General features: G+C 30.3%; 88 protein-coding genes (2 of these 88 cut by a window edge). 33 read left to right on the top strand and 55 right to left on the bottom strand.

Going from position 1 to position 115,343, the window contains the following annotated elements; genetic code table 11:
- The 3 genes from ABNT65_RS01825 to ABNT65_RS01815 all read right to left on the bottom strand — a co-directional run.
- A protein-coding gene (locus ABNT65_RS01825; RefSeq protein WP_348746991.1) for a gliding motility-associated C-terminal domain-containing protein crosses the window boundary here: on the bottom strand, nt 1–7,268 show its beginning. Its footprint begins 24,514 nt before the window's first position; only the first 7,268 of its 31,782 coding nucleotides appear in the window; it begins with the start codon at nt 7,266–7,268; its stop codon lies off the left edge, out of view.
- A 372-nt stretch (nt 7,269–7,640) separates the two neighbouring features.
- The gene (locus tag ABNT65_RS01820; RefSeq protein WP_348746990.1) at nt 7,641–8,789 is read right to left on the bottom strand and encodes a cysteine desulfurase family protein; all 1,149 of its coding nucleotides are present in this window, start codon (nt 8,787–8,789) and stop codon (nt 7,641–7,643) included.
- A gap of 15 nt (nt 8,790–8,804) precedes the next feature.
- Nucleotides 8,805–9,347 carry a DNA mismatch repair protein MutS gene (locus ABNT65_RS01815; protein ID WP_348706032.1) on the bottom strand — a complete coding sequence of 181 codons (543 nt, stop codon included), beginning with the start codon at nt 9,345–9,347 and terminating at the stop codon, nt 8,805–8,807.
- 80 nt (nt 9,348–9,427) lie between these two features.
- Here ABNT65_RS01815 and ABNT65_RS01810 point away from each other — a divergent pair, with 80 nt between their 5' ends.
- Nucleotides 9,428–10,066, top strand: a complete 639-nt coding sequence (locus ABNT65_RS01810) for a hypothetical protein (RefSeq protein WP_348706031.1) — start codon at nt 9,428–9,430, stop codon at nt 10,064–10,066.
- Here ABNT65_RS01810 and ppk2 (ABNT65_RS01805) read toward each other — a convergent pair.
- Nucleotides 10,063–10,848 (bottom strand): polyphosphate kinase 2, encoded by a 786-nt coding sequence (gene ppk2, locus ABNT65_RS01805; protein ID WP_348706029.1) that lies wholly within the window; start codon nt 10,846–10,848, stop codon nt 10,063–10,065. The genes ABNT65_RS01810 and ppk2 (ABNT65_RS01805) overlap by 4 nt on opposite strands.
- A 4-nt stretch (nt 10,849–10,852) precedes the next feature.
- A complete protein-coding gene (gene ppk2 / locus ABNT65_RS01800; protein ID WP_348706027.1) occupies nt 10,853–11,737 on the bottom strand; it encodes a polyphosphate kinase 2 in 885 nt (294 codons plus the stop codon).
- Nucleotides 11,738–11,767: 30 nt separating this feature from the next.
- On the opposite strand from ppk2 (ABNT65_RS01800), the gene ABNT65_RS01795 reads away from it, so the two are divergent.
- The 10 genes from ABNT65_RS01795 to ABNT65_RS01750 all read left to right on the top strand — a co-directional run bounded on the left by ABNT65_RS01795 (nt 11,768) and on the right by ABNT65_RS01750 (nt 20,943).
- Nucleotides 11,768–12,718 (top strand): lipid A deacylase LpxR family protein, encoded by a 951-nt coding sequence (locus tag ABNT65_RS01795; protein WP_348746989.1) that lies wholly within the window; start codon nt 11,768–11,770, stop codon nt 12,716–12,718.
- A 176-nt stretch (nt 12,719–12,894) separates the two neighbouring features.
- Nucleotides 12,895–14,013 carry a DNA polymerase III subunit beta gene (gene dnaN / locus ABNT65_RS01790; RefSeq protein ID WP_348706023.1) on the top strand — a complete coding sequence of 373 codons (1,119 nt, stop codon included), beginning with the start codon at nt 12,895–12,897 and terminating at the stop codon, nt 14,011–14,013.
- A gap of 298 nt (nt 14,014–14,311) precedes the next feature.
- Complete coding sequence (locus tag ABNT65_RS01785; protein ID WP_348706021.1) at nt 14,312–15,076, top strand: AAA family ATPase; 765 nt, start codon at nt 14,312–14,314, stop codon at nt 15,074–15,076.
- Nucleotides 15,077–15,083: 7 nt separating this feature from the next.
- Nucleotides 15,084–15,971 carry a ParB/RepB/Spo0J family partition protein gene (locus ABNT65_RS01780; protein WP_348706020.1) on the top strand — a complete coding sequence of 296 codons (888 nt, stop codon included), beginning with the start codon at nt 15,084–15,086 and terminating at the stop codon, nt 15,969–15,971.
- On the top strand, nt 15,972–16,550 hold the full coding sequence (locus ABNT65_RS01775; RefSeq protein ID WP_348736912.1) for a DUF5683 domain-containing protein: 579 nt from the start codon (nt 15,972–15,974) through the stop codon (nt 16,548–16,550). It begins immediately after the preceding gene.
- Between the two features lie 2 nt (nt 16,551–16,552).
- Nucleotides 16,553–17,254 (top strand): 4-hydroxy-tetrahydrodipicolinate reductase, encoded by a 702-nt coding sequence (gene dapB / locus ABNT65_RS01770; RefSeq protein WP_348706016.1) that lies wholly within the window; start codon nt 16,553–16,555, stop codon nt 17,252–17,254.
- A gap of 74 nt (nt 17,255–17,328) precedes the next feature.
- Nucleotides 17,329–18,915, top strand: coding sequence for a signal peptidase I (lepB, locus tag ABNT65_RS01765; protein WP_348706014.1), 1,587 nt, complete (start codon nt 17,329–17,331; stop codon nt 18,913–18,915).
- On the top strand, nt 18,915–19,535 hold the full coding sequence (locus tag ABNT65_RS01760) for a WbqC family protein (protein WP_348706012.1): 621 nt from the start codon (nt 18,915–18,917) through the stop codon (nt 19,533–19,535). The genes lepB and ABNT65_RS01760 overlap by 1 nt, the downstream gene beginning before the upstream one ends.
- A 22-nt stretch (nt 19,536–19,557) precedes the next feature.
- On the top strand, nt 19,558–20,127 hold the full coding sequence (locus ABNT65_RS01755) for a Crp/Fnr family transcriptional regulator (protein ID WP_348706010.1): 570 nt from the start codon (nt 19,558–19,560) through the stop codon (nt 20,125–20,127).
- Between the two features lie 222 nt (nt 20,128–20,349).
- A complete protein-coding gene (locus tag ABNT65_RS01750) occupies nt 20,350–20,943 on the top strand; it encodes a Crp/Fnr family transcriptional regulator (protein WP_348706008.1) in 594 nt (197 codons plus the stop codon).
- Between the two features lie 128 nt (nt 20,944–21,071).
- Here ABNT65_RS01750 and ABNT65_RS01745 read toward each other — a convergent pair whose 3' ends face one another.
- From ABNT65_RS01745 to ABNT65_RS01730, 4 genes are read right to left on the bottom strand one after another with little or no spacing between them, the layout of a single operon-like run.
- Nucleotides 21,072–22,565: a lipopolysaccharide biosynthesis protein gene (locus ABNT65_RS01745; RefSeq protein WP_348706006.1), complete on the bottom strand. Its 1,494-nt coding sequence runs from the start codon at nt 22,563–22,565 to the stop codon at nt 21,072–21,074.
- A 1-nt stretch (nt 22,566) separates the two neighbouring features.
- On the bottom strand, nt 22,567–23,652 hold the full coding sequence (gene wecB / locus ABNT65_RS01740) for a non-hydrolyzing UDP-N-acetylglucosamine 2-epimerase (protein ID WP_348706005.1): 1,086 nt from the start codon (nt 23,650–23,652) through the stop codon (nt 22,567–22,569).
- 3 nt (nt 23,653–23,655) lie between these two features.
- Nucleotides 23,656–24,933: a glycosyltransferase gene (locus tag ABNT65_RS01735; RefSeq protein ID WP_348736904.1), complete on the bottom strand. Its 1,278-nt coding sequence runs from the start codon at nt 24,931–24,933 to the stop codon at nt 23,656–23,658.
- Between the two features lies 1 nt (nt 24,934).
- The gene (locus ABNT65_RS01730) at nt 24,935–26,107 is read right to left on the bottom strand and encodes a glycosyltransferase family 4 protein (protein ID WP_348706003.1); all 1,173 of its coding nucleotides are present in this window, start codon (nt 26,105–26,107) and stop codon (nt 24,935–24,937) included.
- A 307-nt stretch (nt 26,108–26,414) separates the two neighbouring features.
- On the opposite strand from ABNT65_RS01730, the gene ABNT65_RS01725 reads away from it, so the two are divergent.
- Nucleotides 26,415–28,130, top strand: coding sequence for an AraC family transcriptional regulator (locus ABNT65_RS01725; protein ID WP_348706001.1), 1,716 nt, complete (start codon nt 26,415–26,417; stop codon nt 28,128–28,130).
- On the opposite strand, the gene ABNT65_RS01720 is transcribed toward ABNT65_RS01725, so the two are convergent.
- Entirely contained in the window at nt 28,127–30,529 is a 2,403-nt protein-coding gene (locus ABNT65_RS01720) for a YfhO family protein (RefSeq protein WP_348746988.1), read from the bottom strand. The genes ABNT65_RS01725 and ABNT65_RS01720 overlap by 4 nt on opposite strands.
- Nucleotides 30,530–30,531: 2 nt before the next feature.
- The gene (locus ABNT65_RS01715; RefSeq protein ID WP_348705998.1) at nt 30,532–30,807 is read right to left on the bottom strand and encodes a DUF4834 domain-containing protein; all 276 of its coding nucleotides are present in this window, start codon (nt 30,805–30,807) and stop codon (nt 30,532–30,534) included.
- 144 nt (nt 30,808–30,951) lie between these two features.
- On the opposite strand from ABNT65_RS01715, the gene ABNT65_RS01710 reads away from it, so the two are divergent.
- From ABNT65_RS01710 to ABNT65_RS01680, 7 genes are all read left to right on the top strand, one after another.
- The gene (locus tag ABNT65_RS01710; RefSeq protein WP_348705997.1) at nt 30,952–32,307 is read left to right on the top strand and encodes a transporter; all 1,356 of its coding nucleotides are present in this window, start codon (nt 30,952–30,954) and stop codon (nt 32,305–32,307) included.
- A gap of 23 nt (nt 32,308–32,330) precedes the next feature.
- Nucleotides 32,331–33,449, top strand: coding sequence for a GTP cyclohydrolase (locus tag ABNT65_RS01705; RefSeq protein ID WP_348705995.1), 1,119 nt, complete (start codon nt 32,331–32,333; stop codon nt 33,447–33,449).
- Complete coding sequence (locus tag ABNT65_RS01700; protein WP_348746987.1) at nt 33,449–34,159, top strand: 16S rRNA (uracil(1498)-N(3))-methyltransferase; 711 nt, start codon at nt 33,449–33,451, stop codon at nt 34,157–34,159. Before ABNT65_RS01705 ends, ABNT65_RS01700 begins: the two co-directional genes overlap by 1 nt.
- 161 nt (nt 34,160–34,320) lie before the next feature.
- Nucleotides 34,321–35,379, top strand: coding sequence for a helix-turn-helix domain-containing protein (locus ABNT65_RS01695; protein ID WP_348705991.1), 1,059 nt, complete (start codon nt 34,321–34,323; stop codon nt 35,377–35,379).
- Nucleotides 35,380–35,868: 489 nt separating this feature from the next.
- Nucleotides 35,869–36,510, top strand: a complete 642-nt coding sequence (locus tag ABNT65_RS01690) for a DUF4159 domain-containing protein (RefSeq protein ID WP_348705990.1) — start codon at nt 35,869–35,871, stop codon at nt 36,508–36,510.
- Nucleotides 36,494–37,417 (top strand): bile acid:sodium symporter family protein, encoded by a 924-nt coding sequence (locus tag ABNT65_RS01685; RefSeq protein ID WP_348705988.1) that lies wholly within the window; start codon nt 36,494–36,496, stop codon nt 37,415–37,417. The genes ABNT65_RS01690 and ABNT65_RS01685 overlap by 17 nt, the downstream gene beginning before the upstream one ends.
- Complete coding sequence (locus tag ABNT65_RS01680; protein WP_348736895.1) at nt 37,410–38,456, top strand: lysophospholipid acyltransferase family protein; 1,047 nt, start codon at nt 37,410–37,412, stop codon at nt 38,454–38,456. The genes ABNT65_RS01685 and ABNT65_RS01680 overlap by 8 nt, the downstream gene beginning before the upstream one ends.
- Here ABNT65_RS01680 and ABNT65_RS01675 read toward each other — a convergent pair.
- Genes ABNT65_RS01675 through ABNT65_RS01660 form a run of 4 tightly spaced genes read right to left on the bottom strand, consistent with a single transcriptional unit; the run spans nt 38,440 to nt 43,672 of the window.
- Entirely contained in the window at nt 38,440–41,364 is a 2,925-nt protein-coding gene (locus ABNT65_RS01675; protein ID WP_348746986.1) for a glycoside hydrolase family 3 N-terminal domain-containing protein, read from the bottom strand. The two genes, ABNT65_RS01680 and ABNT65_RS01675, sit on opposite strands and share 17 nt — an antisense overlap.
- Nucleotides 41,365–41,403: 39 nt before the next feature.
- On the bottom strand, nt 41,404–41,889 hold the full coding sequence (locus tag ABNT65_RS01670; protein ID WP_348746985.1) for an ABC transporter ATPase: 486 nt from the start codon (nt 41,887–41,889) through the stop codon (nt 41,404–41,406).
- Nucleotides 41,890–41,926: 37 nt separating this feature from the next.
- Nucleotides 41,927–42,757, bottom strand: coding sequence for an exonuclease domain-containing protein (locus ABNT65_RS01665; RefSeq protein WP_348705981.1), 831 nt, complete (start codon nt 42,755–42,757; stop codon nt 41,927–41,929).
- Nucleotides 42,758–42,817: 60 nt separating this feature from the next.
- Nucleotides 42,818–43,672: a PPK2 family polyphosphate kinase gene (locus ABNT65_RS01660; RefSeq protein WP_348705980.1), complete on the bottom strand. Its 855-nt coding sequence runs from the start codon at nt 43,670–43,672 to the stop codon at nt 42,818–42,820.
- Nucleotides 43,673–43,817: 145 nt separating this feature from the next.
- Here ABNT65_RS01660 and ABNT65_RS01655 point away from each other — a divergent pair, with 145 nt between their 5' ends.
- Entirely contained in the window at nt 43,818–44,327 is a 510-nt protein-coding gene (locus ABNT65_RS01655) for a flavodoxin family protein (protein WP_348746984.1), read from the top strand.
- 58 nt (nt 44,328–44,385) lie between these two features.
- The gene (locus tag ABNT65_RS01650; protein WP_348746983.1) at nt 44,386–45,513 is read left to right on the top strand and encodes a hypothetical protein; all 1,128 of its coding nucleotides are present in this window, start codon (nt 44,386–44,388) and stop codon (nt 45,511–45,513) included.
- Nucleotides 45,514–45,785: 272 nt separating this feature from the next.
- Here the strand turns inward: ABNT65_RS01650 and ABNT65_RS01645 are convergent, their stop codons facing one another.
- The 6 genes from ABNT65_RS01645 to ABNT65_RS01620 form a co-directional block, all read right to left on the bottom strand.
- Nucleotides 45,786–47,645, bottom strand: coding sequence for a hypothetical protein (locus tag ABNT65_RS01645; protein WP_348736884.1), 1,860 nt, complete (start codon nt 47,643–47,645; stop codon nt 45,786–45,788).
- 1,172 nt (nt 47,646–48,817) lie between these two features.
- Nucleotides 48,818–50,854, bottom strand: coding sequence for a T9SS type A sorting domain-containing protein (locus ABNT65_RS01640; RefSeq protein ID WP_348746982.1), 2,037 nt, complete (start codon nt 50,852–50,854; stop codon nt 48,818–48,820).
- 128 nt (nt 50,855–50,982) lie between these two features.
- The gene (locus tag ABNT65_RS01635) at nt 50,983–54,231 is read right to left on the bottom strand and encodes a M36 family metallopeptidase (RefSeq protein ID WP_348736880.1); all 3,249 of its coding nucleotides are present in this window, start codon (nt 54,229–54,231) and stop codon (nt 50,983–50,985) included.
- 262 nt (nt 54,232–54,493) lie between these two features.
- Nucleotides 54,494–54,916 (bottom strand): secondary thiamine-phosphate synthase enzyme YjbQ, encoded by a 423-nt coding sequence (locus ABNT65_RS01630; protein WP_348736878.1) that lies wholly within the window; start codon nt 54,914–54,916, stop codon nt 54,494–54,496.
- A 114-nt stretch (nt 54,917–55,030) separates the two neighbouring features.
- Nucleotides 55,031–61,225 carry an InlB B-repeat-containing protein gene (locus ABNT65_RS01625; RefSeq protein WP_348746981.1) on the bottom strand — a complete coding sequence of 2,065 codons (6,195 nt, stop codon included), beginning with the start codon at nt 61,223–61,225 and terminating at the stop codon, nt 55,031–55,033.
- 446 nt (nt 61,226–61,671) lie between these two features.
- A complete protein-coding gene (locus tag ABNT65_RS01620) occupies nt 61,672–65,931 on the bottom strand; it encodes an InlB B-repeat-containing protein (RefSeq protein ID WP_348746980.1) in 4,260 nt (1,419 codons plus the stop codon).
- Between the two features lie 319 nt (nt 65,932–66,250).
- Between ABNT65_RS01620 and ABNT65_RS01615 the strand changes: the two genes are divergently transcribed.
- Both ABNT65_RS01615 and ABNT65_RS01610 read left to right on the top strand, forming a co-directional pair.
- Complete coding sequence (locus ABNT65_RS01615; protein WP_348746979.1) at nt 66,251–67,279, top strand: helix-turn-helix domain-containing protein; 1,029 nt, start codon at nt 66,251–66,253, stop codon at nt 67,277–67,279.
- An 89-nt stretch (nt 67,280–67,368) separates the two neighbouring features.
- Nucleotides 67,369–68,589 carry a hypothetical protein gene (locus tag ABNT65_RS01610; RefSeq protein WP_348705964.1) on the top strand — a complete coding sequence of 407 codons (1,221 nt, stop codon included), beginning with the start codon at nt 67,369–67,371 and terminating at the stop codon, nt 68,587–68,589.
- Between the two features lie 127 nt (nt 68,590–68,716).
- Here the strand turns inward: ABNT65_RS01610 and ABNT65_RS01605 are convergent, their stop codons facing one another.
- The 11 genes from ABNT65_RS01605 to ABNT65_RS01555 form a co-directional block, all read right to left on the bottom strand.
- The gene (locus tag ABNT65_RS01605; protein ID WP_348705962.1) at nt 68,717–69,460 is read right to left on the bottom strand and encodes a LytTR family DNA-binding domain-containing protein; all 744 of its coding nucleotides are present in this window, start codon (nt 69,458–69,460) and stop codon (nt 68,717–68,719) included.
- Complete coding sequence (locus ABNT65_RS01600; RefSeq protein ID WP_348705961.1) at nt 69,453–70,667, bottom strand: sensor histidine kinase; 1,215 nt, start codon at nt 70,665–70,667, stop codon at nt 69,453–69,455. The genes ABNT65_RS01605 and ABNT65_RS01600 overlap by 8 nt, the downstream gene beginning before the upstream one ends.
- A 19-nt stretch (nt 70,668–70,686) precedes the next feature.
- A complete protein-coding gene (locus ABNT65_RS01595) occupies nt 70,687–71,904 on the bottom strand; it encodes a sensor histidine kinase (RefSeq protein WP_348746978.1) in 1,218 nt (405 codons plus the stop codon).
- Nucleotides 71,897–73,120 (bottom strand): sensor histidine kinase, encoded by a 1,224-nt coding sequence (locus tag ABNT65_RS01590; protein WP_348705959.1) that lies wholly within the window; start codon nt 73,118–73,120, stop codon nt 71,897–71,899. The genes ABNT65_RS01595 and ABNT65_RS01590 overlap by 8 nt, the downstream gene beginning before the upstream one ends.
- Nucleotides 73,110–74,342, bottom strand: a complete 1,233-nt coding sequence (locus tag ABNT65_RS01585; protein WP_348705958.1) for a sensor histidine kinase — start codon at nt 74,340–74,342, stop codon at nt 73,110–73,112. The genes ABNT65_RS01590 and ABNT65_RS01585 overlap by 11 nt, the downstream gene beginning before the upstream one ends.
- Nucleotides 74,343–74,346: 4 nt before the next feature.
- Nucleotides 74,347–75,588, bottom strand: coding sequence for a sensor histidine kinase (locus tag ABNT65_RS01580; RefSeq protein WP_348705957.1), 1,242 nt, complete (start codon nt 75,586–75,588; stop codon nt 74,347–74,349).
- A gap of 117 nt (nt 75,589–75,705) precedes the next feature.
- A complete protein-coding gene (locus ABNT65_RS01575; RefSeq protein ID WP_348746977.1) occupies nt 75,706–78,606 on the bottom strand; it encodes a histidine kinase in 2,901 nt (966 codons plus the stop codon).
- A gap of 103 nt (nt 78,607–78,709) precedes the next feature.
- Nucleotides 78,710–79,312: a YceI family protein gene (locus ABNT65_RS01570; RefSeq protein ID WP_348705955.1), complete on the bottom strand. Its 603-nt coding sequence runs from the start codon at nt 79,310–79,312 to the stop codon at nt 78,710–78,712.
- Nucleotides 79,313–79,457: 145 nt separating this feature from the next.
- The gene (locus tag ABNT65_RS01565; RefSeq protein ID WP_348705953.1) at nt 79,458–80,042 is read right to left on the bottom strand and encodes a Crp/Fnr family transcriptional regulator; all 585 of its coding nucleotides are present in this window, start codon (nt 80,040–80,042) and stop codon (nt 79,458–79,460) included.
- 103 nt (nt 80,043–80,145) lie between these two features.
- Nucleotides 80,146–82,059, bottom strand: a complete 1,914-nt coding sequence (dnaK, locus tag ABNT65_RS01560; protein WP_348705951.1) for a molecular chaperone DnaK — start codon at nt 82,057–82,059, stop codon at nt 80,146–80,148.
- A 134-nt stretch (nt 82,060–82,193) separates the two neighbouring features.
- Nucleotides 82,194–82,796, bottom strand: a complete 603-nt coding sequence (locus tag ABNT65_RS01555; protein ID WP_348746976.1) for an NUDIX hydrolase — start codon at nt 82,794–82,796, stop codon at nt 82,194–82,196.
- 7 nt (nt 82,797–82,803) lie between these two features.
- Here ABNT65_RS01555 and pyrE point away from each other — a divergent pair, with 7 nt between their 5' ends.
- Together pyrE and ABNT65_RS01545 are read left to right on the top strand one after the other, a co-directional pair.
- Nucleotides 82,804–83,463, top strand: coding sequence for an orotate phosphoribosyltransferase (gene pyrE / locus ABNT65_RS01550; RefSeq protein ID WP_348705947.1), 660 nt, complete (start codon nt 82,804–82,806; stop codon nt 83,461–83,463).
- 11 nt (nt 83,464–83,474) lie between these two features.
- Entirely contained in the window at nt 83,475–83,864 is a 390-nt protein-coding gene (locus tag ABNT65_RS01545) for an SRPBCC family protein (protein WP_348705945.1), read from the top strand.
- Nucleotides 83,865–83,870: 6 nt separating this feature from the next.
- Here ABNT65_RS01545 and ABNT65_RS01540 read toward each other — a convergent pair whose 3' ends face one another.
- Nucleotides 83,871–84,602: a biotin--[acetyl-CoA-carboxylase] ligase gene (locus ABNT65_RS01540; protein WP_348705944.1), complete on the bottom strand. Its 732-nt coding sequence runs from the start codon at nt 84,600–84,602 to the stop codon at nt 83,871–83,873.
- A gap of 86 nt (nt 84,603–84,688) precedes the next feature.
- Between ABNT65_RS01540 and rsfS the strand changes: the two genes are divergently transcribed.
- From rsfS to ABNT65_RS01510, 6 genes are read left to right on the top strand one after another with little or no spacing between them, the layout of a single operon-like run.
- Entirely contained in the window at nt 84,689–85,057 is a 369-nt protein-coding gene (rsfS, locus tag ABNT65_RS01535; protein WP_348705942.1) for a ribosome silencing factor, read from the top strand.
- A 26-nt stretch (nt 85,058–85,083) separates the two neighbouring features.
- Entirely contained in the window at nt 85,084–87,012 is a 1,929-nt protein-coding gene (ftsH, locus tag ABNT65_RS01530) for an ATP-dependent zinc metalloprotease FtsH (protein ID WP_348736848.1), read from the top strand.
- A 15-nt stretch (nt 87,013–87,027) separates the two neighbouring features.
- On the top strand, nt 87,028–87,618 hold the full coding sequence (locus tag ABNT65_RS01525; RefSeq protein ID WP_348705939.1) for an LUD domain-containing protein: 591 nt from the start codon (nt 87,028–87,030) through the stop codon (nt 87,616–87,618).
- A 2-nt stretch (nt 87,619–87,620) separates the two neighbouring features.
- Nucleotides 87,621–88,415, top strand: coding sequence for a phosphatidate cytidylyltransferase (locus ABNT65_RS01520; RefSeq protein WP_348736846.1), 795 nt, complete (start codon nt 87,621–87,623; stop codon nt 88,413–88,415).
- A 28-nt stretch (nt 88,416–88,443) separates the two neighbouring features.
- Nucleotides 88,444–88,713: an acyl-CoA-binding protein gene (locus ABNT65_RS01515; protein WP_348705935.1), complete on the top strand. Its 270-nt coding sequence runs from the start codon at nt 88,444–88,446 to the stop codon at nt 88,711–88,713.
- Nucleotides 88,710–89,348, top strand: coding sequence for a YceI family protein (locus tag ABNT65_RS01510; protein ID WP_348746975.1), 639 nt, complete (start codon nt 88,710–88,712; stop codon nt 89,346–89,348). Before ABNT65_RS01515 ends, ABNT65_RS01510 begins: the two co-directional genes overlap by 4 nt.
- A gap of 39 nt (nt 89,349–89,387) precedes the next feature.
- On the opposite strand, the gene ABNT65_RS01505 is transcribed toward ABNT65_RS01510, so the two are convergent.
- From ABNT65_RS01505 to kynU, 18 genes are all read right to left on the bottom strand, one after another.
- Complete coding sequence (locus ABNT65_RS01505) at nt 89,388–90,188, bottom strand: class I SAM-dependent methyltransferase (RefSeq protein ID WP_348746974.1); 801 nt, start codon at nt 90,186–90,188, stop codon at nt 89,388–89,390.
- A gap of 130 nt (nt 90,189–90,318) precedes the next feature.
- Entirely contained in the window at nt 90,319–91,212 is an 894-nt protein-coding gene (locus ABNT65_RS01500) for a hypothetical protein (protein ID WP_348705930.1), read from the bottom strand.
- A 105-nt stretch (nt 91,213–91,317) separates the two neighbouring features.
- Nucleotides 91,318–91,935 carry a Crp/Fnr family transcriptional regulator gene (locus tag ABNT65_RS01495; RefSeq protein ID WP_348746973.1) on the bottom strand — a complete coding sequence of 206 codons (618 nt, stop codon included), beginning with the start codon at nt 91,933–91,935 and terminating at the stop codon, nt 91,318–91,320.
- A 118-nt stretch (nt 91,936–92,053) separates the two neighbouring features.
- Nucleotides 92,054–92,950, bottom strand: coding sequence for a hypothetical protein (locus ABNT65_RS01490; protein WP_348746972.1), 897 nt, complete (start codon nt 92,948–92,950; stop codon nt 92,054–92,056).
- 61 nt (nt 92,951–93,011) lie between these two features.
- Nucleotides 93,012–94,559: a peptide MFS transporter gene (locus ABNT65_RS01485; RefSeq protein WP_348746971.1), complete on the bottom strand. Its 1,548-nt coding sequence runs from the start codon at nt 94,557–94,559 to the stop codon at nt 93,012–93,014.
- A 219-nt stretch (nt 94,560–94,778) separates the two neighbouring features.
- Nucleotides 94,779–97,415 carry a zinc-dependent metalloprotease gene (locus ABNT65_RS01480; protein ID WP_348746970.1) on the bottom strand — a complete coding sequence of 879 codons (2,637 nt, stop codon included), beginning with the start codon at nt 97,413–97,415 and terminating at the stop codon, nt 94,779–94,781.
- A gap of 291 nt (nt 97,416–97,706) precedes the next feature.
- Nucleotides 97,707–98,816, bottom strand: coding sequence for a hypothetical protein (locus ABNT65_RS01475; protein ID WP_348746969.1), 1,110 nt, complete (start codon nt 98,814–98,816; stop codon nt 97,707–97,709).
- Nucleotides 98,817–98,916: 100 nt separating this feature from the next.
- The gene (locus ABNT65_RS01470; RefSeq protein ID WP_348705917.1) at nt 98,917–100,002 is read right to left on the bottom strand and encodes an amidohydrolase family protein; all 1,086 of its coding nucleotides are present in this window, start codon (nt 100,000–100,002) and stop codon (nt 98,917–98,919) included.
- A gap of 152 nt (nt 100,003–100,154) precedes the next feature.
- The gene (locus ABNT65_RS01465) at nt 100,155–100,676 is read right to left on the bottom strand and encodes a 3-hydroxyanthranilate 3,4-dioxygenase (protein WP_348705916.1); all 522 of its coding nucleotides are present in this window, start codon (nt 100,674–100,676) and stop codon (nt 100,155–100,157) included.
- Between the two features lie 64 nt (nt 100,677–100,740).
- A complete protein-coding gene (locus ABNT65_RS01460) occupies nt 100,741–101,517 on the bottom strand; it encodes an SDR family oxidoreductase (RefSeq protein WP_348746968.1) in 777 nt (258 codons plus the stop codon).
- Between the two features lie 89 nt (nt 101,518–101,606).
- Nucleotides 101,607–103,049 (bottom strand): aldehyde dehydrogenase, encoded by a 1,443-nt coding sequence (locus ABNT65_RS01455; protein WP_348747814.1) that lies wholly within the window; start codon nt 103,047–103,049, stop codon nt 101,607–101,609.
- A gap of 7 nt (nt 103,050–103,056) precedes the next feature.
- On the bottom strand, nt 103,057–103,725 hold the full coding sequence (locus ABNT65_RS01450) for a hypothetical protein (RefSeq protein WP_348736827.1): 669 nt from the start codon (nt 103,723–103,725) through the stop codon (nt 103,057–103,059).
- A complete protein-coding gene (locus tag ABNT65_RS01445) occupies nt 103,722–104,414 on the bottom strand; it encodes a phytanoyl-CoA dioxygenase family protein (RefSeq protein WP_348736825.1) in 693 nt (230 codons plus the stop codon). The genes ABNT65_RS01450 and ABNT65_RS01445 overlap by 4 nt, the downstream gene beginning before the upstream one ends.
- A gap of 2 nt (nt 104,415–104,416) precedes the next feature.
- Complete coding sequence (locus ABNT65_RS01440) at nt 104,417–104,827, bottom strand: RidA family protein (protein WP_348736823.1); 411 nt, start codon at nt 104,825–104,827, stop codon at nt 104,417–104,419.
- 2 nt (nt 104,828–104,829) lie between these two features.
- Nucleotides 104,830–105,351: a DUF1697 domain-containing protein gene (locus ABNT65_RS01435; RefSeq protein WP_348705908.1), complete on the bottom strand. Its 522-nt coding sequence runs from the start codon at nt 105,349–105,351 to the stop codon at nt 104,830–104,832.
- Entirely contained in the window at nt 105,351–106,763 is a 1,413-nt protein-coding gene (locus ABNT65_RS01430) for an NAD(P)/FAD-dependent oxidoreductase (protein ID WP_348746967.1), read from the bottom strand. Before ABNT65_RS01430 ends, ABNT65_RS01435 begins: the two co-directional genes overlap by 1 nt.
- Before the next feature lie 3 nt (nt 106,764–106,766).
- Nucleotides 106,767–107,069, bottom strand: a complete 303-nt coding sequence (locus ABNT65_RS01425; RefSeq protein ID WP_348746966.1) for a hypothetical protein — start codon at nt 107,067–107,069, stop codon at nt 106,767–106,769.
- A 10-nt stretch (nt 107,070–107,079) separates the two neighbouring features.
- Entirely contained in the window at nt 107,080–108,339 is a 1,260-nt protein-coding gene (gene kynU / locus ABNT65_RS01420) for a kynureninase (RefSeq protein ID WP_348746965.1), read from the bottom strand.
- A gap of 129 nt (nt 108,340–108,468) precedes the next feature.
- Here kynU and ABNT65_RS01415 point away from each other — a divergent pair, with 129 nt between their 5' ends.
- Nucleotides 108,469–109,245: an IclR family transcriptional regulator gene (locus tag ABNT65_RS01415; RefSeq protein ID WP_348705901.1), complete on the top strand. Its 777-nt coding sequence runs from the start codon at nt 108,469–108,471 to the stop codon at nt 109,243–109,245.
- Nucleotides 109,246–109,255: 10 nt separating this feature from the next.
- Here the strand turns inward: ABNT65_RS01415 and ABNT65_RS01410 are convergent, their stop codons facing one another.
- From ABNT65_RS01410 to ABNT65_RS01395, 4 genes are all read right to left on the bottom strand, one after another.
- Nucleotides 109,256–109,897, bottom strand: coding sequence for a sterol desaturase family protein (locus ABNT65_RS01410; RefSeq protein WP_348746964.1), 642 nt, complete (start codon nt 109,895–109,897; stop codon nt 109,256–109,258).
- Nucleotides 109,898–109,903: 6 nt separating this feature from the next.
- Nucleotides 109,904–110,701, bottom strand: coding sequence for a 2-oxo acid dehydrogenase subunit E2 (locus tag ABNT65_RS01405; RefSeq protein WP_348705897.1), 798 nt, complete (start codon nt 110,699–110,701; stop codon nt 109,904–109,906).
- Between the two features lie 131 nt (nt 110,702–110,832).
- Entirely contained in the window at nt 110,833–112,734 is a 1,902-nt protein-coding gene (gene serA, locus ABNT65_RS01400) for a phosphoglycerate dehydrogenase (protein ID WP_348746963.1), read from the bottom strand.
- A 214-nt stretch (nt 112,735–112,948) separates the two neighbouring features.
- Complete coding sequence (locus ABNT65_RS01395; protein ID WP_348746962.1) at nt 112,949–113,767, bottom strand: hypothetical protein; 819 nt, start codon at nt 113,765–113,767, stop codon at nt 112,949–112,951.
- A 128-nt stretch (nt 113,768–113,895) separates the two neighbouring features.
- Here ABNT65_RS01395 and gcvP point away from each other — a divergent pair, with 128 nt between their 5' ends.
- Nucleotides 113,896–115,343: the 5' portion of an aminomethyl-transferring glycine dehydrogenase gene (gcvP, locus tag ABNT65_RS01390; RefSeq protein WP_348746961.1), read on the top strand. Its footprint extends 1,408 nt past the window's final position; only the first 1,448 of its 2,856 coding nucleotides appear in the window; the start codon lies at nt 113,896–113,898; the stop codon falls past the right edge of the window.

Below are 115,343 nucleotides of genomic sequence, written 5' to 3'. Positions count from 1 at the left end.
GCTGGTAAAGTATAAGTATCACATGCCTCTACATTTGACGGTGCATCTGCTAATGGTGTAGCATTTATTGTTACTGTAAAACTGTTCTCTACATCTGAACAACTGCCTGTTCCTGCACTATAGACAAATAATGTGGTGGTACTTGTTATTGCTGTTCCTGCTGCTACTGGACCTACTCCGCCTGTGGTAGTAAAGTAAGCTCCGTTTGTAAGCGCTGGTAAAGTATAAGTATCACATGCCTCTACATTTGACGGTGCATCTGCTAATGGTGTATCATTTATTGTTACTGTAAAACTGTTCTCTACATCTGAACAACTGCCGGTTCCTGCACTATAGACAAATAATGTGGTGGTACTTGTTATTGCTGTTCCTGCTGCTACTGGACCTACTCCGCCTGTGGTAGTAAAGTAAGCTCCGTTAGTAAGCGCTGGTAAAGTATAAGTATCACACGCCTCTACATTTGACGGTGCATCGGCTAATGGTGTATCATTTATAGTTACTGTAAAACTGTTCTCTACATCTGAACAACTACCGGTTCCTGCACTATAGACAAATAATGTGGTGGTACTTGTTATTGCGGTTCCTGCTGCTACTGGACCTACTCCGCCTGTGGTAGTAAAGTAAGCTCCGTTTGTAAGCGCTGGTAAAGTATAAGTATCACATGCCTCTACATTTGACGGTGCATCTGCTAATGGTGTATTATTTATAGTTACTGTAAAACTGTTCTCTACATCTGAACAACTGCCTGTTCCTGCACTATAGACAAATAATGTGGTGGTACTTGTTATTGCTGTTCCTGCTGCTACTGGACCTACTCCGCCTGTGGTAGTAAAGTAAGCTCCGTTAGTAAGCGCTGGTAAAGTATAAGTATCACATGCCTCTACATTTGACGGTGCATCGGCTAATGGTGTATCATTTATTGTTACTGTAAAACTGTTCTCTACATCTGAACAACTGCCGGTTCCTGCACTATAGACAAATAATGTGGTGGTACTTGTTATTGCTGTTCCTGCTGCTACTGGACCTACTCCGCCTGTGGTAGTAAAGTAAGCTCCGTTAGTAAGCGCTGGTAAAGTATAAGTATCACATGCCTCTACATTTGACGGTGCATCGGCTAATGGTGTATCATTTATTGTTACTGTAAAACTGTTCTCTACATCTGAACAACTACCGGTTCCTGCACTATAGACAAATAATGTGGTGGTACTTGTTATTGCGGTTCCTGCTGCTACTGGACCTACTCCGCCTGTGGTAGTAAAGTAAGCTCCGTTTGTAAGCGCTGGTAAAGTATAAGTATCACATGCCTCTACATTTGACGGTGCATCTGCTAATGGTGTAGCATTTATAGTTACTGTAAAACTGTTCTCTACATCTGAACAACTGCCGGTTCCTGCACTATAGACAAATAATGTGGTGGTACTTGTTATTGCGGTTCCTGCTGCTACTGGACCTACTCCGCCTGTTGTAGTAAAGTAAGCTCCGTTAGTAAGCGCTGGTAAAGTATAAGTATCACATGCCTCTACATTTGACGGTGCATCGGCTAATGGTGTATCATTTATAGTTACTGTAAAACTGTTCTCTACATCTGAACAACTACCGGTTCCTGCACTATAGACAAATAAGGTGGTGGTACTTGTTATTGCTGTTCCTGCTGCTACTGGACCTACTCCGCCTGTGGTAGTAAAGTAAGCTCCGTTTGTAAGCGCTGGTAAAGTATAAGTATCACATGCCTCTACATTTGACGGTGCATCGGCTAATGGTGTAGCATTTATTGTTACTGTAAAACTGTTCTCTACATCTGAACAACTGCCGGTTCCTGCACTATAGACAAATAATGTGGTGGTACTTGTTATTGCTGTTCCTGCTGCTACTGGACCTACTCCGCCTGTGGTAGTAAAGTAAGCTCCGTTAGTAAGCGCTGGTAAAGTATAAGTATCACATGCCTCTACATTTGACGGTGCATCGGCTAATGGTGTATCATTTATAGTTACTGTAAAACTGTTCTCTACATCTGAACAACTGCCGGTTCCTGCACTATAGACAAATAATGTGGTGGTACTTGTTATTGCTGTTCCTGCTGCTACTGGACCTACTCCACCTGTGGTAGTAAAGTAAGCTCCGTTAGTAAGCGCTGGTAAAGTATAAGTATCACATGCCTCTACATTTGACGGTGCATCTGCTAATGGTGTATTATTTATTGTTACTGTAAAACTGTTCTCTACATCTGAACAACTGCCTGTTCCTGCACTATAGACAAATAATGTGGTGGTACTTGTTATTGCTGTTCCTGCTGCTACTGGACCTACTCCGCCTGTGGTAGTAAAGTAAGCTCCGTTAGTAAGCGCTGGTAAAGTATAAGTATCACATGCCTCTACATTTGACGGTGCATCTGCTAATGGTGTATCATTTATTGTTACTGTAAAACTGTTCTCTACATCTGAACAACTGCCTGTTCCTGCACTATAGACAAATAATGTGGTGGTACTTGTTATTGCTGTTCCTGCTGCTACTGGACCTACTCCGCCTGTGGTAGTAAAGTAAGCTCCGTTAGTAAGCGCTGGTAAAGTATAAGTATCACATGCCTCTACATTTGACGGTGCATCGGCTAATGGTGTATCATTTATTGTTACTGTAAAACTGTTCTCTACATCTGGACAACTGCCTGTTCCTGCACTATAGACAAATAATGTGGTGGTACTTGTTATTGCGGTTCCTGCTGCTACTGGACCTACTCCGCCTGTGGTAGTAAAGTAAGCTCCGTTAGTAAGCGCTGGTAAAGTATAAGTATCACATGCCTCTACATTTGATGGTGCATCGGCTAATGGTAATGGGTCTATTCTTAAAACAACAGGAGTTCTTGATGAACTAACACATCCTGCTCCACTTAGACTTTCAGCATAATATGTTACTGTCCCAACACTATTTAACGTTGGTGTAGCTACAACATTTCCACCAGAACTTGCATCATACCAAACAACATTCGATCCAAAAGGAGGTATGGCAACTGCTTCTAAAGTTTGTATTGGTGATTCTGCACATTCAGAAATATCGCCAGTTTTTTTACATGGAAAAATATTTATATCAGGTGTTCCTGCAATAGAGCCAAAAAAACTTGAAATAGGACAATAATCACCTGCAGAATTACATGTTGGTTGAGAACTATTATTTATAGATGTTATATTTTCATTACTAGTTTGTAAAGTACTATATGCATTTATAACTCCTCCACTATTAAAAGAAATACTACCATTAATAGCTATTGATGAGCCATCTGCTAAAATTATTTCTCCGCCATTTAATAATATCGCTCCATTAACATTAAATTGAGCTCCATTCGACACATATATGGTAGCTCCATTAGCAACCGTTATATTTCCTAAATGATTAAAATTAGAGTTTATACATAAAGACTCACCTGAACTAATAGTTAATCCACCTGAAGGAATAGAACTATCATAAGTACATACAGTAGGTATATTTATAGGTGCACATAAATCTGGTCCAACTGTAGGTGCACTTGGATTACTTGAAACAGTTACCACAACAGCTCCTGAACTAATACAACCATTGGCATCAGTTAATCTAATATAATAAGTTCCGTCAGAAACAGCTGTAGGATTAGTCACTGAATTCGTTAATCCTGAATCGGTAAAATAAGCCAATGTCCCTGTATCACTTCCAGCAGTAATTGAAGCTTCTGTTAAATCGACTGTAGAAGGACTACAAACTGCTGCAGGATTTGTAATTACTAAATTTGGTTCTGCATTTACCGCTAAACTTATACTTTCATTTTCAGGACAAGAGTTGTTAGATGTTGTAACTTCAACCCTATAATTATTTCCATTAAATCCTGCTGGAACATTTGAAATTATTAATGCAGCTGTACTAGTACCACTATAAGGAGCAGTATCTGTTAAAGGTGTGGTACTTGTTCCTAAATACCATCTATATTGATAATCTCCAGAAGGAATAACTATTGTTGTATCATCTGTAGTTGCTCCTGTAGTACCAAAGTCCGTCACTCTTACACCTGTTGGTGTTGCTGTTAATGTAATATTTTGATTTTCACACACCACTGCTGGACTAGGAGTAATATTTATATTTGATATTACATCACTTGTAACTACAGCTATAGTTGTATTCTGAGGACTCCCTGAGTTTGTAGGAACTCCATTTGTATTTACAGCGCCTTCGTCAGCATCAGCCAAATTATTACTTGAAGTTAAGTTTGTTACTGTAAAATTATCAGCCCCTTCAATAGCATCATAACAACCATCATTATCTGAATCAACATCAGCATGGTCATTAATATCATCCATGTCAGTATCTATCCCACAAATTGTAGCTACAGTTGTCTCACTTAATGTTTGAATAGACAAATTAAAACCTCCAGCCGAAAGCCCATTTGACAATCTTATTTCAACTACATCTCCAGCAGAAACAGTTTCAGAAATAATATCGCCAGCTGGTAAATTACTGGTAAAACTATTAATAGAATCTACAAGTACTCCATTAACAAACACTTCTACCCAATCATCAACATAGGAACCAGCAGCTCCTATTGTTATTGTTCCATTATTTTCAATTGTTCTTTTATAAATTATAGACCAATTCCCGCTATTAGACGTAGTAAAAGGAGTTAATGTACTAAGCTCAACTCCTGATGTTTCAATACTTGAGTCAGGATTTTGAGAACCTCCAATACTAGTATCATTAAACGTATAGGAAGTAGCGTTTCCTGTATAGAAACCATGCGCACTCAAAACAGGCACTCCTCCTATAGCTCCATTTGCTCCTCTTGATTCTCTATCAGATGGATTTGCTGCATTAGGCACTTCAAAATGTCCATCAAAAAGAAATACTTCCCATGCACCAACTGGTGGTGTAACCTGAATTTTACCTGGTATTAAACTACTAGAACATCCTTCATTTACATCTAATATTCCATCATTATCATCATCTTGATCACATACATCTATAACACCGTCCAAATCAGCATCCTCAAAACCAGAAACACTAGTTGCACAACAAGCAGAGCTATCAGAAACATCATTAACCGCTGCTGTTGTAGCTTGTCCTGTTCCTCCAACTACAGTAGGTACACCATTGCTGTCAACACCTGTAAATGCTCCATTTGTTAATTGTGTATAGTTAAAACTCCCACTAGCTTCTAATGCATCGAAACAACCATCATTATCTGAATCAGTATCCAATACATTAGGGATACCATCTCCATCTGTATCACAGCTATCTTCTTTTACAACCATCTGAACATTATCAATAAAGTTACCCAAAGAAGCACCCCCTGATGTCGCCACTGATTCAAAAACAATAACTGTTTCCGTTTGACCTACAGGCACTGTATAATCTCCACTATAAGTTACCCAAGCAGAATTCCCCGTACTCATAACACGTTGAGGCGTAGAAGCCATTGCTTCATTATATGTAGCTCCTATTTTCACGTTAGCTACATCTGTACCTGATCTGCCTCTATGATCTACAGACCAAGTTATAATATCTCCTGGTTTAGTACAAAAAGTTTGAAAAACATCAGATGCAGCACTTGCATTTATTTCTATAAAAGAATCTCCTTCCGTAGCTGGAACACTATTAAAACCTGATCCCCAAACTTCTATTTGTGTGCCTGGAGTTATATCCCAACCAGTAACGGAGCTTTCATCAACAAAACCATGCCCTCCTGGAGCTACACCAGGTGTTTCAAACCCTCCGTTTTCAAATAAATTTGTAGTACATAATCCTCCACATTCATTAGTATCAAGAATACCATCATTATCATCGTCTAAATCACAAGTATCAACTATATTATCCCCATCAGAGTCTAACAATCCTGAAACACTAGCATCACAACACGCTGTACTATCAGAATTATCTGTTACTGATGAATTTGTAGCTTGCCCTGAGCCTCCTACTGTAGAAGGAACACCATTACCATCAACTCCAGTAAAAGCACCATTTGTTAATTGCGTGTGATTAAAACTTCCACTTGCTTCCAAAGCATCAAAACACCCGTCATTATCAGAATCTGTATCTTGATAATCAGGCTGTCCATCCCCATCACTATCTTGATGTGAATTACAAAATGTAAAATTACCAAGAGCAAACCAGTGAAATTGAGTAGCAGCTGGTGAAGAAGTTGTATTCCTATAAATCACTTCTATTTTCATTACCCAAGTCTGAATACCATTAACTATGACATCCTGATTATTACTAGCTGTTGTACCTGTAAAAACATTTGATGCAAAACTTTGCCCATTTAGTGTAAACTCACCAGTACTCAGGGAATGCGTAGTCCCATCTACTTTGGTTATTACTAATTCTACTTGATCAATGAAACCAGAACCAAAATTTTCAAACTCATCAACATCATACATTGTAAAACCAAGATTATAAACTGGCTCATTAAATTCAAAAACATGAGAAGATTCACCTCCATTCTCCGCTTTTTGGTATAATGTATAAGAAGAAGCTGTTGTAACAAAATCATTAATTTTATATTCAGCTGCTAAACCTCCTCCATCTCTTGTCATTCTAACTCCTGTACCATTAATTGTTAAATTAGGATTTGTTATAAAAGGATCCTCTCCTAATGTTTGATCACCTGCTCCTCCTTCCACATATTCGTTATCCCAATTTAAAGTAGAATTATTTGTTGTACATACACCTAACTCATTTATATCTAATATCCCATCATTATCATCATCATAATCACAGCCATCTGGTACGGTATCATTATCATCATCGTTATTATCATCAAAACCATTACAAATATCAACTCCATCCTCTACTCCATCTCCATCACTATCTACTACTGGTGATGTTCCTGAATATTGAACTTGTGTTGAATTAGTCGTTGTTGCACAATTAAACTGTGTAACCACAACTCTTACTTGCCCTGTAAATGTTGCTGTAAAATCAACATTTGATCTTAACCCACAACCATCATCATCATAAACAATAAAATTTCCATTACCTTCGTTATAGACAGTAAGTTGAGTATCAAAACTAGCTGTAGCACAAGTATTCACATTATAAGTCCCACCATTAACAACATTCATCAAGAAATACCTTCCTGTATTAATTACACTTGTTGATTGAGCTGTAGGATTAGGAGTGACAACAACACCTGAATTAGTCCAGCCATTAAAACTACATTGTCCATATGACTTAGGCACAAAAGAAAACGCTACCAACAACGCCAACGCCCAAAAAGACTTAATTACATTTTTTGAAAAGTAAAACTTCTCCATATAAATTACATTTAACGTACACACTTACAACACTTAAAAAGTGCCGTATATTTATCTATAAAATTCATATGGGAGACATTAAAAAGCCCCCCTGAAAACACATTTAGTCATTTTACGATGACAAATCTATAGTCCGGGGGGAATTTCTAATAAACGATACAAATATAATTAACTTTTATTTACATCTACTTATTATGACACTTTTTTTATTCAAAAGTCACATCAATACAAAATAATAAAAATTTATATAAAATAAATTTAAAATAAAAAACAACAATAAAAACAACCCTAAATAAGAGCTATTCAAGCCTTTTTCTTTAAAAACCACACAACAACAACACAACACCTCTAAAGAAGCCTTAAACTTAGCTTTTAAAGCTTTTTTTGGTTTTTCAACTTTTTCATCAACCCTAAAACCTCCTTAATATCTTCTATAGTGTTTAATTTGCTAAACGAAAAACGAATTGAAGCTTTTTTTTGCTCTTCCTCATTCAAAAAAGATTGTAAAACATGTGAACCTTTGCTCGAACCACTTTGACAAGCACTCCCTCCAGAAACAGAAAGCCCCATTAAATCGAAATTAAAAAGCAACATTTTATCCTTAAAAGGAAATCTAATGTTTAGAATTGTATACGAACTTTTTTCTAAAACTCCAGAAACTCCATTAAACTGCACTGAAGGGAAAATATTTCCCACTCCTTCAATAAGAGATTTTTTTAAAACTTCAATTTTATTCCTATCCTTTTTCATCTCTTTAATTGAGATCTCTAAAGCTTTTTGCATACCTAAAATACCATATACATTTTCAGTACTTGATCGCATCCCTCTTTCCTGTCCTCCTCCATGAAATAAAGACCTCATAACAATACCTTTTCTAACAAAAACAAAACCTACCCCTTTAGGTCCATGAAATTTATGCGCGCTCGCCACCATAAAATCAACAGGTATTTCTTGTAAGTTTAACTCATAATGACCAACAGCCTGAACTGTATCCGAATGAAACAAAGCTTTATATTTTTTACATATCTCGGCTACTTTTTTTATTGGCAATATATTCCCAATTTCATTATTCACCCACATCAAGCTCACTAATGTTTTACCCTTTAACTCCCCCAACACACCTTCTAAGTCAGAGACATTAACCTGCCCCTGAACATCTACACCCAGAAACACTACATTTATTCCGTATTTCTCTTTTAAAAACTCAACAGTATACAAAACAGCATGATGCTCTATTTTTGTAGTAACAATATTATCTACTCCTAAATTTAAAACAGCGCTTTGAAGTACCATATTATCTGCTTCTGTACCACCTGAAGTAAAAAAAATCTCACCAGCACTTACATTAAAATAACTTGCTATTTTTTTTCGTGCGGTTTCAATTGATGATTTAGCCTTCCTACCTATTTGATGTACGGAAGATGGATTACCGTAATTATCATTCATAGCATTAGTCACCACATTAACTACCTCAGGCAACATAGGAGTTGTTGCTGCATTATCTAAGTAAATATTTTTCATATTACAAAAGTAAGACTAGTTTTGATATATATAAACTTCAGTGGCTCCTAAGCCATATTGATTATATGAAGCCTCATAATACTTAACTGGATAATTATTCAACAAATATCCTAACTCAGTTTTTAACACACCTTCTCCTACACCATGAATAAATACCAACTTAGATATTTTTTTTTGAATACAATATTCCACCTTTTGTTTAGCTACATTTATTTGATACGATAATATATCATAATTATCCATTCCCTTTACCGACTTGAGTAGCTTTTCTATATGTAAATCTACCTCCATCACTATTTCTTTTTTTATTTTAACAAAGCTTTTTTTAGCTTTCTTTTTTTCACCTTTTAACTTATCCTTTAAAATTGTATTATTTATATTAAGATATTTACTCAACTCTCGTTGTTCTACATCAACTTTTACTATCTCATTTTTATAAAAGTTGTACTCCAAACCTTCTTCGTCTTTAACTACAATCATCTCTCCTAAAAAACCTACCACCTTTCCTTTAATTGCATCATCTAAAGCCACTACATTGTTTCCAATTTCAAAACACATAATTAACCATTATTTAATTTATCATTGAGATTTAGCATTTATTTTTGCGCCTACCCAGACTACAAAAGAACATTAAATAAATGATTAACACCAAAAACTTTGATATAAAAACTTTCTTTGAGCACTCAAAAGAAACTTTAGTTTTAAATGAAAACCGCCAAGAACTATTACTTGAAATCGCTGATACTATTGTTGACGAATATCTTGAACGTGAAAAACTAAACTTAAACTTTATTTGCACTCACAATTCAAGAAGAAGTCAGTTTGCTCAAGTTTGGAGTTTTTATGCTGCTAACTACTTTAATTTAGAAAATATTTTTCCTTTTTCTGGAGGAACTGAAACTACTGCATTCCACAGAAACACAGTAAGAGCATTACAAAAATCTGGTTTTGAGTTTAATGTAGATAATTTTTCTCACCAAAACCCTAAGTACCTAATTTCTTTTAAAGGCTGCAAAGCTCCTTTAATAGGTTTCTCAAAAACATTTGACGACCAACACAACAACTATCCATATATAGCAATCACTACATGTGATAGTGCTGATGAAAATTGTCCTTTTATACCTGACGCAATAGAGAGGTTCCATCTTCCTTATGAAGACCCAAAGATTTCTGACAACAGAGAAGACACCAAAGAAACATACCTAGAAACATGCCAACAAATAGCAGGTGAATTATTTTTTATTTTTGAAGAAGTAAAGAAACAAGTAACGGATTAAATCTCCGTTTTCTTGTTATAAGGTATACTTTTTAAAATGTGGTTAATTACATTTATTCTAGCCACTGTTTTCCTATTAGCTCTTATTATCTTCCATGGAGATATTACGGTATTTGTTTTTGAAAACATCGCTCTTTTATACTCTGTATAATCATCCCAAAGCTCTTGCGCCCTTTCATCAACAGGAGTCATTTTCCATTGTTTTAATGGACTCTTTTTTATATCTGAAAACCTTTTAGCTTGCTCTCTCTTAGTAATTGACATGTATATTTTTACCAATCTAATTCCAGACTCTAATATCATTCTTTCAAAATCATTCACTTGATTCATAAAAACCTCATATTCTTCTTTAGTACAAAACCCATTAACAGGCTCTACAACTGCTCTATTATACCAACTCCTATCAAACAACACAATTTCACCAGCCTTTGGAAACTGCTCTACATATCTTTGAAAATACCATTGTGATTTTTCATCTTCATTAGGCTTAGGTAACGCTACTATTCTAGTATGCCTTGGGTTTATCCTCTCAACAATTCTCCTTATAGCACCTCCTTTTCCTGCTGCATCACGCCCTTCAAATAAAATAATAATTCGCTCATTATTTTCTATTCCCCAAGTCTGTAATCTAATTAACTCTACTTGAAGTTTTTTTAGCTTCCTTTCATAATCCACATAACGTATGGCTCTCTCAGGGTTATATGGCTCTTTTGATAAAACAGCACGTAACCCTCTTTTACTATTTAACTTTTTTATATCTGATTCTGAAAATTCTTTCTCCATTAGATTAATCAATTATTTCGTTAATAGATCTAAAATAACGCATTACAACATTAGGATCAGGGCTCAACATAGTTTCTGACTCTGACTTCCCTTCGTAATTGAATTGAGACAAAACATATCTCATAGCCTCTAATCTTGCTACTTTTTTATCATTCGTTTTTATAATTATCCAAGGACAATAATTAGTATGTGTTTTACTAAACATTTCGTCTTTATAAAAGGTATAATCTTTCCACAATTCTTGTCCTTTTTTATCTACAGGGCTAAACTTCCATCTTTTTAGCGGATCATCTTCTCTTGCTTCAAATCTTTTTAATTGCTCTTCCTTAGTAATAGACAACCAAAACTTAATAACCACAACTCCATCTTCATACAACATATGTTCAAACTCTGGAACTTGCACTAAAAACTTTTTATATTGTGCTTGTGAACAAAACCCCATTACTGGCTCTACCACCGCCCTATTATACCAACTTCTATCAAAAAAAACTAACTCACCTAAATTAGGAAGCTCTTTAATATACCTTTGAAAATACCACTGCCCTTTTTCTATTTCTGTTGGTTTATTAAGTGCCACCAATCGTGTTGACCTCGGATTAAGATGCTCCATAAACCTTCTAATATTACCACCCTTTCCTGCTGCATCTCTTCCTTCAAAAATTACAGCAACTCTTTTATTATTTTTAGCAATCCATTGCTGTAATTTTACCAGCTCTATTTGTAAATTCCTAAGCTCCTCTTCATAAGCCAATAATTTTTCAATCTTAGAAAACGAAACTCCTTTTTCCCTAATAAGATTCCTTAACTCCTCATTAGTAGAAACTGTATTAAAATCTTCAGCTGTTAATTTTGGCAAAGTATGCTCTTGATTCTTGTTAAAATTATTCATACATGGCTAAAATAAACGATATTTGCGACTATGAAAAAAAATATCACCTTTTTGCTATGCTTATTTTCTACTTTAACTTTTAGCCAGAGAAAATATGCAAAAGAATTTAGTTTCTCTAATGATAATGATCTATACATCTCTACTTATCAAGATCGTTATTATACTAATGGAATGTTTTTTACCTACAGATACCTTAGTAAAAAAAACAACTTTAAAGCTGAGAAAAAAATATATGAGTTTGCTTTAAACCATAAAATGTATACTCCTTTCAAAGCTACTGTTGAATCACACCTTTTACATGATCGCCCTTTTGCTTCTTATTTATATGGAAGTTTTGGTATTAATAACTTTTACAAAAATAACAGCTTTATTAAATTTTCAGGAGAAATTGGTGTTGTAGGCCCATCAGCTTTAGGTGCAGACCTTCAGCATGTAATACATAGTATTTATGGCTTTAGAGAAGCAACTGGTTGGAACTATCAAATAGCAAATGCCTTAGGCCTTAATTTTAAAGGTAATTACACAAAACTTTTAACCAATGAAAAAAACTCACATTTTGACATAAGCTGGATTAATACAGCTAATGCTGGAACAGTTTTCACTAACGTTTCTACTGGATTGTTTAGTCGCATAGGTTTTAAACCTTTGCAAAAATTAATAAACTCTATTGCTTTTAATAGCAACTTAAATAATAAGTATTCAAATTATAATAACGAAATTGAATCTTTCATCTATTTAAAACCTTCTATTAGATATAACATATACGACGCCACTATACAAGGCAGCTTCTTAAATACTAAAAGCCCAATTACTTTTAAACTAAAACCTATTGTTTTTTCAACTGAATTAGGTTTTCAATTCACAAGCAATCGGTTTAACTTTAGATACGCAATACATTACCATACTAAAAAACTACAAAGTATCCAGGTACCTAGCGGTAATTTTTATGGAAATATTCAAATTAACTACCTTTTTAATTAAAACAATAATAATACAGTAATTTACTGTATATCAAAATTACCCAGTAAATTCATTTTAAAAATATTCTACTGTTTAAATACTGTTTTAATTAGTAGTTAAAATTAGATATAAAAATAAATTTTTAAAATCGTCAAATTAAAATATATTTGTAGTTCTAATCATTAGAAACATAATCAATGAAATTTATCGTATCTAGCTCTCAATTATTGAAACAATTACAAGTTTTAGGAGGAGTTATAAACAGTAATAATACGCTACCTATTTTAGACAACTTTTTATTTGAATTATCAGAGAATCAATTAAAAATATCATCGTCTGATTTAGAAACAACCATGAGTTCTGTAGTGGAAGTTGAAAGTACCGATACTGGAGCGATAGCTATTAATGCGCGTTTATTATTGGATACTTTAAAAACTTTTCCCGACCAGCCTTTAACTTTTAAAACGGAAGGAGAAAGTACTATAGAGATTATTTCAGAACAAGGTAAGTACGACATGGCTTACTTTAACGGAGAAGAATTCCCGAAAGCTGTAGAGCTTCCTTCTCCTAGCAGTACTGAAATTCCTTCTCATATTTTAGCTACAGCAATTACAAAAACTATTTTTGCTACAGGTAATGATGATTTAAGACCTGTTATGAGTGGAGTTTTCTTCCAGTTTAACTCAAAAGAGTTAACTTTTGTTGCTACTGACGCTCATAAATTAGTAAAATATACACGTACTGACGTTACTGCTGATAAATCTTCTGAATTTATTATGCCTAAAAAACCTTTAAACTTATTAAAAGGAATTTTAGGTGGTTCCGAAGAAAACGTTACCATAGAATACAATGACACGAATGCAAAGTTTACTTTTGATAACGTAGTATTAATCTGTCGTTTAATTGATGGTAAATATCCAAATTACGAAGCTGTTATACCTAAGGAAAATCCTAATAAATTAACAGTTGATAGAGCTTCTTTTTTAAACTCTGTACGTCGTGTATCTATATTCTCAAGTAAAACAACTCATCAGATTCGTTTAAAAATGGCAGGAACTGAATTAAACATTTCTGCTGAAGATTTAGATTATTCTAATAAGGCTGACGAACGTTTACTTTGTGATTACCAAGGAGATGATATGCAAATTGGTTTTAACTCTCGTTTTTTAAGTGAAATGCTTAACAACCTAAGTTCAAATGATATTTTAATAGAAATGAGTTTACCAAATAGAGCGGGTATCTTAACTCCTATTGATGGTACAGAAGAAGGAGAACAAGTTACTATGTTAGTTATGCCTGTAATGCTTAATAACTAGTAGTTGTATACATAATTTTTATAAAAAGAAGCTTTTTAAGCTTCTTTTTTTATTCTCTTAAAATACTTATTTATACAAGTAATTTTTAAACTTAATTTACAATATCGTTAAAATATTATCACTATAGTCACAATACTTTTACAAAGTAAATTATTTTTTGTTGTCTAATTAAAGATAGAAGCTTGTTAATAATCATAATCATTCGTTAATATTTATCATTTTTATTTTTGTTAACATCTTTCACTTTAAAAAACCATAAATAATTGTAAATTTACCTCTTTCAAACTTGACAAATTATATGGGTAGAATTATTGCAATCGCAAATCAAAAAGGTGGAGTTGGTAAAACAACTACTACTGTAAATTTAGCAGCGGCTTTAGGCGTTTTAGAAAAAAAAGTTTTACTTATTGATGCTGATCCGCAAGCTAATGCAACCTCTGGTTTAGGTTTAGACGTAGAAAGTGTTGAAACTGGTACGTATCAAGTTTTGGAACATACTGTTGCTCCTAAAGATACTGTTTTAAAGACTGAATCACCGAATGTAGATTTAATTCCTGCTCATATTGATTTAGTGGCTATTGAAATTGAATTGGTTGATAAGCAACAAAGGGAGTACATGCTAAAAAATGCATTAGAAAGCATTAAAGATGATTATGACTTTATATTAATAGACTGTGCGCCTTCATTGGGGTTAATTACGTTAAATTCATTAGTTGCAGCAGATTCCGTTATCATTCCTATTCAATGTGAGTACTTTGCTTTAGAAGGTTTAGGTAAGTTATTAAACACTATAAAAAGCGTACAAAAAATACATAATCAGGATTTAGACATTGAAGGTTTATTATTAACAATGTTTGATTCACGTTTACGTCTTTCAAATCAAGTAGTTGAAGAGGTTCGTAAGCACTTCAGTTCTATGGTATTTGAAACAATAGTACATAGAAATATTCGTTTAAGTGAAGCACCAAGTTATGGTGAAAGTATTATTTCTTATGATGCAACCAGTAAAGGTGCGGTAAATTACTTAAATTTGGCGAACGAAATTTTAAATAAAAACGTATAATACTGTAATGGCAAAAGCAACAAAAAAACAAGCTCTAGGTAGAGGATTATCAGCATTATTAAAAGAAACTGCAGAGGTAAATTCTGCTGAGGATAAAAATGCGGATAAACTAGTGGGTAACATTATTGAAATTAGTATTGATTCAATAGAAGTTAACCCTTACCAGCCTAGAACTTATTTTGATGAAGAAGCTTTGCGTGAATTAGCGAGTTCTATTAGAGAACTTGGTGTAATACAACCTATTACCGTAAGAAAACTTGCTAGTGATAAATTCCAATTAGTCTCAGGAGAACGTCGTTTTAGAGCCTCTAAATTAATAGGAAACAAAACGGTTCCTGCTTATATTCGTTTAGCTAACGATCAAGAAATGCTGGAAATGGCATTGGTTGAAAATATTCAGCGTAAAAACCTTGATCCTATAGAAGTAGCTTTATCTTATCAACGTTTAATTGATGAAATTCAATTAACACAAGAAGAATTAAGTACTAGAGTTGGTAAAAAACGCTCTACAGTAACTAATTATTTACGTCTTTTAAAGCTAGATCCTATTATTCAAACTGGAATGCGTGACGGCTTTATATCAATGGGACATGGTAGAGCTTTAATTAATGTAGATAGTACTACTGACCAATTGAATATTTATGAAAAAATTGTTAGAGACAAACTTTCTGTACGTCAAACAGAAGAACTTGTTAAAAACTTAAAGGCTGGTACTATTGCCAAAGCTGCTAAGAAAAAAACGTTACCTAAATATATTTCTGAAGGTGCTAAAGATATGAGTGAATACTTTGGAAACAAGGTAGATGTATCAGTAAATAATAGAGGAAAGGGAAAAATATCTATTAATTTTAATTCTGAAGAGGATTTTAATCGTATAAAAAATCTATTAAAATAATTGCTTTACAAAAAAATCATACTTGTTATTTTTGGTATCTTTTTGTCTTTTAAAACATTTGCACAAAAAGATACTTTAGCTGTTAAAGCTAAACAAATTCAAATAAACAACAACAAATACAATCCTCTTTCTCCATCAAAAGCAGCTTTTTATTCTGCTATTTTTCCAGGAGGAGGACAAATTTATAATAAAAAGTATTGGAAAGCTCCCATAGTTTGGGGAGCTATTGGTGCTAGTATTTATTACTACAGTACCAATAGCAACCAATATGACCGATATAGAACAGCTTTTAAGCTAAGGAAGCAAGGACTAGCTGATGAATTCAATGGTCAAAACGGGAATCCTTTTATTTCTGATCCAGGTTTAGAAAATGCGCAAAAAGTTTTGCGAAAAAACCGAGATCTTTCACTGCTTACTGGTGTTTTATTATATGTTTTACAAATAGTTGAAGCTAGTGTTAATGCACACTTACTACAATTTGATACTGACGATAACTTATCAATAAAACCTTCTTTTACTAACGACCCTATGCTTATAGAGTCCCCAAAAGTTGGTTTATCATTAAAATATTCTTTTTAAAAATGAAAATAGCCTTATTAGGATACGGTAGAATGGGTAAAGAAATTGAGAAAATTGCTTTACAACGAGGTCATGAAATTGTTATAAAATCAGAAGGTACAGAATCTTACGATATTACTAAAGCTGATGTAGCAATTGATTTTAGTATTCCCAACTCTGCTTTTAATAATATTAGTGATTGTATTAACCATCAAATACCTGTAGTTTCAGGTACTACTGGATGGTTAGAAAAATATGATGACGTAGTTAAGCTTTGTGAAGAAAAAAAAGGTGCTTTTATTTATGCTTCTAACTTTAGTTTAGGTGTTAATATTTTCTTTGAACTAAATAAGCAATTAGCTAAAATGATGAGTGCTTTAGAGCAATATAACATTGGTATAGAAGAAATTCATCATACTAAAAAATTAGATGCTCCAAGCGGTACTGCTATCACATTAGCTGAAGGCATTATAGAAAACTCAAGTAAAACATCTTGGGATTTAGATAAACAATCCTCTGAAACTAGCATTCCAATAAAAGCTGTAAGAACTCCAGATGTACCTGGCACACATACTATTACTTACGAATCTGATATTGACACTATTGACATTAAACATACAGCACATAACAGACAAGGGTTTGCTTTTGGCGCAGTTGTAGCTGCAGAATGGTTATTTGGCAAAACGGGTGTTTTCAGTATGAAGGACGTGTTAAACTTAGGTTAAAAACGTAACTAATAAAAAAACTAGAAACTAATTAGATAAACTTTCCCTAACAATAGGTAAAAAACAATAATATTATGACTTTTAACGAGTGGTTTATTTTCTTTTTAATAATTCAAGTTGTTCACTTTTTAGGTACTTGGAAACTTTATGTAAAAGCTGGAAGAAAAGCTTGGGAAGCTGCCGTACCTGTATATAACGCTATTGTTTTAATGCAAATTATTAATAGACCTAAATGGTGGGTTATATTACTGTTTGTTCCCATTGTTAACTTATTAATGTTTCCTATTGTTTGGGTGGAAACTTGTAGAAGTTTTGGCTTTAATAAAGGTAAAGACACGGTTTTAGCTATTTTTACATTAGGTTTATATATATATTATATAAATTATGCTACTGATGCACAACACGTAAAAGAACGTAGCTTAAAACCTCCTACTACATTAGATGAGTGGTTGAGTTCTATTTCTTTTGCCGTTATTGCTGCAACCTTAGTGCATACTTATTTTATGCAACCTTATACCATTCCTACTTCATCTTTAGAAAAGACTCTTTTAATAGGTGACTATCTTTTTGTTAGTAAGTTTCACTATGGTGCAAGAGTTCCAATGACTACCGTTGCTGCTCCAATGGCTCACGATACTATTCCTGGTTTGGGTGTAAAGTCATTCTTGTCTGATGACAATCCAGAACATAAAAATAATTGGAAAAATAAGCTTTCATTACCGTATATGCGTCTTCCAGGCATACAAAAAATAAAACGTAATGAGATTGTTGTTTTTAGCTGGCCAGCAGACACTTTAAAAACAATGTGGGGAGATAACTCTGGGAAACCTACTTATAAACCTATTGATAAAAGAACCAATTATGTTAAACGTTGTGTAGGTATACCTGGTGATAGTTTAGAAGTACGAGATGGATATGTTTATATTAACGGAAAACAAACTGTATTACCAGATAGAGCAAAACCTCAATGGTATTTTACGGTTGATACTGGTGGCAAAAGACTTAGTCAATCCGATTTCAACCGATATAACATAAACATTAGGGAAGCTAGAATGTATAATGATGGCACCGGTAGGTTTTTGTTTAATTTTACGGATGAAGAGGCTGCTTATATGGCGAAACACCCTATGGTTAAAAGTGTTGAAAAAGCACTAAAACCTAAAGGTTTTTATGATAAAGGTGTTTTTCCTCATAACCCCAAATATGCTTGGTCTTCAGATAATTTTGGACCAATTTATATTCCTAAAAAAGGCGTTACTGTTAAATTAGATGAAAATAGTATTCCTTTTTACGAGCAAATCATAAGAAGGTACGAACATAATGATCTTACTGTTTTTGGAAATGAGATTTATATTAACGGAAAAAAAGCAACTACCTATACTTTTAAGCAAGATTATTACTGGATGATGGGTGACAACCGTCAAAACTCTTTAGATGCCAGAAATTGGGGATATGTTCCTTTTGACCATGTAGTTGGTAAACCTGTAATGATTTGGTTTAGTATTGATAAAGAAACTAATAAAATTAGGTGGGATAGAATGTTTACTACTGTTGGTGGTAGTGGTAAACCTGTTTCTTATTTATGGTTAGTATTACTTTTAATAGCTGCATACATATTTTATAATTATAAAAATAGAAAAGGAAAAAAGAAAAAAGCTTAATGAGTTTATTTATACCAACCTATTTTAGTCCAATAGCTCAATACGCTGCTATTTATCAATCTGACTCTGTTGTTTTTGAAATAGAGGATAATTATCAAAAACAAACCTATAGAAACAGGTGCTATATTTATGGAGCTAATGGTAAACTTTCATTAAATATTCCTGTGAAGCATAAAACAGCTGAAGGAAGAAAGAAAACCAAAGATACTTTGGTTGAAAATGATTTCCCATGGCAACAACAGCATTATAAATCACTACAAATAGCCTATCGATCTTCACCTTTTTTTGAGTTTTTTGAAGATGATCTACTTAAAATATTCCAGAAAAAGTATAAATACCTTCAAGATGTTAATATAGATACTCACTTATTTATTACTGATGCTTTACAAATTAGCAATAACTATTTAAAAACTGAGAGTTATACTATAGAGAGCTCTCTAAAAGACTATAGGAATTTAGCTATTGCAAAAAAAGGAGTTAATATAGAAATGGAAACCTATGTACAAATGTTTGATGACAAGCATGGTTTTATCCCTAATTTATCTATGTTAGATTTGCTATTTATGGAAGGCTCCAACTCTATTAGTTTTTTAGAAAAAATTAATGTAAATTTGAAGTAGTTGTAAATAAACTTCTTAACTCATGGAAATATTCAGAAATGTTGTTAATTCTATTCACCCTCTTTCTGATGAAGTATTTAATGAGTATGTGTCTTTATCCACTTTTAAAAAATTACCTAAAAACTATAAAATAGCAGAGGTAAACAAAATAAGTACTTCTTATTGTATTCTAATTTCTGGCGCAGTTAGTGCTTTTTTAACTGATGAAAACGGAAAAGAGCATATAAGAACTTTATATACACCTATAACAACTGCTGGTAACTTGAGTTCATTAATTCAAAAAACTCCTTCAAAACTCACCTATGAATGCTTAACAGATTGCGATGTTTTAGAATTTAAATACGATGATGTTTATCAACTTTCACTAAAACGTCATGAATTTGCTATTTTTCATTACAAAACACTTGAAATGATTTATGCTAGAGAAGCATATAAAATAATTGAATTATCAAGTTTAGATGCTACACAACGTTATCAAAAATTATTACAACAGTCACCCAACATTAATCAACTAGTTAATCAATATCATATTGCTTCCTATTTAAACATTACTTCGGTTCAATTAAGCAGAATCAAAAAGAACTTATTATAAAATCACATCTATTAACATATGTTAATGGATATTTGAATCATTCAATTTAATTTTACAGCGTATAATATAAGGTTACCTTTTTGACCTTATCCCCTAAAAATAAGTTTTCTATTATAAGCAGACATGTTTCCCCAATTACTTGTCTGCTTGTATTGTTTGTTTTTATTCTTTTTATTTACTAACTTAGGAAACGGGAAAACTTATTTATTATACACACACTTCATGAAAAATGATATAGAGACCTTTGTTAGTCAATATATTACTGATACCGAAGAAGTAGTTTCTATTTTTTTAGATTTAGTTGAATATGTTGAATATACACCTCAGGAATATTTAGTAAAAATTAATGAATATACTTCTGACTTTTATATTATAAAAGAAGGAATTGTCAGGTCTTTTTTATTAACCGACAAAGGAAAAGACACAACTACTTCATTATTTTTACCAGGAGAAATTTCAGGCGCAATACTATCAATGGTTAGAAATGCTCCTTCAGATATTAACTATCAAGCTTTGACAAATGTCAAGGTTTACAAAGCAAATTTTCATGAGCTAAAAAAACGTACTTTATCTTCACATAAATTAGCTACATTTTATGTGAAATTGTTAGAAAAAGTATATATAATGCTTGAAAAAATTATTTTTGATATTTCTACTTTAGATGCTACGGAAAGATACCTAGAATTACGTGAAGCTATTCCTAATATTGACAATATTATAGCACAAAAGTACATAGCTTCCTATTTAAATATTACGCCAGTTCAGTTAAGTAGAATACGAAAATCTTTATACTCATCAACAAACTCTGTAATATAAACATATGTTAATCAACACAATGTAAAAACCTATATATATTTGCAGTGTAAAAATATTGTCCTCCGAATATTTAGTTTCCCTTTAAATATTTAGCAAAAATTAAAAGGTTTATTAAAAAATAAACCTTTTTATCTTTTTATAAGCTTATTAATTATACCATTAAATTGTTTAGAAATTTTTAGTTGATAAACTATAGTTACATAAATAGGTATAATTAAAATACTCTTTAAAATTATATTTATAATTGGGCTAATTGAAAAATTAAATAATTTAACTTCTCCACTATTAAAATTCCAAAACTGAAAACTCAAATAAGCTATAGAAATAGTTCCTATTATTATAATGGTTTGCTTCGTAAATGGATGCATTTTTAGCCTATAATTTACATACCATAATTTAAAAAAACCAAAAAACATTACAGAAAGCATAGTTGATAATGCTAAACCTTCTGTGCCATAATTTAAATCATAATAAAAATATGTATTTAACAACCATACTAATAGCGCCATTCCAAAACCTGTAAACAAAGTTATCTTGTATAAATTTGAATTACTTATTATAGCTCCGTTATTCCCTAAAAGCATATTAAATAATTTAGCAGATGAAATCATTAATACAACCCATTGTCCTCCTGCATAACCTTTATTAGGCATTAACCTAAATAACTCAGTAACATTTGTATTTACAAGAATAAAAAAGAGCCCTCCTACTATTAATAAGTTTATTGAACTTTTCTTATAAAGACTTAAAACTTCTAATTTATTATTATCATTTAAAGATTTTGATGTTATGGGCTGTAATATTTGTGTCATAGCCCTACTAGGAGCTTCTATAAATGAGCCTATAAATACCGCTACAGTGTAATATGCAGCAGCATGAAAGGTATCTTTACCGCCTATCATAAATTTATCTATATCCAAAACTACAGCACTTGCACTTCCAGCTAAAATGATATAAGAAGTATACTTTAGTACTTCTTTATAATTATTAGGCAGCGATAACGAAAACTTTGGTAAGTATAATTTAAAAGCGTAGAACATCATTATAAAAACTCTTAAAATATACGCATAAGATAAATATTGAATAAATTCTTGTTTTGTAATAAAATTAAAATACAAAACACATAGTAACACCATTACAGACAAGCGATTGTATAACTCTTTAAGTATATTCCCAAATACAGATTGCATTTGTACTTTAGCCCAAGAATAAAACACTTCAAAATAGGCACAACAAACAGCTATTATATATATATAGATCGTGTAGCTCTCTACAATTTTATTTTTTTCAGATACAGATTCCATGAGCCAATCATGAAAAAAACTCCAAAAATAACCTATAGGTAAAGCTATAAGCAACGGTAAAAAAACAATAGAACTTAAAAACTTATCTTTTTGCTCTTTTGTCTTATAACTTGAAAAAAACTTCACTATAGTATAATGAACTCCAAAAGCCGTTAAAGGCATTATTAAGTTTGAAGAAGATAAAACATATGTTGTCAAGCCATAATACTCGTCTTTTAAAATTCTAGTATATAAAAAAAGTGTATTAATACCACCAATTAAAAAACCTAAGTAAATAATTAATGTATTTTTAAAAGACTGCTTAAATATTATTCCCAATTTATACTTGAATTAATTTTTTAATTGATTTGTATATTTTTTCTCCTACATTATTCCCATATAAATTATCTTCAAAAGAAGAGCTTTTACTTAAAAACTCTGTAAAACAATTTACAATTTTTTCTTTGTTACTACCTACAATGCTAGCGTAATCATTATTTACCAACTCCACCCATTCGGTTTCCTCTCTAACAATAACAACATGTTTCTTGTTGAAATAAGCTTCTTTTTGAAGTCCTCCGCTATCAGTAATTACAATTTTACAATTTTTTAGTAACATTAACATATCAAAATATCCTACAGGATCTATTAAAGTAATGTTTGTTTTAATATTAAACTCTTTAAGTTTATTAGCTGTTCTTGGATGCAATGGTAAAATTACATTACTAGACTTATTTATTTCATCTAAAGCTTCAAAAATACTTCTCAAATTACTTTTACTGTCAGTATTTTCTTGTCTATGGATAGTTGCTAATACAAATTGTTTATTATTTACCTCTAATTTTTCTATAATTTTTGACTTTCCTTCAGCCAGATTAGTATAATACTCCACTGCATCCTTCATTATATCTCCATGATTCACAATCATTGCTTCAGATTTATCAAGGCCTTCTTTTCTCAAATTACAAACTGCATTATCAGTTGGACAACTTAACAAATCTGCAATTCTATCTGTAAGAATTCTATTAACTTCTTCTGGCATTTTCATATTAAATGATCGAAGACCAGCTTCAATATGTATAAGTTTAATATGTAGTTTTTTTGCTGCTAACGCTCCTGCTAATGTTGAATTTGTATCTCCAAAAACAACTACTCCTGCTGGTTTTTCTTTTAACAAAACCTCTTCTATTTTTTCCAGCATCTGACCAGTCATTGCTCCATGACTCAAGCCATTTATATTAAGATTGTATTTTGGTTTTGGTATTTGCATTTCATCAAAAAACACATCACTCATGTTAACGTCATAATGCTGCCCTGTATGTATTATAACCTCCTCTATTTCATTCTTTTCGAGTATTATTCTACTTAACACTGCTCCTTTAACAAACTGAGGTCTTGCTCCTAATATGGTTACTATTTTTTTCAAGAATTATAAACTATGTATTTCTTTTAATATTTGTGATAATTGTTCTGTTAAGTTTTTCCTATGATATTTCGCAATATTCCTAGAATCTACTTCTAAACTTTTATTTAGATAATTATTATACAAATTAACCACTATTTCTTTTAATTGAGATTTATTATTAAATCCAACAATAAAACCTGCATTAGTCTCTTTTAGTATTTCAGCTAAATCTCCATCTTCAGGACCAATTGCTAAAATCGGTCTTCTTGCTTGTAAATATTCAAATATTTTTCCCGTTATAATGCCTTTTGCACTTGGTACCTTATTTACTGCCAACAATAAAACTTGTGAAGATTTTTGATACTTTAAAACCTCGTCATGAGGTACATAATTAATTCTATTTATGTTTTCAAATTTAAACTTTTCTAAATCAACTATAACCTCTTCTGCTACTTTGCCTATTAATTTAATTTCTAAATCATTTGCAAAACTCTTATTCTCTGAAGCTATTTCTGCTAAAACCTCCCATAATATTATAGGGTTCCTATCTGCATTCATTAAACCTATATGAGTAATTGAAAATTTAGAGTCTAATGAAAAGCTTTTATTTTCAGATTCCTTATCATAACCATTTGTTAGTACCTCTACTCTTTTAGCATTATTTTTATAACTCTCTTTCATTGTTTTTCCAACTACAATTGTACAATCAGCGCTTTTCAAAACTTCCTTTTCTAATTTATAGTGCTTTTTTAATGAGCTTTTTGTTAATGGTAATTGATGAAAGTAATCAATCTCTGTCCAAGGATCACGAAAATCTGCAATCCACTTTAAACCTAACTTTTTTTTCAACTGTAAACCTATTAAATGCGTTGTATGTGGTGGCCCAGTTGTAATAATAAGATCTACATGATTATTAACTATGTATTTTTCTAAAGTTTTCACAGCTGGTCTTATCCAAAACTTACGAGCATCTGGAATGAAATAATTAGCTCTTATATATTGTAATACCTTCCCTATTAAACTAGGATTAGCATCTAAAAAACCAGCACTTGTACTCGGTTTTTCTTTTTTAATTTTTGAAAGGATAGAATTAGGATCCCATATTTTAGATTTAATGACTTTTAAATTTTCTGGAATATCTTTTATTAAAGATGTATCTATAATTGGGTAACTTGGATTTTCAACCGTAAAAATAATTGGCTCTATACCAAAATCTCTTAAATACTTTACAAATTTTAACCATCGTTGTACACCAGAACCACCAGAAGGCACCCAATAATATGTAATAATTAATACCTTCAACTTATAAGTTATTATATAATTTTATTAAATTTTCAGAAGTTTTATCCCATGTAAAATGATTTCTTACAAATTGCTTTCCTTCTTCTCCAAATGCTTTCCTCATATCTTCTTTTTGATACATTTCTATAATTTTATCTGCAAAATCACCTGCATCTTTTTCTTTATGGACAACTCCTGCATTAATTTTTTGAATTAAGTTTTTCTGCGCTGTAGCGTTACTTACCAATAAAGGCTTTCCTAAACTCATATATTGAAACAATTTATTTGCATAAGCAACATCATGTTGAATACTTCTATATAAAGGTGAAATACAAATTGAACTGACTTCTATATAAGTTGGAAACAATGCTACATCTTGCCAACCTTCAAAATCTACAAATTTGTCAAGTTTTAATTCTTCTACTTTCTTTTTTAAAATAGGGTCAGTAGTATTTTTTCCTACAATTACTAATTTAACATTAAGTATACTCTTTTTTATTTTTGTCATTGCTTCAATTGCAGTTAACAAACCTCTTCGTATATGTGTGTCTCCTAAATATAAAATAACAAATGAATCTTTATACTTATTTAGGATTTCTTGATCAATGGTATAATCTTTATAAAATGACTTTCTTATTGTATTAGGAACTAAAACTACTTTTTCTTTTTTTACTTCTACTCTATTTAATAGTTCATCAACAAACTCTTGCGATACTGTGATTACCTTAGTTGCTTTTTTTATAAATTCTTCTTCTTTTAACTTCCATTTTTTAGGTGATATGATATATTTACCAGGAAACTTTTGTAAATGTGGATAAAATTTCATGTTTTCAGGTAAATTATCATGTAAATCTAAAACGGTAGGTAATTTAAAATGCTTATTTGCATTAAAAACAGCTTCAGCTATTGTAATGTCATGAATATGTAAAGCTTCTATTTTATATTTTTTGATGAATTTATATATCTTTCTTTTCATCAACAAACTATAAAAAGGAACTGTATAGGCTAATGCTGATAACTTATACTCTAATTTATTAGATCTATATCTAATGACATTAATTCCATTTATATTGCAATTATCATTTTTTTCAGAATAGTGTAAACTAAATAAATAAACCTTGTGACCTGCCTTTATTAACTCAACCGCTTCATTTTCCACTCTTGGATCAGGCGGAAAGGTTTTGTCAAGAATCATTCCTATTATCATAGCTCAAAAATAAACAAAGTTAAGAATATGATATCTTAAAATTAAGCATAAAAAAAGAGAGCTAACTTTACCATCAAATTAACTCCCATTTAACTTTTTCTCATAATAGGACTAATGCCCTTTTTTCACTTCTAACTTTCCCTCCTGTTTTCTTTAGTTCAGCAAACATATGACCCTATTGCTAAATAAAAAAACATAGTATTCCTGTTTTTATAAAAAGCATATTATTTTTTGAATTATATTTGTAAAAGTTTGTGCTTTTTATAAAAAACACAGTATACATCCCCTTGTTTATATGGCTTTAAAAAATATTCCCTGTCTTTTTCTTTTTCTCTTTTTAATTTGCCCTAAATTATTTTCTCAAAATGAAAAAGAACTAAACATCCTAAAAAAAACCCTCAAATACAAAAACAATAACCCAGATAGTTTAATAATTCTATCTAGAGAACTTCAAAAATCTAATGATCAATGTATGGTTATTGACGGGCTTTCTAATGAAGCTTATGGCTTTTATAGGAAAAAGGACTATGAAAAATCAAGAGAAGCATCTCTAAGGCTTATAGACTATGCTAATAAATTATTAGAAGGAAACATAATTGAAGATTGTTACATCAATTCTAAGGTTTCAGGATACAATAGGTTGTTCTGGATTGAAAAAAACAAAGAAAATTACAAAAAGGCTTACGAGTATATTGTTCAAATGACTAATACAAATGAAAAATATAAAGCTACCAACCCAAACTATCCTAGACATAAAATAACCATCGCTTTATCTAAAGCACTAGTAAAAAGAAAACTTCAATTTTTAGAAGAATCAAAAAGCATCTTACTCAAAGCTTATAAGGAATGTACTAGTCCATTATTTGAAAAATTAGAGAAAGACTATTTTTTTAAACAACAAAAAGCACATATTCTAAACTCTTTAGGTAACTCTTATTTTTCATTATATAAAAAAAACAATCTTTCTTCTGATTTAGATTCTGCTTCTTATTATTATGATAAAGCCTATTTAGTTACTAAAACATTTACACCTAAACATAAAGATTCAAAAATTCTTTATCATATAAAAAAAACTGAGGTAGCTATAGCTGGAAAGAACTATAATGAAGCTTTAAATTTAATTAATAACTACAAAAATATATGTAATGATTTTAACTACTATCATTACGAATTTTTTCAGAAAGCTATTTGTTTTTATAACCTAAAACAACAGGATTCAACAATACATTACGCCAATAAACTATTAAGAGGACATAAAAGAAAAAATTGTAAACGAAGTAACCTCATAACAATTTATGATATCTTATCTAACCAATATAATACTATGAATAAGTTAGATAGTGCTTTTAAATACTCTAAACTTACCATGAAACAATATGGGTTAGCAGAAAAAAATAAAGAAAAAACTTATCAGCTACTATATGAAAATGATTACAAAAAAGCACAAAAGCTAAATCATGAAATAATTACTCAAGAATCTAAAAAGCAGAATAGTATTATTGCCTTTTTTATTGGTGTAATTAGTATTTTATCTCTTTTCATGTATTATAAGATAAAAAAAGAGAAGAGCAAGAAAATCTCTTTAATAAAAGAATTTAATGCTAAAGAAAGTAAAACTCAACAAGTTTCAACTCCTACAAAAAAAGAGTACAACATTGGTATTGAATTAGAAAACCAAATAATAAATGAAATAGAAAGAATAAATAATACTTTAGCGTTTTTAGATGCTAACTTTTCTATTAATACTATAAGCGATAATATTAATACTAACTCTACTTATGTTTCTTTTGTTTTTAACAAAAAATATAATGAACCTTTTAAACAATACTACACTAAACTAAGGATTAATTACATAATAGAAAAGCTTAAATCTGATACTACCTATAGAAAATATGCCATACAAGCGCTTGCAGAAGAAGTAGGTTACACTAATGCCTCCGCTTTTACTAGAGCTTTTAAAAAACAGGTAGGATTAACTCCTTCTGCCTTTTTAAAATCTTTAGATTCTTAACTTTTTTTCTTTTCTCGGAAAAAGTATCCTATTGGTAAAAGAAATAATAAAGCATACGAAATTAAAGCAATGGTATTTCCTTTTTTAATTACTTCTGGTTCAAATTTAAACTCTATTTGGTGTTCTCCACTTGGAATCATCATACCTCTTAATACGTAATTTACCCTATTATGTGGTACTAGCTTACCATCAACATAAGCTTTCCAACCATCTTTGTAATAAACTTCAGAAAAAACAATAAACCCTTCCTCTTTAGAACTTGTTTTATAAACTAAATTGGTTATGTTATTTTTCACTAAATCTATAGTAGCCAATGAATCTATTAAAAAATTATTTTTCAATAATTTTTTTCCTTTAAACTGATTCTTATTAACAACTGCTTCTTTTTTTGTCTTTAAACTATCCAATGCTTTTATTTCTTCATCTCCAGAACTTACAAAATTTAACTTATTAACAAACCATGCATTTCCGTTTGCTTCAGGGTTTTCTTGAAATTTATCTTCTCCTAAAATAAAATACTTAGTGTTTAACATGTTTAACACTTCCATATTATTTTTAGCTATTTGGTAATCAAACAACTCTTGATATCGCTTCATTTTGGCTGCATGATATCCGCCTATAGAATTATGAAAATAAGATGTTCTACCGTCTTGCATTGGATTTGTGGCAAAATTTGCAACTCTATAATAGCCTTTATCTTTTTTTATTTCTAGATCCGCTTTTGAAGCTTTGAATGGCTTTAAAACTTTTCTTTTAAACGTAAAATCTTCTTTATTAACATAATTAATATCTATTGATACCAAATCAAAAACAATTAAACCACTTAATGCAATTACAACGGCATATGAAGGAATCTTTTTTCTCAATAAAAACCATAATAAACCACCAGCCAAGGTTATTAAAATCAAAGACCTTATACTATCACCAAACAACATTGATTTCCTATCTGCTATTAAAGCGTCAATTAATTCTGGTAACTGTTGGTAATTTCCATCTCTAATTCCTTCAAAAGCAAACAAACTTCCTCCTATAAGTACAAATAATAAAGAAATTCCTCCCATAACATAAAACGCTTTTTTTAACGAATCTTCTTTTTCTTTCATTTCTATATCTTTGGAGAAAAAGTCTCTTAAAGCCAATACTCCTAAAAGTGGCACACATAACTCAGCTATTACTTGAATTGAAGAAACTGCTCTAAATTTATTATATAGAGGAATGTAGTCAATGAAAAAATTAGTTAGAATAGAAAAGTTCTTTCCCCAACTTAACAGTATTGAAAATATTGTAGCAGAAACTAACCAATATTTCAAACGGCCTTTCACTAAAAATACTCCTAAAAAAAACAGAAAAAACACAACGACTCCTATATAAGCCGGTGCCTCAACAATAGGCTGTTTCCCCCAATAAGTTAATGCTTGGCTCGAATACTCTTTAGCCACTTGCTTCCCTGCATTTTGCTCTAAAACTTCATAAAAATTTGAATCTTCACCTAATTGCTCCATAGTTCCACCACCCATAAATCGTGGAATAATTAAATTAAAAGTCTCTGCAATACCATAACTATATTCAGTTATATACGCTTTATCCAACCCCGTGGTCTTTTCTTTTTTAGTCCCATCCGGATTAATAGTTAATTGAGATTTACCTCTTGTACTATAAGCTCCATACTCTTTCATAGATAACAAACGAGGTGCATTTACACTTAAACCAATAATCATTGCAATAAGCATAAATGAAAGTTGCTTAAAAAATGTTTTTAGTGTCTTATTTTTAAATGATTCAACACCAACAGTTATTAGAAAAAATAAAATACAAAAACCTAAATAATAAGTCATTTGAGGATGGTTCGCATAAATTTCTAATGCCATAGCAATAGAAGTTAATACAAAACCTAATAAATATCTATTTTTAAATAACAGTACAATACCAGCTAAGACTAATGGCATATATCCAATAGCATGCGCTTTTGCATTATGACCTGCACCAAAAATTATGATTAAATACGTTGAAAAACCAAAGGACAAACTCCCCAAAACAGCCAGCTTCCAATTAACTTTAAGCACCGTTAGGAGTATAAAAAAACTTAAAAAGTATAGAAACAAGTAATCTGCTGGCCTGGGTAAGAAACGGATTAATTTGTCTAAATACCTAACAAAATCATTAGGATAATATGCACTAACCTGAAAGGCAGGCATACCACTAAATGCATTTCCTAACCAATAAGGCTCTTCATTGTGTGTTGCTCTATAATCAGATACTTGTTTTGACATCCCAATAAACTGTGTAATGTCACTTTGTTTTATTTGTTTACCACTTAAAACTGGGTTAAAGTACAACAAAGAAGCTATAGCAAAAATTAGTATTGCTACAGCATGAGGCAAATATTTTTTAAAATTCATGGTTAGTCTATTTCTTCAAAGTCAACGTACTCTCCTACCGAATCATTGCTCTGCTTACTATTACTTGGTTTTTTATCTATTACCGTTTTTCCTTCTTCAACAGTGTTTTCTTTTTGGCTATATTGCTGTTCTTTAGCTTTTTTGTGCACTTTTTGAACCGCTTTGTTTATCAGGTAAGGACCAAAAAATCGCACACAAAACTTCACTGCATAATAAACTAATACTATTATTAATATTGTACGTAATAACCCCATGGGACCTGCTTGATATATATTCATTAAGTTAAATTCTTCAAAAAATTAATCAAAAATAACAATTTGATACAAAACCTAACGTTAAGACTTTACAAAACTTATATAAGTAAGGGTATTTCATATTTTTAATGTATGTTTGTAATACTCCTTTAAATTCTATTTTGTAACATGATTAAGAGGCTTTTTGTTTTTTTATTTTTTTGTATTCCCCTATTTCTACAAGCACAATACACTACTGTTATTAATTCAAACAGACCTGGTTTATCTGAAAGCCCATATAGTGTAGGCTCAGGAGTTTATCAATTTGAGTCAAGCCTTTTTTACAGAAAAGTTCCCATTACAGAAACTTTTAGTAATCCACAGTCTATTGGTTTAAACCTCTTATTTAGAACAAGCTTTTTAAGTGAAAAATTAGAAGTTAACTTAAATACCTCTTTAAGTAAAGATAAAATAGCTTTTAAAAATATTTTCACCTCTTCATATGACAAAACAGGGTTAAGCCAATTCACGTTGGCTGCTAAATATTTAGTTTATGCTCCTAAATACGACGACAAATCAAAAGAAATTAGAAGTTGGAAAGCTAGACATTCTTTTGATTGGAAACGTTGGATTCCGCATGTTGGTGTTTATGCTGGTTTAAACTTTGGTAGTTTTTTAACAGATTTCCATAATAGAGGTGATATATCTCCTAAGGTTGGAATTTTACTGCAAAATGAATTTTCTGACAAATTAAATGTTATTACAAATTTATACTATAACAATATTGGCAGTGATTTTTCTGAATATTCATACATAGTCACAGGAACATATAACTTTGATGACTATTGGTCTGGATTTGCAGAGCTACAAGGTATATTTGAAAAATATGAAACAAAAAGTAGTATTGGAGCTGGTGCCGCCTATCTTTTTAGTGAAAACTTACAATTTAATGCTTCAATTAGAGCTAACCTTGAAAGAAAAGAAATGGGGTTAACTTCTACAATTGGTGTGTCATATAGGCTAAATAGACATGAAGACGATTTTGCTGAAATTGATGAATTTGGGAATAAAATAGAAGAAGACAAACCTATTAAATATGACGAAAACCGAAGCTTCTTTGGGCGTTTGTTTAGTAAAATTGGACGTTTATTCAAAAAGAATAAAGATAAAGACAAAAAAGTTGATTTAGATATCTCTCCTGATAAAAAAGATACTGAAGTAAGAGAAAAGCCAAGAAGAAAAAGAGAAGAATCTTTAATCGATTTACTTTCAAAAGAAGATGCTAAATTGAAGAAAAAAACATCTAAAGAAGAGAAAAAAGCTGCTAAAAAAGCGCAAAAGCAAGCAGAAAAAGAAAAAAGACGACAAGAAAAAGAAAAAGAAAAAGCTTTAAAACAACAGGAAAAAGAGCGCTTAAAACTAGCTAAGGAGAAGGAAAAGGAAGAAGAAAGAAAAGAAAAAGAACGCTTAAAACTTGAAAAAGAGATAAAAAAATTAGAAGAAGAAATTAAAGAAGAGGAAGATGAAGAAAAAGATGATCAGTAAATACAGAAATCATATATTTGTGTATGATTACTATTAAAGAAATAACTTCAAAAAAGGAAATGAGACAATTTGTCAAATTTCCTTTTTCACTTTATAAAAACAGCCCTTACTGGGTTCCTCCAATTATTAATGACGAAATTGCAAATTTTGACCAAACAAAAAACCCTGTATTTGAACATGCTAATGCTCAATTCTTTCTAGCCTATAAAAACAACACTATTGTAGGAAGAATAGTTGCTATTATTAACACCTATGAGGTAGAACAACAAGGAATAAAAAAAATGCGTTTTGGGTGGTTTGATGTTATTGACGACATTAACGTAAGTAAAATGCTTATTAATAAAGTCAAAGAAATTGGCTTAGCTAATAATTTAGAATATATTGAAGGTCCCGTTGGTTTCAATAATTTAGATAAAACTGGTGTACTTATAGATGGGTTTGACCATATTGGTACAATGATTACATGGTATAATCATCCATATTATAAAGATCATTTAGAGAAATTAGGGTTAATAAAGGAAAAAGAATACATAGAGAATAAGTTTCCTTTTAAAAATGTGAGTCTTGAAAAATACTCTAGAGCAGGAAACTTAATTGAAAAAAGATATGATTTATCTTCTTTAAATTTTACTTCAACAAAAGATATTATGCCTTATGTTGATGAAATGTTTGAACTTTTTAGCAAAACATACTCTAAGTTATCTACTTATGTTCCAATTTCTGATGCACAAATTGCACATTTTAAAAAGAAATATATCAGTTTTATAAATCCTGAATACATAAAATTTGTTACTGACAGTAATAAAAAACTTATTGCTTTTGCTATAGTTATGCCTTCTTTTTCTAAAGCTTTGCAAAAAATAAAAGGTAAGCTGTTACCTTTCGGCTTATTTAGGTTATTAAATGCTAGAAAAAACTCTAAAGATGTAATTTTTTACTTAATTGGTGTACATCCTGACTATCAAAATAAAGGAGTTACTGCTATTATTTTCAGAGAATATGCAAAAACATTTTCAGAAAAAGGTATAGAAAACTGTATTAGAACCCCAGAGTTGGAAGATAATAAAGCTATTCATCAAATATGGAAAGGATTTAATCCAGTAACTCATAAAAGAAGAAGAACGTATAGAATTGATTTATAATGCAATTATTTTACAACAGTCAAATATCTGAAAACACCAAACATTTTACTTTTGACAAAGAAGAAAGTAGACATATTGTTCGTGTTTTACGAAAAAAAGAAGGGGATACTTTATTTATTACTAATGGGAATAATTTATTATTCAAAGTAGCTATTACTATTGCAAATGATAAAAAATGCATGGTAAATGTAGTTTCTATCGAAAAAAAAGACAATAATAGACCTTACTACTTACATATAGCTATAGCGCCTACTAAAAATAACGATAGACTTGAATGGTTTTTAGAAAAAGCTACAGAAATTGGTATTGATGAAATTACTCCGATCATCTGTAAAAACTCTGAAAGAAAAGTTGTAAAAACTGAAAGGTTATCAAAGATTATCCAATCTGCAATGAAACAATCCTTACAGTTTAAACTTCCAAAACTTAATGAACCTATAAAGTTTTCTGATTTTTTAAAAAAAGAAGATACAAATCAGTTGTTTATTGCCCATTGTGAGGAAACTTCTCCTAAAAAGTTTTTAAAAGATTTAATTGAAGTAAATAGTCATTATACAATTTTAATAGGCCCAGAAGGAGATTTTAGTACTGATGAGATTGAGCTTTCTTTAAAAGAAAACTATCTTCCTATAACATTAGGAAAAAATAGATTAAGAACAGAAACTGCTGGATTAAATGCCGTTCAAAACATAAGTTTTTTACATCAATAATTCTTTTTCGTATATTTAACTCAATAAAAATCAACATTTAATTGAGTACCGCAGACTTTTTTAACCTTTTCCTCCTTATAAGTGCCCTTCACGGATTTGCTTTTTGTTTTATATTGTTTTTCTCAAAAAACAGTAAAGATAGAAGCATGTTTTATTTAAACATGTTAATTTTATCTATCTCTTTAAATAATTTTCAATCTTGGATTTTAGAAAACAAGTTGTTCCAGCATAAATTTGCTTTAGACTATATCCAGATACCTTGGCACTTTATGGCTATGCCATTTTTATATATGTTTTTAATTAACTACTTAAATATTACTTCAAAAACATATAATATTTTAAAAATAATTATCCCCATATTTGTATCTGCAATTATTGCTCAAATAAGTTTTGTTCTTTACTACGGAAGCCAAAATAATCCAGAATATCAAGATTTTATTTATGAAAAATATACATCTATAGAAGAAATTGTAAGCCTTACTATTTCAATTAGTCTGTTCATTTATTCTTTCTACATACTTTTTAAAAGAGAGAAATTATTTGCAAAAATTTTATCTTACGATAATTTAAAATGGATTAATACTTTTTTTAAATTATCTGCGGTTGGTTACATATTATGGATTTCAGCATTAGTTATTAAAGTTAGCTTGAACTTTCAAGGGTTTATGTTTTCTTACTATCCTTTACGAATTTACACCACTATTTTAATTTACTGGTTAGGTTATCAAGGTCTAAAACAAGTTCGTATTTTAAAAGAAAGACAACATTTAAGAAAAGTGTTAACTACAACTCCTTCATCTGTTTCAGCAACTACTCAAGTTTTGGATATTAATGAAACAGATTCTTCTCTTTCAAAAGACCAACAAGAAAGGTATCGAGAATCTTTTTCTGAAATCGATTCTTTCATTAGAAAAGAAAAAAAGTTTTTGCTCTCTAAATACACATTACAAAATTTATCGGAAGACTATGATTTAAGTCCTAGCACATTATCTTTAATTATTAACACCATAGCTAATAAAAGTTTTATTGATTATATAAACGAAATGCGTGTTGAACAGGCTAAAAACTTACTTCTTAATCCTGATTATGAAAATTACACCATTGCCTCTATTGGCCTAGAATCTGGTTTTAATTCAAAATCTACTTTTTTTACCGTTTTTAAAAAGCATACAGGTCTTACTCCATTTACTTATAGAAATAATCAAACCTTATTCATTTAACCCTCTTAATTAGTCCGAAAACGTCCAGAATGGATGTTTTAAAACTCAATTTTTAAGTTAAGTCCCTATATTTGAGACATAATACATTTTCAATTTAATAATTAAGAATATGAAGGGGTTTTTAATTATTAAAATATCACAAAGATATTATTGAGAGATTTCTCTCAGTATTGAAGAAGAAAGGGCACAGACCTTTAAGCACCAATATTTTCATTGGTGTTTTTCTTTTTTTGCAAAACCCACTATATACTTCTAAAAATAAACACATTACACATAAAAATTAGTTCGAAAACGTCCAGAATGGATGTTTTCGAACCCAAAAACTAAATAAATAATGTATAATTGTCTTGGAATTAATCATCAAACATCTGTAACAGAGATTTTAACGGTATATTAATTTCTTAAGGGGAAAAAAGGAAACACCAGTTAACTTAGCTGGTGTTTTTTTATTAATTAGGTTTTACTATCTTGTCATCTAAATTAATTTTAGTGAGATACGTATTCATTTTCACTTTTTGGATTTTATCTATTTCAATTAGTGCTCAACAAATAGCTACTTTAAAATATCAAGGCGGAGGTGATTGGTATGCAAATCCTACAGCATTACCTAATCTAATAAAATTCAGCAATCAGTATTGTAAAACATCAATACAAAATGAACCACAAACCGTTGCTGTAAATGATAATGCTATTTTTAACTACCCTATTGTTTTTATGACTGGGCATGGAAATGTTTTTTTTAGTGATGAAGATATAGAAGCTCTTAGAAATTACCTTATTTCTGGTGGTTTTTTACATATATCTGACAATTATGGAATGGATAAGTATGTACGTAAAGAGTTGAAAAAGTTATTTCCATCAAAGGAATTACAGGAAATTCCTATTACGCATCCTATATACAATCAGACTTTTTCTTTCCCTAAAGGATTACCAAAAATTCATGAACACGATAAAAAACCACCTAAAGGACTGGGTATATTCTATAATAATCGTTTAATCATTTTCTACGATCATGAAAGTGATTTGAGTGATGGCTGGGAAGACGCTTCTGTTCATAACAATCCTCAAAAAATAAGGGAAAAAGCCTTAAAAATGGGTGCTAACATTATTGAATATGCTTTTAAACATTAATCAAGCTTCTATTGATTCTATTAGAATTAACTATGATACTGATGCTTTATGGATTTTAAATATTGCTTTAGCAATAATCATGTTTGGGATTTCATTAGACTTAACAATAGGTGATTTTAAACGCATTCTAAAAGCTCCAAAAATTTTAATAGCTGGAATATTATCTCAATTTTTCTTACTCCCTTTCCTTACATTCCTATTAATTCTTATAATCAAACCACACCCTAGTTTTGCTCTTGGAATGATGTTAATTGCTGCTTGTCCTGGTGGTAATGTGTCTAACTTCTTTAGTAAAATGGCTAAAGGTAATGCTGCTTTATCAATAAGTTTAACGGCTTTTGCTACGTTAATATGTATTGTATTAACTCCTTTTAATTTACATTTTTGGGCTAGCTTATATCCTCCTACAGAAAATATTTTAAAATCTGTAGCTTTAAATCCTTATCAATTAACAAAACTTGTTTTATTAATACTGGGCATACCTCTTATTTTGGGCATGTTGGTAAATTATTATCATCCAGAAATGGCTAAAAAAATGAACACGGTATTAAGACCTTTTTCGGTTGTGTTTTTCTTAATTCTTATTGTAGTTGCTTTGTATGATAATGCGTCTATCTTTAAAAATCATATACACCATGTGTTCTTATTAGTAGTTTTTCATAACATATTTGCATATTGCATTGGATATATCACTGGAAAAGCATTTAAGCTAAATATTATTGATATAAAAACTATTACCATTGAAACTGGTATTCAAAACGGAGGCCTTGGGCTATTACTAATTTTCACATTTTTTGAAGGATTAGGAGGCATGGCTTTATTGGCTGCTTTTTGGGGAGTTTGGGATATTTTTTCAGGCATGGCATTGGCTACCTACTGGGGAAGAAAAAAGGTTAAAAATGCGTAGTATAATATATTCTTTATTTAAAGTTTTTATTAGAATAGGATTATTTTTTTATTCAAAAAAAATAATTGTTAAAGGCACTGAAAATATACCTAAAAAAGGAGCTGTACTTTTTATGGCTAATCATCCTAACGGCTTAATTGATCCTATTCTTATTGCTACTCATATTAAGCGTAAAACGCACTTTTTAGTAAGGGCTGCTGTGTTTAAAAATAGAATAGTTGCTTATTTTTTTGATTTATTAGGTATGATGCCTATTTATAGAATAAGAGATGGTGTAAAACAGCTTTCAAAAAATCAAGCTATTTTTGATAAATGTGAATCTATACTAAAAAACAATAAAACACTTTTAATTTTTCCTGAAGGAAGCCACAACAGAAAAAGAACCATCAGACCTTTGAGTAAAGGGTTTACCCGTATTATTTTTCAAACTTTAGAAAACAATCCACAAACTGTTATACATATTGTGCCTATTGGAATAACCTATCAAAACGCTTCTGCTTACCCTGCTAAAATAGCTTTGTCATTTGGTACATCTATTACTACAGATTCATACTTTAAAAACTCTAATAAAACTGAAGTTGTTAATTTTTTAAAAAATGAAGTTACTAAACAATTAGAAAATTTAACCGTACATATTGATGATGATGATAACTATGAAAATACACTATCTCTACTTAACAAACAGAACGTAGATTTTACAGATGTAGTTTATACTAATAAGCTTATAGAACAAAAAAGTATTAAAAGCAGTAATAGCAAAGTTAAGAATGAAAGGTTTAAACCTTTATTGTATTTATTAATTGTAAACAGTTTTATTCCTTATACTATTTGGAAGTTACTTTCAAAAAAAGTAGATGAAGTTGAGTTTATAGATACTTTTAGATTTAGTTTCAATATTATATTATTTCCATTTTTTTATACTGTCCAAAGTTTTTTAATGTACCTAGCTTTTAATTGGGATACAGCTGTTTTATACTTTACTTTTAGTATTTTGTTAGTGTTACTTTATACTAAAGTAAGCGCTACTCCAACAGAATAGCATTTTGAATATCTTCCTGTATTTTAGTACGCATATTGCTTCTTACTAACCCTCTATTACGCATAGTTGGATATACTCTATTAGATAAAAAAACATATAATATTCCACTTTCTGGATCAGCCCAAGTATACGTCCCTGTAAATCCGCTATGTCCAAAACTCTTATCTGACACACATCCACAGGTTGGTTTTTCTTGAGGCCTTATTTGTGGTTTATCAAAACCTAAACCTCTTCTAACTTTTTTATGGGCATAATATCGTTTATTAAACTTATCTACAGTTTCTTCTGAAAAGTATTCTTTTCCTCCATAGTTTCCATATTGTAAATACATTTGCATAATCTTAGCTACATCATTTGCATTAGCAAATAAACCTGCATGACCTCCTACTCCACCTAACATAGCTGCTCCCATATCATGCACATAACCTCTCAGTAATTGATTTCTATAGTAATGATCTTTTTCAGTAGGAACTATCTCAGCTTTTTTAAACCTTTTTAATGGTAAATAACTAGTTCTATTTGCTCCTAATGGCTTATACAAAAACTCATCTACTAACTTATTAAGAGGTTGCTTGTATTTTTCCTCTATAATTTCTTTAAAAATATAATACCCTAAATCACTGTATTTATACCCTACTCTACTTCGTTGTTCAGATTCTACAATATGTTTATATATAGTATCCTTGTAACTCTTATCCATATATAAATTACGAGCTACTTTTATATTGTATTTTTTTGATCTTTTTTTTCTGTAATAAGTAACTAAATTTTTTCCAGTTTTTTCATCCTGCGTATTTTTATAGAAAGGAATCCAAGAACGTAATCTTCCATAATGAGACAATATTTCTTTTAATAGTAAAGTATCTTTATTAGAATCTTCATATCTAGACAATACATCTCCTAAACTAGAAAAAAGACTGATCTTTTTTTCCTCTTCTGCCTTCATTATCATAGGTAAAGATGCTAGGATTTTAGTCAACGATGCTAAATCATAAATATCAGAGTTTTCAACTTTCTTTTCTTTTAAATGTGTATGATATCCAAAACTTTTATGAACAACTACCTTACCATGTCTCGCGATTAGAATTTGACCTCCTGGCGCCATTCTTTTTTTTAAAATAGTATCTATTCTTTTATCTATTATCGCTAGTCTTTCAGAAGACATACCAGCTTCTTCTGGAATTGTATATTGTAAAACTTGTAACTGTTTTAGTAGTATTCCTTCATTTAATTTAAATTCTTCTCCAATACTAACTGGCAATTTACCTTGTATTTCAAAAGCTCCAAATAATGCCTGAGCAGTTAATTCTTGTGATAATTCGCTATTTTGATAAGCCACAACAACAGACTCTATATTAGTGAATGATTTTATTTGCAATAAGCTATAAGGGCTTGCAAATATTGACAGTATTACATTATTATTTCTTGCTATTTCTTGTAGCCAAACTAATTCCTTATTGGTAAATTTATACCCTTTCCAAGGGTGTTTATTTGATTTATGGAAACCTACTATGACTTTAGTATATTTTTTTAGTTTTTTATTTAAAGTTGCTAAATTTTTACTTGATACCTTTTTTACATCTGCATAATTTTTAAGCATCTTATAAAAATCATTTCCTTTGTCATCTCCTAAATGCACATAAGCTATTTTTTGCTTATCTAACTCTTTTACAGGAAGATTTCCCTTATCATTTTTTAAAACAGTAATCGCTTTTTTAATCAACTTTCTATGTAAAACCTCATCTTTAGGTCTATGCAAATCTTTCTGTAAACCTTCCTCTTTTATTGGTTGAAAATTATTTAAACCTACTACAAATTTTGCTTTTAGTATTTTTCTTACAGATATATTTATTCTTTCTTCTGTTAAGTTGCCATTTATTATCTCCTCCTTAAATAACTTAACTGTATTAGGAATATCTTGAGGAATTAACAGTAAATCATTTCCTGCTTGGAAAGCAGCTAAATTTATGGCTGCAGGTGTACTATAATTAGCTGCTCCTTTCATATTTAACCCATCTGTAATTACCAAGCCTTCAAAGCCTAACTTAGTTTTCAGTAAGTCTGTTACTATGGCTTTAGATAATGATGATGGAAGTTCTTTATTTATTTCTAACTGTGGCATGCTCAAATGCGCAACCATAACACTTGCTACTTTTGCATCAAACATTTTTCTATAAGGATATAACTCTATAGAATCAAGTCTCTTTTCTGAAAAATCTACTGTAGGTAAAGTTAAATGTGAATCTGTTGCTGTATCTCCATGTCCGGGGAAATGTTTCGCATTAGCCAAAACTCCTACACTTTGCATTCCCTTGGTAAAAGCGATTGCTTTTTGAGTTACATTTTCTTTACTTTCTCCAAAAGAACGGTTTCCTATTATTGGATTCTTTGGATTGGTATTTATATCTACCACTGGAGCAAAATTCATATGAATTCCTACCCGTTTACAATGTTCTCCTATTCTTTTTCCCGTTTCCTCTATTAATTGATTATCAGTAACTGCTCCTAACGTCATATTCCAAGGAAAACGATACGTGTTTTTTAAACGCATATCTAAGCCCCATTCCCCATCAAAACCTATCAATAAAGGTACTTTGGCTGTTTCTTGGTACTTATTGTTTAATACAACCTGCTTTTCTGGAGTACCTTGCATAAATATGAGGTTTCCTACATGATACTGTCTTATCATTTTTTTTACAAATACTTCATGCTCTTTATCTCTATTGGAATAGGCTTGCATCATAAATAACTGTCCTATTTTTTCATCAATAGTCATGTTTTTTAAAATGCTATCTACCCAAATGGTTTGCGCTTCTGCATTTTTAGCTTCTAAAGGGTCTACTTGTTGCGCATGTATATTCTTTGCAAAAAATAAAACGGTAAGTAATAGTAGTATCTTTTTCCTCATATTATTTGTATTAAAATAATACCTTTTTAAAATCAATAGTTATACCAAAAAACGTTTGTGCCAGCTTTCTTCTGCTTGTACTTCCCATTTTGTTTCAAAGTCTTCTTTGGTATTCACCATGTTATTAAAAACAATTGTTTCTGGTGTTATTTTTTGCTCTTTAGCATACTTTTGAAAGTCAGATAGTTTTACGATATTAATATTTTCTCCATCTTTAAAAGACACATTCATTTTATCCATTAAATCGATATTCAATTCTTTTTCAACTTCCTGCACAAAACGCACAGAAGCATCTATAGAACAACCTGATACATTATTAAAACTTTCATCAACTGCCAATACTAAAAACTGATTGTATTTTATAGTAAATGATCCTTTTAAATCATCACCATGACGTGTCCAGTTATTAATAAACTCAACAGCTTTATTACTTATGTGTGTGTGTTCTTCTTGAGTAAATTCTCTATCAGCTTGGTAAATCCAAACTCTAGCGTTATTAGGTAAATTAGTATATTCTGTAAACATTTTCTAGTAGGTTTACTAGTATCTTAAAAGATACTAATTAATGTTTTGAGTTAAACTTAGCTTGTAAGGCTTTTAACTTTTCATCATCAGACATTGCCTTTCTTGGTTTTGTCATTCGTTCTTTTATCTCTCTTAAAACTTTTTTAGTATATAATGGAAAGTCAGCATTTTGCATCCATGAGTTATAACCTGGATTCTCTTTTAATACATCAACTACTTCGCGTCCTTTATATTTACCAAAAGAGAAAATTTCTTTTTTGTCTTCATTAAATAAAATAAATCCTGCAAAATCTGCTCTTTGTGAATGCGATGAAAATTCACTTAATGCTTCCACAGAGTTTTCTATATCATCATACTTATCTAATTGCGCTTTTAATATCTCATAAGTTGCCAAGGTATCTGCTTCTGCAGAATGCGCATCTTCCAACGTCTTTCCACAATAAAACTCATAACCGGCACTTAACGTTCTTTGTTCTTTTTTATGAAATATTACTTGTACATCTACCGCTTTTTTATTGTTCATATCAAAGTCGATTCCTGCACGTAATAATTCTTCAGCTAACAATGGAATATCAAACCTATTAGAATTAAACCCAGCTAAATCTGCATCGGAAATCATTTCACTCACCTTTGGTGCCAACTCTTTAAACGTTGGTTCTGTAACTACTTTTTCATTCGTTATTCCATGGATGTCTGATGCTTCTTTAGGTATTTCTATTTCAGGATTTACCAACCATGTTTTACTTTCTTTATTTCCATTTGGGTATATTTTTAATATAGAAATTTCTACAATTCTATCTGTTGCAATGCTTATTCCTGTAGTTTCTAAATCAAAAAATACAATAGGTCTTGTTAAGTTTAACTCCATTTATAAAAATTAATAATATAATGCTTAAATGTTATTTTTATTGTTATAACCTTATTCGGTTTATTCGTTATTTAATTCTGCTTTAAATTCATCTAATTTATCCAGTAATTTTTGTGATAAAGTAGGTTCTTTAAAATTGTATTTTTTTAGTTCTTTTAATAAAATCCTTGCTACAATTAATCTAGCCGTTGGCTTATCATCTGCCGGTACAATATACCAAGGTGCATAATCAGTAGATGTTTTATTTAAAAGATCTTCATAACATTCTTGGTATTTATCCCACAGCTTACGTTCTTTTAAATCTCCTTCAGAAAACTTCCAGTTCTTTTCAGGAATATGTAAGCGTCTTAGTAATCTGTTTTTTTGTTCTTCTTTAGAGATATTTAAAAAGAACTTTAATACAATGGTTCCACTATCTTCTAAATGTTTTTCAAACTGATTTATTCTATCCATTCTATGATGGTAAAAAGTAGCATCTAAATCATCTAAGGTTTTTACATTTGGTAAGTTTTCTGAAAAAACATATTCTGGATGCACTCTTGTTACCAATACATTTTCATAGTGTGTTCTATTAAATACGCCTATTTTTCCTTTGGCTGGTAAAGCTATATAATGTCGCCATAAAAAGTCATGTTTTAACTCTAACTCTGTTGGCACTTTAAAACTATGTACTTCTACACCACGTGCATTTACATCTTTAAATACTTCTCGTATCAAACTGTCTTTTCCTGCGGTATCCATACCTTGTAAACATAATAAAATACTATACTTACCTTCTGCATACATGGTATCTTGAAGTTCACTAATATCTTTACGTAACTTTTTCAGTTTCTTTTTAGCGTCTTCAACAACCTCTTTTGTAGCAATGGTACTTAATTGTACGTTTTCTGATACTTTATAGTTGTTTATTTTCATAAAAAAGCGAATTATAGCATAAAAGTACTAAAATTACCACGGTTTCCGATTGTTTTTTCCTTGGTATTTATCAAATTATTCAATTGACTTTTATTGGTTTTAAATGGATGTTTTGAGAATTTTGACTGCAATAAAAACATTTACCATGAAAAAAACTGTGATAATACAAGGAAGCTCAAAAAGTTACGGAAATACTTATAAGGTAGTTAGCTATTTAAACAAGGATAATAATTTTGATATTATTGATTTAAAAACAAAATCTATTAGTGCTTTTGATTACGAATTTAAAAATGCTACTGATGACTTTATTCCTTTAATGGAACATATTATTGCTAATTACGACACTATTATATTTGCTACTCCTGTGTATTGGTATAGCATGAGCGGAACTCTAAAGATATTTTTTGACCGATTGTCTGATTTATTGCATTTTAAAAAAGAATTAGGAAGACAATTACGAGGTAAAAATATGGGAATGATTAGCAACTCTGGTGCTAATGATTTAAAAGATGGTTTTACCATGCCGTTTAAAGAAAGTGCAAATTATTTAGGCATGAATTATTTGGGTGATACGCATGTTTGGTTTACTGAAGATGGAACTGAAATTGATGCTAAAGCAATTCAGCAAATAAATCATTTTAAAACTCTTATTTAATTGGCTTTCTATGAAATAAGCATTAGTTTTGCAGCCTAATTTTTTAAAAATTTATATGATGAAAACAAAAATTGTAGTATTTCTAATGTTTATTTCTGCCTCTTTTTTACAAGCTCAAAATGGAGGTGTAAAAAGCTATATTAAAGACTTAACTCCCAATGTAAATAGTCCTGTTGAATTAACCGACTCCAATAATAACTCACTAAGTGCGAGTAATGTTTATAGGGTACGTTTGGTTACTAGAGGTACAGGAACTAGAAGTGGTGCTGAATTTTTAGTTTGGGCATACAAATTAACATGGCAAACGAGAATGGTTAGTAGTAATGGTACGCATTCAAATCACCCTTCTATTATTGTTGATAATAACATTATAAAAGTAGCTACTGAACATACTCACAACTATCCCATTAGAGTTTTTATTGAAGAGTTATCTACAATAGAAGATGATGCTGTCCCTAGTATTTTTGGTGCTTCTTACCAATGGCAAAGAAAAGTTAACAATCTGTTTTATACAGATGGGCACGTTGGAATTGGAACTGATGATCCAAAGGCTAAATTACATATTGAAGACAACCAAGACTCAAAAATGATTTTAAAATCAAAATCATCTTCTAGTAATGTAGGTATTCTTTTGCAAGGAAAAAGAGCTTCTTCTACTGCTAACTCTAGCCACTATATAGGTACAGATGGAGAAAGTCATTACAACTTAAAAATTAATGCAGACGAAAATATAAAATTACAAACAAACGGAACTGATAAAGTTGTTATACTAAGTAATGGAGATGTTGGAATAGGCACTCCTAACCCAAAAGGTTTTAAATTAGGTGTAGATGGAAGAATTGCAGCAACAGAGGTAAAAATAGCTAAATATGAAAACTGGTCTGATTTTGTTTTTGAAGAAGAGTATCAGCTACCAACCTTGAAAGAAGTAGAGAATCATATTAGTAAAAAAGGGCATTTAAAAGACATTCCTAGTGCTAAAGAAGTAAAAGAAAATGGTTTTTTCTTAGGTGAAATGGATGCTAAATTATTGCAAAAAATAGAAGAGTTAACATTGTATACTATCAATCAAGAAAAACAACTACAATCTCAAAACAATAAAATTAAACAACTAGAAAAAGAAAACACACAATTAAAATCGTTATTAGAAAGAGTTGCTAAACTTGAAAAACAAATAAACAAATAATATGCAAAAAACGGTGTAGCTCTAAACTACACCGTTTTTATTTATAATCCCCTTTATTAAGGTTTCCCCGTATGATTCTCTACATGTTTTTTCATATAATTTTTACTCTCAACTTCGAGTAAAGTTATTTGTAATATAATAGAAACTAATTTTTTATAGAAAAGCTTTCATCTTCGAAATTGTTCTCCACATATTTTTTATTTCGTTATCACTTCATAAAAAACACTCGTAACTGACATTATATACACGAATAACTTAACACTTAAAAAAACTTATACATCATAAAAGAAGTATTGTTCTATTGGCCCTTGTGTTGATATAGGGTTATCTCCATTATGTAACCTACTTCTTGCTTTTAATTTTAAGGTATACGTACATCTTGTCATATCATCTGCTGTGGCGGTTCTATTTAATACCGTTCCAGCACTTACTAATTCATCTGACGCTGGTATATGGTTGGGTCCTGTTGGTAATACACCATCATTATCAAAATCATTAATTAATCTGTTTACTGAATTACTATTGCTTCTTAATCCTAAAGTGGTATAGGTTAAATATGGATGATATACTGTGTACTTAGCATGTACAGTTCCGTTTATTGGTGTACATAAAGTAGTAGCTTCTAATTCTGTTATTGACAACTTCATGTATATGGAATTGTTATTCATTACTACTGAGTTTAACGTTTTTCCACTTCCCGACACTACATTGAATTGATTGGTTGCTTTGTTTACTACTTCTCTAATCTCAAAACGAATGGCAAATTTCTCTACAGGTATTTTGTTTGCTGCTGGTATTGTTTGCCCTGGTGCTACTGTACTAGGTACATTGGGTGCTGTTGTTAATCCGTTAGTGTTTAAGGTTAGTAAGGTATCATCATCAATAATATTGTATAATGATAAATCAGCAGGTGTTAAGCCTTTTTCTATTAATGTTCTGTCTATAGCTTTATTGGCATCAAACCATCCGTTAGCATCAAAATCCGCTTGCTTACTATATACAAAGATTTCATTATTACTTGGTGCAGCTACTTTTCTAGTCAGTTTTAACACTAAGCTCGAGGCAAAAAGTCCTGGTGTTACTCCAATTACCTTGGTGAAATCAGCATCTGCTGGACTTGGACCTCCGTTTGGCGTAGTTACATCACTAATTACAAAACGGTATTCTATAGGGTTTCCACTAGCTGATTTTAACGCTGCTTGTCCTGTTAATCTTACTTTACTATATAATGCGTATTTTCCTGATCCTGCAAAACCATCTACATCAAAATCATACGGGTTAGTACCAAAAGAAGCACTAAACACATCTCCTACTCCTGACCATGCACTTGGAAATGTTGGATCATCTGGGTCTACTACATTGATTTCTGAACATAGGTTTACACATAAACAATAGCCTACATTTTTACGAGCGTTTTTCTTGGTTTCATCCAATAACATTGTTCCTGCCAATTCTGCTTTAAAGTATACATCTGGACCACTTTGAAATCTTATTGGTAAGCCTGGGTCTGTTTCTACATTAATCCAAGGTGACAGGAATGTTTGCTTGAAAGTAGCCGAGGTATAATCTATTCTAAAATGTCCTGTTCCACTAGTTATAGCGGTTCCTAATGTATCATCTGTTAATAAATCGGCATCCATAGCAGTTATCGTTGCTCCAGAAATAGCATTCCCTGTTTGACAATTTAAAAGTCTACCACAAATTACCCAAGCGTCAAATAGCGTTCCTCTAATAAAACACCACCATTTTGCCGTGATTGCAAATGAGAAGGATGCATTGGCATCTTGATTGTCATTATATTCCCAATCTGGTTGAAATTTTGTTGCGTAAAATTGTTTTGTTGGAAATTTGTTTGCAGCGTGTAATGAGTTAGGTACTGTTTCAACTACAAAGTTAAATTCTACTTCTCCGTCCTGATATCTTTCATTTAATTCAATTTCATAATTTCCTAATTCATCCGTTACCCCTTCTCCTATTAAATAGTTTTCTTTTTTTTCTATTTCTGCATCTGTTAATAGTTTAAATACATCTTTACCACTTGGTATGTATAAACGTACTTTAGTGTTGTTTAAGTTTTCTAGGCATTCATCACATAAATAGCCTAATAAATTCCCTTTAATTACGTGTTTCATAATAGTTTGTAGTTTTAGTTGGTTATATATTTTATTTTCACTCCCCTTTTATACATGCACTACAAAACTAAAACACAAAACACTGATATACTGCAACATAAACTCTTTTAATAATAGCGGTTTTTCCCTGTTTATTAGTGCATATTATTCCCTTTTACTATATAGGAAAAAGCTTTTATGTAGTAGTGAGTTTATATATGCTACTGGGAGAAAGGTAGAAGGTTTCTGGTAGAAGAATTTGTTTTTTTTAATACTTAAAACATTACTTTAGATATCTATTCCTTTACTCATTTTACGAATATTCTTTTTATAAATAGATACTCTCTTGTAAGATTTAACAATTACCTCATAACATATTAAAGATTATCATGTAAAATATAAGAATCATAATTCAAAATATAACGTTTGCCATACAACATATAACAATTTCCATATGAAATATAACGTTTGCTACACAACATATAACAATTTCCATGTGAGATATAACGTTTGCCACGCAACATATAACAATCTCCATGCGAGATACAATGCTTGCCACGCAACATATAACAATTTCCATGTGAAATATAATGTTTACCACACAACATATAACAATCTCCATGCGAGATATAACGTTTGCCACGCAATATATAACAATCTCCATGCGAGATATAATGTTTGCCACGTAACATATCGTTATTTGGTAAAAGGGAAAAGATTTGAGGTAAAAGAACTAATAGTTCGTTTTTGTTTTTTTTAGATTTATCAATTTTTAATTCAGCTTATTGATATAGTACGGAAGGTTTGAGATAGAAAAATTTGGCTTTAACTTTTCTACTGAATCTATTGCTATGCATCATACAGGTGTATCACATACAGGAATCATCAATCTATATAGTATCCTACTTAAAATAAAACTATAACACAACATAAAAAAATTGTGTATTTTATTTTAAGAGTTTGTAATTTATAAATTACTATATTTTTTTATACAAAAGGCATTACAGTAAGCATAAAAGCTATAATGTAAAGTATTATCTCAATCATAATAATTTTAGTTATAGTTAGTAGCCATAAAATTATTAATAAATTTACAATAAACAATATTATTTAACTATTAAGAAAAAACCTTGTAGAGCAACTGTACTCCAAAGAGTTAAAACAATTCAAAAGTAATTACTTCTAATGGTTAACTATTCAATTACAAATTGTTTATTTGTTTTAGTAATTTCATTTTCTATATTTAATATATATACTCCTGGATTTAATTTGTCTACATTAATTGTTTTCTTAGTTAATTTTCCTTGCTCCAATACTTGTCCTAACATATTAATAACTTTATATGATGCTCCAGACATGCTATTATTAAGTCCAATAATATTTAGTTTGTAACCTTTCTTCACTGGGTTTGGTGCTAATTGAATTGATGCAAAGATATCTTCATCTTGTGTTCCTAATACATCTACACGAGTATCAAAATCGTTAACAGCAACGACAGATGATCCGCAAACCCCCTCATAAATTTTAACGTTTGAGAAGGTAGAGTTAGCACTGATAGGTTCTAAATGCCTTGAATTAATAAATAATAAACGATCCATTGTCCCTGTATAAAAATTTCCTACAGGAATTTTATACTTCTTAGTTCCTGTTTCGTAATTATCAAAACTATGGTTACCAAAAAAAGTAAAATCATTTGTTCCATAAATTTTAAAGTATTGTTTAGCATACCTTGTTGTATTACCTCTAATAAAACCTATGCCTTGAAAATAACCTTCAGAAGTACTACTAAATTCAAATTCTAATACTGTATTCTGCTTAACCTCATAATTTAAAGGAATATATTTCCAAGTATCATTAACCAGTAATAAAGATGCTCCATCGTTTTTTATAGAATATTCTCCTGATTCGTCAGAATTATAAAATGGGGTTATAATAAAGTTATTAAAATTAATTGCTTTGCAACTTGGTTGGTAATTTCCTTCTTTATTTGCTATTCTAATAGCATCAATTGCTATATCTCCTTTCCAAGAATTTTCTTTGTTTCCTGTAATGACAACAAAACGTAATTGTATATTTACTTCCCCTGCATACTTTTCTAAATCTATATTTTCTGCTACCCATGCATTTCCTAACCAACCTTTTTTAGTATATAAAGAAATCCACTCTTCAGTATTTCCTATTCTTGCTTCAACTGCTAATTCTCCTGCTGCATTACTTCCTCCTGCTTGGCACCTAAAAGTTAACTGAGGCTTTGTTAAAGTACTCAAATTTAAACATGGTGAATTTAAAATAGCTTTTTTATTTGGGTATCCTTTTCCTTTTCCAGAAGCCTCAACATATACATAATAATTTCCATCAGAAGCTTTGCTTGGTCCTGTACCATTTGTAGGAGTTTCGCCTGAGTTTCTCGTAAAGTTTAAATCATCACCAGTAGTCACATCTTTCCATTTACCTAACCCTTCTTCAAAACTTTCTACATAAGGAAAAGAACTTATCTCTTCTGAACAATTGTTAGGATTTGAGTTACCTTCGGCAATGGTTACTTCATCAATAGCTATGTCTCCTTGCCAACTTTTAGCTGTTATTATCTTAAAGCGTAATTGCACACTTTCTTCAGCTGCATAAGCTTTTAGATTTACAATTGCAGTTTGCCAAGCATTTCCGCTTTTTCCCGATTTGGTGTATAAAGGACGCCAGAGTGTTTCGTTACTTTTTTTAATATCAACTATTAATTCCCCTATAGAATCTCCATACATATGATACTGGAAACTTAAATAAGGAGCCATTAATGTACTAAAATTTAAACATGGTGAGTTTAATATGGCTATCTTATTGGGGTATCCTTTTTCTTGACCAGATGCTTCTACATATACGTAATAACTTCCCTTTGATGCTATGTTAGGACCTGTTCCATTTGAAGGGGTTACTCCTGAATTTCGAGTAAAGTTTATATCATCACTAACAGTCGCATTTTTCCATTGACCTAATCCTGTTTCAAAACTTTCTGTATAAGGAAAAGATATTATTTCCTCTAAACAAGTACTTTTATCTTGCTTCTTATTTTTTAACAGTAATATTGAACTTTTTGATTTTTGTTGATTTTTATTCAATGGAGTTGATTCGTTTTTTTTAGAAGGTGTTATAATTATACCATGATTTTTATGGCCTTTGCTTACAGAAAAACCTGCTTGTGATGTAAACAATAACGATAGTAATAAAAAAAATCTCATAAGTTTTGGGGGATTAATATTTAAGTAAATAAGACATATCAATATTTTAAATAAAACTAAAAACCTCTTAGAGTAGTTATACTCCAAGAGGTTAAAACAATTCATAGGTGTTTACTCCTAATAATTACCTATTCAATAATAAATCGTTTATTTGTTTTAGTAAATTCATTTTCAATATTTAATATATATACTCCTGAATTTAACTTGTCTACATTAATTATTTTCTTGGTCAATTTTCCTTGTTCCAATACTTGCCCTAACATATTAATTACTTTATATGATGCTCCAGACATACTATTATTAGGTCCAATAATATTTAGTTGGTAACCTTTCTTCACTGGATTTGGTGCTAATTGAATTGACGTAAAGATATCTTCATCTTGTGTTCCTAATACATCTACACGAGTATCAAAATCGTTAACAGCAACTACAGATGATCCGCAAGATCCCTCATAAATTTTAACGTTTGAGAAGGTAGAATTGTTTCCTGAACCTGCATCATTATCGTTAATAAATACCAATCTGTCCATTGCTCCTGTATAAGAACTTCCAACAGGAATCACATACTTTTTGGTTCCACTTACATAATCATCAAAATTAGTAACTCCATAGTTTTGGGTACCATACACTTTAAAGTATCTACTAGATGTTAATGAGTTATCATTTTCAAATCCTACAGCATGAATTTCTCCTTCAGAAGTACTACTAAATTCGAATTCAATTACTGTATTTGTTGTAACTGTATAATTCATTGCGATATACTTCCATGTATTATTAGTTAATGCTAAAGAAGCTCCTGAGTTTCCAATTGAATAATCACCTGCACTATCTTGATTAGAGAATGATGTGATTGTGAAATCATTAAAATTAATAGCTTCACAAGTTGGATCTGGATCTCCTCCTCCATCTCCTTGTGCAATGGCAACTGCATCAATAGCAATATCACTTTGCCATCCGCTAGTTCCTGATCCAGTAACCACGTTAAAACGTAACTGTACACTAGCTTCTCCTGCATAAGCTGTTAAATCTACATTTGCTGTTTTCCAACTATTTCCTTGATCTCCTGACTGACTAAATACAGATGTCCAAGTTCCTGTATTATCTTTTCTAGCTTCTACGGTTAAGGTAGCAATGGCACTACCATACATATGATACTGGAAGGCTAAGTTAGGCTTAGTTAATGAGCTAAAGTTTAAACATGGTGAGTTTAAAATGGCTCTTTTATTTGGATAACCTGTTCCATTACCAGATGCTTCTACATATAAATAATACGTACCATCTGATGCTGCACTAGGCCCTGTACTATTTGAAGGAGTTCCTCCTGAGTTTCTTGTAAAGTTTATATCATCTCCAGTAGTTGCATCTTTCCATTGTCCTAATCCAGCTTCAAAGCTTTCATTAAATGGAAAAGAAGTTACATCTCCCGAACACGCCCCTGGATCTGGGTTACCTCCGTCACATGGATTGGTAAATGATACCGTTTGATCAGTATTAGAGTTAAAGCCTCCATTTGTATTCTCATTAGCTCCTTCTCCTACACCTCTTTCAGCAAATGCTTTCCAAATTAAGCACTTGTACTTGCCATTGTACAAATCTTGATCTGCTTGTAATATTGCATCACGACCAGAAACAAAACCTGGATTACTAGCTGTATTTTTCAACCCTTCAATTACTAAGGCCATTGCAATATTATTACCACCAGTTCCTGTGTAAAAATTAGGATCAAAACCTTCTTGATCTACCAATAACCAAGTCATATCCCACAAAATAGTAGCAAAACCATACCCTACTCCATGAGGTACTCTTAAGTTATTGATATCTGCATAATCTGTATCGTTTTGTGATCTATCAGTAGAATACACAGTTGGTCTAATCCCTTGTCCATCGTTTCCTTGTCCTAAAACATAAGTTCCTACTCCTCTTCTATCTGTTCCTTTATCTCCTGCCTTCATAGTTAGCATTAGTCCAAACCAGTCAGACCATCCTTCTCCCATTTGCTCTCCACCTCCAAGAACATTTGAGTTTCTACCACCTACTAAACGAATAGAAATTCCATGTCCATATTCATGTGCAATAATTCCATTATCAAAAGAACCATCTCTTCCTGGTGTTGTTCTATTCCATAAAAACATTTGCATTCTTGGATTGCTTCCATCTGGTGGTGTTGCAAAGTTTGCATTGTTAGTTCCACTACCGTCTTGTGCATCTGCATTTACAGAATCACTACCAGAACCTCCTTTTCCATAATTATTTTCTTGGAAATTTCCTGAAGCTTCATCAAATCCGTACTGATACCATACATCATGCATAATATTATTCCAATAGAATAAGTTTGTTGTTACCGCATCTTGATATGTACTTGGTGCTTGATTTAAGTTTACTGGGAAGTTAAAATCTAATCCACTTCCTCCATCTGGCGAAGCTCCTGTACCATTATTCCCATTAGTATCTTCTTGTGCCCATACATTATTCCCTCTAGTATTAGTATGTTCAGCACCAGCACTACCATTGGTATCATGCCATCCATATGGAGAAGCTGTTGCATTAGCTGGATTTGTTATAATACTTCTACCTCCTTCATCTGGACTCATTAATGGCATTGGATATACATTATATGAGTCTGGAGCTAACATACTTTGTTCTTTTAAATAAGGTGTTAAGCTTTTACTTCTAGTTCCAAAGTACGTTTTTACATCATGGGTTGTGTGATTTTTGTGTCCGTGTGCATCAAACTTACACTTAATTACCCAGTTATCTTCCTTAATAATTTTACTAGTAGTAGCATCTACATAGCTATTCCACCAGTTTTCTCCTCCTTTTTCATATAAGTTTACATTCCAACATAATTTTAATTTATTGTCATGTAAAACATACGCTTTTTTAACAACGATAGGTTCATTATCAGCTGTAATTCCTGAATTTCTGAACTCTAATACCTCGTCGCCATTTTTTCTTTTCATTGTTTTTACCAGTCTAGCGGCAGAAGGTAATCTATGCGCTTTAATTACCGAATTAACAGCTTCTACTTCAGAAATAGATGCTGCTTTAGCTCCTACTAATTTAGATTTGATATCTGTTACAAACTGATTATTAGCATAGTTTACCTTACTATTTAATACAGACATATTATAGGTACCATTTACAATAGGTATTCCTTTATAATACTGTGTTAAATAATAATGAACTAATCCTTTTTTCAGCGATGACGCCGAACTTGTTACTTTCCATTCAGTATAGTCCAAAGAGGAAGGTTTTGCTCCTTGTTTTAACTGATTAAAATGTTGTTGGATTGTACTGTGGTCTTTTAGGTTTTTGCTTTGCGCAAAACCTACTTGTGACATTAAGAATAATGCCACTAACAAATAAATTTGTTTCATTAGTTTGGTTTTGAAGGGTTTAATTACAGTAAAGTTAGTAAAAACATTTTTTCATATTCGTCAATTTTTAAAAATGTTAAAAAACAAACTAATTTCTATTTTTAATCACAAAAAAACACCAAAACCACAAAATATTAACACAAAAAATTGTTTTATAAGCAAAAATATTTTCATATATTCTATTTAAGAGCTATAAAAAACACCGAATTCTCTTCTTTTTAAGAAAAAAATAAAAAACGTATTTTTTTACTTTTTAAAAGCTTTATACTCCGATTATAGTAACTATTATTTTTCTTCTTCCTCCATAATTTCTGTGTTCACCTAAATAAATCCCTTGCCAAGTACCTAGATTTAATTTTCCTTTTGTAATAGGTATTTGTACTTGACATCCTAACATTGAAGATTTGATATGTGCTGGCATGTCATCAGCTCCCTCATAATCATGCTTATAATAGGGCATGTTTTCTGGAATCATTTTATTTATATGTGTTTCAAAATCCACCCTCACTGTTGGATCCGCATTTTCATTAATTGTTAAACTAGCCGATGTATGTTTTATAAATGCTTGAAATTGCCCCATATTTATGGTAGTTATTTCTGGTATAGCCTTAACTAACACGTCTGTAATTAAATGATATCCTCTTGTATATTCGGTAAGTATGACCTCTTTTTGATAAACCTTCATATTATAAAGTAAAAAAGTCAAAGCTATAAAATATAGCTTTGACTTAATTGCTTATAAAAATATTTATACTAAAACTCTACGAAATTTTTAACATTTCATAGCGTATAAACAACACTACTGCTTAACAAACTTAGTTAACCCTGTTTTATTGTTTTTAGCATCAATTTTTATTAAATAAATTCCAGAAGGTAGTTCACTAACATTAATAACTCTTTCTTTTGACTGCATTACTTTTTTACCTTGAATGGTATAAATTGTAATATTATTTACAGTTTCTTGTAACTTAACATTTAATACCTCAGCCGTTGGGTTTGGATATACTGAAAAATCTTTTAATAACTTTTCATCATCAATTCCTGCTGTTACTTGGCTAAATGTTCCTGTTACTGTTTGATTTGCACCCATGGTAATTGTAATTGTTGTTGTTGTACCTGTAACATCTCCTGACCATGCATCAAATTGCCATCCACTATCTGGAGTTGCTGTTAAAGTTACTACTGTTCCTTCATCATACATTCCATTAGTTCCGCTTGGCGACGCTACTATACTACCATTTCCTACCTTTACAATAGTCAATTCATATTGAATTTTACTGAACATAGCTGTAATATTTTTATCAGCATCCATGGTTATTGTTAATGGATTCGTATTGCCTGTTGCATCTCCACTCCAGCCATCAAATTGATAACCTGCATCTGGTGTTGCTGTTAATACTACACTTGTTCCATCATCATATGTCCCGTTTGTTGGGTTTGGATTAGTACTTACACTTCCATTAGTTGCGTTTACAGTTAAAGTACGTTGGATTTTACTAAATGTAGCCGTTACTGTTTTGTCTGCATCCATCGTTATTGTTAATGGATTTGTATTACCTGTTGCATCTCCACTCCAGCCATCAAATTGGTAACCTGCATCTGGTGTTGCTGTTAATACTACACTTGTTCCGTCATCATACGTCCCATTTGTTGGGTTAGGATTGGTACTTACACTTCCATTAGTTGCATTTACAGTTAAAGTACGTTGGATTTTACTAAATGTAGCCGTTACTGTTTTGTCTGCATCCATCGTTATTGTTAATGGATTTGTATTACCTGTTGCATCTCCACTCCAGCCATCAAATTGGTAACCTGCATCTGGTGTTGCTGTTAATACTACACTTGTTCCGTCATCATACGTCCCGTTTGTTGGGGTAGGATTGGTACTTACACTTCCATTAGTTGCATTTACAGTTAAAGTACGTTGGATTTTACTAAATGTAGCCGTTACTGTTTTGTCTGCATCCATCGTTATTGTTAATGGATTTGTATTACCTGTTGCATCTCCACTCCAGCCATCAAATTGGTAACCTGCATCTGGTGTTGCTGTTAATACTACACTTGTTCCGTCATCATACGTCCCGTTTGTTGGGTTAGGATTGGTACTTACACTTCCATTAGTTGCATTTACAGTTAAAGTACGTTGGATTTTACTGAACATAGCTGTAATATTTTTATCAGCATCCATGGTTATTGTTAATGGATTCGTATTGCCTGTTGCATCTCCACTCCAGCCATCAAATTGATAACCTGCATCTGGTGTTGCTGTTAATACCACACTTGTTCCATCATCATACGTCCCGTTTGTTGGGTTAGGATTGGTACTTACACTTCCATTAGTTGCATTTACAGTTAAAGTGCGTTGGATTTTACTGAACATAGCTGTAATATTTTTATCAGCATCCATGGTTATTGTTAATGGATTCGTATTACCTGTTGCATCTCCACTCCAGCCATCAAATTGATAACCTGCATCTGGTGTTGCTGTTAATACTACACTTGTTCCATCATCATATGTCCCGTTTGTTGGGTTTGGATTAGTACTTACACTTCCATTAGTTGCGTTTACAGTTAAAGTACGTTGGATTTTACTAAATGTAGCCGTTACTGTTTTGTCTGCATCCATCGTTATTGTTAATGGATTTGTATTACCTGTTGCATCTCCACTCCAGCCATCAAATTGGTAACCTGCATTTGGTATTGCTGTTAATACTACACTTGTTCCATCATCATACGTCCCGTTTGTTGGGTTTGGGTTGGTACTTACACTTCCATTAGTTGCGTTTACAGTTAAAGTACGTTGGATTTTACTAAATGTAGCCGTTACTGTTTTGTCTGCATCCATGGTTATCGTTAATGGATTCGTATTGCCTGTTGCATCTCCGCTCCAGCCATCAAATTGGTAACCCGCATCTGGTGTTGCAGTTAGCACTACACTTGTTCCATCATCATACGTCCCGTTTGTTGGGTTTGGATTGGTACTTACACTTCCATTGGTTGCATTTACAGTTAAAGTGCGTTGGATTTTACTAAATGTAGCCGTTACTGTTTTGTCTGCATCCATGGTTATCGTTAATGGATTTGTGCTTCCTGTTGCATCTCCGCTCCATCCATCAAATTGGTAGCCTGCATCTGGTGTAGCGGTTAACACCACACTTGTGCCTTCAAAATAAGTTCCATTGGTTGGGTTTGGATTGGTACTTATACTTCCATTGGTTGCATTTAGCGTTAAGGTACGTGGAATTACCACTGTTTCATAAGCTCCCATATCTACAGTTGCATCAAGAATACGATTGTTCCCTTGTAAATCTTTAGTTATTCCTGAAGGGATTTTACTATTATCTCCAGCATTTACAGCAGGGGAACTAGGTTGTAATGTAAAATCGTTATTAGCTACATCTTTAAATAATGGATCTGTATTGGATGTATTTGTTAAATTTCCTGATGGAATTAAAGAGAAGTTTAATGCTCCTATTGAGTTATTCACTAAAACTTGGTTAGGCAAACTAACATGAGCTCTATTTACATCATGTGTTGTAGCTCCTCCTGCTCCTGTATTATTGTAAATAATACTGTTACTAATTGTAACATTATGGGTACTGTTACCATCCGTTCTTCTACTTAATGACAAAGCACCTCTTTGAGTACTTGCTTGTGTACCAATATCTACATTTTTAGCAAACGTACAGTTAGTTATAGTAGTTGTTAAGTTAGCTGCTGTTCCATTAGCTCTTGCCCAAACTGCACTTCCAGAAAAACCTAACTCTGTATTTGTAAACTTTTCAGAGCGGTTGTTTGTAAATAAACTATTTGTTATGTTCAAAGTAACTGTTCTGTTATTATTTACTAATAAGTATAAACCACTTCCATATCTTGATCTATTATTATCAAAATGACAGTTTTCTATATTTGCAACTGCATCTGCATTAAAATAAGACATTACTGCCCCACCAGCTCTAGTCATATTTCTAGCTATGGTACAGTTTTTTAAATTAAAGCCATTAATTGTTTCAGATACTAAAACCCCTGCTCCTACATTGGTTTTATTATTAGCTGCATTATTGGCATGCCCATCTCTAATAGTTAACCCATCTAATGTTATGTTATTGGCATTTAATTTTACTACATTATAAGCATTATCATTACGGGTAGGATGTGTCATAGCAATAGCCGTATCATTATTACTTAAATCTCCAGATAAAATAGTAGGATGATTTATAACATCTCTTTGTGATAGCAGTGTTTCTGTACCATCAAAACCTCCATAAACTTCTAAGTTTTCTCTGTTTATACTAAATGTACTAGACCTACCACTTGCTGCTGGTGTATAACGACCTTCTGCAACCCATACCGATGTTATACTAGAATTTGAGTTTGCCACATTTAAAGCAGCTTTTAAATCTGTAAAAGCATTTACCCATGAAGTCCCATCATTATTTCCTGTAGCATCTTTATCTACATAAATAGGGCCATTAGCAAAAGTAACTGTTATTGTTTTATCAGCATCCATAGTTAAAGCTAAAGGATTTGTAGTTCCAGTAGCATCTCCACTCCATCCTTGAAAGCTATACGCCAAATCTGCTGTCGCTTCTAAACTTAACACTTCATTTTGATTAAATACAGATACTGCGCTTATAGAATTACCATTATTGGTTACTGATCCTTCTCCAACTGTATTTATAGTTAAGGTATAACAATTACTAGCACATACTTGTTCAAAGGCTCCCATATCTACTGTTCCATTATAAAGTCTTGGATTTCCAGCGACATCATAACCTACTGAAAAAGGTAAGCTATTGTTATCTCCAGCATCTATTGCAGTAGAAGTTGCTTGTAAAGAAAAGTCATTACTAGCTGCGTTTGTAAATTGTGGATCGGCATTTAAAACATTAGATACACTTCCGCTTGGAATGGTTGAAAAGCTATCTGGTGAAATTGAGTTTTTAACGGTTATATTTTGTCCTAATGTGGTATGGATTCCTGTAATTGCCTTCGCACTTGCTCCTCCAACTGTAGTATTATTCCAAAATATATTGTTTGCTACGTTTGCTGTTATCTGTCCGCTACTTCCGTAACCAATACCTACGGTTGCTCTAGTAAAGTTATTTAAACTACTTGAAGTACCAGTGTCTTCGTTATTAACATAAGTATTATTTACTAATTCTACATTTACTCTTGAACCTGCTGCATTTGCTCTAAACCATCCTCCACTGGCTGCAAACCCTAAAGAACTACCATTGTTTTGTGCTTTATTATTATAAAATAAACAACTTGAAACCTCTGCATTTGCTATATTTGAAGTTTGTGTGATATAATATATAGAAGTTGCATGACGAGCTAAGTTATCATGAAAAATTGAATTATATATTTTAGTATATCCATTATTTCCATTTATTCCAATAACTATTGCTGCTCCTCCTGAAGTTACTACATTATTTTTAAAGGTACAGTTTCTTACTTCTTGATCTCTGGCTGCTCCATAAAAAACACCTCCTCCATGCTGTAATTCAGAAGTATTTCCGTTTGTATGTGCATCAGAGATAGTAAAACCATCCAGTAATGAGTTGTTTGCATTCACATAAACTACATGGTAAGAGTTATCATTTCTTGTTGAGTTAGAGAATGCTAAATTTGCATCATCATTCGCTGATAAGTCACCTGAAAGAATTGTTTCATTAGCTTTAACATCTCTCTGTGAAATATTAGTTTCAGTACCAATAAATCCTCCATATAACTTTATGCCCGCTACTCCAAAAGTAAAAGACTTTGTTCTATCTGAAGCATGAGGAATATAGGTTCCTTGAGCAACCCAAATTTCTTCATTAGCTTGCACATTAGTAAAGGCTTCTGCTAATGAAGTATATGCATTTGCCCATGAAACCCCATTATTACTTCCCGTGGCTGCATGGTTTACATAAATTCGTCCTATGTTTCTATTTGTTGTAAAGCTATCTGGTTGAGACCAGCCTGTTGTTTGTGAAGTACACTGTTCTCTAACGTATACTTGATACTCTGTAAATTCTTCTAGACCTGTTAAAACTGAACTTCCAGAAGTAACTCCTGTAACAATAGTAGCAGACGCAAAAGCCTCACTTGTTTTATGATAAGCAACATCAAAAGTTCCTGTTTCTGATATAGCTACTGTAGCTTCTGTTGTGGTTATATTACTTGTAGAAATGATTGAAGAAGACGGTACAAAACAAAAGTTATTTATAACACCTAATTGCCCTACTTCTGTTGGATTTAGTACTCTACTATAGATAAAAACATCATCTATTTCATCTTGATATTTATTTACAGCTGCTAAATTACCTGAACGATTATTAGCAATAGTTACATTTCCGTTTGTATTTACACTTGCAAATAATGACCTTCCATATTCTGTACTATTATTAGCATCTGGTGTTCCATTATCTACATATATTTTTGTGTTATGACGAAATACAGAAGATGTATTAGAATGTGAAGAAATTGTATGATTTTGATCTAAACTAACTACAATATGGTGCCAATTACCATCAGCTACAAATGTATTAGATAGTTGACCAAATGAAGCGTTAGAAATTTGATTGTTAAATGTATTGGTTCTAGAGTATTTACCTGAAATACCTATTTTACCATTTCTTAAATACACATACAAACCATACTCTAAATGCGCAAAGCTTGCTGAGCTTCTACCACTATCATCTATAATAGTTCTTACATTATTATCATTGGTTGATGTTCTTATCCAAAAACTAAGTGTTAAATCCGTAAAATTAATATTAGTTCTTGTTAAATGGTCTCCATTTAAACTTACAGCATTGTTTGCTGCTGCAAATCTATCATTAACTGTAGTTAATGCAGTTCCTGTTTGTGTTAAATTGTTTCCGTTTGCTGCATCAGTATAACTACCACCTGTAAATTCATACATGGCTTGCAAGCCCGTGGTGGGAATCTGCGCATGTGTTACGCTAGTAACTAATAAACATAAAAAGAATAGTTTTTTAATCATGACATTCCGATTTACTTTTAAGATTTTGTTTTCTTACGACAAAAAAAGCAGAATGCTTCCTGATAGTACTTATTTTACTTCCGAATGCACTTTTTTATTTTCCGAATGCACTTTTATTTTAATAAATCCACTTAATATTCTCTTTTTATTTTAGTTAAATATAGTTAGCAGTGTTAAGTTTTGAGGCTCAGAGAAAGCCTCTTATAAAGTAATAATATTAAAATTTCATTTTATCAAAAAAACACAGATATATTTTACTTGTAAAATATCTGTTATTTCAAAATATAATAATCACTAGTACAATCCGGAATGTAACCTCTTTTTTGGATACATATGCATAACAAAAAAGTCAAAGCTGTAAAATATAACTTTGACTTTTTTGTTTATAAACATATTTATACTAAAACTCTACGAAATTTTTAACATTTCATAGCGTATAAACAACACTACTGCTTAACAAACTTAGTTAACCCTGTTTTATTGTTTTTAGCATCAATTTTTATTAAATAAATTCCAGAAGGTAGTTCACTAACATTAATAACTCTTTCTTTTGACTGCATTACTTTTTTACCTTGAATGGTATAAATTGTAATATTATTTACAGTTTCTTGTAACTTAACATTTAATACCTCAGCCGTTGGGTTTGGATATACTGAAAAATCTTTTAATAACTTTTCATCATCAATTCCTGCTGTTACTTGACTAAATGTTCCTGTTACTGCTTGATTTGCATTCATGGTGATTGTAATTGTTGTTGTTGTTGTTGTTGTACCTGTAACATCTCCTGACCATGCATCAAATTGCCATCCACTATCTGGAGTTGCTGTTAAAGTTACTACTGTTCCTTCATCATACATTCCATTTGTTCCTACTGGTGAAGCTACTATAGTACCATTACCTACCTTAGTTACGGTTAATTCATATTGAATTTTACTAAACATAGCCGTAACGGTTTTATCTGTATCCATGGTTATCGTTAAAGGATTTGTACTTCCTGTTACATCTCCGCTCCATCCATCAAATTGGTAACCTACATCTGGTGTAGCTGTTAGTGTTACGCTTGTTCCATCTGCATACGTTCCTCCTGTTTGACTAGGGTTTGCAGTTACTGAACCGTTAATTGCATTAATAGTAAGGGAATAAGTAACATTACAGTTTGTACTATAACTTGCTGTAGCATCTTTATACCATGTTGAAGTAGGTGTAAATCCAGCATCAATTTGAATACAACTTAAATTAGGATTTGTTCTAACATTCATATAAGTAAACTGAGCATTTGTTCCATTAGCTAGGTTAATACTTGTTAGTTGGCTATTTTGACAATTTAATATTGCTAATTTATTGTTATTAGACACATCTAAACTACTAATAGTATTAGAATTACAAAGAAGTTTCTCTAAAGCTATGTTTGAAGAAAGATTTAAAGCTGTTACTTTGTTATTATTCAAGTCTAATTCTTTTAAACCTATATTTGTAGTTAAATCAAGAGTTGCTATCTGGTTATATGAAGCACCAACTTTAGTTAACTTTGTCAAACCCACTGTATTTAAGGAAGTTATTTTGTTTACCGCACAATTTAGATCTTCTAAATTAAGGTTTCCTGATAAATCTAAAGTGCTTATATCATTATTAAAACAGTTTAACTTTTTTAAAGTTCCTGTTTGAGGTAGTTTTAAAGATGTTAATGAACCTTGCTGTTGTGAACAGTCAATATCTTCTAAAGCAGTATTACTTGATAGATCTATAGAGCTTAAGCTATTCCTTTCACAATTAAACTTTGTAATATTTTTAAAAGCTTCTATCCCTGTTAAATCACTAATATTTTTAACCCGTATATTTAAATCTCCAGTAAAAATATTAGCTTCAACACATTGAATATTCCCATCATTATTTATATCAATTTTTGGTGAATGGTTTAATAATGCATTTTTAAAATTAGCATCAGGTATGTTTACAATACATATTACACTAAATTTAGCGGTTATATTTTTATTTGAATCCATTGTTACATTTATTGGATTAGTAATATCACTTATATCTCCACTCCAACCATCAAATTGATATCCTGTATTTGGTATAGCATTTAAAGTTACTACCTGCCCTTCATTATATTTTCCATTTATAGGCATAGGATTTGTTGTTACTGCACCATTAGGATTCGTTACTGTTAATGTATATTGTATTCTACTAAACTTTGCAGTAATAACTTTATCGGCATTCATTACAACAGTTAAAGGATTTGTTGTTCCGCTTGCATCACTATCCCAACCATCAAATTTATAACCAGAAGCAGGAGTTGCTGTTAATATCACACTTGTTCCCTGTGTATACCCTCCATCAACTGGAATAAGATTTGATACTATACTTCCATTTTCAGCTTTAAGTGTTAATTTTTTTCCTACATAAACAGATGCTCCAAACTCATAGGCTCCCATATCTACTGTACCATTATGAACCCTTATGTTTCCAGCTACATCTGAAGCTCCAATCATTGCTGAATTGTCACCAGTATCTTTTGCTGGAGAATTTGTAGTTAAGGAAATATCCTCATTGGCTATATCAGTAAATAATGGATCTGAATTGGATGTATTAAGCTTTGTACCTGGTAAATTTGAAAAACTGTCATTCCCAATTGAGTTTTTTACTGTTATGCTCTGCCCTAAAGTAGCGTTAATTTGCGCTATTGATTTACCTAATACACCTCCGGCTGTTGTATTTTGCCAGAATATACAATTGGCTACATTTCCATTGAAAACTCCATTGGTACGGCTCATACCTACTACTGATCTATTAAAATTATTCAATCCAGAAACAGTTCCTATGTTTACATTATTCACATATGTGTTGTTTGTTAAATCACAATTCATTGTAGATCCTGTTCCATAAGCCCTAAACCAGCCTGCACTTCCTGCATGACCTTTGGTAGCTCCATTATCTTTAGCTGTATTACTGTTAAATACAGAATTTCTTATTTTTATAGTCGCTACTTTGTTATTTCCGGTATAACTATATATTGCTGTTCCATATCTTGATAAATTATTTTTTATCTCTGTATTTCTAATTGTTAAAGAACCACTTTCTTCAAATCTTGAAAAGATTGCTGCGGCTGCTGATATAGAAACATTCTTTTCTATAATACAATTTGCTACTTCTAAATTAACTTTTGCAAAACTCTTAAAAATAGCACCTCCTGATTGATCATCAGATGTACTTCCATTTGCATGTGCCCCTGATATAGTGAAGCCATCAATAACCACATCATCATTATTTACTTTTATAACATGATAAGAATTATCATTTCTTGTAGTATTAGAAAAAGCTATATTTGCATCATCATTGCCTAATAAATCTCCTGATAAAACACTTATATTTGCACTTATATTTCTTTGCGATACTTCTGTTTCCGTTCCCACAAACCCCCCATATATCTTAATTCCTTTTTTAGAAATTGTAAAAGACTTTGTTCTTCCAGAAGTTCCTGGTAAATATCTTCCTTTAGCTATCCAAATTGAATTATTTTCATATACTTCAGCTAATGCATTGTTTAAATCTGTAAAAGCATCTACCCAACTAGAACCATCATTGTTTCCAATAGCATTTTCATTTACATAAGTAGGAACACCTTGATTTTTAAAAATTTTATATGTTGACCAAGGAGAAAGGTTACCTGTTCCACAATTTCTTCTTACATAAACTTTATATGTTTCTGATGTTCCTCCACTTATTGTTACTTTACCTGTAGCATTTGTTATAATTGTTGCTGCAGAAAATTGCTCAGATATTTTATGATATGCCAAATCTATACTATGCCCTCCAGAAATATTTACATCAATACTTGATTCTGTTACATTAGATGCAGATAATATTCCTATTGAAATAGATTTACAAAAATTATTATATGAGCCTATGTTATTTATCTCAGTTGTATTTAACAATCGTTCATACACCAATACATCGTCAATAATATCTTCATATTTAAAATTAGCAGGAGCTGTTCCGTTATCTAAATTTGCTATTTGGAATTTTCTTGTATTTTGAGAATGTCCACTTGTTACTTTTAACTGTTTATTTAAAAAAGTATTAGGTCTTCTATTTTTTTTATGATTCGTATCTAAATCTCCATCTATATAAATTCTAAGAAAATTATCAACTCCTTTACTTGTTCCAATATTATCTGATCTATTAAATATGGAAATGACAATATGGTGCCACTCTCCATCATTAATTTCTCTACTTGATAATATTGAATGATTATCTATAGCAGTAGCTCCATTATAAAAAGTAAATCGATATCCATTTTGTACTCTTATCTTTCCATTCTCTAATCTTACTGAATATCCTAACATCCCTGATGAATTTGTAGCATTAGATCTTGAACTTTTCTCAAAAATTATTTTTGAATCAGATGAATTAGTGCTTGATTTTACCCAAAAACTGATGCTTGTGTCAACTGTTGAATTAACTGTTGAATATGTTGTATTAAATGAGCTTCCTTTTAAATCTACTGCACTAGTAGGTGGAGTATTAAATCTATCATTAACTTCAATATAAGAAGTTCCTGATACATTGAGCGTACCTCCATTTACACCATCAACAAGTAGGTTACCACTTTCAAAGCCATATTGTTTTATAAGATTATTTGTAGGGAATTGCGCACTAACTGCACTTGCTACAAACAAAAAAATTAAAAGTATTTTTTTTACCATTACTCCTTATTTTTATTAAATTCAAGTTTGAGTTTTCAAAAAAAAAGTAACTTAAAAGAAAAGGGGCTAATTTATTTCCGGACGAATCTTTTTAATTTCCGAATGAAATCCACCTTGCTTTCTACAATAATTTTAATTAAGAATATAGCTTAAAAACTAGCTTTCCAAAAGAGTTACAGGGTTACTGTAATTATAAAACAATTTTAATTATTTTAATATTTAATTATATTGATGCCACAATGATAACTTCAATACAAATAGAATAAACTATAAGTACTAACTATAATTTATTCTAAAAAAATGAAAATTAAACTTATAAATGAATATAGAAATAACAATTGTTAGCATATTTGATATATTATCTATTTCTACTGCTTTTACCTTAGGTTTATTATTTATTACATCAAAATCAAAAAATAATAAGGCTAATATATTTTTAGGTTTATTCTTATGGTCATTATCTACAGAAGTTTTTACATCTTTTATTGATGGACAAGAAATTGATGTATCTATAATATATAGTGGATCAATAACAATTTCTTTACTTTTTTTATATGTCATTAAAACATTAAATCATCGTTATGAAACCTGGCATATTTTGTTAATTACTCCACTTTTAGATGAACTTACTGATATTATACCTTTTTTTTTATTCTTTACATTTAATATATTTCTATTACTATACACTTTTAATATTTTAATAAAACATTTAAAGAATCTAGAAGATTTTTATTCTAATATAGAAAATAGAACTTTGTCTTGGATAAAAAATATTATTTGTATCTATTTATTTTTTCATTCCTTCTGGGTTATAGAAGACCTCATAGGCTTAAAATTTGAATTTGTAACTGAATACTTTGCAATAGTATCAACAATTCTAACTTTTATAATGATTTACTGGATTGGTTATAATGGTTTTACTCAACCTGAAATTTTTAACACATCAATTTTAACCTCTGACGAAAAAAAATTACCAGAATTAGCAAAAAAAAATAAAGAAACTGTTGAAACATTTAATCATTTCACAAAAAAAATCAAGGACAATAAATTGTTTTTACAAAAAGACATTACGATTGTAAATCTTTCAAAGCAGCTTGAAATAAATGAAAAAGAGCTTTCTAAATTAATTAAAATACATACCAAAAAGAACTTTTATCATTTTATTAATCGATTTAGAATAGAAGAGTTTAAACGACTACTTCATACAGAAAAAGCAAACCGTTTATCATTACTTGGACTAGCTAAAGAATCCGGATTCCAATCTAAATCAACATTTTACAGTGTATTCAAAGCTAATGAGGGCATTACTCCTAAACAATATCAAAACCAATTAAATAAGTCCGAATAACCATTACTCGGACTCATTCAATTACATAGTATAAAACTTTGCTTATACTTTTACACTTATGAAATCATAAACAATAAAATTTTAGTAAGATGATTAAGCAACTTTTTTCTATAAGTATTATAATTAGCCTTTTAACAACTATAGGGTGTAGCGTAAGTACAGATTTAAAATCAAATCAAAACACTAGTAACATTACGAATCCTGATACTGGAATAAGTACAAATATCCCTAATGGTTTAGGTAATATATATAACTCTAAAAATTTTAATCGTTATACTAGAGTCCTTTCACCCAATGGAGGTAGTATTCATATTGTAGCACAAAATAAATTAACAGATGAACAAATTATTCGTTGCAGAAGTATTTTACAACATTTTTTAAAAAACTACGAAAACTCAAAATATGGTTCTGATAAATCTTCTATAGCTAATAAAATGGCAGAAAATAAGGCGATTTTATGTTTATTAAATGGGCAAGATGATGGGAGCAATCCAATAGGTGATAAAGTAACTGGACAACCTTTATACCAAAATGAAATTCAAGTAGAAGGTCATTCATGGTATATGCACCAAAACTATGAGCACAGAGATGCTACTTTTGAAGAAATTCTACACTTTGTTCATGATTATGGAATTGGTGTTGACTATAATGGAACCCCTTCACCTATAGGTGCTGCACCTGATTTTCAAGCTGAAATAAGAGCCGCTCAAAAAAATGCTCTAACCAAAAAACTTTGGGGGATAAACAGTTCTTCTTGGATACAAGAACTTAAAACTGAAAATAGTTTAAGCCAAGAATATTTAGCTGCTATTATAGATAGTTATTATGGCCTTTGGGGTGCATGGGAAAAAAGCAACACACATGGAATGTGGGGGATATACATTAGTAAAACAAGATTTGACATTTCAATAAAAGATCCATTAGGATATACACTTATGAACAACAAGTTTTTCCACCCGTATCTTACTTACAATGCTCGTATTGATGCTAATTTAAACGGAAACTTTTCATTAAAATTTGACCCTACAAAGCCATACACTCATCATTCTAGATACTTAAAAGATATAACTCTTTTAGGTGTAAATAACAATACAATTACTATTAATGAACTAGATAATAATATAACAGGTAATACCGGTATTAATACAGTTCTTTTTTCAGGAGCTTCAACTGAGTATAGTATAAAAACAAATAATAACATAACTACAGTAATTGATAATGTAGCTAATAGAGATGGTAAAAACATCTTACGCTCTATTGAAAAAATAGGCTTTACAAACACAATAATTGAGCTACAAAAAACAAAATAAACAACTCATTAAGAAATCATTACACCATCTTTACAGTATCATAATATTTTTAAATAGTATCTTTCTTTTTACTTAAAAAACTTACTAACTTATACAATAACATGTAAACCTTTATTTTCTCTACTTATCAGGTATAAAAAAGTGTTTCAAACCCCTCTTTATAACTTTTACTTACAGGGACTTTAAAATCTGTTTCTAACTTTACTTCTTTCTCTTTTTTAGAATAGGTTTCTATTTTATTAAGGTTAACAATCCAAGATCTATGAAGCCTTATAAACTCTTTTTCATTACATAGTAAGTTTTCATAATAACTTAACTTTTTAGCTACCATATACTTTTTCTGACTTCGAGTATATACTACAGAATACATTCTATCTGCTTCTATACACAAAACATCATTAACATCTAAAATAACATAATCGGTTTTATAGGGAATCGCTATTTTTTGAAGGTTCTTTTTGTTTTCTTTTAGTACTTCCAAATGTGCTTGAGTTGTTTTCGCATCTTCAATAGTTTTTTCTACTTTTTTAACTGATGCTTGTAACCTTTCTATAGCTACAGGCTTTAGTAAATAGTCCAATGCAGCCACTTCAAACGCTTTAATAGCATACATATCATATGCCGTAACAAATATTATTTGAAAATCAATACTTGTAAATTCTTCTAATAATTGAAATCCATTTTTTCTTGGCATCTCTATATCTAGAAACACCAAATTAGGAGTATGTTTATTGATTTCAGCAACAGCATCATCTACATTAGATGCTTCTGAAATAATTTCAACATCCTTACAAAACTCATTTAATAAGTAACGTAGGTTTTCTCTGGCATTTAATTCGTCATCTACTATAATCGCTTTTATCTTACTCATCTAAATTTACATATGGTATTTTTATAATAACTTTTGTTCCTTGTTTTACTTTTTCATAAGTAAAACCAATATCTGTTTTATAATAATCTTTTAACAAACCTAATCTATCATGAATCGCTCTGGTTGAGAAAGAAGCTTCTTTATTATTCAGTATATTGATTTCTTTTGATTTTTGAATGCCAATTCCATTATCTATTACAATACATTTTAACACTTCGTCTTGATAAAACTCAATCGTTACTTTTTTAACACCATCTGTTTTATGAAGTAAGCCATGTTTTATAGCATTTTCTATAAATGGTTGAATAATCATAGAAGGTATTTTAATGTCTCTAATATTTTCTATTCCAGATATTTTATACTCAAAGTTATTTTGAAAACGTAACTTCTCTAATTCTAAATATTTTTTAAGTAATGATAACTCTTCTTCAAAGTACACAAAACTCTTTTCACTCATATTTAGGTTTTCTCTAATTAATGAAGCAAACTTAGTTAGGTATTCATAAGCTTCATGCTTATTTTCTTTTAATATTAATGCTTGAATTGAATTCATTGCATTGAACATAAAATGAGGATTCATTTGCGCTTTTAATGACTTTAATTGTAAATGTGCTAACTCATTTCTTCTTTTATCTTCTAGTTCTACATAAGCTAACTTCAATCGGAATTCGTTTTTTTTATTTTGTTTTTTGAAATAATTCACAATTAAGAAAGTTCCCATAAAAAGAAATAAAACATTTAAATACCCAAAATTTTCTTCTTCATAAATTTCTAAATAAATATTAGGTATATAAAAAGATACAATTGCTATTAACAACACACTATAATGCAATCTTTTATTATCAAAAAAGAAAAGTGCTAATAAAGGTAATATAATATAGCTATATTCAGCATAAAACCCTTTAAAAGCTATATTTGAATTATAAAATAACGTCCCAAATACTAAACCTAAAAATATTATCCTGGCTATATTATAACACTCTTTATATTGTAAAAAGTAAATAATAATAAAAACAACTACCTGAAATAAAAAAGAATATAGCTTTAAGGAATCTAATTGATTTAAAAATAAGTCAAAAATCAAGAAGAATACAGCTGTTAAAAAACCAAAAGAACAACAAAAATTCAATACTTTAATTTTTTTTTCTTCTGTTTCAGAAATCTCGCTAGTTACACCTAAATTAATTAATCTATATCCTAAGTTCATGTTTGTTTTTCTATGGCTTTTACTCTTCACACAAGTTAACATATGGTATTTTTATGATAACTTTTGTTCCTTGTTTTACTTTTTCATAAGTAAAACCAATATCTGTTTTATAATAACCTTTTAACAAACCTAATCTATCATGAATCGCTTTGGTTGAAAAGGAAGCTTCTTTATTATTTAATGTATTGATTTCTTTTGATTTTTGAATGCCAATTCCATTATCAACTACAATACATTTCAATACTTCTTCTTGATAAAATTCAATCGTTACTTTTTTAACACCATCTGTTTTATGAAGTAAGCCATGTTTTATAGCATTTTCTATAAATGGTTGAATAATCATAGAAGGTATTTTAATGTCTGTAATATTTTCTATTCCAGATATTTTATACTCAAAGTTATTTTGAAAACGTAACTTCTCTAATTCTAAATATTTTTTAAGTAATGACAACTCTTCTTCAAAGTACACAAAACTCTTTTCACTCATATTTAGGTTTTCTCTAATTAATGAAGCAAACTTAGTTAGGTATTCATAAGCTTCGTGCTTATTTTCTTTTAATATTAATGCCTGAATTGAATTCATTGCATTGAACATAAAATGAGGATTCATTTGCGCTTTTAATGATTTCAATTGCAAATGCGCCAACTCTCCTTGTTTTTTTTCTTCTAGTTCAGCATAAGCTTTTTCTAGCTTTTTTTCATTGTTGCTATTTAAGCTTTTGAAAAAGTTCACTACTATAAATAGAATAAGAAATAGAAAGACTTTTTCTGTAGGTATAAAATACTCTACACTATGAACTTTGGTTATATAATATGGAATGAAAAATAAAAACATAGAAAGTAATAACATTAAATAATGAATCCATTTTTTATCAAAGAACAATAAAGCTAAAATTGGAATTGCTATGTAATTATATTCTGAATGAATATTCTTAAATAATACATTTGATAAGTAAAATACGGTACCTATAAAAAATACTATAAATAGGATCTTAGATATATAATACCACTTATTTCTTTGTAAAAGATAAACTATTAAGAAACATGTTACAAAAACTATATAAGCAACACCTATTTTATAGGATAATGTATCTTGTAAATAACGTTTGATAAAAAAAAATAAAACGTCCACCATCATTATTAAGCAGCAAAAATTCAAAATAGTAACTCTTCTACTGTCAAGTGTACTTAAACTCTTGTCTTGATTATAAAACCAATATTTTAAAAAGCTAATCATCTAAATTCACGTATGGTATTTTTATAATAACTTTTGTTCCTTGTTTTACTTTTTCATAAGTAAAACCAATATCGGTTTTGTAATAGTCTTTTAATAATCCTAACCGATCATGAATCGCTTTGGTTGAAAAGGAAGCTTCTTTATTATTTAATGTATTGATTTCTTTTGATTTTTGAATGCCAATTCCATTATCAACTACAATACATTTCAATACTTCTTCTTGATAAAATTCAATCGTTACTTTTTTAACACCATCTGTTTTATGAAGTAAGCCATGTTTTATAGCATTTTCTATAAATGGTTGAATAATCATAGAAGGTATTTTAATGTCTGTAATATTTTCTATTCCAGATATTTTATACTCAAAGTTATTTTGAAAACGTAACTTCTCTAATTCTAAATATTTTTTAAGTAATGACAACTCTTCTTCAAAGTACACAAAACTCTTTTCACTCATATTTAGGTTTTCTCTAATTAATGAAGCAAACTTAGTTAGGTATTCATAAGCTTCGTGCTTGTTTTCTTTTAGTATTAGTGCTTGAATTGAATTCATTGCATTGAACATAAAATGAGGATTCATTTGTGCTTTTAATGACTTTAATTGTAAATGTGCTAGCTCATTTTTCTTTTTATCTTCTAATTCTACATAAGCTTTCTTTAGCTTATCTTCATTCTTAATATTTTCATTTCTAAAATACTGCACCGCCACGAACAATCCTAAAAAGAAGGGAATTACATGAAAAAAGCCAAAGCTTCCTTGTTCATATATATTCAAATAATAGTTAGGAATAAAAAATAATAGTATCGCTATCACTAAAAAAGTATAATGCACCCATTTACTATCAAAAAACAAAAGTGTTCCGATGGGAACTACCAAATAATAGTATTCGGTATACTCTCCTTTATATAAAAAGTTATTGTGTAAAAATAGTATGGCCGTAAAGAATATAATGAATAATGATTTTGCTATATCATATTTTTTCAAATGATTGAAAAATAGTATTGAAAAATACATAATAGACTCTGTTAGAAACAATAGCCCCATTTTATCAGGTAAATCATTTATAAAATATTTTACTAATAAAGCTATCAATGGGTTTAACCCCATAAAAAAAGCAGCAAAATTTACTATTTTAATACGTTTAACTGTTTTTTGAGTTAACTCGTTAGTTATTCCAATATTTATAATCTGTTTATAGATTTGTTTAATCTTCATCGTTAGTTTTTACGTATGGTATTTTAATAATCACTTTTGTTCCTTCTTCCACTTCTTCATATATAAAACCGATATCTGTTTTATAATAATCTTTCAGTAAATCTAACCTATCATGAATAGCTCTGGTTGAAAATGAAGTTTGTTTATTATTTAAAGTATTTATTTCTTTAGATTTTTGAAGTCCTACCCCATTATCTTTTACAATACATTTTAAAACTTCTTCTTGGAAAAACTCAATGGACACTTTTTTAGTTCCACTGGTTTTATGAAGTAAACCATGTTTTATAGAATTTTCTACAAATGGTTGAATAATCATGGAAGGTATTTTTAACTCTTCTATTTGAGCTACTCCATTTATAGAATACTCAAAGTTGCTTCTAAAGCGGAGTTTTTCTAATTCTAAATATTTATTTAATAAGGACAATTCCTCTTCAAAATACACAAAACTCTTTTCGCTCATATTTAGATTTTCTCTAATTAATGAAGCAAACTTTGTTAGGTATTCATAGGCTTCATGCTTATTTTCTTTTAAGATTAATGCTTGAATTGAGTTCATTGCATTAAACATAAAATGAGGATTCATCTGCGCTTTTAACGATTTTAGTTGTAAATGTGCTAATTCATTTTGTTTTCGCTTTTCTAACTCTATATAAGCAGCCTCTAGTTCTTTTTCTTTCTTCTTGTTTAAAGATTGAGAATAATTAAGAATGACATAACATCCTGCAAAGGCTGATAATAAAAGAATAGGATTAAAAATCTCTATAGGATAAATGCCTGGTATTAGTTTGTAAGGTACATAATACAATAACCAACAAAGGATCATAATACCTATGGTGATTTTTTTTTGATCTATCAGTATTAATGCTACCAGTGGATATACAAAATAAAAATTCTCCATCATTCTTGATGGTTCTATAAAGTTAGCAAAAATAAAGGTCACCATAATTAACATTCCTATAAATAACACTCTAGCTTCTGTATATCGTTGTTTATTTTGTAATACAAAAACTATGACTATTGTTAAAATAGAAAGCAAATGCATTGGAATGCTTCTATATATGTTTTGAGAAAAAAAAGGATCAAACACCATAAAAAAACAGATAGAAATTGCCCAAGTGATGCAAAATGAGTTTAATAACTTTACTTTTTTATGCTCTTCTTTTGCCGTGTCATATACCCCAATATTCAACACCTTTGTAAAGGTTTTATTTAATCTCTTCATCTCACTACATTTTATATGGTATTTTAATAATTACTTTTGTCCCTTCTTCTATTTCTTCATATTGTATTCCTATATCTGTTTTGTAATGCTCTTTAAGTATATGTAACCTATTTTGTATTGCTTTTATAGAGGTGTCTTTTTCTTTTGTATTTAACGTATTTTCTAAATTTATTTTCTTTGAAGCTTCCAAACCAATACCATTATCTGTAATGGTACATACAAATGTTTCTTCAAGCTGAAATTCTATTACTAGTAGTTTTTCACCTTCGGTTTTATGCAATAATCCATACCGAATGGCATTTTCTACTATTGGCTGAATAACTGCTGATGGTATTTTTATCTCATTAATTTTATTAGCTCCCTTTATCATATAAGTAAACTTTTCTCCAAAGCGTAATTTTTCTAGTTCCAAATATTTTTTTAGCATTGATAACTCAGTAGTAAAACTTACAAAGCTGTCTTCACTAGTTTTTATATTTTCTCTTATTAATAAAGAGAATTTTGTTAGATACCTATAGGCTTCTTCTTTTTTATCTGTAAGTATTAAACTTTGTATAGAGTTTATAGCATTAAATAAGAAATGTGGATTCATTTGTGATTTTAATGCTTTTAATTGAAGGGTTGCCAACTCACTTTGTTTACGCTCTTCCAATTCTAAATAGGCTTCTTCTAATTTTGTTTTACTCTGTAATAATTTCTCTTCATTTTTTTTATTAATAGATTCTGAATAGTTTAATATTACATAAGAGGCTGCAAAAACCGACAGTACCAAAACTGGTAATATGGTTTCTTGTGAATAATGTTGAAAATAAAAATTAGGAATAAAATACAATCCAAAGCATACTATTAAAATATTAATGTTTATCCACTTTTTTTCTATTAGAATTAACCCTATTAACGGATAAATAAAATAGAAGTTTTCAATTAAACTATGTGGTGTTGTATAATTAGCAAAAACAAAAGTTACAGCTGCTATTGCGGTAAGAAACAACACTCTTGCTATGGTATAATAGTGTGCTTTTTGTAAGTAAAATATTCCTAATATGAGTAAATAAGAAATTCCGTGAATTAGTAAACTTTCTTGCAATTCTCTTCCAAAAATAATATCAAAAAAAGTAATTACAATAATCATAATTGCCCAAGTAAAACAGAAGATATTTAATAGTTTTATCTTTTTGTTTTCCTTAGGTGTATTGGAGGTTTGAATTCCTGTTTTTAATATTCTATTTATACTACTTTTCATCATTTTTGGGGAAGGATGAATTATATTTTACGTACCAAGATTTATTTTTCAATTGTTATTTCCCAAAATAATCTTCCGAACAACGATTTTAATCTTCCGAATGAAATAGTTGTTTCATTATTATATACTAGTATAAGGTATTTTTATAACCACTTTTGTACCTTCTTTTACAGATATATAATCAACACCAATATCAGTTTTATAATATTCTTTTAAAATTAACATTCGATCTTGAATAGCTTTCGTTGAAAATGATTCCCTTTTTACACTACTCTTTTCCTTGATTTTTTTTGCTATCTCAATCCCAACACCATTATCTTGAACTATACAAACTAATGTTTCTTTTTGTAAAAATGTGATGGCTATTTTTTTCTCTCCTTCATTTTTATGTAATAATCCATGCTTAATAGCATTCTCTATATAAGGCTGGATAATCATTGTAGGAATTTTTATATCCCCAATTTCAGAACTGCCTTTTATTTCATACGTAAATTCATTTTTAAATCGTAGCTTTTCTAAATCTAAATATTTTATAATTAGTTTTAATTCTTCCTCAAAATTCACAAAGCTTTTTCTACTCATGTTTAAGTTTTCTCTAATCAACATAGAAAACTTTGTTAAATAATCATACGCTTCGTATTTATTCTCTTTCAACACTAGGTTTTGTATAGAGTTAAGTGCATTAAATATAAAGTGCGGGTTCATTTGCGATTGTAAACTTTCTAACTTAGAAGACACCAATTGCTTTTGTATACGTTCCTTTTCTAATAGTTCTTCCTGCTTCAATCGGATTCTTTTAATTCTATTTGTAAAACTATACCAAACAATTACTAAAATCAATAAAAATACACCTATAATAAACCACCATTCTTTGTAAAAAGGTAAAGGAACGTTGAATCTAACTCTTTTGATTGCGGTTTCCTTTTCATCATTTAGCTCTACTGCTTTTAATTCTAATTCATACTCACCTGCTGCTAGATTTATAAAAGTTAGTTGATTGACATTTTTATCAATTACATTCCATTTTCCTCCTCCATTAACACCTAGTAATCTATATTGATACTCTAAATTGTCTTCTGATAAAAAGCCATTGGTATGAAACTTAAATTGTATTTTATTATTTGTTGGATTAAGCTTGTAAAATTTCTTTATAGCTACTTTTTGATCGTCTATTAAAATTTCTGTGAAATTAAAATTCAACAACACAGTTTCTTTAAAAACTTTGTTCTTATTTACCTGAAAGACACCTTTGTTTGAACTAAAAAACACTTCATCTTTAAAAATTGAAATGTCTGATATATTAAAGGAATTTATACCGTCTCTTCTGGTTAGGTTTCTAAACTTTCCTGTATTGGTATTTAGAATTTGTACTCCTATATTTGTTGATACCCATAAAAAATCGCCATCACTTTTTATAACACTTGTTAAATTTGATAGTAAACCATTTTCTTCTGTAAAGTTAATCGTACTTCCATCTTTTTTAAAACCTATTATCCCGTCTTTAAAAGTAGAAAACCATACTGTCCCATTGTTAGTTTCATCAATATCAACAGCAAAAATTGGTTTATTATTATAAGTAATGGTTTTTATTTTATAATCCTTATTATACTCCTTTACACCATCTACAAAACCTACATATATTTTTTGTGAAGCTTTGCTATAATGTGTAGAATACGATCTTTTTGAACCTAACCTTTGTGTCATTTCTTGAGTCTCAGTACTCATTATAGAAGCTGATGAGTATGAGGCTTTCACTACTTTTCCTTTTTCTATAAAAGAAATATCTTTTATGTTACCATTAAACGGATACCTCCTATACTTTCCTGTGTCTAAACTTAAAACAATGGAATGAGAAGCAAAACTGACTAACACAATATCCTTTGCTATTTCTATAACTGCAAATACTTTTTCTTTAACTTTTAAATCAATATAATCTACTTGTTTATCTTTAGTATTAATAACAGCTAAACGACCGTTGGTTGAACCAAATAACAAGCTGTTTTGTCCAACCTTACACATAGCACTAATGTTTTCTTGAGTATCTTCTAATTCATAGTTTTTTAAATACATATTAGGCACTATAAAAACACCACTTCTATGTGTTGTATACCAAAAGTTATTACTTCTATCCTTTAAAAAACCGGTTACATACTTTCCTTTAAAATGTGTATTTTTATAAAACAAGGTATCTTTTCTATATTCACAAATTATGACACCTTTTTCAGTACCAATCCATAATTCATCTCCTGCATCATAAAAACTAGAAGCTAGTGTATTTTTGAGCTTTTCAGGCAACACCACCTTTTTAAAACTTCTACCTTTCTTAACTAACAAAGTTGTTTTATCAACTTTAGTACTATCTGCCTGATGATTGAATAGAAAAACAAATCTTTTATCCTTATGAATAAACCTATTTGTAGCTCCTTCTATACTATCTATACTTTTAAAAGGAACTTTTTGAATAAATTTATCTTTTACTAAGTTATATTTAAAATGCTTTTTACTTAAATAAAATAAAGTGTCATTTTCTTTAAAAACTGAAGCGACCCAATCTTTTCCATTAAGGATTTTTTTTTCTTTTGATACTAAATCAATTTTTGCAATATAATTTAAGTTAGACGCGATTAAACTTCCTTTATAAAAAAGATAATCTGCTAATTGTCCTTTGGCGTACTCTTTTAAATCTGTAAAAAGCGTAAGCTTATCATTCTCTATAAAAAAAAATTGTCCAGAAATATTATTACACCAAACTCTTCCTTTATTATCTAATTTCAATCCAAAAACTGATAACCCTCTTTTATCTGGATGCGTATAATTTTTAAACTCTTTTCCATCATAACGAAAAAGACCTTTATTTGCTGCTAACCAAATAAAACCTTCTTTATCTTCTATGCTCCCGTAAAACTCAATATCTGGCAAACCATCTTTTTCTGTTAAATGAGTATAAACTGGATGTTGTGCATACAATAGACTACTGAAAGAAAATAATATTAGGTATATGTATATCGTAATTTTTTTCACAATGATCAAAACTACATTTTTTAATAGATTTTTAACTAGTTAATATAATCAAAAAAACCATTGTTTTTCAACAATGGTTTATATCTTTAATTTTAAATGGAGTTTATTGTTTCACTAACTCAACTCTACATTCAATAGTTACAGTTTTACCAATCATTAAACCTCCAGCTTCTAATGCTGAATTGTACTTTAAATTATAGTCATATCTATTTACCTCACCTATCAACTTCATTCCCATACGAGTATTCCCCCAAGGATCTTTTACAACACCTCCAAACTTAACATCAAACGCTACTTTTTTAGTTACTCCTTGCATCATAAACTCTCCTTCTAACACATATTTTTTACCAGAAAGCTTTTTAAATTTCTTAGATTTAAAAGTTATAGTAGGGTATTTTTTAACATCAAAAAAATCTGGACTTTTTAAATGTCCATCTCTTTTTGCATCTTTAGTATCTATACTTGCTGTCTGAATAGTTACATTGAAAACAGCATCCGTGAAATCTTTTTTGCTAGCTATAGCTGTAATTTCATAATCATTAAACTGACCAGTAGTTTCTGAAATTACCATATGATCTACTGCAAAACTTAATGCTGAATGAGATTTATCAACTTTCCAAGTGGTTGATTGTGCAGTAGCTGTTGTAATCACTAAAACAAATACTGAAAAGAAGATACTCTTGATATTGAAAGACTTTGTATTCATAATTTTTATATTAAATATTTATAAAGACAAAATTCTGATATATCATAGTATAAAAAAATGAAGTAGTTCACATAATGATTGTGAACTAGATTAACTTTTACACCTATTAAATTTTAAAATACCTCATACAAATACTTAATTGGTATTAACCTTCTTTAGCTATTTCTTTTCTTATTTTACTTAGAAACTCTCTAGTAATACCTAAATATGAGGCAACCATGTATTGTGGTACTCTTTTTTCTATTTCAGGATAATTTTCCTTAAAATAGATGTATCTTTCTTTAGCTGTTAAACTAAATCCTCTAACAATTCTTTTTTGAGAAGCTACCAATGAACGCTCTATTATTTTCCTAAAAAAACGTTCCATTTTTGGAATCTCTTCGTACAACTCCTCTATAGTATTATATGAAAACTGAATTACCTCTGTATTTTCCAAACATTGTACATTATAATCTGCTGCTTGTTGTGTTACAAAACTACCAATATCTGCTACCCACCAATCTTTTATCCCAAATGATATGATTTGCTCTTGCCCCTTTTTATCTATAAAAAACACTCGAGTACAACCGGATAAAACAAAAGATACTTTTCTGCAAATATCTCCTTGCTGTACTATATATTGATTTTTTAAATAGCTTCTGAATGTTATTTTAGATCTTAAAATATTTCTTTCATTAGCTGTTAGAGATACATAAGTATTTATATAATCAAACAATGACTCAACTTTCATAAAGTTAGGGATAAACTAATATTAACAGGGTTCCCAATAAAAAAACCCCATTACAAATGTAATGAGGTTTTAAGTGATATGTAAAATATAAATTTACTATTTCTTACTTAACTTCTTCGAAGTCTACGTCTTCAACGTTGTCTCCTTGTGAAGCATTTTCAGGATTACCTTGAGCTTGTTGTGCTCCAGCCCCTGCATCAGCTCCTCCAGCTTGTTGCTGTGCTGCATACATTTCTTCAGATGCTACTTTCCAAGCTTCGTTAATTTTCTCCATTGCCGCATCTATTTGAGCTAAATCTTTAGACTCATGCGCCTTCTTTAACTCTTCTAAAGCTGCCTCAATTGGCTCTTTTTTATCTGCTGAAAGCTTATCTCCAAACTCTTTTAATTGCTTCTCTGTTTGGAAAATCATAGAATCTGCTCCATTAATCTTATCTGCAGTTTCTTTAGCTTTAGCATCTGCATCTGCATTAGCTTCAGCATCTGCTTTCATCTTTTGAATTTCTTCATCTGTTAAACCAGAAGAAGCTTCAATACGAATGTTTTGAGATTTCCCTGTTGCTTTATCAGCTGCTGATACTTGAATAATTCCGTTAGCATCGATATCAAAAGTTACTTCAATTTGAGGCACACCTCTTTGTGCTGGTGGAATATCTGTTAATTGGAAACGTCCAATAGTTTTATTATCTGCTGCCATAGCTCTTTCACCTTGTAAAACGTGAATATCAACTGATGGCTGATTATCTACAGCTGTAGAGAATACTTGTGATTTTTTAGTTGGAATGGTTGTATTTGCATCAATTAACTTTGTAAATACATTCCCCATAGTTTCAATTCCTAATGATAAAGGCGTTACATCTAATAAAAGAACATCTTTAACATCTCCTGTTAAAACTCCTCCTTGAATAGCTGCTCCTAAAGACACTACTTCATCAGGGTTTACTCCTTTACTTGGTGCTTTACCAAAGAACTTCTCTACAGCTTCTTGAATAGCTGGAATACGAGTAGAACCTCCTACTAAAATAATTTCATCAATTTCAGAAGTTGATAAATCAGCGTTCTTTAATGCTGTTTGACAAGGCTCAATAGTTCTTTTTACTAAATCATCAATTAACTGCTCAAATTTTGCTCTACTTAATGTTCTTACTAAATGCTTTGGTCCAGAAGCCGTAGCTGTAATATATGGTAAGTTAATTTCTGTAGAAGTTGTACTTGATAATTCAATCTTAGCTTTTTCTGCTGCTTCTTTTAAACGTTGTAAAGCCATTGGATCTTGACGTAAATCCATATTTTCTTCAGCTTTAAACTCTTCTGCTAACCAGTTAATGATTTTTTCATCAACATCATCTCCTCCTAAGTGTGTATCACCATCAGTAGCTAATACTTCAAATACTCCATCTCCTAATTCTAAGATAGAAACATCATGAGTACCTCCACCAAAATCAAATACTACAATTTTCTTATCATCATTTGCTTTATCTAAACCGTATGCTAATGCTGCCGCTGTTGGCTCATTAATAATACGACGTACTTTTAATCCTGCAATTTCACCAGCTTCTTTAGTAGCCTGACGTTGTGCATCATTAAAGTATGCTGGCACTGTAATTACTGCTTCAGATACACCTTGACCTAAATAATCTTCAGCTGTTTTCTTCATTTTTTGTAACACCATCGCAGAAATTTCTTGTGGTGTATATAAACGATCATCTATTTTAACACGAGGTGTATCATTATCTCCTTTTACTACATCATAAGGTACTCTTCCTGCTTCTTTTTCAGACTCAGAAAATTTATTCCCCATAAAACGCTTAATAGAATAAATTGTTTTAGTTGGGTTAGTAACTGCTTGACGTTTTGCTGGGTCTCCTACTTTACGCTCTCCTCCTTCTACAAATGCCACAACAGATGGTGTTGTTCTTTTTCCTTCTGAATTAGGAATTACTACTGGCTCATTCCCTTCCATTACAGACACACATGAGTTGGTAGTTCCTAAATCTATACCTATAATTTTACTCATAATTTTATTTACAGTTTAATTTTTAATTCAATTTTACGTTGAACAATTAGTCAAACTGTGTGCCATTAGATTTTCAGTTATTTTTTGGCAGAAATTAAATAAAAGTGCTTATTTTTAATGACAGAGTGTCATTTTTACGACTCTTGTAGGTAACTTTCATAAACCAACTTAATATTTGCATACGTATTTTGAAGTGCTTTATCTATTTCAGATGTATTCATAAAGCGTACATCTGTGATACCTTCTTCTAATTGAGGGGTTAGTTTTCCTTTATAATTAGACTCCATTAAATACCAATGTGTTTCTTTTAACTTCACTTCACCATCTTGGAAAAAAAAATGAAAGGTATTTAATAAAAAATCTTTTATTACAACATTTTCAATACCACATTCCTCTTCTACTTCTCTTACTGCTGCTTCACGTATATGCTCTCCTTCTTCTATTCTTCCTTTCGGTAAATCCCATTTTTCACCTCTGTATATAAATAATACCTCTTCAAAACTATTTAACACCAAACCTCCGCCTGCAACTATAGGTTCATATATTTTTTTAATTTTGTTCCAATCTTCTTCCAAATCAAAAGAAAACAGGTAAACTCCTGATAATTGATCCGATTTTATCTTATAAATTAGCTCATCCATAACTGTATTTTTAAATAAAAACACAGGGTATTCTTCTTCTTTTTTTATAGAAGTTGTTAATATTATTGGCTTATCATTAACAAAAACTTTATACATTTGCGATATGGATTTTAACAAAGATACGGCAAAAAAAACAGCCGAACTCCTTTTACAAATAAAAGCTATAAAATTAAGTCCCCAAGAACCTTTTACATGGGCTTCAGGATGGAAATCTCCTATTTATTGTGACAACAGAATTACTTTATCTTACCCTAGTGTTAGAAATTTTTTAAAAGAAAAAATAGCTAAAATAGTCGAAGATAAACATGGTAAACCTGATGTTATTGCTGGAGTTGCTACTGGTGCCATTGCAATTGGCGTTTTAGTAGCTCAAGAATTAGGTGTGCCTTTTGTGTATATAAGACCTGAACCCAAAAAACACGGAAGACAGAACCAAATTGAAGGGCATTTAGAAAGTGGACAAAATGTTGTAGTAATTGAAGATTTAATCAGTACTGGAAAAAGCAGCTTACAAGCTGTAAAAGCTTTAAAAGAGGCTAAAGCCACCGTTAAAGGTATGGTTGCTATTTTTTCATACGGATTTGATATCGCTACCGAAAACTTTAAGGAAGCTAACATAGAACTTACCACACTTAGTAACTATGAGTTTTTACTTGAACAAGCTCTTGACAGTAAATACATAACTAGTGAAGAGTTACGTACTTTGGAAGACTGGAGAGTTTCACCTAGTACATGGAAACAAAATGAAGAAACTTTAAAATAACAATAATATAAATGAATATAGAAGGAAATACAGTAGTTGTAAAAAAATCAACAAAGGAGCTTTTTGAATTTTTTACTAAACTAGAAAACTACGAGCAATTAATGCCTGAAAGTACTCAGAAATTCGAAGTAGATGGAGAAAGTTTTATTTTTGGCTTAAAAGGTATGCCAGAAATAAGATTAGTAATGAAAGAAAAAACAGAGTTTTCAAGTGTTGTTTTAGGAGCAGCAAGTAGTAAATTACCTTTTACACTATCTTCAGACATAAAAGAATTAAACGAAAATGAAAGCGAAGTTACTTTAAAATTTGAAGGTGACTTTAATCCAATGATGGCAATGATGGTAAAAAAACCTTTAAATAAGTTTATAGAGACTTTAACTGAAAATATTTCTAAGTTATAAAGAATTTTAAGCAAAAGAAACTTCTTTAATTTCAAATTCCTGAATGGTTTCATCGCTTAATTCAATTTGAAGTTTCCCTTGAATTGAAATTCCAATAATTTTACCCATAAATAAAACGTTCTGACTTGTTTTAAACATACTTGGAACGTTTTTTTTATGCAATACAGCTAGGTATCTTTTTTCTAAATTGGTGTATTGTGCTGCATTTAACAACGCTACATTCTGTTGTAATTTTTCTAAAACCAACAATAATACAGTTTCTAAATCAAACTCTTTTTGAAAAATATCTTTTAAAGAAACTGCCTTTAATGAGCTGTTAGTGATAAATTCTTCGTTTACATTAAGACCAATTCCAATAATAGATGACTGAATTTCTACCCCTTTTAAAGAATTTTCAATTAAAACTCCACAAATCTTTCTGCCTTCTGACAGAATGTCGTTTGGCCATTTAATAGTTAATTCAGGGACAGAAAGATCTTTAAGCGCTTCATAAACACTTACTGCAATTGTAAAATTTAAATATCTATGATTACTAACCAACAAATTAAAAAACCTAGAAAAAACACTAAAAGTCAAGTTCTTACCTACTTCAGCGTCCCAAACTGTATTCATTTGACCTCTTCCAGATGTTTGATGTTTAGCCACAACAACAGTGAAATTTTCTAATGCTGTACTTAATGCCATTTCTTTTAAAAAAGAATTCGTTGAATCAATGGCATTAACTTTGATTATTCTCATATAAGTTTTGCAAGTAAAAGTAGTGTCAATAATACGTAAATTACTCGCAAAAAAATAATAACTTTGCTAAAACTTAATTTTTTTTGATGACAAAAAAACAAGCGAACACAGATGATTTACTTGCTGTGATAATAAAAGGGATTGATGATGTAAAAGGAGAAAACATCCAACTACTTGATTTAAGAGAAATTGATAATACCGTTTGTGATTATTTCATAATCTGTTCTGGTACTTCAAATACGCAAGTGAATGCGATTTCTGGAGCAGTACAAAAAGCCGTAAGTAAAGAATTAAAAGATAAACCGTGGCATGTTGAAGGACAAGGTAATGCAGAATGGGTTTTAATGGACTATGTAAACGTTGTTGTACATATTTTTCAAAAGCATGTACGTGAGTTTTATGACATTGAAAGTCTTTGGGGAGATGCCAAAATAACAGAAATAAGCCCTGCTTAAATTACCAACTTTTTGAAACAAATTTTATGAGTGACAAGAAAAAAAACACGCCCAAGCTAACCTTCAATTCTTTTTGGATTTACATTCCTATTATAATTTTATTTGTAGGGTTAAGCTTTTTTAACTCTGGGAATATTGGATCTAGAAATATTTCTAAAAATGAGTTTACTAAAATTTTAGAAGCAAATGATATTGAAAAAATTGTTGTAGAAAACAACAATGTTGCTCAAGTTTTTGTGAAAGAAGAAGCTAGTAAAAAAGACCAACATAAAAAAATAACGGACTCTCCTTTCTACAGAAAAGGTGCTCCTTTATATGTTTATAATTTTGGTAATCAAGAGAATTTTGAAAAAGAAATTTCAAAAGAAAAACAAGATCATAATTTAGATTTTGACATCACTAATATTGAGAGAACTAGTTTGATGGATACCTTTATTAGTTTTCTTCCTTTTATCTTACTTATTGCTATTTGGTTATTCTTTATGAGAAGAATGTCTGGAGCTGGCGGTGGAGCTGGTGGCGGAGGTCAAATTTTCAATATTGGTAAATCTAGAGCTAAGCTTTTTGACAAAGACACAAAAGTTAAAACAACTTTTAAAAACGTAGCTGGTTTAGAAGGTGCTAAAGAGGAAGTTCAAGAAATTGTTGATTTCTTAAAAAGCCCTGAAAAATATACCAAATTAGGGGGTAAAATTCCAAAAGGAGCTCTTTTAGTAGGGCCTCCTGGTACTGGTAAAACTCTTTTAGCTAAAGCTGTAGCTGGTGAAGCTGGTGTACCTTTTTTCTCTTTATCAGGTTCTGATTTTGTTGAAATGTTTGTAGGTGTTGGAGCTTCTCGTGTTAGAGATTTATTTAAACAAGCACAACAAAAATCACCATCTATTATATTTATAGATGAAATTGACGCTATTGGTAGAGCTAGAGGTAAAAATAGTATGACAGGTGGTAATGACGAGCGAGAAAACACTTTAAATCAGCTATTAACAGAAATGGATGGTTTTGGTACTGACACCAATGTTATTGTATTGGCTGCTACCAACCGTGCAGATGTTTTAGATAAAGCTTTAATGCGTGCTGGTCGTTTTGACAGACAGATTTATGTAGATTTACCTGACTTACATGAGCGTAGAGAAATTTTTGAGGTTCATATTAAACCTTTAAAACTATCTGACAACGTTAATCTTGAATTCTTAGCACAACAAACTCCTGGTTTTTCTGGAGCTGATATTGCCAATTTATGTAATGAAGCTGCATTAATTGCTGCACGTACTAACAAAACTGCAATTCATCATCAAGATTTCTTAGATGCTGTTGATAGAATTGTTGGTGGTTTAGAAAAGAAAAACAAAGTAATTACTCCAAAAGAAAAGAAAGTAATTGCTTTTCATGAAGCTGGTCATGCTACAGTAAGTTGGATGCTTGAACATGCTGCTCCTTTAGTAAAGGTAACTATTGTACCAAGAGGTCAATCATTAGGAGCTGCATGGTATTTACCTGAGGAAAGAAAAATTGTTCAAACTGAACAAATGTTAGATGAAATGTGTGCCACTATGGGAGGTAGAGCTGCTGAAAAATTAGTTTTTGATAAAATTTCTACAGGAGCTTTAAGTGACTTAGAAAAAGTTACAAAGCAAGCTAGAGCAATGGTTACCGTTTATGGTTTAAATGATAAAGTTGGAAACATTACCTATTATGACTCTACAGGTAACGATTCTTTTGTAAAACCATATAGTGATTCAACAGCTAAAACTATTGATGAAGAAATTTCTAAAATAATTGAAGGTCAATATATAAGAGCTATAGAAATATTAAAACAGCATAGAGATAAACTAACTTTGCTTGCTGAACGTTTATTAGAAAAAGAAGTTATTTTTAAAGACGATTTAGTTAAAATATTTGGTGAAAGACCATTTGAGAAAAAAGAAGAAAACACAGGAATTAATAAAGAAGAATAAGTTTTTGTTTTTTAAATGAATTTTTTTAAAAAGTTATTTAAATCTTATAGTACTGAATCATCTAAAGAAGAAATTAACCAACAACCAGTTAATTTATCTTTAGATGATTTGTTTGTACATAATTTCATTAATAAAGGTGGTAAGTTTTTATATTGCACTAGTTTTAATGAAGTTATTATAAACTTAGAAAATATAGTAAAGGAAAATGATTGGAAAGATATATCATGTACAGATTTTGACTTATTAAAAATCACACAACAAATCTCAATAAATACGCAAAAGAAAGCTAATAAACTTGTACCCTTTTTTACTACGTGTGAGCATTTGATTGCTAACAAAGGAGATATTTTATTTTCTTCAAATCAATTGGGTAGTCAAAAAATTTCTGAATTATCTGAGAATTTTATAGTCTATGCCACCACTAGTCAACTTGTTAAAAATACAAGCGAAGGTTTAACAGGAATAAAAACGCATTTCAGCGGTAATATTCCTACAAATATTAGCTCAGTAACCAATTACACAATACAAAAGAATAGTGATGATTTTTTAAATTACGGTAATAGTAATTCTAAAAACCTTTACTTATTACTTTTTGAAGACCTTTAATAATGCAAAATCTACTAACAAGAAGTATTTCTGCACTAGTTTATGCAATAATTTTTATCTCAGCAATATTATACTCTGTTGATTCTTATTCTATTTTAATAGCTTTATTCGCTATTATTTGTTTATGGGAGTTTACTAAGTTAATCCAATTTAAAAACTTTATCCCATATTTATTATTACCACTAATAATTAGCTATTTAAAATGGTATGTATCTGAAAGAATAAACTTATTTATTCTTATTGCTACTCTTTTATCTTCCATTCAATTATTATACAATTTATATAAGCACAAAGCTGATAAGCCACAAAATTTCATGGATAAGTTGGATTTATGTATTCGATATGTTATTCTACCTTTTACTTATTTAATGATTTTACCAATTATTGAAAATACTTATCAGCCTTATATTATTATTTATATTGTTATTTTAATATGGACCAATGATAGTTTTGCCTATTTAGTAGGTAAAAATTTTGGTAAAACAAAACTATTTGAGAAAGTTTCACCTAAAAAAACAATTGAAGGATTTATAGGTGGGTTGGTTTTTTCCTTAATTATTGGAGTATTAATTGGCTATATCTCTGCTACATTCTCTATTTTAAACTGGATTATTATAGCTTTAATTGTTTCTATCTTTGGTACTTTAGGCGACTTAATTGAGTCAAAATTTAAAAGGCAAGCTAATGTAAAAGATAGTGGAACTATTATGCCTGGACATGGAGGTTTATTAGACAGACTTGATAGTCTTTACTTTCTAGCTCCTTTTGTATATTTGTACATACACTTTTTACTTTAAAAAAAGTTACCTAATAAACGTCTTTTTTATGACCCGTGATTTAGATTCACAATTTAAAGAAGCTTATAGAATAGCTTCTAACATGGAAGAAAGGTTACCTCCAGACATTATGCTTAGACTTTATGCCTATTATAAGCAAGCTGTTAAAGGAGACCAGTTTCCATTGAATTCTAATACTAAAGGTTTGAGAAATGCGTTTAAATTTAATGCTTGGGTTCAACTTAAAGGGATGAGCTCCGAGGATGCCAAAAAAGAATATATTAACTTAGTAAATACTATTATAAAACAACACTCATGAAAAAAATAATTGTTCCTTTATTTATTTGCTTTATAGCACTACAACTAACTTCTTGTAAAAAAGAAGCAAAAAAGGAAGCTACTGAAACAAACGTAGAAGAGGTTAAAGAAGTAGAAAAACAAGCTCCTTTCTCTTTAAAGAATGCTGAAAATGCAATTAACTGGACAGCTTATAAGACTACTGAAAAAGTTCCTGTAAAAGGACAATTCCAAAAAGTAGAGATTACTAAAGGTGGTGACGGTGCTACTGCAAAAGAAGCTATTAACAATGCTGAATTCTCTGTACCTGTAAGTAGCATTTTTACTAAAGATACTAGTAGAGATTTTAAAATCAAGAAGTTCTTTTTTGGTATTATGGATAAAACGGAATTACTTTCTGGAAAATTAGTTCTAGAAAATGATTCTATTGGTTATTCTGACATTACTATGAATGGCGTTACTAAAAAACTTCCTTTTACTTATTCTATAAAAGATAAGGTTTTTAACATGAATTCCACTATGAAAATCACTGACTGGAAAGCTGAAAAAGCTTTAGCTTCTTTAAACGAAGCTTGTAAAGAATTACACAAAGGTGCTGATGGTGTATCTAAAACTTGGGATGAAGTTGCCATTCAAATCACTTCAACTTTTAAATAAAATAAATATATTTATCTATAGACAAAGCCTTAGCATATGCTAAGGCTTTGTTACTTTTAATGTAAATATTAATGGATATAACTTCTCTTTAGTTACATACATTCCTTCTTTGGTGGCTTCTAAATTAGGTAATACATCATATGGACTTTCATCATACTCTTTTAAATATTCTATCTGTAAACCTTCTGAAGTTAATGCAGTAATAACATCTCCTAATCCGTGATTCCAACCATATTCTTTACTCATAATTTCTGCTTCATTATTTGCATACGTTCCTGAGTACTCTTCGTAAATCACTTCTTTTTGATTGTATCCATATTTTAAAACTGACTCGTTTTCTAAATAATCAAACATCCAAACTATAGGGTGAAATTCTGCCATAAAAAACGTTCCTCCACTTTTTAACTTAGCGGCTATCATTTTTGCCCATGGTTTTAAATCTGGTAACCAACCAATAGTTCCGTAACTAGTAAAAACAATATCAAATGTTTCATGTACATAGGTTTCTACATCGTAAACATTGCAGCAAACAAATTCAGCATCTAAACCCAACTCTAGGTTTAATTCTTTCGCTAACTTTATTCCTTCATTAGATAAATCAATTCCAGTACATTTAGCTCCCATTCTACTCCAACTTAAAGTGTCTTGCCCAAAATGACATTGCAAATGCAGTAAAGATTTTCCTTCAACATTTGGTAGCGCTTCTAATTCGTATTTATTTAATGAACTTTTTCCTTTTTTAAAAGCTTCTAAATCATACATACTACTTTTAGCATGCACTGCTACTTTTTTATTCCAAGTTTCCTTATTGGTTTCAAAATAATGTTCGTTAGATTTCATAGTTATTATTTAAATAAGTTGATTAGTAACGAAGATAGTATATTAATATAAAAACTTAATAAATTCTTTCAACTTGAATTAAGCAAGAAAAAAAAACTATTCATAACTCCATAAATAGTCTTTTAAATTATTAGTATTGTTTTAATACTTGAAACTCATCATAGGTTAATTTCCATTGACCATTTATATTTTCCCATTTCTCTTGATAAATTTTACCCTCTCCAATATTCATGCTCCACAAAGAGGATAAAGTAACACTATTATCTGTTATCACTTCAAAAATAGGGTTATGATAAGTTAAGTTTGTAGCCCCGTCAGCTATCATTTTTGACCAAAATCCTTCTATAGGTTGTTTTCCGTTTACCGTTTGAAATGGAACAGCATTCATAGTAGCATTTTCTGAGTAACCATTACCACATATTTTTCCTTTTCCTGCATTAAATCCGTTTGTCCATTTTATAGATTCCTTAATAACATTTTCTAAAATAGTATGACTCGCAACTGGGTTAGTTAAGTTTTCTTTTGGTGTTTTATATTGTTCTAATACTTGAAAATTATCATAACTTAACACCCATTTATCTTTTTTCTTTTCCCATTTTTCTTGATAAATAACACCTGCTACAACATTCATACTAAAGTTTGCAGATAAGAACGCAGTATTTTCATTTACTACTTCAATTTTAATATTACTATACACTAAGTTTGTTGCTCCTGATGCTATAAATGGTTTCCAAAAACTTTCTATTTCTTTTCTTCCTTTTTTTACTCCTATAGGAGTTGCACTTAATACAGCAGTTTCATTATAAGCATTTACACAATATTCTGAATTCCCTTTATTAAAGTTTTCTGTCCATGTTTTACTTGCTTTTAGTACTTCTAATGCTATATTATGATGTGCTGTAGGGGAATGTGAAATGTACGATTGCTCTGTTTTTTCTACTACGGTTTCTTTTAATTTTTGCCCACAAGAGCTAAATACTGTCATTAATATTAATACTAGTATTCTATTTTTTTTACTTTTCATTTCGTTCTTGTTTTAAATTTATTTATGCAAAGAAAGAACGATTAAAAGAATTATACTTGTGACTTTTATCACATGCCATTGCATCTATAGCATTTCAAACATAAATTATTTCAATACTATTTCTATTTGTTTTTGACCTAAATGAATTTTTTTATCTTTTTCTAAAGTCTTTAAAAGTCTAGATACCACCTCTCTTCTTGTACCTAATTCTCTGGCTAGCTCTTGGTGTGATTTTTTTAGAATGTTATTTTTAGCTTTAGAAACAATATAATCAAACAATCTATCTTTAAGTGGTTGAAATGCCAAGTTTGCATATTGATTAATTAGGTGTATATAACTATCCCTAAAGGTTTTGGCAGTAAAATTATTCCAAGATTTATATTTAAAGTTCCAATCTTTCACAAATCTAACAGGAATGTTAAGTAGTGTACAATCTTCCTCTACAAGAGCATTCACTGTGCTTTTACAGTCTTCAAAACAAGCTGATAAAGACAATGTACAGGTTTCCATCGCAGTGAGGTAATATATTAGAATTTCTCTACTATCATTTTCTTGGTAAACTCTTACTTTACCTTGTAAAACTATTTTTAAAACTTTTATATATTGTTGATTTTTAATAATAAAATCTCCTTTCTTATGATGCGTTATAGTCGCATTTTTTTGAAGTTCATTTATTAACTCTTCTTCAGTTATTTTAATGTTTTTTATAAAATTTTCTAACATTATTAATTTTAGATTTACAAAATAGTTTAGTACAAATATCAACATTTAAATATCAAATATTTTACCATAACTCAGCGTACTTTTTATTTATATTTTAAATAAAAAGCACTCTTGAAACCTACTTTAAAATCCAGTTAATTAAATCATCTACATCAATAATTGACCAACTATGAGGATGTCTATCTCCATTTCTTCTGTATCCTTTGTTTTCTGTTTGAATAAGCTCTATGTTTTGCCAATCTTTATCTTTTAATAACTGATAACTTTTTTGGAGTACATATGCATTAGTACTTTCAAAATTAGTTTTCCTGTTTTCTTTCCACCATAAAGTATCTGGCTCTGTATAAAAACGAATTTTCTTATTTTTTAAATTCTGAATTTTATTTGAATTAAATGTACGTACTGTAATAGGCGATACCTTTTGAAGGTTAATAAGTAAGTTTTCATCTTTTCCAAACTCATTTTCAAAATACTTAATTATAAATTTTGGTTCGGTAAGTCTTTCTTTTGTCAAGTCTGTTCTTATTATATCTTTTTTAGAACTCTGGTAAAGTGCATATAAATCTATTGGTGAATCCACCACAAAAACACCTTTTGGCTGTACTAAAGAGTTTGACTTACACAAATAATTAGCTATTGAAATAGCAACTGTACCTCCTATTGACATTCCGCCTATAAAAACCTCTTGACTATTTAAATTATTCTCTTCAACTATTTTTTCAATCTTTATTTTCAATTGACTGGAAGTTTCTTCATCAATCCATAAATGACGATTAAAGTTTATCAATAGAACAGAAATATTACTACTAATAGCTTTTTCAATAATCTTGAAGTTTTTCTTAGTATCACTAAGGAGTTCACCTCCTCCTGGAAAAACAATTAATAAAGCATTTGAATTATTACTTTTAATTAACTCATACTCTTCTGTTATTATGGTTGTTGGTTCATTTGCTTTTAATTTTGAATCTTTCTTTACTTTACATCCTAAGAGTAAAAGAAAACATAGAATCAACATTTTTTTTGATACTCTAAGTGCTATATAATTATATTTAAACATACTTCTATTTGATTTTCTATTAATGAATATTTCCCATCATTCTTTTAATAAAAGGTGAAAATAACAAGACCAATACACTTATTAAAATGGTTAAAATTCCAAAACCTGCATATACTGACACGTAAGAATACAATTGATGAAAAATAGGTTTTTGTGTTAAAACTATTTCACTAGATAAACCCGTTATTAGTTCTGTTATATTACCTAAAATCCCTTGAGAAAAAACTCCTAAATCTCCACTAGAAACTGTGGTTAACTTCGCTATTTTACCTGCAAAAAAATGCCCATAGAAATTAGCAGAAAACCAAACTCCCATAATAAAGGCAATGTATTTTATTGGTGATAATTCTGTCATTTTAGAGAGCCCTATTGGAGACAAACATAATTCTCCAATAGTATAAATTAGCGTACCTATTATTAGATAAAACATAGGCGTTTTTCCTAGTTCATCTACTTGATAACCTGACAACCCGAAAATAACAAATCCTAACCCTAAAAAAAATAAACCTAGCCCAAACTTTATTACTGAGTTTGGGTTTTTATTTATTCTACTTAAATAAGTCCATAAAATAGAAAATGGAATAGCTAATAAAATAATAAATCCTGAGTTTAAACTATTGGTTTGAGCTGCATTTACTCCTATGAGATTTACATTTCTATCTGCAAATAGTGTTAAAGAGCTTCCTGCTTGTTCAAAAATGGCTGAAAAAAGTGTATATAATACTGTAAAGTATATGGCTACAATTAGTTGTTTTCTTTCTTTTAATGTTACACTTTTTAAAATATTAAATAAATAAACGATTAAAAAAATGGATACTAGCCAAACTAAATAATGTTCAAATTCATGAAATCTGACAATTAGTGCAAATATTGGTACAGCTAAAAATGCACCTACAGTTACCAAGTTTCCAATAGTTATCCCTAGCTTTTTTTTATAAAAAAGTGTTTTATTAGATATTAATCCATGTTCTTCAAAAACATTTTTTCTCAATCCATCTTTAAATACTAATAAACCAATAAGCATTCCAATTCCTGCTAACACAAACCCATAATGCCAACCATATAACTCTGCCAACCAAGCACATAATAAAGGAGCAATAGCGCCTCCAATGTTTACGCCCATGTAAAATATAGTAAAACCTGCATCCCTCCTATTATCTCCTTCCTTGTATAACTTTCCTACTAAGGATGAAATATTAGGTTTAAAAAAACCATTTCCTATAATTATTAACGATAATGAACTGTAAAAGAATATTGGTTGCTCAAATGTTAAAAAAAAGTGACCTAATGCCATTAAAATACCACCTAACATAATGGCTTTTCTAAACCCTATTATTTTATCTGCAAGCATTCCTCCGATCATTGGAGTAACATATACTAACGACATATAAGCTGCATATATTCCAAACGACATTTGGTCTGAAAACAATAAATGTTTAGTCATGTACAAAACCAGTAAAGCTCTCATTCCATAAAAAGAAAAACGCTCCCATAATTCTGCAAAAAATAAATATAACAATCCTTTTGGATGTCCTAAAACATCACTTGTAGCTGTATGATTTTTCATGTATTAAATTGTTTTTAGCGAATGTATATTCAGATAAATCATTTTAAAATCATTGTAGCTAATTGTCACAAAGAATAAGGCGTTGTAACTTTTTGTAATTAAAAAAACACCTGATATACAGGTGTTTTTATAAAAGATTCAACCAGTACTAGATAATTACCTTTTTAAAAATAGGTATTGGTTTCCTCCAAAAATATCTACTATTTATCTCTTTTCTTATTAATTCACTAGTAAACGTTGTACTTCTTTTTCACCATTAAAATCTAATGTAATTAAATAAGTACCTGTTGACAGTGATGCTAAGTTAATTCGTTTATTATTTACATTTCCTTGTTTTACTAACCTTCCTGTAACATCATGAATAACATAGTAAGAGGCTTTTTTAGTTGCTATAATTTTTAGTTCATCACCTGTTAATGGATTTGGATATAGTTTAACTTTAGTTTCTTTTTCAGCATCTGTTATAACCGCCTCTTTAACCTTACCTGTTTTGGCAGCATTATTACCTATTACAAAATTCACAACTTCTTGGCGAGCAAAATTTCCTCCTTGTGCTTGTGAAACGCCATTCACTGATAATGTATACGACCCATTTCCAAAACTACAACATATTCCGTCTCCAATACTATCATTAATTGTAAGTCTATAACTTCCATTTTCTAAACAAAGTTCAGTTACTTTAGTTGTACTTTGATCTGCTGATCTAAACGATGCAACAGATTCTATCTCTGCTCCTGTACCTGTATTTATAATACTCCAACTTGTTTCATTAGGAAATTCATCTAATGTTAAAGAGAAATTTACATTAGTACAAGCAGCATTATTACCTTCTATAATTTCAAAATCTTCATTTGATAAATCAAAGAATATGTTATTATGTCCTTTTACCATAATTCTATTTCCTGTTCCAACATTATCAGGTACTGTAATTGTATGTGATCCATCATTAGTAACGTTACTAGCTAATGAAATTAAGTCAAAACTCTGTCCATCATCATCAATTCCATCATTATTTTCATCATCAATTTCAGTTTCATCAACCATCAAAAATATGTCTACTGTCCTAGCATTAATTCCGTTTCTTGTAGTTCCTGCCACATTCCACCTAACAGTCTCTTGACTTCCTACTTCCCACTGAATACCAGTAGCATTAGGTGCTGTTACTACAAATGGGCCTGCTGTGGCTACAGTTCTTACCGTCATATTATCACTATTATTAGCTCCTCCACCTGCTCTATTATCTCTTACTGTGAATCTAAAATTCATTGTACGTGATACATTAGGTACAGCTTCCCATCTCCATGAAGTATTTCCTTGCTTAACAGTACTTAATCTTGGAAAATATCTTTTGTTTGAGATTGATGGTGCAAAAGAACGAAAAGCTGGTCCTACATTTCTATTTACACTTGGAACTGTAGATGTATTATCTCCACTATCCATTTGCTCCCAAGTATACGTTAATCTATCATTTGCATCTCTGTCTTGTCCTTCTCCTTCTAAAACAAAAGCGGTTCCTCTTGGAATTACAAAATTATTTCCAGCATCAGCTTGTGGTGTATTATTTCTTGTTCTAGTTTCTACATCACAAGCAGTACCGCCTATAAAATTTGTTACTTGCTCAATTGATGCTGCATGAAAATAAGGATCAGAATTCAACTGAACATTTCTTGCCCCTTCTAAACCTGCATATCCCATAATAGTTGAACCACTTCCTGGTTCCATTTGTACTCCTGTTCTCTCATTTCTTCTAGATGTCCAAGTATGATTAGCTCCAAATTGATGTCCTATTTCATGTGCTAAGAAATCAACATCAAAAACATCTCCTTCTGGATTAACTCCCAATGTAAATGCTTTAGATTTATGATCAATATTATTAACATTAGCTCCATTACAAACTTCTCCTGGTGCAAAACCTGAATCATCTCCTGCTCCAAATAAATGACCAAAATCATATTGGATTCGAGCACCATTAACCCTAGCATTTTCAAAAATAGAAGTTAACTCTCTTAAACTTCTTACTGTATTTGGATCGTCGTTAAAACTAAAAGGATCTGGATTTAAGCGGCTATTAGTAAAAACTCTTGTAAATGTTAAGTTTAAATGAATTGCAAAATCTCTTTCATAAATTCCATTTACACGAGTTAATGAGGTATTAATAGCTCCAACAACTATAGCTTCTAATTGCGCTGCAGTTCCTCTTTCTCCAGCAGTATGGTGGGCATAGTACTCATCAGAAGCTACTACTGCAATATCATAAGTTCTTAATATTCCATCATCCGCATTTCTAGCTGAATTTTTACTACGCTTTTGCCCTTTTTTATGACTTACAGCTTTTGTATTACATTTGAAGTTTGGTTTTTCTTCTTCTTTTTGAGCTCTTGTAAAAACCGAATACGTTTCTTTATTTCCATATGGTTCTATAAAAACATCATTCGTTCCAACAGATAATCTCATCGCATTTAATCCTTTTGGAGAAATACTGAAGTGAATTACTGAACTTGAATTATTGACAGCAATTCCTATGTAAGATTTTATGCCTGGGAATTTTGCAGATAAATCTGGACTTAACACAGCGTTTTCAGCTATTTTAAAAGTTTCCATTTTTCCTTGAGCATTAGGAAACTGCATTATTAAATTTGATGACTTTGCTTTTGACCTTTCTCTAGCAGATTGTTTTAGAGATTTCTTAAATTGTTCAAAGTCTAGTTGAAACAATATTTTGTCTGGTAGATTTTTTGCTCTTTTTAAATTAATACCTTTCGATGGGGACTTCGCAAGTTTTTTCCAATGGTTAGTTTGTGAAAAACCTTTCATCATAGAAACAACCATGATGAAAAAAATTAGTTTTTTTTGCATATTAGTAAATTTTATCGTTCTAAAATAGAACAGGCTCTGTATAAAAAACCCTACATAAAATTATTTTATCCTCAACAAAAACAACTATAAATTATCAAAAAAACACTTTATCAAAAACATTAATACCATATTCTCAAAAACATTAAAATTCCTTTTTTTAAACAAACATATAAACAACTGAAAAACAAAACATTAAACACAAATACTATATTAACATAGAAGCACAAAAAACGATACTATTTTTGCTAAAAAAATAATTTAAAAGACTGTTATAATTTTTTTTAAAAAAAACTACGATTTGTTCTTTTTAAATTCATTCAATAGCGCTTCTTCTATAAAAATATTCTGTGGTAAGATTCGTAATCTATATTTACTTTCACCTATGAATGTAATAATATCTTTACGCTCTAATTTACTGTCTTGCGGTAATTGTAAAATAGCATTTATATTATCTATAATTCTAGTAACATAGGTTTGGCTTTTTATTTCTCCACCGTAACAAACCTTTATACTTTGCTCATTTGCAAGCATATATTTTCTTTTAAAAGCAAAATTTAATAGGTTTCTATATTGAGTTGTTTTTGAACCAAAATCTATTTTTTCATTTATAATACCTTTAGAAGGAATGGTTAACTCTATTAAAGACCAATCTAAAAAACTAATTTTCATCTCATTTGGTTTGGGCGTATGCGCTAGTTGAATCACCCAACTGGTTGCTAGTACTAAAAATACTGCAACTAATGATGTTTTGGTTATAACTCTAATAAGATGATTAAAGAAATTATTATTTAACTGAGTAAAAACATCTGATAACTGTGATATGAACAACAAAAAAATTGCAAATACAGCTATAAATGCTACTAATTTTAAATCACGATGCATAAAAGTTCTGAAAAAAGACACCGCCATTAAAAAACATAAAAAAGTAGTTAATAATACATCAGGTATAGAAGTTAATTTTACTCCGTAATATATTTTAGTACCCAAACTAAAAGAAAGCAGTAAAGTTATAGAAGCTACTACAATAATTATTGTAGCTATTATTTTAACATTCTTTTCATTTCTATAAATAAACTTAGGCGCATCATACACATAATAAAGTGCTAACAACCAAAATAGGTTATTAAAGGTAGATAACAGGTTAACGCCTATTTGATAACTAAGGGTTTCTTCAAAATTAAAATGATTTGCTATAAAAGCCCAGCTTCCTGAAAATACCCATACCAACATTCCAAAACTTAAATACAATAACCCTTTATCAACCCTTTTTATTGTATTCCCTTCTTCTAAAACTTGATAGAATCTTTTTCGAATATTATAATAAATAGCTAATAATAAAATAGCCCCTATTAATGAAATAAAAATGTGAGATAAATTATGAAATTGGGTTACTTGAGACATTAAAGCATATTTAATAACCAAAAGAACAAAAAATTATTAGTAAAAAAAAGATATTCATCTTTCTATGAATATCTTTTTTTTAGTTCTTTATGGTTTTATTTTATGCTAAAATACTATTTACTAGTTCTTTTTTAGCATTATCGTCATCACCAAACAACCATTGTAGTACATTGTCTTCCCACATTTCATCTCGCTCAACCTCAGTTATAATATCTCTTTTTATAGCCAAATCTAATATTTTACCAGGATAAGATGACTGTTTATCACTTTCCATTTCTCCTAATGGATATGGGTCATCCAACCCAATTAATACTTGTTTTGACCCTTGATTTTTAATTAAAAGATCTAATGAACCAGTATCATGCACCAAGGTATCAAAGAAAATATTTTTATGTCCTACTGCTTTTCTAGGATGAATTTTTCCTTCAAATAAATCTGAACGTCCATCAAATCCTTGGATTCTTCTTCCTAAATTCATTTGCGCTAATTGCCCTCCGTGTGCAAAACAAACACGCATGTTTGGATATTTTTCGTAATATCCATTTAAGGTTAAAAAATGATAAGCATCTGCACACTGCGCTAACATCCATATCAAATGAAAGCGCCATGAGGTGTTTTGAAGTTTTATAAATTTTTCTCCATCATATGGATGTACCTCAACCGCTAAATTATATTTATCTGCTAACTCAAAAATAGGCTCATTTTCTTCATCAAAAATACAACGCCATGTTCCTATAGTATCCATGTAGTGTGTTGGTAAACACAACAATCGCATTCCTAATTCTTCTACACATCGCTCTATTTCCCAACATGCTCCTCTAACAAATCCTGGATGCACAACAAACCCACAAGTAAACTTAGACGGGTGCTCATGTTGTACTTTGGCATTAAAATCGTTTTGAAAACGTAAAGCTTGTTTCATTTCTTCTAAACGTAAACCATTTCCATATAGCTGAGAAAGGTTTAAAACTACTGCATGGTCTATTTTAAAATGTTCCATCCAAGCTAGTTTTTCATCTAAAAAGAAACTAGAATCCGTTACTGGACGACTCCAATCTTTTTGCAACATAAATTTTCTATCCTTATCTACCCAAAAAATTCCTTTGTCTTTCATAAACTGTGGAATTTCCTCTGGATAAGGTAACAAATGTGAATGTCCGTTAATGCGTAGTTTCCGTTTTTTCATTTTGTTTAGTTTTTTGTTAGCAATAACTTTGAGTTAGTTTTTAGTTTATTTGTTTTTTATTGGCACCGCCAGAAGTTATAATACCCTGAGGCTTGCCTTGAAATTAAACTTATTGTCTTATTAAATGTCTCATGGGGTTGCCCCGAGATAGTTTACTTAGGAGCTTCCATTATTGTTCCACAATTATTACAAGTACATTTGTCTTTGTCTGAATAATACTTATCAAATATTTTAGGCATATCTGTTTCTATATTATCTAATGCAAATTTTTCTCTATACAGCTGATTCCCGCAATTTTCACAATACCACTCTAAGGCATCCATCATACCTTCTGAACGTGGGTACTCAATTACCAATCCAACTGTGTTTGCTTTTCTTTGTGGAGAATGTGGTATTTTCGATGGCAACAAATAAATGTCTCCTTCATTTATTTCTACATCTATCATTTCTCCTTTATCATCTATAATTTTCAAAACCATATCTCCTTCTACTTGGTAGAAAAATTCTGGTGTTTCATTATAATGGTAATCTTTACGATTGTTAGGTCCTCCAACTACCATTACTATATATTCTCCTTCTTTCCAGACTTGTTTGTTTCCTACAGGTGGTTTTAATAAATGACGATGTTCATCTATCCATTTTTTAAAATTTAAAGGCTGTACTAACTTGCTCATAATTTTTTAGATTTTCTTTAGACGATTAAAAACTATAAAAACATTCTAGAGAATCTTAATTCTGCTATAATGATTTTGTTCTTCCTCCATCAACAGGAACATTAATTCCGTTAATGTAACTAGCTCTTTCACTTGCCAAGAAGACTACTGCGTGTGCTACTTCTTCAGGTTCTGCAAAACGTTTTGCTGGTGATGCATTTTTCATTATCTCCGCAATATCTTCTACTGTTTTCCCTGTTTTCTTAGCTTTATTATTAATGATTTCATTTAATCTTTCTGTAGCTGTAGCTCCTGGTAATACATTGTTTACAGTTATTCCGTGCGCTCCTAACTCATTTGCCATCGTTTTTGACCAATTAGCAACTGCACCTCTAATAGTATTAGATACTCCTAATCCATCTAAAGGTTGCTTTACCGATGTAGAAATTACATTGATAATTCTTCCATATGCTGCCTCTTTCATAAAAGGCACTACGGCTTGTGTTAGCACATGGTTACATTTTAAATGCATTGTAAATGCTTTTTCAAACTCTTCCAATTTTGCATTAAAAACTGGGCCACCAGCTGGCCCTCCAGTATTATTAATTAAAATATGATAATTTAATGCTGAAGCCGTTATTTTTTGTTTTAATTCTTCTGGGTTTGAAAAGTCAGCAACAATATAGTTATGATTTTGATTGTTATTAGGTAATTCTTTTATAACTGTTTTTAACTTTTCTCCATTACGTGCTACTAATGTTACGTTTACTCCTTCTTCTGCGAGTAAAATTGCTGTGGCTTTACCAATACCTTGTGTGCTTCCGCAAACTAATGCGTTTTTATTTTGTATGTTTAAGTTCATTTATTCATTTTTTGTCAGGTCGAGCACAGTCAAGACCTGCTTTTTGTACTTAATAATCTCTCGACTGCGCTCGAGATGACATTTATACTTTAATTATATTCTATACATATATTTTTAGGTTCAGTAAAAAAGCGTAAGGCTTCTAAACCACCTTCTCTTCCCACACCACTTGCTTTCACTCCTCCAAAAGGTGTTCTTAAATCTCTATTCAACCACGTATTTACCCACACAATTCCTGCTTGTAACTTTTTACTTATTTGCATAGTTCTATTTAAGTTATTAGTCCACAATGTTGCGGACAACCCATACTTTACATCATTTGCCATAGCTAAAGCTTCCTCTTGGTTTTTAAATGGCATTATAGTTACTACTGGACCAAAAATCTCTTCTTGATTTAACTTACATTGATTATCAGAAACTTCAATAATTGTTGGCTGTAAATAATAACCTTCTTCGTTACCTTTTACGATTACTTTTTGTCCACCATAAAGGATCTTTCCACCTTCTTGTTCAGCTATATCAATGTACGATTTTACTTTTTCTAAATGTGCTTTTGACACCAATGCTCCTATAGCTGTATCTTCATCAAAAGGATTGCCTATTTTTAAATTCGATACTTTTTGAATAAAATCTTTTTTAAACTTTTCATAGATAGTTTCTTCTACAAAAATTCGACTTCCACATAAACATATTTGTCCTTGATTGGCAAAAGATGAGCGTACAGTTGTAGCTAACATTTTATCATAATCACAATCTGCAAATATGATATTAGGATTTTTCCCTCCTAATTCTAACGATAATTTTTTAAACATAGGCGCTGCTGTTCTGGCAATGTGTGCACCTGTAGTAGTACCTCCTGTAAAAGAGATTGCTTTAATATCTGGATGTTCAATAATAGCTTGTCCAGTAGTGCTTCCTAAACCATGAACAATATTCAAAACACCTTTTGGTAATCCTGCCTCTGTACATATTTCTCCTAATAAATAGGCTGTCATTGGAGTAACTTCGCTAGGTTTAGCTACCACACAATTTCCAGCTGCTATAGCAGGAGCTATTTTCCATGTAAATAAGTATAATGGTAAATTCCATGGAGAAATACACCCCACAACTCCAATAGATTGACGTAGTGTGAAATTAATGGCATTTAACCCAATACTTTCATGTGATTCTGATGAAAATTGTGTGATGGCATTGGCAAAAAACTGGAAATTAGAAGAAGCTCTAGGTATATCTACTTTTTTTGCTAAACTCAGTGGTTTTCCATTATCTTTTGCTTCAGCATTAGCTAACATTTCTAGTTTTTCTTGAATTTGTTGTGCTATTTTGGATAGTATTTGACTTCTCTTTTCTAATGTTGTTGAAGACCAACTTGGAAATGCTTTTTTAGCTGCCTGATATGCCAACGCTACATCTTCTTTTGTTGAGTTGGGGATTTTGCCATATACTTTACCTACTGATGGATTGTAATTATCTATGTAATTATTGGCTATTGGTGCTATAAACTCACCGTTTATGTAGTTTTTTATATCCATACTTAATTTATAAAGCATTACAAATGGTTACAACTATTATTTCTTTTTCTAATAATTTCTTTTTTTCTGCATCGAAATACTTCCAATATAAACCTCCATTTTCCATTTCAAGATTACCTCCTAATTTTTCTATTTTTTGTTTTAATTTATCAGAAAGTATTTTAGCTTCTGCCTCTAATTCTTTTTTATTTTTTGGTGATATTAACAAATCAAAACAGTTTTCAGCCACTAGCGTATCATAATCCTTAAAATGTACATAATCAAAATTAACTCTCCTTTTAGTTATTAATTCATACTCTTTTTGAGTTAACAAGATCAAAACTTTATCTGGACTCGTTTTTAATCTATTATAGGTATTTATTTCTATTATTTTATGCAATTGAATTTTAATCCCAGAACCTTTTAATGCAAAGTCCTCATTTGTACCATTATGCGTTAAGGTTTTTATTTCAGGGTAAACTACCACTTCTTTTCGATTATTTTCTTTGTATAGTTTTAATACTGAGAAACCTGGATTAAGCTCACCCCAACTATGTTCATAAAAATAACCTCTTACTTTTTCGCCTTTAACAACTACTTCTCCATAAAAACGATACCCTTCACCTAAATCAGCATATGTTTTTATAAAAAACATATGCATTACTATTATCATTAATGTTATATATTCTTTTTTCATATAATTTTCTTTTTTTCTAACCACTGCATAGGTATTTCCTCATTACAAAGCTCTATATGAATAACACCTCTATCTTGCTTTGCTGTTGATTTTGAAGATGCATGTAGTAGCAATGGTTTCATCAACATTACACTTCCTTTTTTCACTTTACAAACTACTTCCTTTTCTAAGTTTTTTATCGTAAAATTTTGGTCAACTCTAATTATTCCATTTTTATGACTTTTAGGAATTACTTTCAGAGCTCCGTTTGTCTCATCAGTATCATCTAAATGAATTCTTATGGTTACCGTTTGTTCTAAAATAGTTGGTGGTGGTATTACGCCCAATTGTCCTTTTTTATTTGTCCAATTAGTGTAGCCTTCTGATACTATTTTATTTTTTGCACTTATACTTATATCTTGATGATATCCCACAAACCAATTTGATTGTGCAGGTTTATTAAAATAGATTCCTTTGGTTATAAAATACTTTGTACCACAAATAGTTTTCACTAATTCTTGAAACTTTTTATTTTCGAATAGTTTTTCCTTGATTTGAGGGTGCTTATTTAAAAGTTGCCTTACAGCATAGGTTTCTGGTTTTTCTATCAGTTCTTTTAAACACTCAACTTCAGAATGACTAAAAATAGCTTCTGTTATAGAAAATCCGTTTTCTTCTAATTGTATTTTATGTTGTTGAAAGTCTAACAATATTATTGTTTTTTATAAGCTACTACTTTTATTTCAATGAGTAAATGTGGATGCGGAAGTTGGTGCACCGCAACAGTTGTTCTTGTTGGACCATTATAATCAAAGTATTGTGCATACACTTCATTATAGCCTCCAAAATCATTCATATTTACTAAAAAGGAAGTTACATCTACAATATCATCTAAACCTGCACCAACCTCATCAAGAATATCGCTAATGTTTTCAATAACTGCTTTGGTCTGTTTACGTATATCTAAATTAGTCGTTCCAAATTCATCTACTTCAACTCCTTCAAAAGAATTATCTGGTCTTCTTGAACTAGTCCCAGAAACATATATAAAATCTCCTACTTGCTTAACATGTGGAAATTTTCCTCTTGGTATTGCTTTCCCTTTAATTACTTTACTTTCCATGATTATTCTTTATTAGCTAACTCTAATAGTTTTAATGTTGTTTTTAAATTACGTGTGGTAGCTTCTACCTTTAATTTTTTCTCAAAAAAATTGTTATTCAGTTTTGTTTTCCCATAACCTCCCACTGCATTTACATAAACCATATTGTTATTTATTGTAAACTCATCTTCTTTAGCGTTTACTTCTATTTCAGTTATTTTAGAGGCTTCAGACAAAAATGTAAAATATTGTTGCTTTTCTGCTACTTCTTTAAAAGGATTGTTTTCTATGCCTTCTCTCCACTCCTCAATAGTCTTTGTTAAGACTGGGACATCATAACCATATTTATTAGCTATTTCTGTTTTTATTTTGTTTGATATTGTTGCTTTTTCTTCTTCTGATTTTAGAATTATGTTTCCACTTTGAATATAGGTTTGTACTTTTTCAAAATTCAAATCTTGCAATAAGGTTTTTAATTCTGCCATTGGAAGTTTATTTTTCCCTGATACATTAATACCTCTAAGTAAAATGATATATGTTTTCATTATTTCAATCCAGCTATTTTATCCTCTTCTAAAATCTCATTCGTTTCTTCTTTTATTTTCCCTAATATTACTCTTAAGGTTTCTTTTGTTAAACTATTATCACTAGAAACCTCTTTATCTGCTACCATATTTAACAAAGCTTTGTCTTGCGCTCTTCCTTTTTTCATAGCTTCAGCATAAGGCATTTCTTCATTAAAAGTTACCATAGCATATTTTGAATAATATTCTATTGGAAATGTTTTTTCCAACTCCATTTCTATTTTTCTTTTTTGTTTAAATAATGGATTAGCCACATGGTCTCTCATTTCATAATAATTATCTACTGCTAAGTCCGCTATGGCATCTGTATCTGGTTTTCTTACTTTTTGATATTCTTTAAAAACAGCTTCCCAATTACCTTCATTGGCTTCTAAAATAGCATCAAAAACGGTTACATCTTCAAATGAAGCATTCATTCCTTGCCCATAAAACGGTACAATTGCATGTGCTGCATCTCCCATTAATAAGGTATTTCCTTTATAATACCAAGGTGAACACTTCACGGTTCCTAAGGCTCCTGTTGGATTATTAAAAAATTCGTCTTTTATACTTGGTATTAGCTTCAAAGCATCTGGAAATTGCGACTCAAAAAACGCAGTCACTTTTTCTTCTGTAGTTAAATTGTTAAAATTGTATTCTCCTTCTTCATAACTCAAAAAAAGAGTTACAGTAAAGCTTCCGTCTAAATTCGGTAAAGCTATTAGCATATATTTCCCTCTAGGCCATATATGCAAATGATCTTTACTTATTTGATGTTTTCCGTTTTTATCAGCTGGAATTTCCAACTCTTTATATCCGTGTGTTAAATAATTCTGACTATAACTAAATAAGAACTTTCTTTCTAAGTAGTAACTTTTTCTCAAAGCGGATCCAGCTCCATCTGTTCCGAATATTACATCTGCTTCTACAGAAAACTCTTCTTTGGTTTTATAACTTTTAAAATGGGCTATCTTATTTTCAATATCTACCGATGTGCATTTACTATTAAAGTGGATAGTTACATTTTCATGCTTATCTACTTCTTCTAACAATAAAGCGTTTAAGTCTTGCCTGGAAATTGAGTTGATATACTCACCTTCTCTACCAGAGTAATTAGATGCAAATGTATTTCCTTCATCATCATGAATTAATCTACCATACATGGGAATACATAACTCTCTAGCTTTTTCTTCTACCCCTGCTAGTCGTAAAGCCTTAAACCCTCTATCAGACAGAGCTAAATTAATAGAACGTCCAGCTGAGATGTCTACTTTTCGTAAATCAGGTCTGCTTTCATATAGCTCAATTTTATAACCGCGTTGTGCTAATCGAAGTCCTAATAAACTTCCGCATAAACCTGCTCCTATGATTACTATTTTATCTTGTTTATTCATATTTTACAAAAAACCAAAAATCAAATTAATTAGTATAAAAATTGGATATCCATAGATTGAAACTTTGTATTGATAATTTTTTTCTTCCTTATTTTTAACACTCAAAATAGTTAAAACTATACCAGAAACTAATAGTCCTAAAATTAGAAGTGATAAAACAGTTATTCTTATTGACAACATTTCTCCATTATTACCTAAGCCAATTGGAGTAATTGCTGTTAAATAAGCTATAAGTATATTTAACAATACTACATATATTAAAAACTTAAAAGACCATTTTTTATAATTCGTTACTTTCTTCTCCATAATAAAAACTTTATAATAACTCCTTTAAAATTTCCACCATTCTATACACATCTTCAAAACTGTTATACATGGGTACTGGTGCACAACGTATTACATCCGGCTCTCTCCAATCTGTTATAATATGATGCGCTGTTAATTTTTCATGCAAACTTTTATCTGCGTTTTGTACTTGTATTGATAATTGACAACCTCTTTCTTTGGGGTTATTAGGTGTAATTATTTTTATTCTATCGGTGTCTATTTGTTGAATTAAGTACTCAAAATAACCTGTCAATTTTTCCGATTTTTCTTGTAAGGCTTCCATACCAACCTCATCAAACATATCTAAAGAAGCTCTAATAGCCGCCATGGACAATATAGGCGGATTACTTAACTGCCAACCTTCGGCTCCTTCCATCACATCAAATGGTTGACGCATGTTAAATCGGGTTTCTTTATTATGATTCCACCAACCTGCAAACCTTGGTAAGCTTCTATTTTTAGCATGTTTTTCATGCACAAATAATCCAGCTAAACTTCCTGGTCCAGAGTTTAAGTACTTATAAGTACACCACGCAGCAAAATCAACACCACTTTCATGTAAATTTGGTTGTACATTTCCTGCACCATGTGCCAAGTCTATTCCTACTACACAATCTTTAGCATGTCCAATTTCTGCAATTCGTTTTATATCTAGATATTGTCCTGTATAATAATTTACGCCTCCAATTAATAGCAAAGCTATTTCATCTCCTTGTTTTTCTATTATTTTTTCTAAATCTTCAATTCTTAATAACTCTTCCCCTTTACGTGGTTTCCATTCAATTAAATCTTCATTGGGATTAAAACCATGAAACTTTAATTGAGACTGTACTGCATATCTATCTGAAGGAAAAGCATCACTTTCAATAACAATTTTATATTTTGATTTTGTTGGCTGATAAAAAGAAACCATTAATAAATGTAAGTTTGTTGTCAAGGTATTCATGACTACAACTTCTATAGGTTTTGCTCCAACTATTTTTGCCATTTTCTCTGTTAAAAACTCATGGTAAGGTAACCATGGCGTTTCTCCTTCAAAATGCCCTTCTACTCCATATTTAGCCCAATCATTTAACTCTTGTTGAATGTATTGTTGGGTTTGTTTTGGTTGCAAGCCTAATGAGTTTCCTGTAAAATACAACCAATTATTTCCTTTTTTATCTTTTGGTATATGAAATTGCTCTCTTAAATAAGACAATTTATCTTCTTTATCTAATTGTATTGCAAAGTCTAATGTTGTTTTGTACATGCTTTTCAAAATCTTATCGAATGCTTAAAGATACTTAATAGTATTATCAAAAACGTTTCACTATTCAAAACGGTGTTTTATAAATTTATACATTTTTATTATTTTAGTCAAGATTATAGTGTTAATTTTATGAATGAACTTGATAAAAACATCAACCAGTCTGTAAAAAAAGCCTTTACTTTATTGGATGCTTTTACAGATGAGAAAAAAGTTTGGGGTGTAAGAGAATTAGCCCAAAAAACAGGCTATAATAAAAGTACTACATATAGATTATTAAATACGTTAATGCATTTAAACATTGTACATCAAACGTATAATGACAAATACAGTTTAGGAAGCAAACTTTATGAACTAGGAAATAGAGTTTCTATTTATAAATCTATTAAAGCACTTACTCATGAGCCTATAAAAAATGTAGCCTTAGAAATACAAGAAACAGTTTTATTAAGTGTTTTAAAAAACAATAAAGTTTTTCACATTGATAAAGCTGATAGCTTACATGGGCTAAAAATAAATACTTCTATTGGCTCTTACGAACCTATTCATGCTACAGCAGCTGGAAAATTATTATTAAGTTACCTTCCTTTTATAGAACAAGAAAACACAATAAATAACCTTAAACTTGATACTTTTACACAAAACACACTTGCTAATAAACCTAAACTAAAACAAGAGTTAAAAAAAATACAACTTCAAGGGTATGCTTTAGACATGGAAGAACTTGAGTCTGGTTTAGTTTGTATTGCTATTCCTATCAGAAATAAAAACAATAAAGTTATTGCTAGTATAAGTGCTTCTGGCCCTTTAAGTAGATTTAGAGTAGAAAATATCAATAGCTATATCTCTATTTTGCAAAAGGGAGCAACTATAATAGAAAAAGAGGTTAGCAATTTTGATTCTTTATAAAATGTAAACTTTATTTTTTCAATATTAAATCATTTATTTGTTCTTCTGTATAAACAATTGTTTTATATGTACCATCATAAGTTCCAAAAACTTTATCCCAAAGAGTTGTGGTATTACCAAAATTCTTATTCCATTTATAATAGTGATGGTATAAGTGGTATTTCTGAATATTTTTTAAATATTTTGTTTTATGTATTTTATGATGTATTTCATAGTGTACGTACTCATAAAACAAATAATAAAGTATAGCTCCAAAACCAAAACTTGCCATCAGTACTATACTATTAGTAAACCAGTAAACAATTAGTAAAAGTGACAATGCTAATGGATAAACTAATAAAAAACCGGCATTTAAAACTCGGTAATCTCTTAAATTTTTATGATGATGTAAATGAAAAGCATCAAGATACCATTGCAACTCTTTGTTATTAGTTCTTTTATGATAAACAATTCTATGTACAAAATACTCAAAAAGACTCCAGTAAATAATTCCTAAACCAAAAGCTATAATTTGTAGGTAGTGAAATGGACTACTCATTAATACATATATTAAAAATGCTAATAATGGCAGCACTTTTATAAGTGAATACATTGGATTTTTAGATGTAAAAAAACGCAATAAATAATGATTATCTGAAGCCATATTTTTCATAAGCAATTATTTTATTAATTCAGGTGTTTCAAAAAAAGTTCTAAATGTTGTTATAAAATCTGCAAAATGCTTGCCATCCATTATCCTATGATCAAAAGTAAATCCAAAAGTTACGAGATTTACTTTTTGTATTTGACCATCAACTATCCACGGTTTTAAAGTTACACCTCCAACAGACACAACCATAGGAATTCTTGTATATGGTGCTATTGGACAAAATGCTTTTGCTATACCTAAACTCCCTACATTAGTTAACATAATGCTTCCAAAAGAATCTTTAGGAATTTTTAAAAAACTTAAATGTATATTTAAACTATAACTTATAAAACTCAAAAAGTTAAGTATACTTTTAACTAAAAAAGGATGAATTAATTTAAAATTGTTTTTTGACTTAACATAAGCATCTTTTCCCTCTTTTAATACTGTCAATTCATTTTTAAAAATAGCATCAACTTCTTCTATTTTTATAGTATGTGCATTTTCTATTAATATCCCAGAAAGATCGTCTTCTAAACTATTTTTTAAAGCATGCGCAAATACTGAGATGTTTTCTCTTTGGTATATATTACCAAATCGAATTACACTATTTATTCTAGGATTTTCTTGTATCGTTTTTGATAAAACCTTTATTAAAAATGAAGTAAAAGAAATTTTGTGCAGCTTACAAAACAACAATACTTTATCTACAGTAATATCTTCAAATACATAAATCGATGAGTCTCCTTTTGGTTTCCAAGATCCTACAGAAATTTTTCTCCAAGGGCTTAAAGTAAGCCTAGACCTATATTCTACATTCTTTTTCACACAATAATTATTAAAATTCTACTTTAAAATAAACGATTAAATATAACTATTTATTTTAAAGTAGAATTTTCAAACTCAAAGAACAACCTAAAAAGTGATTCATTTAAAGCTTTTTACAGATTAATCCTCAATTAATAAAGTACTCTAAACTTTATAGTTCCATCAACCTCTTTAAGCTTAGCTATAACTTCCTGATTATATTCTTTATCTACATCCGTAATTACATACCCTACTTTATCATCAGTTGAAAGATATTGCCCAGTAATATTTAACTCGTAAGCTGCTAATTCTTTATTAATCTTAGCCATAATACCAGGAACATTTTTATGAATATGTAAAAAACGATGTGCATTTTTATGCTTAGGTAATCTTATATTAGGGAAATTAACTGCATCAACAGTATTACCTGAGTTTATATATGCCATTATTTTATTAGGTACAAAATCTGCAATATCTCTTTGAGCTTCTTCTGTACTACCCCCAACATGCGGTGTTAAAATCACATTATCCAATCCTTTAAGCTCCGTATAAAAATCACCATTTTTTCTAGGCTCTTCTGGATAAACATCTACAGCAGCACCAGCTAACTTACCTGATTTTAATGCCGTTACCAACGCTTGAATATCCACTACAAACCCTCTAGAAAGATTCACTAAATGTGCCCCATCTTTCATTTGAGCTATTTCCTCTTCACCAATAAAGTTTTTATTAGCTGAATTATCGTCCACATGTAACGTGACTACATCTGAAATATTTAATAACTCTTTTAAAGTATTAATTCTAGTTGCATTTCCTAAAGCCAACTTATCCTCCACATCATAATAATATACATCCATACCCAACCCTTCCGCTAAAACAGAAAGTTGTTTTCCTATATTACCATACCCAACAATCCCTAATTTTTTACCACGCACTTCTCTTGATCCTTGAGCTGTTTTATTCCATTGCCCATTATGTAACTCTGTACTCCTTTGAAAAACACTACGCATTAACATAATGATCTCTCCAATAGCTAATTCAACAACAGAACGAGTATTACTATAAGGCGCATTAAAAACTACAATTCCATTTTCTTTACAAGCTTCTAAATCTATTTGTTTAGTCCCAATACAAAATGCAGACACAACCATTAGTTTTTCAGCAGCTTGAATAACCTTTTTAGTAACCTGTGTTTTAGAACGAATTCCTAAAACATGTACATCTTTTAATTTTTCTATAAGCTCATCCTCTGACAAACTTCTTGATACTGTTTCCACAGAGAACCCATCTTCTGTAAGTTTTGTATTAGCATCTACATGTATATTTTCTAACAATAGAATTTTTATTCTATTTTTTGGGTATGATATTTTTCTTGGCAAATTATTTACGTATAAAAATTCATCTAAATTTGGAGCAATATAATCAGCATTTGCTACCGTTTTATCTCTTTTAATATTTTCTGTGTAGGCAAAAAAGGTATCCGCTACACCAGCTTCTCTAGTAACATAATCACTATACCCATCTCCTATTACTTGAATCTCACCTTGTAAATTCAAGTCTTTTAAACATTGAATTTTACCATTATGAGTAGACAAAACATTTTCTCTATCAAAGCCAACAATACTATCATTGTCATCAAATTCAAAAGTATTAGCATATACCCTTTCAGAAGGTATATTATACTCTGCAACTATTGGATCTATAAATTCCTTAAACCCTGCTGAAATTACATAAATATCATCAGAAAATTGCTCAAAAAACTCTTTATTTCTTTCAATGGACACAGACACTTTTCTTCTTAATTCTTTTATTAAAAGGGTTAAATCTGACTTTTTAGCATCTAACATTTTAATACGCCTCTCTAACGATTCTGGAAATGAAATTTCGCCATCAATTCCAAGGTTTGTTATATTAGTAATCCCTTCAATAATCTCTTTTTTCTGAGGATTATTAGCTAAGGTTATTTCTGCTAAAACATCCAAAGCTTCAACTTTAGTTAATGTACTATCAAAGTCAAAAACATAATTTCTTTTTAAGGTACTTGTTGTGTTCATTATTAATATGTGTTGTATTGTATGCCTGCAAATTACAAATGATTCGATAAAAAAGTATCACAAAATGATAACATTTACAATTTTTCACATTTTTTTACAGTTTATTTAAATTTCATGTATTCATTTTTTAAAAAAACAAATAAGCTACACTAAAAATATAAATTATCTAAAACCACTAGCTTAAACACTAAATATCAACAATATAAAATTAACCTTATGTTATAACCACTAGTAAACCCCACCAAATAATTGGTACTGATTCTACCAAAAATGAACTATAATACCTTGATTGGTCCTCCTTAGATTGTAATAAAAGAAAAGTAAAAACCAATAATGTAAAAAATAAAGATAATCGTTGGTAATAAGTTTTTGTTATGAATAATTCTAATGTAAAACATATAACCACTAAAAAAACACCCAACAATTTTGTTTTAAACACCCCTATTTTCTTTGGAATCGTTTGTAAAGAAATAGCATCAAACTTCATATCTCTAATATCAAAAGGCAAAATAAGAACAATAACTAGTAAAAATCGCTGAAAGAATACTCCAAAAACTTTAAACTGACTAAACATTTCTACCTCCTCATATATAGGCAATAAAACCGTTACTCCTGCCCATACAAAAGCAACTACAATAATTTTCAAATAACTTATATTTCGTAAACTTTTTTGAAAACGTTTAAAAACTGGAATAGCATACAACAAAGTCAAAACTCCAAATGGAACAAAAAATAAAATAATGTCAACAGGTAATCTCCACAAATAATTACACAGCAAAAGAAAGCATATCAACGAAAAAATTTGAATAACCTTTAAGTTTTTAGTCAAACTTTTATGATGTAGTTTAGCTACTCCTGCATATTTAACAAAATTGTATCCTGTTATAGTACCATAGAATACTACATTATTTAAAATTTTATTATAAGGTAATTCAAAATATAATTCTGTAACTCTAAGCAAAGAACAAACCGCCAATGCCACATGAATACTAGAATTTATGTAAAAATTAAAAATAATTTTCAAATAGTTCATTAAACAAAAATAGCATATCTGTTTAGTATGTTAATATTCGGTTAATAAATTAACAGTTTACATCAAAAACATATTAGTATAATCATCTAATTTAATTATTTTTGGCTCACGTAAAACAAACAGCACAAATGAACACAAATTCATTTCAATTAAGACATATAGGTCCGCGTGTTAAAGATCATGAAAACATGCTTAAGACCATAGGCGTAGATTCTTTAGATCAATTAATTAATGAAACTATTCCTGATGATATCCGATTAAATGGAGAGCTAGACTTAGAGCCAGCTATGAGTGAATATGAGTACTTAAATCATATAAACGAATTAGCCTCAAAGAATAAAGTCTTTAAAAGCTATATAGGTTTAGGATATCATGAAGCTATTATACCTAGCGTAATTCAAAGAAACATATTAGAAAATCCAGGATGGTATACAGCCTATACACCTTACCAAGCAGAGATTGCTCAAGGTCGTTTAGAAGCTTTACTTAATTACCAAACTATGGTTTGTGATTTAACTGGAATGGAATTAGCCAATGCTTCTTTATTAGATGAAGCTACTGCAGCTGCAGAAGCAATGGCTTTATTATTTGATGTTAGAGAAAGAGCTAAGAAAAAAGCTGGTGCTAATAAATTCTTTGTTTCTTCTGAAATTTTACCGCAAACGTTATCGGTGCTTAAAACACGTGCTATTCCAATTGGAATTGAATTAGTTATTGACAATCATGAAAACTTTGATTTCTCAGATGAATTCTTTGGAGCTATTGTACAATACCCAGGAAAACACGGACAAGTATATGATTACACTGATTTTGTAGCTAAAGCAAATGCCAATAATATAAAAGTAGCTGTAGCAGCGGATATTTTATCATTAGTTGTATTAAAAGCTCCTGCTGAATTTGGTGCTGATGTAGTAGTTGGAACTACGCAACGCTTTGGTATTCCTTTAGGATATGGTGGACCTCACGCTGGTTACTTTGCAACTAAAGAAGCATATAAGCGTAGTATTCCTGGACGTATTATTGGTGTTACCAAAGATAGAAATGGAGACAGAGCTTTACGTATGGCTTTACAAACACGTGAACAACATATTAAACGTGAAAAAGCTACCTCTAACATTTGTACTGCACAAGTATTATTAGCTGTTATGGCTGGTATGTATGCCGTTTACCATGGAAAAGATGGATTAAACTACATAGCTAATAGAGTACATACAGCAACTACAACTATTGCATCTGCTCTTGAAAGATTAGGTTTTAAGCAAAAAAACACAGCTTACTTTGATACAATTTTAGTTGAAGTGGAAGCTGCTAAATTACGTAGTGTAGCGGAAGCTAATGGAATTAACTTTAATTATGTTGATGAAAACCATGTTTCTATTTCTGTAAACGAAACAGTAAGTTTAAAAGAAATAAACGCTATTGTTGATTGTTTTGAACAAGCTTTTAATATCCAAGACATTACTATTGAAGAATTTAGTTCAGCTAATGCAATACCTACAGAAGTAAAAAGAAATACTACTTTCTTAGAAAACGAAGTATTCAATACGTATCAATCAGAAACTGATATGATGCGTTA

This window comes from Tenacibaculum sp. 190524A02b (genome assembly GCF_964036645.1).
Taxonomy (GTDB): Bacteria; Bacteroidota; Bacteroidia; order Flavobacteriales; family Flavobacteriaceae; genus Polaribacter; species Polaribacter vairaonense.
This window is presented reverse-complemented; position numbering and strand designations above follow the sequence as displayed.

Bases quoted from the DNA above. Each gene is read 5' to 3' on its own strand.
- ABNT65_RS01820 (WP_348746990.1), bottom strand. From the start codon at position 8,789: ATGAAAAATATTTACTTAGATAATGCAGCAACAACTCCTATGTTGCCT.
- ABNT65_RS01815 (WP_348706032.1), bottom strand. From the start codon at position 9,347: ATGTGTTTTGAAATTGGAAACAATGTAGTGGCTTTAGATGATGCAATT.
- ABNT65_RS01810 (WP_348706031.1), top strand. From the start codon at position 9,428: ATGATTAACACCAAAAACTTTGATATAAAAACTTTCTTTGAGCACTCA.
- ppk2 (WP_348706029.1), bottom strand. From the start codon at position 10,848: ATGGAGAAAGAATTTTCAGAATCAGATATAAAAAAGTTAAATAGTAAA.
- ppk2 (WP_348706027.1), bottom strand. From the start codon at position 11,737: ATGAATAATTTTAACAAGAATCAAGAGCATACTTTGCCAAAATTAACA.
- ABNT65_RS01795 (WP_348746989.1), top strand. From the start codon at position 11,768: ATGAAAAAAAATATCACCTTTTTGCTATGCTTATTTTCTACTTTAACT.
- dnaN (WP_348706023.1), top strand. From the start codon at position 12,895: ATGAAATTTATCGTATCTAGCTCTCAATTATTGAAACAATTACAAGTT.
- ABNT65_RS01785 (WP_348706021.1), top strand. From the start codon at position 14,312: ATGGGTAGAATTATTGCAATCGCAAATCAAAAAGGTGGAGTTGGTAAA.
- ABNT65_RS01780 (WP_348706020.1), top strand. From the start codon at position 15,084: ATGGCAAAAGCAACAAAAAAACAAGCTCTAGGTAGAGGATTATCAGCA.
- dapB (WP_348706016.1), top strand. From the start codon at position 16,553: ATGAAAATAGCCTTATTAGGATACGGTAGAATGGGTAAAGAAATTGAG.
- lepB (WP_348706014.1), top strand. From the start codon at position 17,329: ATGACTTTTAACGAGTGGTTTATTTTCTTTTTAATAATTCAAGTTGTT.
- ABNT65_RS01760 (WP_348706012.1), top strand. From the start codon at position 18,915: ATGAGTTTATTTATACCAACCTATTTTAGTCCAATAGCTCAATACGCT.
- ABNT65_RS01755 (WP_348706010.1), top strand. From the start codon at position 19,558: ATGGAAATATTCAGAAATGTTGTTAATTCTATTCACCCTCTTTCTGAT.
- ABNT65_RS01750 (WP_348706008.1), top strand. From the start codon at position 20,350: ATGAAAAATGATATAGAGACCTTTGTTAGTCAATATATTACTGATACC.
- ABNT65_RS01730 (WP_348706003.1), bottom strand. From the start codon at position 26,107: ATGATTCTTGACAAAACCTTTCCGCCTGATCCAAGAGTGGAAAATGAA.
- ABNT65_RS01725 (WP_348706001.1), top strand. From the start codon at position 26,415: ATGGCTTTAAAAAATATTCCCTGTCTTTTTCTTTTTCTCTTTTTAATT.
- ABNT65_RS01720 (WP_348746988.1), bottom strand. From the start codon at position 30,529: ATGAATTTTAAAAAATATTTGCCTCATGCTGTAGCAATACTAATTTTT.
- ABNT65_RS01715 (WP_348705998.1), bottom strand. From the start codon at position 30,807: ATGAATATATATCAAGCAGGTCCCATGGGGTTATTACGTACAATATTA.
- ABNT65_RS01710 (WP_348705997.1), top strand. From the start codon at position 30,952: ATGATTAAGAGGCTTTTTGTTTTTTTATTTTTTTGTATTCCCCTATTT.
- ABNT65_RS01705 (WP_348705995.1), top strand. From the start codon at position 32,331: ATGATTACTATTAAAGAAATAACTTCAAAAAAGGAAATGAGACAATTT.
- ABNT65_RS01700 (WP_348746987.1), top strand. From the start codon at position 33,449: ATGCAATTATTTTACAACAGTCAAATATCTGAAAACACCAAACATTTT.
- ABNT65_RS01695 (WP_348705991.1), top strand. From the start codon at position 34,321: ATGTTAATTTTATCTATCTCTTTAAATAATTTTCAATCTTGGATTTTA.
- ABNT65_RS01685 (WP_348705988.1), top strand. From the start codon at position 36,494: ATGCTTTTAAACATTAATCAAGCTTCTATTGATTCTATTAGAATTAAC.
- ABNT65_RS01680 (WP_348736895.1), top strand. From the start codon at position 37,410: ATGCGTAGTATAATATATTCTTTATTTAAAGTTTTTATTAGAATAGGA.
- ABNT65_RS01675 (WP_348746986.1), bottom strand. From the start codon at position 41,364: ATGAGGAAAAAGATACTACTATTACTTACCGTTTTATTTTTTGCAAAG.
- ABNT65_RS01670 (WP_348746985.1), bottom strand. From the start codon at position 41,889: ATGTTTACAGAATATACTAATTTACCTAATAACGCTAGAGTTTGGATT.
- ABNT65_RS01665 (WP_348705981.1), bottom strand. From the start codon at position 42,757: ATGGAGTTAAACTTAACAAGACCTATTGTATTTTTTGATTTAGAAACT.
- ABNT65_RS01660 (WP_348705980.1), bottom strand. From the start codon at position 43,672: ATGAAAATAAACAACTATAAAGTATCAGAAAACGTACAATTAAGTACC.
- ABNT65_RS01655 (WP_348746984.1), top strand. From the start codon at position 43,818: ATGAAAAAAACTGTGATAATACAAGGAAGCTCAAAAAGTTACGGAAAT.
- ABNT65_RS01650 (WP_348746983.1), top strand. From the start codon at position 44,386: ATGAAAACAAAAATTGTAGTATTTCTAATGTTTATTTCTGCCTCTTTT.
- ABNT65_RS01645 (WP_348736884.1), bottom strand. From the start codon at position 47,645: ATGAAACACGTAATTAAAGGGAATTTATTAGGCTATTTATGTGATGAA.
- ABNT65_RS01640 (WP_348746982.1), bottom strand. From the start codon at position 50,854: ATGAGATTTTTTTTATTACTATCGTTATTGTTTACATCACAAGCAGGT.
- ABNT65_RS01635 (WP_348736880.1), bottom strand. From the start codon at position 54,231: ATGAAACAAATTTATTTGTTAGTGGCATTATTCTTAATGTCACAAGTA.
- ABNT65_RS01630 (WP_348736878.1), bottom strand. From the start codon at position 54,916: ATGAAGGTTTATCAAAAAGAGGTCATACTTACCGAATATACAAGAGGA.
- ABNT65_RS01625 (WP_348746981.1), bottom strand. From the start codon at position 61,225: ATGATTAAAAAACTATTCTTTTTATGTTTATTAGTTACTAGCGTAACA.
- ABNT65_RS01620 (WP_348746980.1), bottom strand. From the start codon at position 65,931: ATGGTAAAAAAAATACTTTTAATTTTTTTGTTTGTAGCAAGTGCAGTT.
- ABNT65_RS01615 (WP_348746979.1), top strand. From the start codon at position 66,251: ATGAATATAGAAATAACAATTGTTAGCATATTTGATATATTATCTATT.
- ABNT65_RS01610 (WP_348705964.1), top strand. From the start codon at position 67,369: ATGATTAAGCAACTTTTTTCTATAAGTATTATAATTAGCCTTTTAACA.
- ABNT65_RS01605 (WP_348705962.1), bottom strand. From the start codon at position 69,460: ATGAGTAAGATAAAAGCGATTATAGTAGATGACGAATTAAATGCCAGA.
- ABNT65_RS01600 (WP_348705961.1), bottom strand. From the start codon at position 70,667: ATGAACTTAGGATATAGATTAATTAATTTAGGTGTAACTAGCGAGATT.
- ABNT65_RS01595 (WP_348746978.1), bottom strand. From the start codon at position 71,904: ATGATTAGCTTTTTAAAATATTGGTTTTATAATCAAGACAAGAGTTTA.
- ABNT65_RS01590 (WP_348705959.1), bottom strand. From the start codon at position 73,120: ATGAAGATTAAACAAATCTATAAACAGATTATAAATATTGGAATAACT.
- ABNT65_RS01585 (WP_348705958.1), bottom strand. From the start codon at position 74,342: ATGAAGAGATTAAATAAAACCTTTACAAAGGTGTTGAATATTGGGGTA.
- ABNT65_RS01580 (WP_348705957.1), bottom strand. From the start codon at position 75,588: ATGATGAAAAGTAGTATAAATAGAATATTAAAAACAGGAATTCAAACC.
- ABNT65_RS01570 (WP_348705955.1), bottom strand. From the start codon at position 79,312: ATGAATACAAAGTCTTTCAATATCAAGAGTATCTTCTTTTCAGTATTT.
- ABNT65_RS01565 (WP_348705953.1), bottom strand. From the start codon at position 80,042: ATGAAAGTTGAGTCATTGTTTGATTATATAAATACTTATGTATCTCTA.
- dnaK (WP_348705951.1), bottom strand. From the start codon at position 82,059: ATGAGTAAAATTATAGGTATAGATTTAGGAACTACCAACTCATGTGTG.
- ABNT65_RS01555 (WP_348746976.1), bottom strand. From the start codon at position 82,796: ATGTATAAAGTTTTTGTTAATGATAAGCCAATAATATTAACAACTTCT.
- pyrE (WP_348705947.1), top strand. From the start codon at position 82,804: ATGGATTTTAACAAAGATACGGCAAAAAAAACAGCCGAACTCCTTTTA.
- ABNT65_RS01545 (WP_348705945.1), top strand. From the start codon at position 83,475: ATGAATATAGAAGGAAATACAGTAGTTGTAAAAAAATCAACAAAGGAG.
- ABNT65_RS01540 (WP_348705944.1), bottom strand. From the start codon at position 84,602: ATGAGAATAATCAAAGTTAATGCCATTGATTCAACGAATTCTTTTTTA.
- rsfS (WP_348705942.1), top strand. From the start codon at position 84,689: ATGACAAAAAAACAAGCGAACACAGATGATTTACTTGCTGTGATAATA.
- ftsH (WP_348736848.1), top strand. From the start codon at position 85,084: ATGAGTGACAAGAAAAAAAACACGCCCAAGCTAACCTTCAATTCTTTT.
- ABNT65_RS01525 (WP_348705939.1), top strand. From the start codon at position 87,028: ATGAATTTTTTTAAAAAGTTATTTAAATCTTATAGTACTGAATCATCT.
- ABNT65_RS01520 (WP_348736846.1), top strand. From the start codon at position 87,621: ATGCAAAATCTACTAACAAGAAGTATTTCTGCACTAGTTTATGCAATA.
- ABNT65_RS01515 (WP_348705935.1), top strand. From the start codon at position 88,444: ATGACCCGTGATTTAGATTCACAATTTAAAGAAGCTTATAGAATAGCT.
- ABNT65_RS01510 (WP_348746975.1), top strand. From the start codon at position 88,710: ATGAAAAAAATAATTGTTCCTTTATTTATTTGCTTTATAGCACTACAA.
- ABNT65_RS01505 (WP_348746974.1), bottom strand. From the start codon at position 90,188: ATGAAATCTAACGAACATTATTTTGAAACCAATAAGGAAACTTGGAAT.
- ABNT65_RS01500 (WP_348705930.1), bottom strand. From the start codon at position 91,212: ATGAAAAGTAAAAAAAATAGAATACTAGTATTAATATTAATGACAGTA.
- ABNT65_RS01495 (WP_348746973.1), bottom strand. From the start codon at position 91,935: ATGTTAGAAAATTTTATAAAAAACATTAAAATAACTGAAGAAGAGTTA.
- ABNT65_RS01490 (WP_348746972.1), bottom strand. From the start codon at position 92,950: ATGTTGATTCTATGTTTTCTTTTACTCTTAGGATGTAAAGTAAAGAAA.
- ABNT65_RS01485 (WP_348746971.1), bottom strand. From the start codon at position 94,559: ATGAAAAATCATACAGCTACAAGTGATGTTTTAGGACATCCAAAAGGA.
- ABNT65_RS01480 (WP_348746970.1), bottom strand. From the start codon at position 97,415: ATGCAAAAAAAACTAATTTTTTTCATCATGGTTGTTTCTATGATGAAA.
- ABNT65_RS01475 (WP_348746969.1), bottom strand. From the start codon at position 98,816: ATGTCTCAAGTAACCCAATTTCATAATTTATCTCACATTTTTATTTCA.
- ABNT65_RS01470 (WP_348705917.1), bottom strand. From the start codon at position 100,002: ATGAAAAAACGGAAACTACGCATTAACGGACATTCACATTTGTTACCT.
- ABNT65_RS01465 (WP_348705916.1), bottom strand. From the start codon at position 100,676: ATGAGCAAGTTAGTACAGCCTTTAAATTTTAAAAAATGGATAGATGAA.
- ABNT65_RS01460 (WP_348746968.1), bottom strand. From the start codon at position 101,517: ATGAACTTAAACATACAAAATAAAAACGCATTAGTTTGCGGAAGCACA.
- ABNT65_RS01455 (WP_348747814.1), bottom strand. From the start codon at position 103,049: ATGGATATAAAAAACTACATAAACGGTGAGTTTATAGCACCAATAGCC.
- ABNT65_RS01450 (WP_348736827.1), bottom strand. From the start codon at position 103,725: ATGAAAAAAGAATATATAACATTAATGATAATAGTAATGCATATGTTT.
- ABNT65_RS01440 (WP_348736823.1), bottom strand. From the start codon at position 104,827: ATGGAAAGTAAAGTAATTAAAGGGAAAGCAATACCAAGAGGAAAATTT.
- ABNT65_RS01435 (WP_348705908.1), bottom strand. From the start codon at position 105,351: ATGAAAACATATATCATTTTACTTAGAGGTATTAATGTATCAGGGAAA.
- ABNT65_RS01430 (WP_348746967.1), bottom strand. From the start codon at position 106,763: ATGAATAAACAAGATAAAATAGTAATCATAGGAGCAGGTTTATGCGGA.
- ABNT65_RS01425 (WP_348746966.1), bottom strand. From the start codon at position 107,069: ATGGAGAAGAAAGTAACGAATTATAAAAAATGGTCTTTTAAGTTTTTA.
- kynU (WP_348746965.1), bottom strand. From the start codon at position 108,339: ATGTACAAAACAACATTAGACTTTGCAATACAATTAGATAAAGAAGAT.
- ABNT65_RS01415 (WP_348705901.1), top strand. From the start codon at position 108,469: ATGAATGAACTTGATAAAAACATCAACCAGTCTGTAAAAAAAGCCTTT.
- ABNT65_RS01410 (WP_348746964.1), bottom strand. From the start codon at position 109,897: ATGAAAAATATGGCTTCAGATAATCATTATTTATTGCGTTTTTTTACA.
- serA (WP_348746963.1), bottom strand. From the start codon at position 112,734: ATGAACACAACAAGTACCTTAAAAAGAAATTATGTTTTTGACTTTGAT.
- ABNT65_RS01395 (WP_348746962.1), bottom strand. From the start codon at position 113,767: ATGAACTATTTGAAAATTATTTTTAATTTTTACATAAATTCTAGTATT.